The sequence below is a fragment of the Streptomyces sp. NPDC047014 genome, assembly GCF_040644195.1.
Classification (GTDB): Bacteria; Actinomycetota; Actinomycetes; order Streptomycetales; family Streptomycetaceae; genus Streptomyces.
In genome coordinates, this window is record NZ_JBEYVX010000001.1 from 56,688 (window position 1) to 172,030 (window position 115,343).

Sequence of the window (115,343 nt, forward strand, 5' to 3'; positions counted from 1 at the left end):
CGGCCATCGCCGCCCGGAACTTCGCCGCCATCAGCCGGTGCGTGCTCGGCAGGTCCACCACCGCCGCCCGGAACTCCGGGTCGGTGAAGGCCAGCCACATGCAGTTGCGGTCCTCCGGCCGCACCCCGGCCAGATCCCGCAGCAGCATCCCGTAGGAGGCGTTGTGCGCGAGGATGTCGTAGCGGCTGTTCTGCACGGACACCGGGATCGGCCCCAGCTGGTCGATCATGGTGCGCACGGCCGGGGTCACGCTCGGGCACTCCGTCGGCGGCGCCGGGTCCCGGCCGCCCGCCAGCGCGAACAGGTGCGCGCGCTCACTGGCGTCGAGCAGCAGCGCCCGCGCCACCGCGTCCAGCACCTGGGCCGACACCTGGATGTCCCGCGCCTGCTCCAGCCACGTGTACCAGGTCACGCCCACCGAGGACAGGTGCGCCACCTCCTCGCGGCGCAGCCCCGGCGTCCGCCGGCGCGGGCCGCGCACCAGCCCGACCTGCTCGGGAGCGATCCGCTCGCGGCGGTTGCGCAGGAACTCGGCCAGCTCGTGACGGCGCACCTCGCCTCCGGGGGCGGGGGCGCCGGCGGGCGCGTTTCCAGGGGCCACGATGGTCATGCTCCCAGCCTGCCGCACCGCGGATCCTGTTGCCAGGTGGTCCTGGTACCCGGATAAGGACACTCTGGTACCCGTCTCGCGCGGGGGCGACCGTCGAGGGGTGACAGACATCCGAGTACGCACCCCCGCCGCGCCGGCCGTTCCCGCGGCCCCGCCCGCTCCCGCCCTCCTGGGCGGGCCGGGCCTGTTCACCGTCCTGCTGGGCGCGGCCCTGCCCCTGATCGACTTCTTCATCGTCTACGTCGCGCTGCCGTCCATCGAGCACGACCTCGCCGCCGGACCGGCCCTGCTGGAGCTGGTCGTCGGCGGCTACGGCGTCGCGTACGCCGTCCTGCTCGTGCTCGGCGGGCGCATCGGCGACAGCATCGGCCGCCGCCGGCTCTTCCTCATCGGCATGGCCGCCTTCGGCATCACCTCACTGGCCTGCGGGCTCGCCCCCGACGCCTGGAGCCTGGTCGCCGCCCGCGTCGCCCAAGGCGCGGCCTCGGCGCTGATGCTGCCGCAGGTGCTCGCCACCATCCAGGCCACCACCGAGGGCCCGCGCCGGGCCAGGGCCATGAGCCTCTACGGGGCCACCGCGGGCCTGTCCATGGTCGCCGGGCAGATCCTCGGCGGGGTGCTCGTCGCCGCGGACCTCGCCGGGACGGGCTGGCGGGCGGTGTTCCTCGTCAACGTGCCCGTGGTGCTGCTGGGGCTGGTCCTGGCCGTGCGCACCGTCCCGGAGACCCGGGCCGGCCGGGCCGCGGCCGTGGACGTACCGGGCACCCTGCTGCTCGCGCTCTCGCTGGTGTCGCTGCTGCTGCCGCTGACCGAGGGCCGGGCCGCCGGATGGCCGCTGTGGACCTGGGTCTCGCTGGGCGTGTTCCCGCTGGCCGCCGCCGGGTTCTACCTCGTCGAGCGGCGGGCGGACCGGCTCGGCCGCTCCCCGCTGCTGCCGCCGAGCCTGCTGCGGCTGGAGTCGCTGCGGCGCGGGCTGGCGCTGCTGCTGCCGTTCTCGGCCGGGTTCAGCGGGTTCATGTTCGTGCTGGCCGTGACCCTGCAACAGGGCCTCGGCATGGGCCCGGTGCGGGCGGGGCTGACGCTGGTGCCGATGGCCGTGGCCTTCTTCGGGGCCTCACTGGCCGGGCCGCGCCTGGTCACCCGCTTCGGGAGCCGGATCGTCACCGCCGGAGGCGTGCTCCAGGCGGTGGGCATCACCGTGCTGCTGGCCACCCTGCGGTACGGCTGGCCGGACCTCGGCCCGGCCGTGCTCGCCCCGGGGGTGTTCCTCGCGGGGCTGGGGCAGGGGCTGCAACTGCCCGTGCTGCTGCGGCTGATGATGTCCGACGTACCCGCGGACCGGGCGGGCGTGGGCAGCGGGGTCATGATCACCGCCCAGCAGTCGTCCCTGGCGCTCGGCGTCGCCACCCTGGGCAGTCTCTTCCTCGCCCTGGTCCCGGCGGCCGGTCTGCGGGACGCGGCGGTGGCCACCCTGCTGGTGCAGCTCGCGCTGATCGCGCTGACGGTGCTGCTCAGCCGCCGCCTTCCCCGCATGCGCTGAGCGGCATGCGGGGAAGGACACCGGGGCGGCCGCGGAGGGACGCCCGGAGGCCGCCCCGGGGATCGGGGTGTCGGCTCAGCCCGCGGCGAGGAGCGTGAGCGTGTCGATCACACGGTTGGAGAAGCCCCACTCGTTGTCGTACCAGGCGACGACCTTGACGTGGCGGCCGTCGACGCGGGTCAGCTCCGAGTCGAAGATGGACGAGGCGGGGTTGCCCGTGATGTCGGCGGAGACCAGCGGGTCCTCCGAGTACTCCAGGACACCGGCCAGCGGGCCCTCGGCCGCCGCGCGGTACGCCTCCAGGATCTCCTCGCGGGTGACCTCGCGGGAGACGGTGGTGTTCAGCTCCACGATGGAGCCCACCGGGACGGGCACGCGGATCGAGTCGCCGGACAGCTTGCCGTCGAGCTGCGGCAGCACCAGGCCGATGGCCTTCGCGGCACCGGTCGAGGTCGGCACGATGTTCACGGCGGCGGCGCGCGCACGGCGCGGGTCGCGGTGCGGGCCGTCCTGCAGGTTCTGCTCCTGCGTGTAGGCGTGCACGGTCGTCATGAAGCCGTGCTCGATGCCGGCCAGCTCGTCCAGGACGGCGGCCAGCGGGGCCAGCGCGTTGGTCGTGCAGGAGGCGTTCGAGACGATCGTGTGCACGGCCGGGTCGTAGGCGTCGGTGTTCACGCCGTACGCCAGCGTGACATCGGCACCGTCGGACGGCGCGGAGACCAGCACCTTGCGGGCGCCCGCCTTGAGGTGGGCGCGGGCCGCCTCGGCGGACGTGAACCGGCCGGTGGCCTCCAGCACGATGTCGACACCGAGGTCGGCCCACGGCAGCTGCTCCGGCTCGCGCTCGGCGAGCACCGTGATGCGGCGGCCGTCCACGACGAGGACGTTGCCCTCGACGGTCACCGGGCGGCCGAGGCGGCCGGAGGTGGTGTCGTAGGCGAGGAGGCGGGCCAGGGTCTTCGGCTCGGAGAGGTCGTTGACGGCCACGACCTCCAGGTCGGTGTCGCGTTCCAGCAGCGCGCGCAGCACGTTGCGTCCGATGCGGCCGAATCCGTTGATGGCAATGCGAGTCATGAGCGTCCCTTTCGTTCGCCCTCAGCCTCGCTCCGGCCCGACGCCCGCGACAGCGGCGAGATCGCCATGGTTCGCAAGTATCCCGCCACCCGGTGGCGGGGCCGCTCACTCGCCCTTGGTGAAGGTCCGCCGGTACTCGGTGGGGGTGGTCCCGAGGATCCGCTGGAAGTGCAGCCGCAGATTCGCCCCGGTGCCCAGCCCCACGTCGGCCGCGATCTGCTCCACACTGCGCTGGGAGCGTTCCAGCAGCTCACGGGCCACATCGATGCGCGCCCGCATCACCCACTGCATCGGCGTGTAGCCGGTGTCCTCGGCGAACCGCCGCGAGAACGTGCGCGGCGAGACCCCCGCGTGCTGCGCCAGCGACTCCAGGGTCAGCGGATCACCGAGCCGGTGCAGCGCCCACTCCCGGGTGGCCGCGAACCGTTCGCCCAGCGGCTCCGGCACACTGCGCGGCACGTACTGCGCCTGGCCGCCGCTGCGGTAGGGGGCGGCGACCAGCCGCCGGGCCGCGTGGTTCGAGGCGGCCACGCCCAGGTCGCCGCGCAGGATGTGCAGGCACAGGTCGATACCGGAGGCGGCCCCGGCCGAGGTCAGGACACTGCCCTCGTCCACGAAGAGCACGTTCTCGTCGAGCCGGATCCGCGGATGTTTCGCCGCGAGCGCCCGCGCGTAGTGCCAGTGCGTCGTGGCCCGCTTGCCGTCGAGCAGCCCGGTCGCGGCGAGCGCGAACGCGCCCGTGGAGATGGCCGCGAGCCGCGCGCCCCGCGTATGCGCGGCGATCAGCGCCTCGACCACCGCCGCCGGCGGATCCTCCCGGTCCGGGAACCGGTAGCCGGGTACGAAGACCACATCGGCCCAGGCCAGCGCCTCCAGCCCGTGCGTCACGTGGTACGAGAGGCCGTCCCCGCCGGTCACCAGCCCGGGCGCCGCCCCGCACACCCGCACCTCGTACGGCATGCTCGCGCGGGTGGTGAACACCTGCGCCGGAATCCCGACGTCGAGCGGTTTCGCGCCCTCCAGGACGAGGACGGCGACGCGGTGGAGACGGGAGGCTGGCACGCCGACCAGGGTACGGTCGCGGGCCGCCCGCGGACGAAGCCCGGGGGCGGGGCCCCGGGGCGGGGGCTCCGCCCGGCCCGGCTCGTGGGCCGGTGACCCCGGTCGTACGGTGGAAGGAGCAGGAGGCGCGCCCCGGCGACCGGGCGCAGCCCGGCTACCCCCCACCGGAAGGCAGGTGCGTCCCATGCGCACGTCGACCCGTATCGCCGGTGTCCTCACCGGTCTGACCCTCGCCCTCGGCGGCGCGGCCTTCATGGCCCCCGCCGCCCACGCCGATGTCACGGCCTGCATCAACCAGGTCGAGCGCGAACTGCGGGGCGGCGAGGCCCCGGACTACGTCCGGATGGCCTGCTACGTCGGCCTGACCGGCGAGCACACCCAGTGCGTGTCCGGCCTCACCGAGGGCGGTGTGACCAACGGGACGGCGGTGACCGCCTGCCGTGTCGCCCCCGACTGACCGGCCGTCAACTCCCCTCGGCGTGCTGCTGCCCCCGCCTCGACCGAGGCGGGGGCAGCAGCACGGACGGGCCGGGTGCCGGCTACCGCTGCTCCGGAGGCGGCGGGTCGGAGCGCCGCAGCTGGTCGTTCAGCTTCTGCTGGGCCGTGTCCACCTGGCTCTGGTACTTGTTCTGGGTCCGCGCGTCGAAGGCGTCTCCCGCCTTCTCCACGCCCTGGCTGGCCTGGTCCTCGTGACCGCGCAGCATCTGCTTGAGCTTGTCGAGCATCGACATGCCTGTTCTCCTCGATCGGGAACGAACGACCCATCCAGCATGGACCCGTCCGGCCGCGACCGCTCGCGGAGCGCCCGCCGACCGGGCCGGATAGCGTGGCAGCGGGGGTGGACGGGAAGAACCGCGGACCGACGGAAAGGGCGGGCGATGGCCGGTCAGGACCCCGCCGCTCAGGACCCCGCCGCCGCGCCGCCGCCCGCGCCGCCGCGCCGCGTGCTCGGCACCCGTACGGCCGTGGCCCTCACCGTGGCCGTCCTCGTCGCCGCCAACCTCGCCGTGCACCGCTGGTCCGGCGCCTGGGGCCTGCTGACCTCCGTCGTGGTCAGCGGCGCCCTGATCGGCGTACTCCGTCTGGCGGGCGGCACCCGCGCCGATCTGGGCCTGGCCCCCGGCACCCTGGCCCGGGGCGCCCGCTGGGCGCTGGCCCTGGCGGGGCTCGTCGCCGTGGTCTATCTGGCCGGGGCGCTGCTGCCCGTGACCCGCCCGCTGTTCGAGGACCGCCGGTACGCCGCGATGGGCGGCGGCGAGGTGCTGCTGCGGGCCTTCGTCCTGGTGCCCGTCGGCACGGTCCTGCTGGAGGAGACCGCCTTCCGCGGGGTGCTCTACGGGCTGGTGGCCCGGGAGCGCGGTCCGCTCCGGGCGACCGCGGTGTCGAGCCTGCTCTTCGGGCTGTGGCACGTGCTGCCGTCGCTGCACCTGGCCGCCGCCAAACCCGCCGTGGGCGGCGTACTCGGCGCGGCGGGGGCCGTGGTGGGGGCCGTGCTGTTCACGGCGGCGGCGGGCGTCCTCTTCTGCGAGCTGCGCCGCCGCAGCGGCAGCCTGCTCGCCCCGATGGGCCTGCACTGGGCGGTCAACGCCTTCGGCTACCTCGTCGGCTATCTGCTGCGCTGACCCGGCCGGGGACCGGTTCCCCCGCGGGCTCACTCGCTCGGCGAGACGATCTCCTTGAGCCGGTCCAGGTCCTGCGCGGTGAAGCCCTCGGGCCGCATCGTGGAGTTCCAGGCGTCCACATAGGCCGCCTTGTAGGTGTGGCCGTGCCCGTCCGGCACCCCCGTGGAGAACGGCAGGTCGGCGGTGACCTGCCAGAAGGTCACGAAGGGGATCCAGAACATGCCGCCCAGCACGTCCGCGCCGGGCTTCTCGCGGATCCAGTCCGGCTCGGACAGCGCCAGCCGCGGGCTCCACCAGACGATCGGGTCGGAGGGGTGCAGCAGGTACAGCACCCGCGTGCCCTCCCACGGCCGGTCCACGGGGGTGATCCCGGTGGCCGGGTCCTCGCTGAACCGCACGGTCCGGCCCTCCCGGTAGACGGGCTCGATCTCGGGGCTGCCCGGGTCCCGCTGGTCGCTGAACTCGCGGAAGAGGGTGTTGAAGTTGGGCGGCCCCGCGAACACCGTGCCGGCCGTCCGGTTGCGCAGGTCGTACTCCCCGCTGAACGCCGTCTCCCCGCCGAAGGAGCCCAGGCTCTCGCCCGCCACGAACAGCCGGGGCCGCTGGTCCTGGGGGAGCTTGGACCAGGTGTCGTAGACCGCGTCGAACAGCTCCCGCCCGGCCTCGCGGGCCTTGGACTGGTCGACCAGGTACGACAGCCACGACGGCAGGTACGAATACTGCATCGCCACGCTCGCCGCGTCCCCGTCGGCGAGGTACTCGAAGGAGTCCACGGCGGCGGGATCCACCCAGCCGCTGCCCGTCGTGGTGATCACCAGCAGGTTCTCGCGCCGGAAACCACCGGCCCGTTCGAGATCGGCGACGGCCCGCGCCGCCCTGCTCTCCGCCGTGTCGGCGGTCGCCAGCCCGGCGTAGGCCCGGATCGGCTCCTGCGCCGTACGGCCGGTGAACGCGCCGATCTCCCGCGCCGTCGGCCCCATGCCGGTGAAGGCCCGGCCCTGCCGGCCCAGCGAGTCCCACGGCACCAGGGAACCGGGCCCGCCCGAACGCAGCACCGACACGGGCTGGTGCGCGCCCTCCGGGGTCTCCGTATCGCGTACGGAGAACGCCTCGTTCGCGGCGTTGACCACCCCGCCCAGCAGCAGCCCGGAGAACGCCGCCCACGCCAGCCCCGCCACCAGCATCCAGCCGACCACCCGCGCCGCCCGCGCACCGATCCAGCGCCCCAGCAGCCGGGCCGCCGCATGGTAGACGGCCCGGATCCCGCGCCCGGCCAGGAGCAGCAGCAGGAACACCGCCGCGGCGATGAACGGGCAGGCGACGGCGGTGGCCACGTTGTAGTCGGTGACGCCCATCAGCGTGCGGATCCCGTGCTGCCAGTACTGGCCCAGCCCGAACGCCAGGCCGAACAGCGGCACCGCGCACACCAGCAGCACCTGCCAGGACCGGCGCGAGGGGGTGCGCGCCTCCCGGTCCGCGAACGCCCGCCACACGTAGGCCGCGACAACACCCAGCCCATAGCCGATGGCCGCGCTGATCCCGCAGATCAGACCCTGGAGCACACCGCCGCGCGGCAGCAGCGACGGGGTGAACGACAGGCACGCCAGCAGCAGCGCGCCCCAGCATCCCGGCAGCGTGAGCCGGGGCCGGCGGCGCCGGGGCGGCGCCGGTTCCTCGGCAGGGGGTTCCGGCGGGGGAGAGGCCATGTCACACCTCCGGGGGCCATGGTCCCAGGGCCCGCCGCGCCCCGCCATCGGAGCCCCGGCCCGTGGCGGACGTGCCGCGCGCGGGCCGCCTCCGTAGCCTGGGACCGGTGCCCGACATCCGTCCGGCGTCGGGCGAACGGCGGGAGGTCCGAGGATGAAGGGACGCTGGGCCGCACGGCTGGCCCTGCTCGCCGGCGCGGCGGCGCTCGTGGTGCTGGTGCTCTTCGCCGGCCTCGCCAGCCTCCTGCTCATGGCGGTGGGCTGGGCCGGGCTGGTGGCCACCGGGGCGGGCGTCTGGTGGATGCTCACCCACACCGGATGGCTGCGCGCCCTGGCCGCCCTGCTGGTGGTCGGCGCGCCGCTCGCCGTGCTGTTCCTGTACAGCTCCGCCGGGCTGCTGTGGGTGGTCCTGCTCTCGGCCGCCCTGTGGGCCCTGGCCGTGGCCGCGGGCCGGGCCGCCCTCGCCGACGGCGACGCGCGCGGTATGCCGGAGCGCCGTACCGCCCGCCCGCGAAGGCCGTTCCTCATCATGAACCCGCGCTCCGGCGGCGGGAAGGTGGGCCGGTTCGACCTGGCCGAACGGGCCCGGAAGCTGGGCGCGGAGGTGTACGTACTGGACCCGGACCGGCCGCGCGATGTCGCCGAACTGGCCCGGCAGGCCGTCCGCGACGGCGCCGACCTGCTCGGCGTCGCGGGCGGCGACGGCACCCAGGCGCTCGTCGCCGCCGTGGCCGTCGAACACGGCCTGCCCTTCCTGGTGATCAGCGCCGGCACCCGCAACCACTTCGCCATGGACCTCGGCCTGGACCGCAAGGACCCCGCCACCTGCCTGGACGCCCTCACCGACGGTGTCGAACTCCGCGTGGACCTCGGCTACCTGCACGCGGGAGGCCCGCCGGAGCGCACCCCGGGCCGCGTCTTCGTCAACAGCGCCTCCTTCGGCGTGTACGCGGAGGTCGTGCAGAGCCCCGCCTACCGCGACGACAAGGTCCGCACCACCCTGGAGCTGCTGCCGGACCTCCTCAGCCACGACAGCGGCGCGCGGCTGACCGTCCGCGCCGGCTCCGTCACCCTGGACGGCCCGCAGGCCGTGCTGGTCAGCAACAACCCCTACCAGCGCGGCGACACGGCCGGCCTGGGCCGCCGCGAGCGGCTGGACTCCGGCGAACTGGGCGTCCTCGGCGTGGAGGTGACGGGCGCCGCCGACGCCGCCGACCTGCTGGTGCGCGGCGGCCAGGGCCGCGGCCTGACCGAGCTCAGCATCCGGGAACTCGTCGTCGACGCCGACGCCCCCGAGATCCCGGTCGGCGTCGACGGCGAGGCCCTGACCCTGGCCACCCCCGTGCACTGCCGCATCGCCCCCCGCGCCCTGCGCGTCCGGGTGCCCCGGCACCGCCCGGGGGTGCCGCGCAGCGCGCCCCCGATGGACTGGCGCCGCGTACGCACCATGGCGCTGACGATGGGACGGGCGGCGGCCGGACACCGCTCGGGCTGAGCCGCGGACGGCTCATTCCGGCGGTCCGGCGGGATCCCCGGGGGAGGACCAGCGGGCCCCGGTGCGCAGCCGGTAGGCGGCGACGGCGGCCTCCACGGTGGGGAAGAAGTGGCGCGGGTCGATGGTGCGGGTGAGGCCGTACCGCTCGATCTTGCGGCGTACGGGGTCCTTGAGCTCGGCGAACACCAGGTGCACGCCCTCGGCGTTCAGCTCCTCGTCGAGGTCCTCCAGGACATCGGCGGCGGTGGTGTCCACATCCGTCATGGGCTCGGCCGCCACCACGATCCAGCGCGGCCGGGGGTCCGCGGCCGCCAGTCGCCGGACCGCGTCGCGGAAGGTCTTGGCGTTGGCGAAGACCAGCGGGGCGTCGAACCGGTGGATCACCAGCCCCGGCAGCCGCTGCGCGCCCGGGTACGAGCGGACGTCGTGGTAGCCCTCCAGCCCGGGCACACGCCCCAGCACGGTGCGGTACGGCCACCAGGTGCGCCGGAAGACATTGAGCACGGACAGCGCCACGGCGATGGCGATGCCCTGGAGCACCCCCAGCAGGGCCACTCCGGCGAAGGCGGCGCAGCACAGCAGGAACTCCGCCCGCCGCTGCCGCCACAGCCGCACCGCCCCCGGGATGTCCGCCAGCGACAGCGAGGCGGTGATGACCACGGCGGCCAGGGCGGGCTGCGGCAGATCGCGGAACAGGGCCGGGGCCAGGACGAGCATGAGCACGATCAGCACCGCGCCCACCACCCCGGTGAGCTGGCTGCGCGCCCCGGCCCGCTCGGCCACCGCCGTACGGGAGCCACTGGTGCTGACGGGGAAGCCCTGGAACAGCGCGGCGGCCAGATTCGCGGCGCCGACGCCCGCCATCTCCTGGTTGCCGCGCACCTCCTGGCCCGTACGGGCCGCGAACGCCGAGGCGTTGGAGATGGTGTCGGCCAGGGACACCAGGGCGATGCCCAGCGCGCCGGCCAGCAGCGGCCCCAGGTCCGCGAGCCGCACCTCGGGGACGGTGAACGGCGGGAAGCCCTCCGGCAGCACCCCGACCAGGCCGACCCCGTGTTCGCCCAGGTCGAAGGCGGAGACGGCGGCGATCGCCAGGACCACCATCACCAGCACCGCGGGCACCTTCGGCAGGAACCGCTGCAGCACCAGGACCACGGCGATCCCGCCCAGCCCGACGGCCGCCGCCGCGGGCACCACCGCCCCGTCCGCGAGCCCCCGTACGAGCGCCGCGCACTCACCGATCAGGTTGTCGGCCTCGACCCCGAAGCCCAGCAGCTTGGGCAGCTGGCCGATCAGGATGGTCAGGGCCAGGCCGTTCATGTAGCCGATCATCGTCGGCTTGGAGACCAGGTCCGCGATGAACCCGAGCTTCGCCACCGAGGCCAGGATCATCACCGCCGCCACCATGACCGCGAGCATCGACGCCAGCGCGACGGCCCGGCCCGGGTCCCCGTCCGCGGCCACCAGCGGCAGCACCGACGCGGCGATCATCGGCCCGAGCGCGGAGTCCGGGCCCAGCACCAGGATCCGGGAGGGCCCGAACACCGCGTAGCCGAGCAGGCAGAGCACGGTGGTGTACAGGCCGGTGATGGCGGGCAGCCCGGCCAGTTCGGCGTAGGCCATGCCCTGCGGCACCAGCAGCGTGGTCAGCACGACCCCCGCGACCAGGTCCTTGGCCAGCCACTCCCGCCGGTAGCCGGCCACCGCCGCGACCCCGGGCAGGGCCCGCAGCCGGGAAGGGGCCCACCGGCCGGACCCCCGTGTGCTCACGGCCCCGCCTCCCTCAGGCGGCCCGCGACCGGCGGGCGAGGAGCTTGCCCAGTTCCCAGACGAGCAGCAGCGCGACGGCGGACAGCACGGCCCAGCCGAACTGCCCCGCGTCGATGTCGGTCGTACCGAGCATGCGCCGGAAGCCGTCCATCTGGGTGGCCATCACCGCGAGCACGAACTGCGCCAGCGCCGTCCAGTTCATCTGCTTGCTGTCGAAGGCGGAGGTCGTCAGCACCGACTCCGTCTCGCTGCGGCATTCGAACGCGGCCACGATCAGGCACAGCGCGAAGGCCGTGAAGGCCACCGACCGCCCCACCTCGACGCTGCCGAAGTGGGACCGGCCCAGCTCGATCAGGCCGAGCAGGACGATCGTGATCGCCAGCCCGCCCAGCCCCACCGTGAGCAGCACCGACCGGGTCAGCACGGACTCCCCCCGGGGCCTCGGCCGGCGCCGCATCAGCCCCGGGCTCTCCCGGTCGAAGCCGAGCGCGAAGCCGAAGGAGGCGTTCACGACGAAGTGGATCCACAGCACCTGCGGCGGGGTGAAGGGCTCACCCGCCGCGATGTTGAACACCGTCGCCCCGAGGAAGGTCAGCACGAAGGTGACCAGCAGGAGCAGCACGAACCGGATGTACTTGGTGAGGTTGTCGTAGATCGTCCGGCCCTGCTCCACGGCGTAGACGATCGTCGCGAAGTTGTCGTCGGAGAGGATCATGCGGCCGGCGTTCTTCGCCACGTCCGTCCCGCTGCCCATCGCGATACCGATGTCGGCCGCCTTGATGGCGGGCGCGTCGTTGACCCCGTCCCCGGTCATCGCCACGACCTCGCCCTTCTTCTTGAGCGTGTCGGCCAGCAGCACTTTGTGCTCCGGCGCCACCCGCCCCACCACGCCGATCGCGTCGATCCGGGCCAGCCGCTCCTCCTCGCTCAGCGCCGCGAAGTCGGCGCCGAGCACGGCCTCCCCGGGGATGCCGATCTGCCGGGCGATCGCCGCGCCCGTCGTGACGTCGTCGCCGGTGACCAGGCGCACCCGGATGTGCGCCGCCCGCGCGTCGGCCACCGCCGCCTTCGCCTCCTCGCGGGGCGGGTCCACCATGCCCACCAGGCTGCTCATCCGCAGCTCCGTGACGTACGCGAGCAGGTCGCCCGCCGGATCGAAGCCGGCCGGGTCCAGATCACGCGTGGCCGCGGCCATCACCCGGCGGCCCTCGCCGCCCATCCGCTCGCTCTCCTCCTGCGCGCGGCGGCGCAGCGCGGCGTCCCACGGGACGGTCCCGCCCGCCGCGAGGGCCGTGGCCGCCCGGCCCATCACCGCCGGGGCCGCGCCCTTGACGAAGCAGCGCACGACCTCGCGCCCGTCGGCGTCGGTGGCCGCGTGGAAGGTGGCCATCAGCTTGTAGCCGGGGTCGAAGGGCAGGGTGGCCAGCCGGGGGAGGGCGTCGCGGGTGGCCTCGGTGTCCAGACCGGCCTTGTGCGCGAGGACGAGCAGCGCGCCCTCGGTGGGGTCCCCGACCAGCTCGCCGCCCACCAGCCGGGCGTCGCTGGCCACCACATAGGGCAGGATCGCGTCCTCGATGCCCGCCGCCGACCCGGCGGCGTGATGGACCTTGCCCTCCAGCCCGTAGCCCGTGCCGGAGACGGTGTAGCGGTCGGTGGGGCTCAGCACCTCGACGGCCGTCATCTGGTTCATCGTCAGGGTGCCGGTCTTGTCGGAGTTGATGGCCGAGGTGAAGGCCAGGGTCTCCACCGACGGCAGCTCCTTCACGATCGCGTTGCGCCGGGCCAGGTTCAGGCTGCCGACGGACAGGATCGCCTGCGTCACCGTCGGCAGGGCCTCCGGGATGGCGGCGATGGCCAGCGAGACCGCGCTGACGAAGAGCGCGTCCCACGCCTGGTCCCGCTGGCGCCCCAGCGCGAACATCACGACCATGGTCAGGCCCGCCGCGGCCGTGATCCACAGCGTCAGCCGGTCCAGTTCCCGGGTGAGGGGCGGTACTTCCCTCTCGGTCGTGGACAGCATGCCGGAGATCTTGCCCAGTTCGGTGTCCGCCCCCGTCGCCGTGACCACCATGACCCCGCTGCCATGGGTGACCGGCGTGTTCATGAACGCCGTGTTCGTCCGGTCGCCGGGCGGCAGCCCGCTGCCCTCCAGGGCGCCGGTCTCCTTCGCCGCCGGAACGCTCTCCCCGGTCAGCGCCGACTCGTCGATCTGCAGCGAACTCGCCGCGATCAGCCGCCCGTCCGCCGGCACCCGGTCCCCGGCGGAGACCAGCACCACGTCCCCGACCACCAGCCCCTCCGCCGGGATCTCCGCCTCCGCGCCGTCCCTGCGGACCCGGGCCGTGGCCTTCATCATCGATTTCAGCGCGTTCATCGCGCTCTCCGCCTTGCCCTCCTGACGCAGCCCCACCACCGCGTTCAGCAGGGTCAGGACGATCAGCAGGACGGCGGTGGTCCACTCCCGGATGAGCATCGAGACGGCCGCCGCGGCCAGCAGCACCAGCTGCATGTAGCTGCGGTACTGCGCCAGGAACCGCTGCCAGGCGGGCGTCCGCCGCTCCTCCGGCAGCGCGTTCGGGCCGTTCGCGGCGAGCAGCCCGGCCGCCCGGTCCGCCGCCAGACCGGCCGCGGGGTCCACCCCGAAGGCCGCCACGACCTCCTCGGGGGAGCGCGCGTACCACTCGGCCCCGGGTGTTCCGGGCGATCCCGCCGGGGGATCCGACCGTACCGTCATCGCCGCCTCCTACTCGGACCCGCGTCCGCCGGTCTCCTCCGGCGGGCGGTGCCGGCTCGCGTACGGATCGGCCTCGGCCCCGGCGGGGGCCTCGCGCTCCAGCCGCCGCCTCGTCACCTGGAGGTCCTTGCGGGCCTCCTCGCCCACGTCCGGGAACTGCGGATCGATCTCCATCAGGGTGTGCGCGAGGACGGCCGCCGAGCAGATCCGCGCGAACCACTTCCGGTCCGCGGGGACCACGTACCAGGGCGCCCAGCGGGTGCTCGTCGCGGACAGCATCTCGGAGAAGGCGTGCTGGTAGTCGTCCCAGCGGCGCCGCTCCCGGACGTCGGCGGCGGAGAACTTCCAGTTCTTCTCCGGCCGGTCGATGCGCTTGAGGAAGCGGATGCGCTGCTCCTCCTTCGACATGTTCAGGAAGATCTTCACCACCTTGAAACCGTTGTCGGTGAGATAGCGCTCCCAGCGGTTGATCTCCCGGTAGCGCCGGTCCCAGATGCCCGGCCCGAGCCCCCGCTCCGGCAGCTTCTGCCGCAGCAGCGCCTCGGGATGCACCCGGACGACCAGGACCTCCTCGTAGTGCGAGCGGTTGAAGATGGCGATCTCCCCGCGCGAGGGCAGCCGCTTGGCGTAGCGCCACAGGTAGTCGTGGTCCAGCTCCTCCGCGGAGGGCACCTTGAAGCTGCTGACCTTCACGCCCTGCGGATTGACCCCGCTCATCACATGGCGGATCGTGCCGTCCTTGCCGCCCGCGTCGAGCGCCTGGAGGCAGAGCACCACCCCGTACGTGTCCTGGGCGGCCAGCCGTTCCTGGTACTCCGCGAGCAGCGCCACCCCGGTCCGCAGCAGCTCGGCCCCGTCCCGCTTCCGGAGGTCCGCCTTGTACCGGGGGTCGAAGTCCCGGTCCAGCCGCACCTTCGACCCCGGGCGCACCCGCAGCGGCTCGATGAACTCCGCGATGCGTTCGGCTCTCGCGTCCGCCATGGGGCCAGCCCCTCTCCGCTCCGGGTACGGGACCACGGGCCGGCCGGGGGCCGGGACGGGGCCTCTCGTCGTCATTCTGGGCGCGACCGCACAAGATCGCCCCCGGACCGGGACCCGCCCGGGCCCCGGTCCGCGCCCGCCCGCCTATTCGCGGGCGAGCATGGCCTCCGCCTCGGCCTCCAGGTCGATGTACGGCTCCCCGCTGACGTCGACCGCGACGCGGTGCAGGGTCCCGCCCGAGAAGGTGAAGGGCGGGGCGCCGGTGTACAGCTCCGTGACGGGCTCGCCGGAGTCCCGGCCCACCGTCAGGCCCTCGCCCGCCAGGGTGAACCGGCCCGGCTGGGTCCGGATCCGCCCCTCACCGACCTTCCGGTCGCCGTGGTACAGGCTCAGCACGCCCGTGGCCACCCCCGGCGAGACCTCGCCGTCCTTGTCGAAGGAGGCGGCCAGGATCAGCCGCTCCCCGGTGGGCAGGTCCTCGCCCGCGGTGACCACCTGCACCTCGCTGCCGAGGTAGTTGTACACGTACGTCAGCCGGCCCTCGCGGACGAAGAGCGCGTGCCCGCCGAAGCGGCCGCCGTGCGCGAACAGCACCCCGGAGCAGCCCGGTCCGGGCAGGTCGGCCAGGGCGCCGATGCTGTAGGAGCGGTTGCGGATGTTGACCGCCACCGACTCCGGCACCTCGGAGCCCCCGGGGCGGTAGACGTAGCGGTTCCGGGGCGGTGTGAGCTGCGGGCGCGGCGTGGACAGGATCTCCAGCGCGGAGCGGTCGTCCAGCGGGAACGCCTGGTTCACGCCCGCCTCGTAGAACCACAGCCCGATCAGCTCCCGCAGCTTCCCGGGCTCCGCCCCGGCCAGGTCGTGCAGCTCGGAGCGGTCCTCGTCGGTGTGGTACAGCTCCCAGGTGTCCTCCGGGAACCGGCTCCAGCCGCTGATCGCCGGATGGGTGGTGACGGCCTTCCAGCCCCGGTGCCAGATGCCCCGCGTGCCGAGCATCGAGTAGAACTGCGTGCTCTTCGCGGACGGCTCGCCCGGCGCGTCGAAGGAGTAGCGCATGCTGACCCCCTGGAGCGGGACCTGCGTATGGCCGCGTACCGTCTCCGGCAGCCCGATGCCGAGGCAGTCCAGCAGGGTGGGCACGATGTCGACCGCGTGGTGGTACTGGGTGCGGACCTCACCGCGCGAGGCGATCCCGGCGGGCCAGGAGATGACGCACGGATCGCAGGTGCCGCCGTTGAAGGAGTACCGCTTCCACATCTTGAACGGCGTGTTGAAGGCCATGGCCCAGCCGTTCGGATAGTGGTTGTACGTCTCCACCCCGCCCAGCCGGTCCAGCATCGCCAGGTTCTCGGTGATGTCGTCGGGGACGTTGTTGAAGAACTTGTTCTCGTTGACCGAGCCGTTCGGGCCGCCCTCACCGCTCGCCCCGTTGTCCGAGACGATCACGAAGATCGTGTTGTCGAGCTGCCCGATGTCCTCCAGATAGGCCAGCAGCCGCCCGAACTGGTCGTCGCAGTGCGAGACGAACCCGGCGTACACCTCGGCCATCCGCGCGAACAGCCGCCGCTCGTCCTCGCTCAGCTCCGCCCACGGCCGGGTGCGGTCCAGGTCCGGGAAGGGCTCACCGCCCGGCCCGCTGCGCGTCCGCGGCGTACCGATCGGATTGACCGGCGGCAGCTGCGTGTTCTCCGGGACCAGCCCCAGCTCCTTCTGCCGGGCCAGGATCCGCTCCCGCATCACCTCGTAGCCCTCGTCGAACCGGCCGCGGTAGCGGTCGATCCACTCGCGGGGCGCCTGGTGCGGGGCGTGCGCGCAGCCGGGCGCGTAGTAGAGGAGGACCGGCCGCTCCGGGGCGATGGCCTTGACGTCGTCGATGAACTGGATCGCCCGGTCGGTGATGTCCGCCCCGAAGTGGTAGCCCTCGGAGGGCGTGGCGGGCGGCTCCACCGGGTGGTTGTCGTGCACCAGGTCCGGGTACCACTGGCTGGTCTCCGCCCCGAGGAACCCGTAGAACCGCTCGAAGCCGCGCCCCAGCGGCCAGTTGCGGCGGGTGGACGCGAGGGTGGCCTCGTCCTCCGGGCACAGATGCCATTTGCCGACCGCCGACGTGCTCCAGCCGCGCTCCACCAGCAGCTCGGCGAGGGTCGCGCAGCTCCCGGGAATATGGCTGTTGGCGTTGGGGAAACCGATCGCCGCCTCGCTGATGCAGGCCATGCCGACGGTGGTGTGGTTGCGGCCGGTCAGCAGCGCCGCGCGGGTCGGGGAGCACAGCGCGGTGGTGTGCCACTGGCTGTAGCGCAGGCCGCTCGCGGCGACCCGGTCGATGTTCGGGGTCTCGATGGGGCCGCCGTAGCAGCTCAGCGCCCCGAAGCCGACGTCGTCCAGGACCACGTACACGATGTTCGGCGCGCCCTCGGGCGCCTTCGGCTGCTCGTACGGGGACCAGTCCGGCACCGAGTCGCGGACATCGAGGCTGATCACGCCCTGGAACGTGTCGGACATGGGCCGTCCCTCCTGCACGGGCCGCCCGCCGAGAGCGTCCGGTACGGCCTCGGGCGGCGGCGGCACTCAGCAGTCTGCGGAGTGCGGCCGGGCGGCGCCCGCGCTGTCGTACGTACGGGTGACGCGCGCCCCGGGGCGCAGCACGCAGCGGAACCCGAGGTGGCAGGTGGCGGTCTCCTCCGTCTGGCCGGTACGGGCCGCCGGGCGGTAGCGCAGGCAGTAGTTCGGCGCGCACAGGTGCGAGCCGCCCTTGGTCACGCGGCGCGGGAAGCGCTCGCCGGTGGCCGGGCCGGGCGGGGGCTCCGCTTGTGGCTGTGGCTGCGGCTGCGCTTGCGGCTCGGGGCGTGGGCCGGGCGGGGCGCAGCAGGGGCGCGGGGCGGGATCGGGGTGGTGGTCGGTGTAGGGGTCGGCCGTCCACTCCCAGACGTTCCCCACCATGTCGTACAGCCCGTAGCCGTTCGGCGGGTACGAGCCCACCGGTGTGGTGCCGGGCTCCGGCCGCGCGGGGGAGGCGGGGAGGTACTGCCAGGGGAACTCGCCGTGCCAGGTGTTGGCCATGCGGCGGCCCCTCGGGGTGAACTCGTCGCCCCAGGGGAAGACCGCCCCCTCCAGCCCGCCCCGGGCCGCGAACTCCCACTCCGCCTCGGTGGGCAGCGCCTTGCCCGCCCAGGTCGCGTAGGCGTGCGCGTCCTCGTAGCAGACCTGCGTCACCGGATGCAGCTCCCGGCCGCCCGCCGCGCCCCCGGCTCCCCGCGGGCGCCGCCAGCAGGCGCCGGGCGCGTACTCCCACCACTGCCGCCAGTCGTCCAGACGGACCGGGCCGGGCGTCCGCCGGAAGACCAGCGCCCCGGGGACGAGGGCCGCCGGGTCGGCGCCGGGGTAGTCGGCGGGGTCGATCTCCCGCTCGGCGACGGTGACGTAGCCGGTGGCCCGGACGAAGCGCCGGAAGGCGGCGAGCGTCACGGGACGCTCGTCCATCCAGAAGCCGTCCACCGTCACCGGACGCACCGGCCGCTCCTCCGGATAGAAGCCCTCCGCGCCCATCAGGAAGGTCCCGCTAGGGACGGCGACCATGCCCTTGGGCGGGGCCCCGACCGTGCGCCGCGCTGTCTCGCTCACCCGCCCTACGGTGCCGCACGCGCGCGGCCGGACCGGGAAACGACGCGGGGGCGCACCGGTCGGGTGGACCGGCGCGCCCCCGTCGGGAGTGCGCGTGGCGCGGGGCGGGGCCCCGGGCCGCGAGCGGGCCCCGGCCGGGCAGGTGCCCCGGCCGGGAACGGCTCAGGAGCGGCCAGCGAGCTCCGGCTCCGGGTCCGCCTCCGGGCCGGACACCGAGGTCCGGGCCGCGATCTGCGGGTTGCGGGACTTGAGCACGGCCCAGCCGACGGCCAGGCAGACGGCCCAGCCGGCACCGACGTACAGGGAGACGCGGCTGTCCGGGTCGATGGCGATCATCACGGTGACCAGCAGCAGGAAGGCCACGGCGATCCAGCTGCACACCGTGCCGCCGGGGGCCGGGAAGGAGGAGGCCGGGAGCTTGCCGGCGACCACCGCGCGGCGGTAGCGGATGTGGCTGACCAGGATCATCATCCAGGTCCAGATGCCGGCCGCGGTCGCCACCGACATGACGTAGCCGAACGCCTTCTCCGGGACCACGTAGTTGAGGACGACGCCGATGCCCATGAGGGCGACGGAGAGGGTGATGGCCACGGCCGGGGTCTTGGTGGAGCTCAGCCGGCCCAGGATCTTCGGGGCCTCGGAGTTGGCGGCCAGGTCGCGCAGCATACGGCCGGTGGAGTACATGCCGGAGTTGCAGGAGGACAGGGCCGCGGTCAGCACCACGAAGTTGACGATGGCCGCGCCGGCCGGGATGCCGATCTTGGCGAAGGCCGCCACGAACGGGCTGACGCCCGGCTGGAACTCGGTCCACTTGACGACCATCAGGATCACGCTGAGGGCACCGACGTAGAAGACGATGATGCGCCAGGGCAGGGTGTTGATCGCCTTGGGGAGGGTCTTCTCCGGGTTCTCGGACTCGCCCGCGGTGACGCCGACGAGCTCGACGGCCAGGTAGGCGAACATGACGCCCTGGAGGGTCATCAGGCTGGAGCCGACACCCTTGGGGAAGATGCCGTCGAAGGCCCACAGGTTCGAGACGGCGGCGGTGTCACCGGCCTGGCTGAAACCGAAGGTGACGACACCGATACCGATCACGATCATGCCGATGAGGGCGGTGACCTTGACCATCGAGAACCAGAACTCGATCTCGCCGAAGATCTTCACCGAGATCAGGTTGGCGGCGTACAGGACCACCAGGAAGATCAGCGCGGTCGTCCACTGGGGCACGCTCGGGAACCAGTAGTTCATGTAGATCGCCGCGGCGGTCAGCTCCGCCATACCGGTCACGACCCACATGAGCCAGTACGTCCACCCGGTCACGAACCCGAAGAAGGGGCCCAGGAACTCGCGGGCGTACTCCGCGAAGGAGCCGGAGACGGGCCGGTAGAGCAGCAGCTCACCGAGGGCCCGCATGATGAAGAAGACGATCACGCCGGCGAGGGCGTACATGAGGATGAGGCTGGGCCCGGCCTTCGCGATGTTCGCGCCCGCGCCGAGGAAGAGGCCGACGCCGATGGCGCCGCCGATGGCGATCATCTGGACCTGGCGGCTGCCGAGTCCGCGCTCGTAGCCCTCCCCGGGCGTATCGCCCTTGGTCGCTCCGTTGTCGCCGTGCTGCTGTTCGACGTGCGTCGAGGTCATGCCGTGGTGCGCCTTTCCGCTCCATGCCGAACCGCGCCGCGCTCGGCTGCGGATCGGGTTCCGATCCCCCGGATGGTTGATGGAGTTGCTGCCGGCGGTCGGCCGGCTCCAGCGCCCCTGCGACGGACGTGGGTGGTGTCCGGCAGGCGGTCGTGAAGATGTATCACGTCATCCGAGTTCGGACCGTGGGGTACATCACGGGCAAAACCACTGAACGCCCCCGACCAGGTCCAAAGACCCTTGTGTGATGACTGGATCGTTATTCGGATCTGAGGTTCCGCTGAGCGAACGCGGAATGACAACGCGGCAAAACGTGCCGGACGCCGCGCCAAACGGGCGTGTCCGGTCACGCAGGGTGACGAAATGGGGATAGATGTATACGGTCGGTACTTCTGGGGGTGCTTCCGGGGTACTTCTGGGGCGCATCGCGGGGGAAAACTGCCCGCACCGGCCCGGGCCCGGGAGGGACGGGGCTCAGACCACGGAGAGCAGGTCCACCACGAAGACCAGCGTCGAGCCCGGGGGGATCAGCGGGGAGGGGGACTGGTCGCGGTAGGCCAGGCGGGGCGGGATGGTGATCTCGCGTCTGCCGCCGACTCTCATGCCGCGGATGCCGCGGTCCCAGCCCTTGATGACCCGGCCCCCGCCCACGGCGAACTTGAACGGCTCGCCGCGGTCCCAGGAGGCGTCGAACTCCGCCCCGGACGCGAAGGTCACCCCCACGTAGTGCACCCGCACCACCCGCCCCGGCTTCGCCTCGGCCCCGTCGCCGACGATCAGGTCACGGACGGCCAGCTCCTCCGGAGCCTCGCCCTCCGGCCGCGCGATCTCGGGCTTCGTCATCTCGCTCATCGCGCCCACCCTAGCTTTCGGCGTCAGCGGTACGGCGATGCGGTACGCCGGGTGCGGGAGGCCCTGGCCGAGCGGGCGGCCGTCGCGGAGTCCTGGAGGGTGCGGCGCAGGAGGCGGGTGGCGGCGGCGCGGTGCCCGGCGCGGCCGGGGCCCTCGATCAGCTCGACCTGGTCGACGAGGTCGAGCAGGCGGCGTGGCTGCGGCTGCCAGTTGTACGCGAAGAACGCCGTGCCGTACGCCTCCAGCCGGTGCGCGAGGCCGAGCAGCGCGTGCAGGCCGGCCACGTCGAGGAAGGTCAGCCGCCGCATGTCGCAGGCGACCACGTCCGCGTCCCTGTACTCGGCCCGTACGCCGTCCAGCGCGGGCCCGGTGTCGAGGTCGAGCTCGCCGCTCGGAGCCAGGTGCACGGTCGGGCCGTAGCGCTTCACCGTCAGCCGGAAGTCCATGCCTCAGTCCCGCCTCGCCGGAGGATTCGCGCCGCACAGGGCTCTGCCCCGGAACACCTCCGACGCTACGCTCAATGCCCGCGAAACGAAACGCCGGAGGGGGATGCCGGGCGTCTCACCCGTGTCGGAGCTGCGCGAAGTTCGTTCTCCGGCCGTGCGGCTTCGTTCCCGGGGCTGCGTCCGGCGATACGGAGGTGTGAGGGTCGATGCGGGACCCATACGTGCGGGGGAAGGAGCGGCGGACATGGACAGGGAACTGAGGATCAGCCACCGTCCGGCGCCTCCGGGCACCCGGGTGGTGGCACTCGCCGGTGAGGTGGACCTCATCTCCGTGCCCCGGCTCGCGGACGCCCTGAACGAGGCACTGGCCGCCCTGCCGCTGCCGCGCATACTGGTCGTCGACTGCTCGGGCCTGGAGTTCTGCGACTGCGCCGGGCTGAACGAGCTGCTGCGCGTCCGCCGGGCCGCCGGGGCCGCCGGGACCGCCTTCCGGCTCGCCGCGCCCAACCGGCAGGTGGCCCGCCTGCTGGAGCTCACCGGCACCGAGGCCGCCTTCGACGTGCTGCCGAGCACGCCCGCCCCGGACGCCGCCCGGTCCACGTACCGCCGCCCCGCTACCGGGCGCGGCGACCGCCGCACCGTCGCACACGCTCCCCGCCTGGCGCGGCCGGAGGTGATCGGCATGCGGGCGCGGACCGAGGCCCTGGCGGTGGAGGCGGCCCGCCAGGTCAAGGACGGCCAGTGGGAGCTGTCCGTGTCGGAGACGGAGCTGGCCCGCTTCACCGCCGAGCACCTGGCACACGCCGTCGGCCCGCCCGCCGACCAGCGCGGACTGCCCGTCATCGAACGGCTGGAGCGGCTGCGGGAAGCCCTCGCGCACGTGGCCATGGCCATCGCCCGTACGCACGGCCAGCTCGCCTGGTTCCTCGCGCAGAACGCCGAGGCGCTGGCCCCGGTCCTGCACTGGCGCACCCTGACCGCCGGACCGGGCCAGTCCTTCGGCACGGTGGTCCCGACGCCCGCGGAACTCGCCGACGCCGAGGACGCCGTACGCCGCCTCCAGACGGCCCTGGCCGGCCTGAGCACGGCCGCGGAACAGGTCACCAGCCGTCTGAGACCGGAGATCGCCCCCTGAGCGGAGCGTTGCGGGGCGGGCTGGGGTGCGACGAGCAGGACCGCCGCAGCGGAGCGGGCTGGAGAAAGCGGGCATGCGAGGCGAACCGGCCGCTCTGCCGGTGGCGAGGCGGTACCGGCAGATCTCCGACGCCGCAGAGCCCAGCGCGGCGATCGCCGCGCTGCACGGTCCCACGCTGCTGCGCCCGCCGGCGTACGGAGGCCCGGTTCATCGGGGTGGGTGCGCTGCTGCACAGCACGAGTGAGGGTTCTCCCTGCGGACGGGCCCGATCACCGTCCGCACGCTGGGCGTGGAGCACCGGGTGGCGGCGGGCTCGTCCTTCCTCCACCCGCAGCGGCCGGCCCGCTACGTCCTGAACGAACTCGCGGGCGACGTCCTCGCGCTAGCCCGGCCTCGACGTCGTCCGGCCGCCTCGCAGCGATCTGGCGGGCGACCGTGGACTACTACATCCGCGGGCCGATGACCGCCGCGGCACCGCCCCGCCGCCCCAGCCGCTGCTGAACGCCTCGGTCGCGCTCACCGCGTTCCCGAACACCACGATGACCGATCCGCCGCACGCGGGGCCGGGGGACACCGTCCGCCGCGCCGCCCTGCGCCGCGTACGCCTGGCACGCGCGCACGCCGACCTGCTGGCGGCCGAGCCGCACGGCGGGGTGCGGGTGCAGGGCGTGGCCCGCCGCTGGGGCTTCGCGAAGCCGGGCAGCTTCTCGGTGGTCTACCGTGCCCTGTACGGCCGGTCCCCGTGCGGCAACCGGCCGACACCGCGCGCGGAGCGCCCGTACGCCGCCCGGGTGATCTTGCCCCCTCACCAGGTGAGGGAAGTACTCACGCGGGGGCGCGGGGCGAAAACGTGGCCGGGCCGGACCGCCCGGCACCCTCGAACCAAGGACACACGATGCGCCTCCGCAGCACCCTCCTGGCCCTGGTCGGCGCCCTGCTGATCGCCACGTCGGTGACGAACTCCGCCCACGCCGCCCAAGGCGAGTTCACCTACCGCGGCAGCCTCGGACTCCCGCGCCACCTCTCCGACCCGGAGAGCGGTGAATGCGTCAACCTGCCGTACACCACCGACCTCACGCCGGGCTCCGCACCCGGGAACCTCACCGACAGCACGGCCACCGTCTACCTCGACTTCGACTGCACGGGCGACGTCTTCTACGTGATGCCCCCCGGCAAGCACCTGGGCCCGCGCCTCAAGCTCCGCTCGGTCGTGTTCAGCTGACCCCACCGCTGCCGACCCCGTAGCGAGCGCAGCGACAGGCTCTGGTACGCAGCGCCGGGCCCCCGGGTCCCGATCAGGCCCGGTGGCTGTTCGTGCGGCGGCGGGCCGCCCTTGTGCGGTGGCGGAGGGTGAGGGTGAGGGCGGCTGCGAGGAGGGCGCTGCCGAGGGCGAGGGCGATCGTGGTGCGGTCGGGGGTGGGGGAGTCGGCCGACTGGAGGGCGTTGTTGTCGGTGTCCGTGTCCGCGGCGTCCAGGGGGATGACGTCGGAGGAGCCGGGGGAAGGGGCCCGCGTCGCCGGGCCGGTGGCGGAGAGGGCCGGGGTGGCCGAGGGGGAGGGAGATGTGGTCGGGGGTGTCGTGGGCTGGGGGGAGGGGGGTGCGGGCTGGGCGGCGGACGCCCCGGAGAGGGGGGTGATGGTGATGTCGTCGTAGTAGTTCACCACCGCCGAGCCGCCGCCTGCCTTGTGGCCTTTCCACGCCTGCCAGTTGGGGCGGTACAGGCCGATTTTGTGGTACGGGGCGGTGTCCTGGTGGTAGCTGTTCGGGCCGCGGTGCGAGCCGACCTGGCGGCCGTCGAGGCCGGCCGTGATGGAGCCGGTGGTGGTGGCCGTGGACCAGGTGATGTCGAAGGACCACTGGTTCCAGCGCCCGAGGCGGGCCGGCCCGAGGTCGTATTTCACCTCGTCCACCTGCCCGGAGCCCGTCTTCCAGTGCACGAGCATCATCCACCGGTCGCTCCGGACGGCCAGGACGACCGCGGGGATGGTGCCCGTGCCGCCGTGCCACTGGGAGACGATCGTCTGGTTCTCGTAGGAGATCCATTCGGCGGGCAGGTAGTTGGCGAAGGTGTAGCGGTAACTGCCGTACGGCAGGCGGTTGGTGGCGATCTCCGTGCGGTACGAGTTGCCGTCGTCGGGCATCGCGAACCGCACGGCCTTGCCGCCCCGGGCGCCGGGTGCCGGGGCGACGGTCACGGTGCCCGTGCCGTCGATGCCCTTGCGGGGGAACGCGGAGGTGGTGCCGGACTCGAAGCCGTCCCGGAAGGGGACGGGGTTGAGGCGGTCGGCCGCCGCTTCGAACGGCGTGAGGGACACCACGAGAACGGCCGCCGATACCGTGCCGACGCGACGTCGGCGGCTGTGCGTCTGGAGCATGGACTGTCCTTGAGAAGGGAGGGGCTGCGATGTCGTGCGCATGCCGCACAATCGCTCGAAACCAAACAGGTTCGCACGTGATGGCACATCACATCCCAGCCGGTATCCCGCGTCAAGGCCAGAGGGGCCGGTGAGATCCGCTCGTGATGTTCGGGGGCGCGGCGTTGGGCTCAGGGACGCAGGACGCGCTGGTCCGCACCTCCGCCGCGCGGGACCCGGACGGCACCCTGCCCACCCGCTACGACCGCACCTCCGCCCAACTCCCCGTCCTCGGCGGCGACCAAGGAGGACATGGCCGTCCCGGCCTACTTCCTCGTCGACGACACCGCTCTCCGGATCCATCCCTGAGACCCGGGTTCCCGCTCCCGCCCCCGCCTGCGGCGGCGCCGTTCCAGCGGCACCCACAGCAGGAGCGCCAGAGCCCCCGCCGGCAGCCACGGCACGTGGAGGAATCCGTCGGATCCCGTGCCGTGGACGGCGCCCGCGCTCGCCGTGACGGTGATCCGGCCCCAGCCCGCGAGCGGAGCGCCCGCCCAGGTCCCGGTCAGCCGTACCCGCTGGCCGGGCAGCAGTTCGGCCGGTACCCCGGACGGCCGCCGCCCGTCCGGGCCTCCCAGGATCAGCCCCTCGGTACGCAGGGACACGCGCGGGGAGAGCGTCACGTTCCCCGTGTTGCGCAGGGTGTACGACACGGTCGACGCACCCCGGCCCGGCCACGGCAGCCACGGGTGCCGTGCCGTGAACCGTACGTCCTCCACCGCGAGCGCGGGCCGCTCCGGCCCCTCCACGCGGAGGTACACACGGGCTCCGACGGCGCGCCGGATGCCGACGTGCGAGCCGTCGGCGGGCCGCACCCGGGTGTCCACCGCGACGAGGGCACCCACGTGGTCCCCCGGCTGGGCGTCGGCGGGGACGTCGAGAGTGAGGCCGACCGTCACCGAGGAGCGCGCGGGCACGGTGACGGTGTCCCGCTCGGGCCGGCCCCACGCGCCGATGCCGCGCTGGGCCTCCTCGATCCCGCGCACGGCCAGTCCGCCGTCGCGTTCGGTGTTGTGGGCGTCGGCGACGTACAGGCGGAACGTCAGCTCCCCGTCGGTGGTGTTGGTCACGATGGCGCGGTCCGTGAGGCTCGCTCCCGGCCGGGCCGGCAGCTCGAAGGCAGCCCGCGGAGTGAGCGGGGAGTCGGCGGGCCTGACGGACCATTCGCCGTTGTCCGCCGCGTGGGCCGGTGCGGGGGAGAGAGCGGTCAGGAGGAGGAGAAGGAGTACTGCGTACGCGGTGCGCATGGGCCGTCAGCTTTCGGGGCGGCGCGTGCCGGACGCCGGGCCCCCGGCACGCGCGCGCGGTCAGAGGAGGTCAGAGGAGGGTCAGGGTGAGCGTGCCGGTGTAGCTGCCGACGGGCGTGTACCGGGGGATGTCGAGGGACACGGCGGCATCGGCCGTGAACTCCCCGCCCGTGAGCTCGCCGCCGGCGGGGGCGGAGGCCAGCGTGGCACCGTCCTTGCCGACCGTTCCGGGGGATCCCGCCGCGCAGGTGCTGGGGCTGTCGCTACGGGTGGTGCAGGCGGGCGTCCACCGCAGCCGGTCGGCGCCGATCTTCCCGCGCGGTCCGGCGAAGTCGGTGACCTTGCCGGTGAGCGACCAGCCGGCCGTGCCGCCGCGGAAGTCCTTGACGGTGACGGCGCCCAGCTGTCCGGCCGCGGCGCCGCCGGTACCGAAGTCGACGGAGGGGAGCGGGACCGGATCCGCCGTGGTGGCCATGGTCAGGACCCCGGCGCCGACCGATGCGGTGAGCCGCCGCTCCGCCGTACCAGGCGCCGACGGGTCGGCAGGGTCGGTGGGACCGCTCGGATCCCCCGGCTCGGTGGCGGAAGAGGTCACCTTCCACGCCTGGCCCGGCGACCCGTCACAGGCGGACTGGACGAGCCCGGCGCCGGACGCGGTGGATCCGTCCCGCACGGCCAGGCACTTGCTGCTGTGCTGGGCGACGATGCGCACGAACCCTTCGGGACCGTCGGGGAGGGTTTCGAAGCGCCAGCGCTGGTTGTCCCCCCAGCCGCAGTCGTATTGCTTCACCGCACCGCCGTCGGCGGTCGAGCGGTCCGCGACATCGAGGCATTTGCCGCTGTGCTGCGCGAGGACCCTGACATAGCCGTTGCTGCTGTCCGTGAACCGCCACCGGCTGCTGAGGGCCGGGGCGCAGGTCTCCTGGGTCACCGGCACCTGGTTGTCGGAGGAGCTGCCGGGCACGGTGGCACAGGCGCCGCTGCCCTTGTTGGTCATCGTGTGCAGCGGATCGCCCCCGGCGCCGGCCATGCGGCCCGTCGCGGTGTCCACGGAGACCTGCGGGTACCAGGGAAGGATCATGGTCGTGGGGGTCGGGAACTCCAGGGGAAGCCAGACGTACCTGGAGTCGTTGACGTGCCTCGGGTCCGACCAGACCCCCGCCCAGCGGTCTCCCATGTAGAGGTAGGAGGTGGTCTCGCTGCCTTCCACGGGCAGGACGAAGGCCGTCTGCGAGTGGTGGCCGTTGTGGTTGCCGACGTCCTTCATCGGTGACCACGGTCCGGTCGGGCTGGGGGCGGTGGCGTACTTCTGCTGGTTGGGGTCCCAGTAGCTGGTGCCCGAGGTGAGCATGAAGTAGACGTCGCCGCGCTTGAACAGGGCCGGCGACTCCCGGTGCTGGCCGGGCCAGGGGTTCGCCACCAGGTCCTTGACCTGGGTGTAGTCCTCGGAGAGCTCGTAGATGTGCAGGTCGGCGTTGTGGTTGGCCGCCGAGACCATGTACGCCTTGCCCGCGGCCCTGTCCTCGTACACGGTGATGTCACGGGACATGTGCTCGGCGCCGGAGGCGTCCCGGGGGCGGAAGGAGCTCTTCCAGGTGTAGGGGCCGTCCACGGTGGAGGAGACCGCCACGGCGGCGCGCGCCTCGGCGTAGGAGTCGTCCGCCTCCTTGTGCAGCCACATGACGAACTGCTTCGTCTTCTCGTTGTAGAGCACCTTGGGCCGCTCGATCACGGCGGAGCGGATCTCGGGATCGGTCTCCTGGGTCAGGACATGGCCGCGGGGCTCCCAGTTCTTGAGGTCCTTGGAGCGGTAGGCGGAGACGTAGCGGAATGTGTTGTCGTCGCCGCGGTCCTCCCCGAACCAGTAGTAGTAGTCGTCGACTTTGAGTACGCCCCCACCGTGCGCCTGCACCCGCTGCCCCGTGGTGTCGGGGAACTGGGTGCCGGTCTCGGTGGTGACGGGCGCCGCCAGCGCCGTCGGCGCTCCCCCGAGGACCGGGAGGAGCAGGCTCAGGCCGACGAGGACGGCTCGCATTCTTCGCATGCGGATCCTTGAAGTCACCGCGCGCAGATGGGCCCTGTGTGCATGCGGGTCCCGCCCCGCATGCACACAGGAACCAACATTTTTGCGCGTGAACCAACAATTTAGAGCAGAGGTTGGTGCACGGCCGTGGCGAATGTCAACAGCTGGTAAACCATGGGGACTTACGGGCTTCCGGTCAGAGGGTGGTCGCGAGCGGGACGGAGACCTGCTTGAGCCATGTCCCGGCCGCGAAATCGCGGGCCCTGATGACCACGCGGTCGCGGTACACCTCCACCTGGAGCCCCTGGTTGAAGGTGCCCGGCACCGGGCTCTCGCCCCCGTGGCCGTTGTCGGTGAAACCCGTCTGCACGGCCCCGGTGTTGACCGCCGAGAAGCCGTCCAGGTTCGCCGTGCCGGGTACGACCCGGCGCACATACCAGTCGGACAGTGCCAGGTTCCAGTGCGTGTGCCCGCTGAACAGGAACACGTCGCGGTGGCGCCCCAGCAGGCCGAGCAGGGCGTCCGCCTGGAGGTAGTCGTTCAGGTAGAGCGTGTTCCGCGAGCCGGAGACGGTGTCGGGCAGGGGGTGGTGGGTGATCACCATGACCGGCCTGCGGCACCTCGCCCAGTGGCGCAGACGCTCGTCCAGCCAGCGCAACTGTGCCTCGCTCAGCCACACTTCGTCCCACAGCCGGGCGTCGTGGTAGTGCATGTACCGCTCGGTGCCGAGGGAGAGCACGGGGATGCCGTCGAAGGTCGTCTCCGCGTAGACCGTGCCGCGCCCCGCGAACCGGTGGAAGCTCCGGAACAGCGAGTCCTCCGTGGTGCCGTTGGGCCAGGTGGACAGCGAAAGCGTCTGCGGATCCGCGTACTTGGGCACGTAGAACTCGTGGTTCCCGATGGCCCACGCGATCTCGCGCGGCCGCGGGCCCCGGTCCAGGACCTCCCGCACCGCCGCGTACTCGAAATCGTAGCCGCGCGGGGTGATGTCGCCGGCCACCGCGAGCCCCGCGCCGTGCGGCGCGGTGGCCCGGATGTCGCGCAGGGCGACCGCGAAGTCCCCCAGGTCGCCCTGGATGTCGCTGATGACGTTGAACGTACTGACGGGCCGGGCGGGTGCGGGCCCGAGCGGCTGCGCCCGAGCCGGTGACCGGCTCGCGGCGCCGAGGGCGGCGGCGCCCGCCGCCGCGGTGAGCAGAGACCTGCGATGCATGGGGTGGGGTCCTTCCGCCGGAGACGGGCCGCCCGGTCGGGCGGCCCGGGGAGGGGCCCGTCATGATTACGCAATCAATGCGGCCCGCGGATGAATGCCGGGCAACACCCTCCCCCTGCCCGTGTGAGGCCCTTACGAGGGCGCGGCGAGCCTCCAGGACTGGTTGCGGCCCGTGTTGGGGCGGTGGACCCCGACCCCGGCGCCGTCCGTGGTGGAGGCGCCGGTGACGTCGAGGAGCATGCCGGTCTCGGCGTGGACCAGGGTGTGGTGCCCGTCCCCGGAGGTCGACAGCATCCACTGCCGCGCCGCCGTGGGCCCCGGCGGGAGCAGGGCGAGCCGGCCGTCGGCCACGCCGAGCACCTGGCCGCTGCCGGCGTTCGTCACCCGGTAGGAGGCCGTGCTGCTCCAGTCCCCGGGCGTGGACCTGGTGAGAGTCCACTGCTGGGCGGGATCGGCCGCGTGGGCCGGGCGCTGGACGAGCGGGTCCCCGTACCCGGTAGTGGCGGTCGCGGTCAGGGCCAGACCGCTGTGGTCGCTGACGAGGAGCCGGGGCACCGGCGCGGGCGCCACCTTCCCGGCGTCGACACCGGACGCGCCCGGGATCACCAGCGTCGTGACCGAGCGGGGAGCCAGGGTGACGGTCACCTGCCGCCCGGACACCGGTACGTCCGCCCCGCGCTGGAGATTGCGGGTCGCGTCCGTGGTGTAGCGCCGCACGGGCGCGGGGGAGAGGGACCGGAAGGCGGAGAGGTCCAGCTCGACCGTGCGGTACGCCCCGGTGGAGTTGGTGTGCACCACTACCGCCCCCTGTCCGCCCGGCCGCAGGGCGGCCAGGGTGTCGCCGTCGTCGGTGGTGATGACGCGGGAGCCCGGCCGGACGAATCGGCTGTACTGGGCCATCGTCCAGTACTTCTTGTTCCGGCGCAGCGGCTCCGTCGCGGCGTCGGCCGGGGTGAAGTCGGCCTGGATCAGACCCCAGTTGGAGTTCTCATGGGCCGGGGTCATGTTCTCGTAGTCCTCCACGGCCTGCCACATCACCCAGGCGCGCGGTTCGAGCTGGGTGAGGTCGTCGGTGATGCGGTCGGCGAGGTCGAGGGCCGGGCGCATGTCGGTGAAGCTCTGCGGGACGGAGCCGCCGAGGTCCACCTCCGACATCCACAGCGGTGTACGCGTCCCCTTGGCGATGTCCCGGACGCCGGTCCGGCCGCCGGTCCCGTAGGTGTGCGTACTGAGCCGGCCGAGGGCGGCGCGGGTCGCGCCGTCGTAGCTGTCCCAGTGGGCGCGGAACAGGTGCGGGTCCGTCTCGTCCATCGCGGCGATCCGGGTGTCCAGGCCCTCGCGGTCCAGCTCCGCGCGCAGCGCTTTGATCATCGCGGCCTGGGAGGAGGGAGACCAGTGCGAGCCCTCCTGGCCGCCGCCCGCGCGCCAGTAGCCCGTACCGGGCTCGTTGACGGGGGAGAGGGAGCCGAAGGTGATCCCCGTGCTGTGCTGCACGCGCCGCAGGGCGCCGACGAGGTAGGCGGCGAAACGCTCGTACTGGCCGGGCCGGAGATTGTCCTGCCAGGGGTCGGCCGCGCCGGAGACGAGTCCGCTGCGGGTCATGAAGTAGGGCGGGGAGTTCGAGAACGCCTCGAAGGTGTCGGCGCCCCGCGCCCTGGCGGCGCGCAGCCACCAGCGCTGATGGGCATCGGCGTAGGGGTCCCAGTGGGCGGGGTCGGTCGGGTCCCACCAGTCCGGGGCCTCGGGGCCGGGCCGCTTCCAGTGGCCCGGTACGGCGGCCCCGGCCCGCATGTAGGGCGCGGTCTCCGGGCTGTCACCGCCGCCGATGTTGTAGCGGGCGACGGTGAAGCCGAGGCCGTCGGAGCCGTACAGGGCGTCGGCGAGGCGGTCGCGCTGCGCCTCGGGCCAGCCGCCGGTCACCTGGGCGAACCAGGCGAGGGCGGTGCCCCACCCCTCGAACGGTGCCTGCTGGTAGCCGGGGTCGAGGCGGATGGCGACCGCCGCCTCGGCCGAGCGTGCCGAGCGTGCCGGGGGTAAGGAGGCCGCGCCGACGAGGAGTACGGCGAGGGCCGCGAGGAGGCCCCTGAGCGCGGTACGTCCGCGCCGGCGGGCGGCGGGGCCGGGCGGGCTGCTGGTCCGGAACACGGGGTTCTCCTGACGGGGAGAGGGCGGATGCGGGTGGGCCTCCGAGGGCGGGGCCGGGCCTGGCTCATGTTTGCGCTAACAAGCGGAGGGTGGGGTGAGTGTCGAAGCGGCGCCCGAGGGTGTCAAGGGATACGGCAGGGCCTCCTGCGAGCGGTCCCCCCGGAGCGGCGCGCCACGGCAGCGCTACCATCCGTACGGAACGCACCACGCAGTCGCCTCGGAAGATGTCGGGAGGCCCGGTTCACATGCCGCGCGAAGCCGGAGCAAGAACACCGCGCTCCCGTCCGCTGCGCCAGTCGCCCTCGATGGCCGACGTCGCCGCGATGGCGGGGGTCTCCTCGCAGACGGTCTCCCGCGTCGCCAACAACCGCGAGAACGTGGACGCGTCCACCCGCGAGCGGGTCCTCGCCGCGATGGAGATGCTCGGCTACCGGCCCAATTCGGCCGCGCGGGCACTCGTCACCGGACGCTTCGGCACCCTCGGCGTCATCAGCTTCGACATCAGCGCCTACGGCAACGCCCGGACCTTCGCCGCCATCTCCGACGCCGCCCGCGAGGCCGATCTGCTGGTGAACTTCATGGGCGCCCGGGCCCAGACCGGGGCCGCCGTGCGCCAGGCGTTCCAGCACCTCATGGTGCAGTCGGTGGACGGCATCATCCTCATCGAGTCGCAGATCCTGGACACCCCCGAGCTGCGCCTGCCCTCCGGCGTCCCCGTGGTCTTCGCGGACGGGGACACCGGCCACCGGTACGCGAATGTCGACATCGACCAGGCCGAGGGCACCCGCGAGGCCGTGACGCACCTGCTGGGTCTCGGCCACCGCACGGTCTGGCACCTCGCGGGCCCCCGCGACTCCTACGCGGCCCGCCGCCGGGCCGAGGCATGGCACCGCACCCTCCGCGACGCGGGCGCCGCCGCCCCGCCGCTGCTCTACGGGGACTGGTCCGCGGCCTCCGGCTACCGCGCGGGCCGGGAACTGGCCGGGCGGCCCGAGGTCACCGCGGTCTTCGCGGCCAACGACCAGATGGCGCTCGGCGTCATGCGGGCGCTGAGCGAGGCGGGGCGGCGCGTGCCGCAGGACGTGAGCGTCACCGGATTCGACGACATCCCCGAGGCGGCCTACTTCCCCGCCCCCCTCACCACGGTGCGCCAGGACTTCGACGCCGTGGGCCGCCACTGCGTGACGCTGCTCCTGGAGGAGATCGGCGGCGGGGCGGGCGGCCCGCGTCAGGCGTCGGTGGCGCCCGTCCTCGTGGTGCGCGAGAGCACCGCGCCGCCCCCGGCCGGCTGAGACCGCCTCATACGGTCCGGGTCTTCGCCGCGCGGGCGGCCCGGCGCCCCTCGGCCACGGTGCCGAAGGTCTCGCGGTCGTCGAGGAAGCCTTCGAGGGCGAAGGTGGCGGCTCCGAGGGCGACCGCGTTGCCCCGTACGGTGCTCCGCTGGAAGGCGGCCGCCTGGAGCGTGGCCGGGAGCGCGTGCTCCGCGACGACCTCGCGGGTCTGCCGGAGCAGCGGCTCGCCGAGCCGGTCGGCCACCCAGCCGCCCAGCACCAGGGCCTGCGGGTTGAACAGGTTGAGGAGATCGGCCGCGGCCTCGCCCAGGTAGGCCGCCGTCCGGGCCACGGTCTCGGCGGCCGTGGCGTCGCCCGCTTCGGCCGCCTCCGCGACCCGGGTGACGACGGTGTCCTCGTCGGCCTCCAGGAGCGGGCTCGCGGGATCCAGCGCGCGCAGGGTGGCGGCCACGCCGCGCGAGCTGACGTACGCCTCCACGCACCCGCGCCGCCCGCACCGGCACTCCCGGCCGCCGCGTACCAGGCAGGTGTGCCCCCACTCCCCGGCGCTGTTGCCGGCGCCCCGGTAGAGCGCCCCGTCGATCGCGATGCCCACCCCGACACCGGCCCGCAGGGTGAGGACGACGAGGTCGTCGACGTCCCGTCCCGCGCCGAACCACATCTCGGCGACGGTGCCGGCCTTGAGCGTGTTGTCCAGGTACAGCGGCATCGCGAGGCGTGCGGCGAGCAGTGAGCGCAGCGGTACGTCGCGCCACGACCAGTAGGGCGAGAAGACGGACACCCCGCCCTCGCGCTCGACGAGACCGGGCACGCTGACACCCGCCCCGAGGACGCGCGGCGGCGCTCCCTCCGCGCCCAGCAAGCCCTCCACCCCGGCCGCGATGGTGTCGACCACGTGCTCCGGCCGCACGTCGGCCGCCGGGAGCGGCAGTCGTACGCTGCTCAGCTCGGTCAGCGCCAGGTCGAACAGCACGACCTGCACGGAGGTCTCCGCCACGTCGATCCCGACCAGCGCCCCGCGTCCGGGATCGACCGCGAGGCGGGCCCTCGGGCGTCCGCCCCGGGAGTCCTCCCGGCCGGCCTCGCGCAGCACTCCCGCCTCCAGCAGCTCCGCCACCAGGTTGGCGGCGGTCGCGAAGGACAGCCCGGTCGCCGCGGCGATCTCCTGCCGGCTGACCGGGCCGGGGGCGGCGAAGACGCGGCGCAGGGCGTCGAACCGGTTGCGCCTGCGGATGTCCTGGGCGGTGCGTCGCGCCACGGCGTACGTCCCCTTCCCCTGCTCGTACGGGCCGTCCTGTGCGGGCCGAGCTTATTCCATGCGTTGGAGGATGGGTATTTACAGGGGTTAGAAGAACTCTTAGAGTTTCGCTCGCCAACAGAGGCCCGCCAACAGAGGCCCGCCAACAGAGGCCCGCCCAGAAAGGAGCGACCCCATGCACCTGACCGCACTGCCCTGCGCGCCCCGGCCGGGCCGCCTGACCGAAGGCCCCGTCTGGCACGCCGCCGACGGGGACCTGCTGTGGGTGGACATCAGCGCGGGCCTCGTCCACCGGGGCGAGCTGGTGGCCCGCGACGACGACAGCGGTCTGCCGGACCTGCGCCTCACGGCCACCGTCGCGCTCGACCGGCCCGTGGGAGCCGTCGCGCCCTGCGCCTCCGGCGGGCTGCTCGCCGCAGCCGGGACCGCCTTCGTACGGATCGACGACACCGGAGTGGTCACGCAGTACGCGGCCCCCGCCCTGCCCGACGACGGGATCCCCCGGCGGATGAACGACGCCAAGTGCGACCCGCGCGGCCGGCTGCTGGCCGGGACCATGGCCCACGACGCGACTCCGGGCGCGGGCGCCCTGTACCGGCTCGACCCCGACGGCGCGGTGACGACACTGCTGAGCCCCGTCACCATCTCCAACGGCCTCGGATGGAGCCCCGACGGACGGCTGCTGTACTACGCGGACAGCCCGACCCGCCGCGTCGACGTCTTCGACCACGACCCCGCGACCGGGGCCCTCTCCCGCCGCCGCGCCTTCGCCGACACCGGGCCCGCCGGCGTGCCGGACGGCCTCGCCGTCGACACCGGGGGCCGCGTCTGGGTCGCCGTCTGGGGCGCCGGGCAGGTCCGCGCCTACACCCCCGACGGCACGCTCCACACCGTCGTGACGGTCCCCGCCTCCCAGGTGTCCAACTGCGCCTTCGCCGGACCGGAGCTCGACCTCCTGGTCATCACCACCGCGGCCGACGGGCTGACGGCCCGGCAGCTCGCGGCCGAACCGGACGCCGGGCGGCTGTTCGTCTGCCGGCCGGGGGTCCGGGGCCTGCCGGTCCCGCCGTTCGCGGACGGCCCGGCGCCGGCCTCCCCGTACCCCACCAGCCCGCATCGAGCCCGAGGTTCCGTATGACGACCGACCTGGCACGCGCCCTCGCCGTCGCCCCCGTGATAGCCATCCTGCGCTCCGGATCACCCCGGCACTTCGCCGCCACCGCCGACACCCTCCACGCCTCGGGCGTCCGGGCCATGGAGTTCACCCTCACCACCCCGGGAGTCCTGCACGCGCTGCGCGAGTACGCCGGGACGAAACCGGCCGGGACCGCCCTCGGCGCGGGCACCGTCCTGACCCCTTCCGACGCGATGCGGGCCGTGGAGGCGGGCGCGACCTACCTGATCACCCCGGCCACCTGCCTGGACGTCATCCGGGAGGCCCGCCGCCTCGGCGTCCCGGTGATCCCCGGAGCCTTCACCCCGAGCGAGATCGTGGCCGCCTGGCACGAAGGGGCGACCATGGTCAAGCTCTTCCCCGCCGCCACCGGCGGCCCGGAGTACCTGCGGGCCGTCCGCGCGCCCCTGCCGCACGTCCCCCTCGTACCCACCGGAGGCATCGGCCTCCACCGGGCCCCCGCCTGGTTCGCCGCCGGCGCGAGCGCCCTCGGCATGGGCGGCCCGCTCATCGGGGACGCCTGCGAGGGCGGCGACCTGGACGCCCTCCGGGAACGCTGCGCCACCCTGCTGGACGGCATCCGCCGATGAGCGCGCTCGTCACCCTCGGGGAGACCATGGCCGTACTGGCCGCCGACCGGCCCGGACGGCTCGACTCCGGCACCTTCCTCCGCATGGGTTTCGCCGGCGCGGAGGCCACCGTCGCCATCGGCGTCAGCCGCCTCGGCCATACGGCGTCCTGGACCGGACGGGTCGGCGCCGACAGCGCGGGAACGGCGATCCTCGCCGGACTGCGCGGCGAGTCCGTCGACGTCAGCCGCGCCCGCGTCGACGACACCGCCCCGACCGGGCTCATGCTGCGCGAACGCCGCACACCGGACCACACCCACGTCACCTACTACCGCCACGGACTGGCCGGCGCACGCCTCGTACCGGAGGACATCGACGCCCAACTCGTGGCCGCCGCAAGCGTCCTGCACATCACCGGGATCACCCCGGCCCTCGGCGCCGGACCGCGCGCGGCCGTCCGGCACGCCGTGGACCTCGCGCGCGCCGCCGGCATCACCGTCAGCCTCGACCTCAACCACCGCGCCCGGCTGTGGAGCCGGCAGGAGGCCGCCGCCGAACTGACCGACCTCGTCGCCCGCGCGGACATCGTCTTCGCCGGCGCCGACGAGGCCACCCTGATCGTCCCCGAGGACGAACCCGCCGCCATGGCCCGCGCCCTGCTCGCCCGGGGGCCGCGCGAGGCCGTCCTGAAACTCGGGGCGCGCGGAGCCGTCGCCGCCACGCACGACACCGAAGCCGTACAGGGCATCGTGCCCGTCACCCCGGTGAACCCGATCGGCGCCGGCGACGCCTTCGTCGCCGGATACCTCGCCGGACACCTCGACGGGGCGCACCTCCCCGGGCGGCTGCTGCTCGCCGCGACCTGCGGGGCCTTCGCCGTGGCCTCGCCCGGCGACTGGGAGGGACTGCCCCGGCGCGCCGAACTCGGCCTCCTCCAGGGCGAGGACGTCCTGCGCTGACCGGGGCGCCGGGGCGCCCACCCCGCCGCCCCCTCCCGTACCCCCACGCCACCACACGAAAGACCAGCCATGAACCGATTCACAGGGCGGACGGCCGTCGTCACCGGCGCCTCCTCCGGCATCGGCGCGGCGAGCGCCGTACGCCTGGCCGCCGAAGGCGCCGCCGTCGTCCTCGCCGACATCGACCCCCAGGGCGGCACCGCCCTCGCCCGCAGGATCCGCGAGGACGGCGGGCGCGCCGAGTTCGTGCCCTGCGACGTCGGCTCCGAACAGGACTGGTGGAGCCTCAAGGTCCGGGCCCATCTGCTCTTCGGGCCGGTGTCCCTCGTGCACAGCAACGCCTTCACCCACACGCACGCCCCCGCCCACGAACTGCCCGGCGGGGACTGGGACCGCGACCTCGCCGTCAACCTCAAGGCGCCCTATCTGGCGGTCCGCACCTTCCTCGACGACCTGCGCGAGACCCGCGGCTCCTTCGTCGCCACCTCCAGCGTGCACGCGCTGCGCGGACTGCCCGGCTATCCGGCCTACGCCGCCGCCAAGGGCGGCCTGTGCGCGCTCGTCCGCCAGCTCGCCGTCGAGTACGGGCCGGACGTGCGCTTCAACTCCGTGCTGCCCGGCCCCATCCTCACCGAGAACTGGCAGGACGTGGACGAGGAGGGCCGTCGGCTCTCCGCCCGCGCCACCGCCCTCGGCAGGCTGGGCCGCCCCGAGGAGGTGGCGGCCGCCGTCGCCTTCCTGGCCTCCGACGACGCCTCGTACATCACCGGCACGAACCTGACCGTGGACGGCGGCTGGACCGTGAAGAAGGAGTCCAAGTGAAGATCACCTCCCTGCGGACCTATCTGGTCGCCCCCCGCTGGTGCTTCCTGCGCGTCGACACCGACGAGGGGATCACGGGCTGGGGCGAACCGGTCGTCGAGGGCCGCGCGCACACCGTTGCCGCCGCCGTCGGGGAACTGTCCGACTACCTCGTCGGGCAGGACCCGCTGCGCATCGAGGACCACTGGCAGGTCCTCACCAAGGGCGGCTTCTACCGGGGCGGCCCCGTCCTGTCGAGCGCGGTCGCGGGCATCGACCAGGCCCTGTGGGACATCGCCGGCAAGGCGCTGGGCGTGCCGGTGTGGCAGCTGCTCGGCGGCAGGGTCCGGGACCGGGCGCGCGTGTACAGCTGGATCGGCGGCGACCGCCCCTCCGATGTCGCCCGGCAGGCTGCGGCGCGCAAGGCGGAGGGCTTCACCGCCATCAAGATGAACGCCTCGCCGCAACTGGAACTCATCGACACCCCCCGGGCGGTCCGGGAGATCGTCGAACGGGTGGAGAGCGTCCGCGCGGAGGTCGGGGACGCCTTCGACATCGCCGTGGACTTCCACGGCCGCCTCACCCTGCCCATGGCGCGCCGGGTCCTGCCCCTGCTGGAGCCCTCGCTGCCGTACTTCGTCGAGGAACCGGTGGTGCCGGAGATGAGCGCGCACATCGGTGAGGTGGTGCGCTCCACCAGCATCCCCATCGCCACCGGCGAACGGCTCTACTCCCGCTGGGACTTCAAACCGGTGCTCCAACAGGGCATCGCCGTGGCCCAGCCCGACCTGTCGCACGCGGGCGGGATCTCCGAGGTACGGCGGATCGCGGCGATGGCGGAGGCCCACGACGTCTCCCTGGCACCGCACTGCCCGCTCGGCCCGATCGCCCTGGCCGCCTGCCTCCAGGTCGGCTTCGCCACGCCCAACCTGCTGATCCAGGAACAGAGTCTGGGCATCCACTACAACGCCGGATCGGACCTGCTGGACTACCTCACCGACCGCTCCGTCTTCCGCTACGAGGACGGCCACGTCGGGCTGCTCACGGCGCCCGGGCTGGGCATCGAGGTGGACGAGAAGGCCGTCGAACGCGCCGCCGAGGCGGGCCACCGCTGGCGCAACCCGGTATGGCGGCGGACGGACGGCTCCCTCGCCGAATGGTGAGGGGCGGCGGCCGGGGCACGCGCCGTCAGGACGTCAGCGACTGGAGCACCTTGCGCGTGGCCGGCCCGTAGACCCCGGGCAGATCACCGCGCACACCGTGCCCCGCCTGGAAGCGCGCGACCGCCTCCTGCACATGCCGGTCGTACCGGCCCCGCTGGGGCAGGCTCCACGCCCCGAGCTGGGCGAGACGCCGCTGCAACTCCGCGACCTCCGGCCCGCTGTCGTGCCGGCGCAGCGTCGGCGCGGCGGGCGTGGCCGAGGGGGTGCCGGGGGAGGTGCCGGGGGAGGGAGCCGCGCCAGGACGTTCCTGCGCCGGAGCGCTCGGCGGCCCGGAGGTGACCGCCGGGACCCCGGGCGCGGCCGGGGCAGGGGCCGACGGTACGGGGGAGCGCCGGCCCGTCGGACCGGTACGGGTGGCCGAAGGCGCGCTCGGCCGCGCCTCGGTGGGGCCGCCGGTACCGGGCGGGCTCTGCGCCGGGGGCTCGGCGGCCGGTTCCTCCGCGTCGGTGACGTCGAGCCGGCTCGCCGGGGGCGGGGAGGCCGTGTTCCGGGTGTCCTGGTCACGGGAGAGCGCGTACGCGCCCGCGAGGGTGGCGGAGCCGATCAGGGTGGCCAGGGCGGCGGTGAGGCGGAGCGGGCGGTGCCGCCTGCGGGGCTTGCGCGCCCGGTGGCCGCCCGCCGGGGACAGTACGACGGTGGCGGGGAACGCGTGGGCCTCGGGCGCGGGGCCGTGGGGCCCGGGCTGGGACATGTACCGGGCCATCGGCGGGGCGGGGGTGCCGGGTTCGGGGCTTGCCGCCGGTGCGGGCAGGACGACGTAGGGGCGGATCCATTCCTGGTCGAACTGCGAGGGGGCGCAGGCACAGCGCGCGGGATTTCCGCATCGTGCGCAGAAAGGGGTGCTCACCGAACTCCAGTCGAGTGTTCCGGGAAATGCGGAAAAGGGCCTTCGCTGCTGTGAGGCCCGCGACTTGGGAATGGTCCGGAACAGCCGACGGCAGGCTGATGCCCTGAGGGAATGAGGAAAGCAGGGAATGAACGGTGAACCTACTGTGCAACAAGCCTGAGAGCCAGCCCAGTTGGGTTCTGTTTGATAACGATCGGCAAGCCGGGGGGTGGTGGGGCGCGGAAGAAGACCGCCTGCCGTGCGGATCCGGGCGTACCGGTGGGTCGGTGCCGCTCGGTGGGGCGGGGGCGGTGTGTTGACTTCCTTGCGTGCGTGTCTGATTCTGTTCGTCGCGCAGGTGCCTCGTCAGGGGCTTCCTCGGCATGCCGCCGGACTTTCCTTTCCCTGGGAGGAGTTGGCGGAATTCCTCTCGGAAAACTGTCGGCGGGGGTGTCATGTCCTGAACAATGGGGCGACTTCCACTCCGTACTCAGGATGTCTCACGTGTCGACGAATGAATTGCCCGCTGAGAGTCGCATGACCGACCAGGACCTGTGCGCCGCCCTCCGCGCCGGGGCCCCGGCCGCCCCCGCGGCCGAGGCCGAACTGCTGCGCCGCCACGGCCCGCGGGTCATGGCCTTCGCCCGGACGGCCGGGGGCGACCCCGCGCTCGCCCCGCAGGCCGCGGACCACGCGACGCAGCGGTTCCTCCGTCTGCGGGCCACCGGGGCCGACGACGCGGAACGGCCGCCTCGCCTGTCACTGCTGATGCTGCTGCCCTCCGCCCCCGAGACCGAGCCCGACTCCGCGGCCGGTTCCGGAGCCGACCAGGCGTCCGATCCGGCCCTCCGGCCCGTCGTGCGGCAGGGGTTCACCTCCCTGCCCTTCCGTACGCAGGCCCTCCTCTGGCACGCCGTGGTCGAGCGGGAGCCGGACGACCGCGTCGCCGCGATCACCGGGGACCGGCCCGAGGCCGTACCCGACCTGACCCGGCGGGCGCTCTCCGCCTGCCGGGACGCCTTCCTGCGGGCGCACCTGCGGGCGCCGTCCGCACCGCACTGCCCCCGCTACGCGCGCATGCTCGACGCGGCGGCCGCGCGGGCCGACGTACGCGGCAACCCCGGTCTGGCCCAGCACCTCGGCGGCTGCCCCGGCTGCGCGTCCGCCCTGCGCGGCCTGGTCGCCCTCGGCGAGGCCCCCGGCCCCCTGCTGGCCGGGGCGCTGCTGGGCGAGCCGGGGCGCCGGTACGCCGAGGAGAGGGTCCGTACCGGGGCGGACGGCGAGGACACCCTGCCGCTGCCGGTCGTACCGCCGCTCGCCCCGCCGCCGCAGGCGGCAGGCACGGGCCGGCGGCGGACCGCCTTCGTCCGGCGGCCGGCGGGGCGCGTGGTCCTCGGCGCGGCGGTGATCGTGGCCGCGGGGACGACGGTCGCGTTCGCCCTCCGGCCGGAGGGCGACCCCCGGCCGCCGCGCGCGGTGCAGGCCGACGCACCGGTCCTGCGCGTGGAGGTGGGGGAGGGCGCGGGCTCGCCCTCACCCACCAGGAGCGGCGCGCGGCCCTCCGTATCGGGCTCGGCCCGGCCCTCACCGAGCGCTTCGCCGACCGCCACGGGCCCCTCGCCCAGCCAGGACCCCACATCCGGCCCCACGGCGGAGGCCACGGCCACCCCCGAGGCCGTCCGCCCCTTCCGGGCGGCCACCTTCGTCCCGGCCGTCAACTCCGCCTCCGGGCTGTGCCTGGACGTCCGCGGAGGAGCCTTCGCCAGCGGGACCGATGTCGTCACCGCGCGCTGCCGCCCCGGCGACGCGGTCCAGCAGTGGCGCCTCGACAAGAAGGGGCTGCTCCGCAACGCCGCGGACCCGCGCTTCTGCCTGGATTCGCGGGGCGCGGCCCACCGGGGCGTGGGCATCTGGACCTGCTCGTCCCACGGCAGGAGCGACGGGGACAATCTCGTGTTCTCCATGGACGCGACAGGGCGCATCAAGCCGCGCATGGCCCCGGGGTACGCCGTGACCGCGTCCGGCGGCGTACCGGGGGCCGCGCTCACCTTCGGCCGCACCGGTCCGGCGGCCGAGCAGCAGTGGACCGAGCCCGCTGGAGCGACAACCACCACCCGATAGTCAACAGATTCCAACATGCCCGGCCCGGGGCGGAGCGGCAGCCTCCCGCGCCCCGGGCCTGCGGCGCGGGCAGGTTCAGGCCAGGCCAATCGCAGACGTAGCAAGGGCTTTGGGGGATCCGGCGTGCTGCGAGAGGTCACGGGGGCGCATCAATCCGAAACCCACGCTTCACGCTGTTGACTTGTGAAGGAAATGGCGCTTTTCTCTGTTGCATCAAGTTTGAACGCGGCCGACTGTGGCGGATTTCCCTGGTGAAGGGGGCGCCTCGACAGGGCTGGCCGGCCGAGGTCCTGGGTCCGGCACCCCTCCCTCGACAGCAGTCCTCCGGCCCGCGGCCCGGGCGGCGCCCACGAGGACGGCCGGCCCCGCACCCCGCATCGCACGTGCCCCATCGGTCGCCGCTCGCGACCCGTCCAAGCAAAGGGATCGACATGCTCATTCACCACCAGCACCGCCGTCCGGTGGCCGTCGGGGCCCTGGCCCTCGCCACGACGCTCGTCCTCAGCTCCTGCTCCAGCGGCCAGGAGACGACCGGCGGGGCCGCGGATGTGGGGAAGGTCGACGGGAAGATCTCCCTGACCTATCTGCAGAAGCAGGGCGACCAGGAGTACTTCATCGGGGAGGCGGCCGGTGCCAGGGCGAAGGCGGCCGAGCTCGGCGTCGACCTCAAGGTGGTGAACCTGGGCAACGACGCGAACAAGACCGTCAGCGAGGCGCAGGCGGCCATCTCGCAGAAGAGCAACGGACTGATCGTGGTCGTCCCGGACCCGGCCGTGGGCCCCCAGGTCGTGCAGCTGGCGAAGAGCGGCAAGGTGGCGCTGCTGACCTCCGACGACCAGATCTGCGGCACCGGCCCCGACCCCGCCGCCTGCGGCGCCGACGACCTGGTGCCCCGCATCGGGTTCAGTGGCCGGCAGATGGGTGGCGAGGTGGGCAAGCGGGCCGCCGAGGAGTTCAAGAAGGCGGGCTGGAACCCGGCCGAGACGCGGACCATTTCGGCCTGGAAGCAGGACGTCACCGTCTGCACCGACCGCGTGGACGCCGCGAAGAAGGCGTTCACGGAGGGCGCGGGCGCCCCCGTACAGAACATCGACGTGCCGACCGACAACTCCCCGACGGGCGCGCAGGACAAGATCGCGGCGACGGTCACCGCCAACGCCTCCGTGAAGCACTGGGTCGTCTGGGGCTGCAACGACGAGAACGTGCAGGGCGGTGTCACCGCCCTGGAGAACGCCGGATTCAGCGCCGACAACGTGATCGGCGTGGGCCTCGGCGCCTACCTCGCCTGCAAGAACTGGAGCTCCGGCAAGCCCTCCGGCATGAAGGCCGCGCTCTTCATCAACGGCAAGGACGTCGGCGCCCTGGCGGTCCAGACCATGTTCGACAAGCTCAAGGACGGCAAGGACTTCCCGAAGGAGGCGTTCGCCCCGACGAAGATGGTCGACGCCGCCAACTGGAAGGACGCGGGCGTCACCTGCGGCTGAGCCCGCGCCCGCGGCACGGGCGGGTATGACGGCCCCCGCGGCGGCCGTACCCGCCCCTGCCGGCCATCGCCGGGCGGCGCCGCCGCCGGCCCGAAGCCCCACGTACCCCCCCTCCAGCTTGCGAGGCCCCATGACCACGGCAGGTACAGAGCCGCCCCCTTCCGCGCAGGATCCCGGCGCGGAGGTCTCCGTAGAGAACATCACCAAGCGCTTCGGTGCCGTACAGGCGCTCAGCGGAGTCACGCTGAGCTTCCCGAGGGGCCGCGTCACCGCCCTGATGGGCGAGAACGGCGCCGGCAAGTCCACCCTCCTCAAGATCCTCACCGGTGACCACCAGCCCACCGAGGGAAGCATCCTCTGGGACGGGCGCCCACGGCCCCTGGCCTCCCCGCACGAGGCCCACAAGGCCGGGATCCGGATCATCCCGCAGGAACCCGAGATCATCCCGCACGTCTCCGTCGCGGAGAACGTCTACGCGGGAGCGCTGCCGCGCCGTACGGGCCGCCGGCTCGACCGGACCGAGCTGCGCCGGCGGATCACCGCGGACCTGGCCCGGCTCGGCTTCGAGAAGGTCATCCACCCCGATCAGCTGGGATCCGAACTCACCCCGGCACAGCGCCAGCTGGTGGAGATCCTGCGCGCGCTCACCGGCGAGGCCAGGGTCATCGCCTTCGACGAGCCCACCTCCTCCCTCTCCGAGAACGAGGTGGAGGCCCTCTTCGGCCTCATCGACCGGCTGCGGGACCAGGGCATCGCCGTCATCTACGTCTCCCACCGCATGAAGGAGATCTTCCGCCTGGCCGACCGCATCGCCGTCCTGCGCGACGGCACGGTCGCCGGGGTGCTGGAGGCCGCCGAGACCGACGAGGGCGAGGTGGTCCGCCTCATGGTCGGCCGCGACCTCTCCTCCCTCTTCGTACGGCAGGACGTCACCCGCGAGGAGGTCGTCCTGCGGCTGGAAGGTGTCACCACCGACGACGTCGAGGGCATCGACCTCCACGTCCGCGCCGGCGAAGTGGTCGCCCTCGCCGGGCTGATGGGCGCCGGACGGTCCGAGCTGGCCCTCGCCCTCGCCGGTGACCGGCCCCTCCGCTCGGGGACCGTGTCCGTGAACGGCACGCCCCTGCGCCTGCGCGGCCCCCGGGACGCGATCCGCGCGAGCATCGGTCTGGCCCCGGAGGAGCGCAAGGCACAGGCGCTGTTCCTGCACCGCTCCGTCCGGGACAACACCTCCCTGGTCAGCCTCGACCGGCTGCGCCGCTGGCGCTTCGTCCGCAGCCGCCAGGAGAAGGCGGTGGCGCAGGACTTCTCCGACCGGCTCCGGGTGCGCACCCCGTCGATCGAGCACGAGGTGCGCAAACTGTCCGGCGGCAACCAGCAGAAGGTGGTGCTCGCCCGCTGGCTGCTGCGCAAGCCCAAGGTCCTGATCCTGGACGAGCCCACGCGCGGGATCGACATCGGCGCCAAGGCCGAGATCTACCGGATCATCGCCGACCTCGCCCGGGACGGGGTCGCCCTGCTGGTGATCTCCTCCGAACTCCCCGAGGTACTGGGGCTCGCCGACCGGATCGTCGTGATGCAGAACGGCCGCATCACCGGCGAACTCGACCGCTCGGAAGCCACCGAGGAGGCCGTCCTCCACCTCGCCATGGCCGACGACCTCGCGCCCGTCGTATCCGACCGACCGCTCACCGACTCCGCCGATGGAGACGTCCGATGACCACCACCCAGACCCCGGCCCCCGCCGAGACCGCCCTCCCCGCCCCGGCGCGGAAGAGCGCGGGAGCCCTGCTCTCCTCGCTCGGCGGGCAGAACCTCAGCCTGATCGGCGCCCTCGTCCTCGTCCTCGCCCTGTTCGGGTTCCTCAACGACAACTACCTCAGCCTCGCCAACATCCAGGTCATCGGGGAGGCGGTGACCATCACCGGCCTGCTCGCCATCGTCCAGACGGTGGTGATCATCTGCGGCGGGCTCGACATCTCCGTCGGCTCCCAGGCGGGCCTGGCCTCCGTGGTCAGCGCCATGGTCTTCACCTCCGGCGGCTCCAACCCCTACCTGGGCATGGCCGCCGCGATCGGCATCGGGATCCTGGTCGGCGTGGTCAACGGCGTCGCCATCGTCTACGGGCGGGTCAATCCCACGATCGCCACGCTCGCCGGGCTGGCCGCCTACAAGGGGGTGGCCCAGCTGGTCTCCGACGGCCGCGCGCAGGGCTACGTACTCAACGATCCGCTGTTCGTGTTCCTCGGGCGGGGGAAGATCGCCGGGATACCGGTGATGATCTGGATCCTGGTGGTCGTGGCCCTGGCGGTGCACGTGATGCTGAAATACACCGACATCGGCCGGAACATCTACGCGATCGGCGGCAACGACACCGCGGCACGGCTGGCCGGTATCAACATCAACAAGTACCTCGTCGCCGTGTACGCGCTGATCGGTGTCGTCGCGGCCATCGCCGGAATCCTGCTGACCGCGCGCACCGGTTCGGGGCAGCCCGTCTCCGGGAGCGAGGGCCTGGAGCTCAAGGCCATCACGGCGGCGGCGCTCGGCGGCTGCGCCCTCAAGGGCGGCAAGGGCGGCATCGGCGGCACGCTGCTGGCGGTGGCACTGCTCGGGGCACTGGAGAACGGCCTGACGGTGGAGGGCATCAACACCTTCTGGCAGAACGTCGCCCAGGGCGCCCTGCTCGTCGCGGCGGTCGTCATCCAGCAACGCCGCAGCGGGGAACGAGCCGTCGGACTGCCGCACTGACAGGGGGGACGAATACCTCAAGCGGGTGCCTTTCCTCCTCCCCGCCCCCGCTTATTTGACTCGGTGTACAATTGATCTCCGTCTGGATTCGCTAGAGATCAATGGGTGGGACTGTGACGGAGTCGGCACCGCTGGCGGCCCAGCGGCGAGAGGTGATCCTCGAAACCGTGCGCCGCAAGGGGGCGGTCCGCGTGGCGGCTCTCGTGGAACAGCTCGGCGTCTCCGACATGACCATCCGCCGCGATCTCGACGTACTCGCCCGAGCCGGCTCGGTGGAGAAGGTGCACGGCGGGGCGGTGAGCACGTCCGGGACCACCTGCGACGAGCCCGGCTTCGAGACCAAGTTCGCCCTCAAGTCGGCTGCCAAGGCGGCGGTCGCGGAGGCCGCCGCCCAACTGGTGCAGCCCGGCAGCGTCGTGGCGATCTCCGGCGGCACGACGACCTACGCCGTCGCCCACCGGCTGCGCGAGATCGCCGGCCTGACCGTGGTGACCAACTCCCTGCCCGTCGCGGACCTGCTGCGCTCCTCCGGTACGGAGGGCACCTCCGCGGGCCCGACGGTGCTGGTCACGGGCGGGGCGCCCACCAAGTCCGCCTCCCTGGTCGGGCCGCTGGCCGATCAGGCCATCCGCTCCCTCCAGGTGGACCTGCTCATCGTCGGCGCGCACGGGGTCTCGGAGCGCGCCGGGGTGACCACGCCGAACCTGGCGGAGGCGGAGACCAACCGCACCCTGATCGCCGCCGCCACGCGGCTGGCCGTCGTGGCCGACCACAGCAAGTGGGGGGTCGTGGGGCTGAGCCGGTTCGCCGGACTGTCCGAGATCGACTACTTCGTGTCCGACGACGGCCTCTCCGAGGACGCGCGCGGCGTCCTCGGAGAGCACGTCGGCCGGCTGATCCTGGCGGACACCCAGGGGGCCTGAGCCTCTGCGGTTCCGGCTCCGGCTCCGGCCCCGGGGCCGCACGTCTCCACCTCCTCGAACGGCCTGTGTGCGTCGGCCTCTTGATGCGTTCACCGGCGCTCTCCGGTGCGCAGGTTCCCCAGTGGCGTGAGCTGTCCGCCCCTGCCCCAGCATGGGCGTTGACTTTCGTTGCTTTCTGTTTATTCTTGTCGGCGTGTGGTCTGTACCGCCGCTGTTCCGTACTCCGAGAGACGGGCCCGTTTCCGTGAAGAGAACCACGACGAAGCTCGCGGACGGCCGCGAGCTGACCTACTACGACCTCGACGAGAGCGCCGCACGCGACTCCGTCGACCGCCGCGCCCTCGATCCCGTCGACAGCCGCCCCGAACTGCGCCTCGATCTGACGACGGGCGACTGGGTCACCATCGCCTCCCACCGGCAGGGACGCGTCCACCATCCGCCGACCGACGCCTGCCCGCTCTGCCCCTCGGCGGACGGGCACCACAGCGAGATACCGGCGGCGGACTACGAAGTGGTCGTGTTCGAGAACCGCTTCCCCTCCCTGACAGGACGCTTCGGGCGCTGCGAAGTCGTCTGCTTCACACCCGAACACGCGGCGAGCTTCGCCGATCTGACGGAGGAGCGCGCCCGGCTCGTCCTCGACGCCTGGACGGACCGCACCGCACGCCTGTCGTCCCTGCCGGGCGTGGAGCAGGTGTACTGCTTCGAGAACCGCGGTGTGGAGATCGGCGTCACCCTCGCGCACCCGCACGGGCAGCTCTACGCCTTCCCCTTCGTCCCGCCCCGGACCGCCAAGATGATCGCCGTCGCCGGCACCCACCGGTCCGTCACCGGCGGGAACCTCTTCGAGGACCTGCTGGCCGAGGCGCGGGCCGCCGCCTCCCGCGTGGTGCTGGCGGGGGAGCACTGGACGGCCTTCGTCCCGTACGCCGCCCGCTGGCCGTACGAGGTGCACGTGTACCCCCATCGCCGCGTGCCCGACCTCACCCACCTCACCGAGGCCGAACGCGCCGAGTTCCCCGGGCTCTACCTGGACCTGCTCCGCCGCTTCGACCGGCTGTTCCGTCCGGAAGGACCGGCGGAGCAGCCGACTCCGACCCCCTACATCTCCGCATGGCACCAGGCACCGCGCAGCGGCGGTGAGGAACTGGCCCTGCACCTCGAGCTGTTCACGGTCCGGCGTTCGGCGGACAGGCTCAAGTACCTGGCCGGAGTGGAATCCGGCATGGACTCCTTCGTCAACGACATCGCCCCCGAGGACGCGGCCCACCGGCTCCGCGAGGTAGCGGCATGAGCCGCTACCTCGTCACCGGTGGCGCCGGCTACATCGGCAGCGTGGTCGCGGCCCGGCTCCTCACCGAGGGCCACGACGTCACCGTGCTCGACGACCTGTCCACCGGCGCGCTGGAGGCCGTACCGGAGAGGGCCGACTTCGTCGTCGGCGGGGTGGCGCAGGCGGCCGCCGTCCTGGACGGCGGATACGCCGGGGTGCTGCACCTCGCGGCCTCCTCCCAGGTGGCGGAATCCGTGCGCGACCCCGAGAAGTACTGGCGCAACAACGTCGTGGGCTCGCTGGCGCTGCTCACCGCCATGCGCCGGCACGGGGTGGGAACCCTGGTGTTCTCCTCCACCGCCGCCGTGTACGGGGAGCCCGAGCGGACACCGATCCAGGAGGACGCCCGGACCGCACCGGCCAGTCCCTACGGCGCGAGCAAACTCGCCGTCGACCACATGCTCACCGGTGCGGCCGCCGCCCACGGGCTGGCCGCCGTGTCCCTGCGGTACTTCAATGTCGCGGGCGCCCACGCGGGCCGGGGCGAGCGCCACCACTCCGAGTCGCACCTCGTCCCGCTCGTCCTCCAAGTGGCCCTCGGGCAGCGTGCGCACGTCGACGTCCACGGCGACGACTACCCGACGCGCGACGGCACCTGCGTACGCGACTACCTCCATGTGGCCGACCTGGCCGACGCCCACCTCCTGGCTTTGGCGGCGGCCCGGCCCGGTGAGCACCTGATCTGCAACCTCGGCAACGGCGAGGGCTTCACCGTCCGCGAGGTCATCGAGGCCGTGCGACGGGTCACGGGACACCCCGTCCCCGAGGCCGTGCGCCCGCGCCGCCCCGGTGACCCGGCCGTCCTGATCGCGTCCGCGGACCGCGCGCGCGAGCGCCTGGGCTGGCGGCCGCACCGCACCGGCCTGGACCGCATCGTCGCCGATGCCTGGGAGTTCGTACGCGAGGTGACCCCGTGAGGGAAGCCTTCCGGCGCGTCCACGGCACCGACCCCGAGGGGATCTGGGCGGCGCCCGGCCGGGTCAACCTGATCGGCGAGCACACCGACTACAACGACGGCTGCGCCCTGCCGATCGCCCTTCCCCAGCACACCCTGGTCGCGGCCCGGCGGCGGCAGGACGGGCGGCTGCGCCTGCACAGCGCCCAGGGCGACGGCCCCGTCCTCGACCTGCACGTCGAGCGCCTCACCGCGGGGGCGGTCACCACCTGGGGCGCCTACCCCGCCGGGGTGGTCTGGGCGCTGCGCGAGGCCGGACACCCGGTCGGCGGCGCCGACCTGCACATCGACAGTACGGTGCCCGCCGGCGCCGGGCTGTCCTCCTCTGCGGCGCTGGAGTGCGCGGTGGCCTTCGCCTACAACGACCTGTACGAGCTGCGCCTGGACGCACCCGCCCTGGCGCTGATCGCCCAGCGGGCGGAGAACGGTTTCGCCGGAGTGCCCTGCGGGGCCATGGACCAACTGGCCTCCGCCTGCTGCACCGAGGGCGCGGCCCTCCACCTGGACCTCCGCGCGGGCACCCATGAGCAGGTCCCGTTCGCGCCGGAGGCCCAGGGGATGAGCCTGCTGGCCGTGGACACCCGCGTGAAGCACGACCTGGGGGACGGCGCCTACGCGCGACTGCGGGCCGGCTGCGAGCGAGCCGCCCGCCTGCTCGGCGTGGCGGCGCTGCGCGACCTCGGCCCCGAGGACCTGCCCCGCGCGGCGGAGCTCCTGCCGTCCGCGCTGCTGCCCCTGGTCCGGCACGTGGTGACGGAGAACGCGCGGGTGGCCCGGGCCGTCGCCCATCTCCGGGCCGGGCGGGTGGCGGTGCTGGGCCCGATCCTCACCGACGGCCACATCTCGCTGCGGGACGACTTCCGGATCTCCTGCGCGGAGAGCGACCTCGTGGTGGACACCGCGCTGGCGCACGGGGCGCACGGGGCCCGGATGACCGGAGGCGGCTTCGGCGGCTCGGTCATCGTCCTGGCGGAGGAGGACCGGGTGGACTGGATCGGCGAGGCCGTCACCACGGCCTTCCGGAAGGCCGGCCACCAGGACCCGCACCTGCTCCCCGTCTCCCCGGCGGCGGGCGCCCGGCGGGTGGGGTGAGCACCGGACGACCGGATGAGGCGGCGGGCCGCGACGTAGACTGTTGGATTATGGGGGATTGCCGTGGCATCGTGACGGCACACCCGGACATCGCGCGGAGGACGGGGAACAGGTCGTGACCGAGGCAGCACCCCTGGCACCCCAGCGCAGGGCCCTGATCCTGGAGATCGTGCGCCGCGACGGTGCCGTGCGCGTGGCCGACCTCGTGGAACAGCTCGGCGTCTCCGATATGACCATCCGCCGCGACCTGGACGCCCTCGCCCGCACCGGCTCCCTGTCGAAGGTGCACGGCGGCGCCATCAGCGCCGCCGTCACCACGGCGGACGAGCCTCCCTTCGAGACCAAGGCCGCTCTGGAGTCCCGGGCGAAGTCGGCCGTGGCCGAGGCGGCCGCCGCCCTCGTGAAACCGGGCAGCGTCGTCGCCGTCTCCGGCGGGACCACCTCCTACGCCGTGGCCACCCGGCTCAAGGAGGTCCCCGATCTGACGGTGGTGACCAACTCCCTGCCGGTCGCCCAGCTCCTGCGGCCCACCGGCACCGAGCTCGCCCCCGCCGGGCACACCCTGCTGCTCACCGGCGGCACCCCCACCCGGTCGGCTTCGCTGGTCGGCCCGCTGGCGGACCAGACGATCCGCTCCCTCCAGGTGGACCTGCTCGTCATCGGCGCCCACGGCGTCTCGGAGCGCGCCGGGGCCACCACCCCGAACCTGGCCGAGGCCCAGACCAACCGCGCGCTGATCGAGTGCGCCACCCGGGTCGCCGTCGTCGCGGACCACACCAAGTGGGGCGTCGTGGGGCTCAGCCGGTTCATCGCCCTCCCGGAGATCGACTACTTCGTCTCGGACGACGGCCTCGACGCCGAGGCGTGCGCCGTCCTGCGGGATGCGGTGGGGCAGCTGATCCTGGGTAGGACCCAGGCGTAACGCAGGGCAGGGCATGCCCCGTACGGACTTGCCACGCCCTGTGTGTTTACGTAAACATGCACAGGTGTCCGGTGCGCGCCCCGCGCGCCCGTCCCGCTCGACCGAGGAGCACGCGTATGCCCCTTCTCCAGATCGAAGACGACGGATTCCGGCTCGACGGCGAGCCCTTCCGCATCCTCTCCGGCGGACTGCACTACTTCCGCGTCCATCCCGGCCACTGGCGCGACCGGCTGCGCAAAGCGCGCCTCATGGGCCTCAACACGGTCGAGACGTACGTACCGTGGAACCTCCACCAGCCGCAGCCCGACACCTTCCGCCTGGACCACGGCCTCGACCTGCCCCGCTTCCTCGACCTCGCCGCCGAGGAGGGGCTGCACGTCCTGCTGCGGCCCGGCCCCTACATCTGTGCCGAATGGGAGGGCGGAGGACTGCCCTCCTGGCTGCTGGCCGATCCCGACATCCGCCTGCGCAGCGGCGACCCCGGCTTCCTCGGCGCCGTCGACGACTACTTCCGGCAGCTCCTGCCCCCGCTCCACGACCGGCTGGCCACCCGGGGCGGGCCGGTGCTCGCCGTACAGCTGGAGAACGAGTACGGCGCGTACGGGGACGACACCGCCTACCTGGAAGGGCTCGCGGAGCTGCTGCGCCGCCACGGTACCGACGTACCCCTCTTCACCTGCGACCAGCCGTCCGACCTGGAGCGCGGCTCCCTGCCGGGCGTGCTCGCGACCGCCAACTTCGGCAGCGGATCCGCCCGCAACCTGACCGCGCTGCGCGCCGCCCGGCCGTCCGGGCCGCTGCTCTGCACGGAGTTCTGGATCGGCTGGTTCGACCGGTGGGGCGGCGAGCACACCGTCCGCGACGCGCGGGAGGCGGCGCGGGAGCTGGACGACCTGCTCGCGACCGGGGCGTCCGTGAACTTCTACATGTTCCACGGCGGCACGAACTTCGGCTTCATGAACGGCGCCAACGACAAGCACACCTACCGCCCCACGGTCACCTCCTACGACTACGACGCCCCCCTCGACGAAGCCGGCGACCCCACCGAGAAGTACGCCGCCTTCCGCGCGGTCATCGCCAAGTACGCGCCCGTTCCGACGGAATGCCCGCCCGCGCGCGGCGCCCGGTTCGCCCTGGAGTCGCTGGAGCTGACGGAGAGCGCCGGGCTGCTGCACGCCGCGCCGGCCCTCGGGGACGCGGTCGCCTCCCGCCGGCCGCTGACCATGGAGGAACTGGGCCAGGACTACGGCTTCGTCCTCTACGAAACGGACCTGCCGGAGGCCGGACCGGCCCTGCTGGAGCTGGAGCAGGTCCGCGACCGGGCGCAGGTGTTCCTCGACGGACAGCCCGTCGGGGTGCTGGAGCGGGAGGGGCACGAGCACTCCCTCACCTTCGCCGTCCCCCGGCCGGGCGCCGCCCTGGCCGTCCTCGTGGAGAACCAGGGCCGGGTGAACTACGGGCAGGGCATCCACGACCGCAAGGGCCTGCTCGGCCAGGTGCTGCTCAACGGCGCGCCGCTCGACGGATGGACCAGCCGCCCGCTGCCGCTCACCTCGCTCGACGACGTGCCGTTCGCGCCCTCGCCGGCCCCGCCCACCGGCCCGGCCCTGTACCGCGGGACCTTCGCGGTGGACCGGCCCGCCGACACCTTCCTCCACCTCGACGGATGGACGAAGGGCAACGCCTGGGTCAACGGCTTCGCCCTCGGCCGCCACTGGTCCCGCGGACCGCAGCGCTCCCTGTACGTGCCGGGGCCCGTGCTGCGCGAGGGCCTGAACGAGCTCGTCGTACTGGAGCTGCACGCGCCGGGGCGCGGCAGGCGGGTCGCCCTGCGGGAGGCGCCGGATCTGGGGCCGGTGGAGGGCTGACCGGCCCGGCGGGCGCAAACGGCCGTGCGTACGGAGGCCGTGCGTACGTCGGCCGTGCGTACGGAGGGGGTACGCACGGCCGTCGGGGCTCGTGGAGGCTCTTGCCTGGGCAGGTCAGGCCGCCGAGCGCCGCCACTTCTGGTTGTCGCCGCCGGTGCACGTCCACTGGATGAGGGGCGCTCCGTCGGTCCGGGCCTGGTGGGTCACGTCGAGGCATTTGCCGCTGTGCCGGGCGACCAGCCGCATTCCGCTCGCGTCGGCGCGGCCCTGCTTCCACTTCTGGCCGGGTGCGTCCGTACAGGCGGTCTGGACGACGGCGGCCCCGTCGTGGGAGGCCGCGTCCTGGACCGCCAGGCACTTGCCGCTGTGGCGGAGCACGATCCGGACCGTACCGGCCCCAGCGCCCTGGAACCACACGTGCTGGTTGAAGCTGCCCGGGGCGCAGCTCCACTGGAGCAGCCGGGCGCCCTCGGCCACCGACCAGTCGGCGGCGTCGGCGCACTTGCCGCTGTGCGCGGCGGACAGGGTGTTCCAGTCCCCGAGGCCCCGCACGGTGCCGGCCTCGGTGGAGAGGGCGATCTGCGGGAAGTAGTCCATGGACAGGCTCGTCCGGGTGGGGAAGGCGAGCGGGAGCCAGATGTACTGCGAGTCGTTGACCGTGCCGCCCATGGAATTGCCCCAGCGGTCGCCCATGTAGAGGTAGCTCGTCAGGCCGGAGACGCCCTCGACGGGCAGGACGTAGGCGGTCTGCGAGCCGTAGGTCCTGCTGTCCCCGAGGTCCCGCAGCTGGCTCCAGGTGCCGGTGACGCTGTCGGCGGTGCCGTACTTCTGCTGGTTGGGCGACCAGCCCGTGGCGCCGGAGGTCACCAGGAAGTAGACGCCGTCCCGCTTGAACAGGGCGGGCGCCTCCCGCCACTGACCGGGCCACAGCTTCTGCACCTGGGCCTCGACGGCGGTGTAGTCGGGGCTGAGGCGGTAGACGTGGAGGTCCGCGTTCTCGTTGGCCGCCGAGATCATGTAGCCGGTGCCGTCGGTGTCCGCGAAGGCCGTGATGTCGCGGGACATGTGCCCGAGGGGCCGGAAGCTGCCGCGCCAGGCGTAGGCGCCGTCGACGGTGGAGGAGACGGCCACCGCGGCGCGGGCCTCGCTGTAGTCGGTGGCGGCGCCCTCCTTGTGCATCCACATGACGAACTGGTCCGTGGCGCGGTTGTAGATCACCTTGGGGCGCTCGATGTTGGCGGTCGCCAGCTCCGGGTCCGTGGCCTGGGAGAGCACATGGCCGCGGAACTCCCAGTTCTTGAGGTCGGTGGAGCGGTAGGCGGAGACGTAGCGGAAGCTGTTGTCGGGGTTCCGGTCCTCGCCGAACCAGTAGTAGTGCGCGTCCACCTTGATGACCCCGCCGCCGTGGGCGTGGACGGGCCGGCCGGTGGGGTCGGTGAACTGGGTCGCGTTGGTGACGGTGACGGGGGCGGGGGAGGCCGCGGCGGTGCCGGGGCCGCCGAGGAGGCTCGCGAGCAGGGCCGCGAGGAGGGTCAGGGCGGTCAAGAGGGCGGCGGGAGGCGGGTGATGACGTCGCATGGGTACCTCAGGTGGCTGGCGGGTGGGGGAGAGGTGCGCCGGTGAAGCCGAGGGAGCCGGGGAAGCTGCGGAAGTCGGGGAAGCAGCGGAAGCTGCGGAAGTGGATGAAGCCGCTGTGTCGCCCCTGTTATGTTTTCGTAAACATTCCGGGGGCTGGCTGCGAGTGTGGAAGCCGCGCCGTGGCCTGTCAAGGACAGGGACGGGAATCGTGACGCCGGTCCGATTCCGGCCAGGGGTTGGCCACAAGACGCTTGACGGTCCCGGCGGGGCGGTGCCACGATCGCGCTACCGATGATTACGTAAACATCGCTCGTCGGATCCCGCCCTCCTGGAGGCCGACTCGGCCCCGGAGGCCCCCTATACACCCCTGCGCGGGACCCCCTGGTCACTGACGTCACTGACACAAGGACCCCACCATGACGCTCCTGCCGGCACCGGCAACAGCAGTTCCCCCACCCCGCCGCGGACCACGCGCCCGCCGTGAAGCCCTGGCCGGCTGGGGATTCGCCGGACCGTTCGCAGCCGTGTTCGCCCTCGTCTTCCTGGCCCCGCTCGTCTACGCCTTCCACCTCAGCCTGTTGCGCGACCGGCTCATCGGCGGCACCTCCTTCGTCGGCGCGGACAACTACCGCCAGGTGCTGGGCGATCCGCGGTTCTGGGAGGGAGCCGGCCGCGTCGGGCTCTTCCTGCTGGTCCAGGTGCCGGTCATGCTGGGCATCGCCCTGCTGGCCGCGCTCGCCATCGACAGCGGCCGCCTGTACGGCAAGGCGTTCTTCCGGGTCGCCGTCTTCCTGCCCTACGCCGTGCCGGCCGTCGTCGCCGGCCTGATGTGGGGGTTCCTGTACGGCTCCCGCTTCGGCCTGGTCGGCAACCTGAACGAGAGCTTCGGCCTGTCCCTGCCGGACCCGCTCTCACCCTCCCTCGTACTCGCCTCCATCGGCAATGTCGTGACCTGGGAGTTCGTCGGCTACAACACCTTGATCTTCTACGCCGCGCTGAAAGTGGTGCCCCGCTCCCTCTACGAAGCGGCCGCCATCGACGGGGCGGGGGAGTGGCGCGTCATCAGATCGGTCAAACTGCCCGCCATCCGCAGCGCGCTGGTCATCGCCGCCATCTTCTCCGTCATCGGCAGCTTCCAGCTGTTCAACGAGCCGAGCATCCTGCAGAGCCTCGCCCCGAACGCCATCACGACCGACTACACCCCGAACCTCTACACGTACTCCCTCGCCTTCTCCGGACAGCAGCACAACTACGCGGCCACCATCGCCCTCGTGATGGGCGCCCTCACCGCGCTCATCGCCTACGCGGTCCAGCTCCGCGGCATGCGGAAAGGCTGAGCGCATGATCACCAACCCCACCGACGCCTCCCCGCACACCGTGGAGCCCGGCGCCCGCCCCGCCCCGGAGCCCGCCGCGTCGAGGAAGGCACCGGCCACCGGGCGGACAGGCCCGCGCAGAGCGGCGCGTACCCCCCTCGACCCGCGACGCAGCATCCCGCTGACCGTGCTGGCGGGCCTGGTCCTCGTCTACACGATGCTGCCCCTCGTATGGCTGGTCATCAACGCCACCAAGGACCAGGAGAGCCTGCTCGGATCCTTCGGCCTCTGGTTCGGCGAGGACTTCCAGCTCTGGGACAACATCGCCCGCACCCTCTCCTACGACGACGGCGCCTTCGTCCGCTGGACACTGAACACCCTGCTGTACGTGGCCGCGGGCGCGGGCGGTGCGACCCTGCTCGCCGTCCTCGGCGGATACGCGCTCGCCGTCTACGAGTTCCCGGGCCGCCGGGCCGTCTTCGCCGTGGTCATCGGCGCCGTGGCCGTTCCGGGGACGGCCCTCGCCGTCCCCACCTTCCTGATGTTCAGCGGCATGGGCCTCGCCGACACCCCGTGGGCAGTGATCATCCCCTCCCTCGTCTCGCCCTTCGGGCTCTACCTGATGTGGGTGTTCACCGCCGAAGCGGTGCCCGTCGAACTGCTCGAAGCCGCCCGCATCGACGGCGCCGGCGAACTGCGCGTCTTCTTCCGGGTGGCCCTGCCGCTGCTGATGCCGGGGACGGTGACGGTGCTGCTCTTCACCATGGTCGCCACCTGGAACAACTACTTCCTGCCGCTGATCATGATCAAGGACCCGGACTGGTATCCGCTCAGCCTCGGCCTCAACGCCTGGAGTGCGCAGGCCCGTACGGCGGGAGGCGAGCCGGTGTTCGATCTCGTCATCACCGGCTCCTTGCTGACCGTCGCACCGATCGTCGTGATCTTCCTGCTGCTCCAGCGCCACTGGCAGTCGGGTCTGGCCGCCGGCAGCGTCAAGGAGTGACGCGCCGCCGCCTTCGGCCTGCCGCCCGCTGCCCGTCTCCGCCCCGCCACCTTCCGTCCGTACACGAATCAGGAGCACCACCGATGAGAACGAACAGCCGCCGCCGGATCCTCGCCGCCGTCGCGGCGACGTGCGTCCTCGGCCTCGGCGCGACGGCCTGCGGCGGGCCGGAGCCCTCGCCGGACTCCGCCGCGAAGGATGTCGCCTCCGCCCTGGAAGCCGGGGGCAAGGTCACGGTGTGGGCCTGGGAACCGACCTTGAAGAAGGTGGCCGCCGACTTCGAGAAGAAGTACCCCCAGGTGGACATCGAGCTGATCAACGCGGGGACGGGCGACAAGCAGTACACCGCCCTGCAGAACGCCGTCGCCGCCGGCTCGGGAGCGCCGGACGTGGCGCAGGTCGAGTACTACGCCGTCGGCCAGTTCGCCCTCGGCAAAGCGCTGGAAGAACTCTCCCCCTACGGCGCGGCCGCCCACGACCAGGCGTTCACCACCGGGCCCTGGAGCGCGGTCCGGTACGGCAAGGGGATCTACGCCCTGCCGATGGACTCCGGGCCCATGGCGCTGTTCTACAACAAGAAGGTCTTCGACCGGCACGGTGTCGCCGTCCCCACCACCTGGGCCGAGTACGTGGACGCCGCGCGCGCCCTGCACACGGCGGACCCGAAGCTCCACATCACCAACGACACCGGCGAGGCGGGTGCCACGACCAGCCTGATCTGGCAGGCGGGTGGCCGCCCCTACCGCGTGGAGGGCACCAGGCTCGGCATCGACTTCGGGGACCCGGGCACCGCCCGGTACGCGGGGACCTGGCAGAAGCTCATCGACGAGCGGCTGCTCGCGCCCGTCGCCTCCTGGAGCGACGAGTGGTACAAGGGCCTCGCGGACGGCAGCATCGCCACCCTGGCCACCGGCGCCTGGATGCCAGCCAACCTGCTGTCCGGGGCCCCGGCCGCCTCGGGCGACTGGCGCGTGGCGCCCCTCCCGCAGTGGACGGAGGGCGCCGCGGCGGGCGCGGAGAACGGCGGCAGCTCGCTCGCCGTGCCGAAGGCGTCCAAGAACACGGCGCTGGCCTACGCCTTCGTCGAGTACGCCACCACGGGACCCGGCGCCGCCGCCCGCGTCGCCGAGGGCGCCTTCCCCGCCACCCGGGCCGAGCTGGACTCCCCGGCGTTCCTGGAGACCGCGTTCCCGTACTTCGGCGGCCAGCAGGCCAACCGGATCCTGGCCGCGGCGGCCCGCGAGGTCGCGCCGGGCTGGTCGTACCTGCCGTACCAGGTGTACGCGAACTCCGTCTTCAACGACACCGCGGGCAAGGCGTACGTCGCCTCGGGCACCCTCTCGCAGGGCCTGGAGGCATGGGCGGCGGCGAGCGCCAAGTACGGCACGGACCAGGGATTCGATGTCGCCCGCAGATGACACCCGACGACAACTACCAACCCGCGCAGGGACATCGGACCAGTCGTCGCTGCGGTGCATGGGCCTGGAGTACGTGGACGTCTTCTTGCTCCCACCGCTACGACCCCGGGACCCCGCCGGCGGAGAACGTGGGCGCGCTGCACACGGCGGTGCGCTCGGGCCGGGCCCTCTCCCACTACGCGGCCGACCGCCACCGCGAGGCGGCGGCGACCCTGCGGAAAACCCGGCGCTCAACGCCCCACGCCTTCAGGAGGAACCAGATGAACAGCAGCGCAGCAACAACAACGACCCACCGGAACAGCCTCGCCGCCGCGGCGGTGGCACTCGGTCTCGCCCTGGCCCTCGCCGCACCGGCGGCCGCCGCACAGCATCCGGGCGACGCCGCGACGGGCACAGTGGTGCGTATGTCCGGTACCTCGGTCACGGTCACCGCAGCGCCCGGCGTCGCCAACACCCTCACCCTCCGCCGCACCGGTGACGCGATCCACGTCCGGGACACCTCAGACCGCGTGGTGGCCACCGGAGGCTGTATCCGTATCGCCGTCGACGAGGCGTTGTGCCCCGGCGCCGGCCGCCTCACCGAACTCGTCGTCGAGGCGGGCGACGCGGCGGACGAGGTGAACTCCCACCTCACGACCACGGCCGTCACCCTCAAGGGCGGGCCGGGCGACGACACCCTCTACGGCGGTGGCGCGAACGACACCCTGGAAGGCGGCGAGGGCGCCGACTTCCTTTCGGGCGGAGCCGGCAACGACCTCCTCATCGGCTCCAGCGGCCGGGACCGCATCTTAGGCGGCGCGGGCAACGACCGGATCGAGGGCCGCAACGGCTCGGACGTCATCGACGCGGGCGCGGGCGACGACGTCGTGGAGGGAGGCGACGGCAACGACCACCTGATCGCCGGCCCCGGCAACGACTTCCTGGACGGGGGCACGGGCAGGGACACCATCGACACGGTCGACGGAATCCCCGGCAACGACTACGCCCGAGGCGGCCCCCAGACAGACACCTGCCGAGCCGACCACATGGACCACATCACGGAATGCCCCTGACCCCACCCCACCCCGCCCCCGGCCCCGTGAGGGCCGGGGGCCTCCTCACGCCCCACCCACCCCCACTCCCACCCCTGTCAAGCCACGCACTCCCGTGTCATGACGCCCCTCCGCACCAGAGGTCCTAATGGCGGGACAAGCATTCCCCGCCCCAGCCCCCCTCCCCGGAACGGATGTGACCGTCATGCTCTCCACCGCCTACCCCCTGCGCGTCCAGGCGACGCCGGACCCCCGGCTCACCCGGTGGATGTGGCTGGTCAAATGGATCTTCGCCATCCCCCACCACATCGCGCTGCTGTTCCTCCAGCTCGGCTTCGTCCTGGTGAGCGTGGCGGCCTTCTTCTGCATCCTCGCCACCGGCCGCTATCCCCGGCCGCTCTTCGATTTCAGCGTGGGCGTCATCCGCTGGTCCACCCGCGTCCAGTACTACTGCTCCATGGTGCTCGCCACCGACCAGTACCCGCCGTTCACCCTCAAGGACGATCCGGAATACCCGGTCCGCCTGGACGTCGACTACCCCGAGCGCCTGTCCCGCGGGCTGGTCCTCGTCAAATGGCTTCTGGTCATCCCGCAGGTGCTGGTGGTCGCCACCCTGGTCACCAGCGGCTGGAGCGCCTACCGCTTCATGGAGGACTACAGCCCGTTCTCGGGCCTCATCGGCCTTCTCTCCCTGGTCGCGGTCCTGACCCTGACCTTCACGGGCCGCTACCCCCGCGGCCTCTTCGACCTCCTGATGGGCCTGCTCCGCTGGACCCTCCGCGTCCTGGCCTACGCCTCCCTGATGACCGACACCTATCCCCCCTTCCGCCTGGACCCGGGCCCCCACGAACCAACGGCTCCGGCCCACCCCTGACGAGGAGCGGGCGGAAGCCACCGATGTCAGCGAACTCCCTGGCGGACACAGCCCCGAACCGGCCCGCCGGAGTCACGGCAGGACCTCGGATCCGTACGGAGCAACCGTGCGGCCGGGGTTCTACGAGGTGCGGGCCTCGCGCCATGTGGTGACCACGTCTTCGACGTCGAACACCGAGAGTCGGAGGGGCGGGCCCGGTGGGGGCATGCGCAGTGCGGCGCTGATCTTTTCGTTGATCTCGGCGAGGATGTCGCGCACCTGGCGCTCCGAACGCGCGGCGCGGACCGCCTCCATCGCGTCTTCCGCTTCCTTGCGCAGCGCGAGTGCGGGCGGCAGGCCGGCGAACCCCTCGCGGTGCATCTTTCCCTTGACCCACCACAGCTCGTCGTAGGGGGCGTCCAGCGAGGCCAGCGGCTTGCCCAGACCCGGCAGGTCCTTGAAGTCGCCGCGCTCGCCGGCCTCCCTGATCTGGCGGTCCACCCAGGACTCGAAGTCCACACCAGGCGGCTTCCGGTCGGTCATGATCCCTCCCCAAGGGTCACATCGGCTGCGCGCGGCACCCGTTCCCGGCTGGTGGTCGAGGGGTGAGCGCGTACCGGCAGTCCGCCTCCAGCCTACGACACCGACCCCGTTCGATCCCCGTGCTTCCGCTCCTGTGACAGGTCGCCCCAGGCCGGCGGCGGTTTGCGATCCGTCACCGCATCCCGTTCTCGGGAGGGATTTCTGGGCGGTGCGGCGGAGGGCTCTCGGTTTGCAGAAGGAACTTCGCGTGCGCGTCGGCGGCGCGATCGCACTTTTCAAGACGTCCGAATATCGATGCACGTCGGCTGATATTCGTGCATCGCGCAGCGCGGGACCGACCCTCGTGGCCTGCCGCCACACCCCGGTCTACCTGCTGTGATGTGGCCGGGCACGCGACGCCTCGCACAGAATTCGCTCACGCGCACCAGTGATCCATCTCACAATATGATCCATTGCGACTCGTTCGGGATCTGCTTGAAGATCCCTACCGAGAGAGTCGCCGAACGCATACTTCGCGACTCGCATCGATCAAGGCACGGGGGTGTCTGTGAATACACAGGTGTATGGATTTACAGCCGGGAAGTCGCTCGAAGAGCCACCGGCTGATCTGCGGACCATGGAACGGGCAAGCGGCCCTGCGGCGCCGCTGCCGACGAGACGCCGCCCCGGACACCCCTCACCCGGCTGACCGGCGAGGTGCTGCCACGTCCCGTGTGCGGCGCCACCCGCCCAGCCGATCCTCCGGTCTCAAGAGTTTTTGGGTGTGTACCAGTGGGCGATCTTTTGGCCATCAGTGATCTGCATGTGCACTACGAAGAGAACAAGGAGCTGGTCAGAAGGCTTCGGCCGACATCGGACGAGGACTGGCTCGTGGTGGCCGGTGACATCGGCGACCACAGTGACGACGTGAGATGGGGCCTCGAGGTCCTGAGCAGGAATTTCGCGCGAGTGGTCTGGGCGCCGGGAAACCACGAGCTGTGGACTCGCCCGGACGATCCGCTCGCGGCACGCGGTGAAGAGCGGTACCGGTCCCTGGTGGAACTCTGCAGGGGCCTGGGGGTTCTCACGCCCGAGGATCCGTTCCCGGTCTGGGAGACCGCGGAGGGTCCGGTCGCGATAGCCCCGCTCTTCGTTCTCTACGACTACTCGTTCCGGGCCGCCGGTATCCACGACAAGGCTCAGGCTCTCGCGAGGGCAGAGGAATCGGGCGTGGTGTGCATGGACGAATTCATGCTGCACCCCGACCCCTACCCGAGCCGGGAGGCGTGGTGCGCTGCGCGGCTCGCCGAATCCGAGGCGCGTCTGTCCGCTCTCCCGGACGGCATGTCGACCGTACTCGTCAATCATTTCCCGTTGATCCGTGAACCGACGCGGATGCTGCGTCATGCGCACTTCGCGCTGTGGTGCGGCACCTCGGCGACGGAGGACTGGCCGCGGAGATTCCGTGCCGCCGCCGTCGTCTACGGGCACCTGCACATTCCCGGATTCCTGCGCGAGGACGGGATACCGCACTACGAGGTGTCCCTGGGATATCCGCGTGAGTGGAGAGCGCGGGCCGCACGGCCCGGGCAGCTCGTGCCGGTTCTGTCGGGCCGGCCCGCCGCCGGCTCCCCGCCGTGATAGCGGAGCTGGTTCCTGCCGGGGTGGCGGCCGTTCAGTCCTTCGGGGACCCGGAGCTCACGCCTCCCGTGTTCGCCGAGGAGGCCGCTCTCGTCGAGCGCGCGCTGATCTCACGGCGTGCGGAGTTCCGTACGGTGCGGGCGTGTGCCCGGGAGGCCATGGGACGGCTGGGCTTCGCGCCGGCGCCCGTCCTGCACGGCACCCGGGGTGAGCCGTTGTGGCCCGCCGGCCTTGTGGGCAGCATGTCCCACTGCGCCGGATACCGTGTGGCGGTCCTGGCCAGGGCCGAGGAATTCGCCCTGATCGGGGTCGACGCGGAACCCGACGAGGCTTGCCCGGACGAAGGAATCCGGGAGCTGATCGCGGGGCCGGACGAACTGGCCATGCTGGCCGCGCTGGCCGAGAGCCACCCGGACATCGCCTGGGACCGGCTGCTGTTCAGCGCCAAGGAATGCGTCTACAAGGCGTGGTATCCGCTCGCCCGTCGTTGGCTGGGCTTCGAGCACGCCGCCGTGGTCCTGGAACCGGAAACGAAGACCTTCACCGCCCGATTGCTGGCACCCGGCCCCCTGGTGAACGACATCAGGCTGACCGAGCTGCGGGGCCGCTGGGCAGCCCGGCACGGGCTCCTCGTGACGGCGATCACCGTCCCCGCGACGGGTGACCGATCCCCGTCCGCCGGTTCCCACAAAAACTAGCTGATCTTCTCCGGCTCCTGCCGGACATGTACTGCGAGGTATTTTTCAAGTGAACGGCTGTCACAACGCAGCGTGTCCCTACATCCGCGACCGAGAGGCCGGCGATCCGCGTCCCACGCCCGGCGGCATGCGTGTCTGCACGGGATGTTTCGAGCGGTTCCAACATGATCTGAAAACCATTCCGGACCTCTACCGGGAATGCGAGAGCATGCTCGCCACCACGCCCTGGGACGGGCAGCGGGTTTCCGGTACCCGGTCGTTCGGAATCAAGCTCAACGCCGTCGCCCTCGAAGCGCGCGACACCCTGCGGGCCCGCCTTCGGGCATGGTGCGACCTGGTGAACGCGGAACACGGGTGTGTTCCCGCCGGGCAGTCCATGGAGGGGCTGGCGGAGTTCCTCCACCAGCACGCACGCTGGCTGTGCCACCACCCGGCAGCGGGCGACGCCATCAGCGAGATGGCCGAGACCGCCACCATGGCCCGGCGCGTCGTCAGCCCGGAGCGGGTGCGACGCTTCCGGGTGGGGGCCTGCATCGAGCACGAGTGCGGGGGATCGCTGATCGCGGTGATCCAGGCGGACGGCCGGCTGCCCAGCGAGGTCCGGTGCGACAACGACCCCGGGCACGCCTGGTCGGCGTACGAGTGGCGGGAGCTGGACCGCCGCGTGAGTGACCGGCACCAGACCGGACTGCCGTGGCTCACCGCCAAGGACGTGGCGGAACTGTGCCGCATCTCCATGAGCAACGTCTATCGGCTCGCCTCGGAGAACAGCTGGCGGCGGCGGACGAACGGGCGCCGCGTCTACTACGCCAAGGCGGACGTGCTGGCGTCCGTCGGCTGAGTCCACGCACGCAGCGACGCATCGAAACCGCAGGCCCGGGCCCCATGCGGCCGGGCTCCCTCCGGATGAGCGAGTGAGACATGCACGAACCACCAGAACCGATCGCCCCGGCCTCCCTCGTCGAAGCGTTCCGGAGCGCCGCGGCCGCGTACCCGGACCGCACCGCGGTCAAGTGCGGCACGGCGAGCCTGACCTACGCCGAGCTCGACCGGCGTTCCACGCACCTCGCGAGGCGGCTGCCGCCCCTCACCCGGACCTCGGAGCGTCCCGTCGGGATCCTGCTCGACCGGTCGGCCGAGATGGCGGTGGCGGCGCTCGCCGTACTGAAGGCGGGCTCGTTCTACCTCCCGCTGGACCCCGAGGCCCCGGCCGCGCGGAACGCCGTCATCCTGGAGGACGCCGCGCCGGTGGCCGTGGTGACCTCCAGGAGTCTCGCGGAACGGGTACCGGCGGGCATCGAGCGCTGCCTGGTCGACGCCCCGCCGACCGCGCCGCCGGACGCCGTACCCCTGCCGGAGCGGGTGGCACCCGAGTCACGGGCCTACGTGATCTTCACCTCGGGAACGACCGGCAGGCCCAAGGGGGTCGAGGTCACCCACCGGAACGTGCTCCGCCTGTTCTCGGAGAGCGCCCCCGTCTTCGGTTTCACGGCCGAGGACGTCTGGACGGTCTTCCACTCCTTCGCCTTCGACTTCTCGGTCTGGGAGATGTGGGGCGCCCTGCTCCACGGCGGCTGCGCGGTCTTCGTGCCCGCCGACGTGGCCAAGGACCCCGCGTCCTTCCACCGGCTGCTCACGCGGGAGCGGGTGACGGTGCTGAACCAGACACCTTCGGCCTTCCAGCAACTGGTGACCGAGGACGGCCGGCACGAGGAACGCCTCCCGCTGAGGTTCGTCGTCTTCGGCGGGGAGGCGTTGCGCTTCTCCGATCTCAGGCCCTGGGCCGCCAAGTACGGTGTCGACCGGCCCGTTCTCGTCAACATGTACGGGATCACCGAGACGACCGTGCACACCTCGTACCACCGGGTGCGCCCGTCGGACCTGCACGACGGTGACAGCGTCATCGGCCGCCCGCTGCCCGACCTCGACCTCCTCCTGGTCGACGAGAACCTCCGCCGCGTCGCGCCGGGCGAGACCGGCGAGATGGTGGTCGTGGGTCCCGGCGTGGCCCGGGGCTACCTCGGGCGGCCCGATCTCACGGCGGCGCGCTTCGTCACCGTCGAGGACTCCTCGGGCCGGCCGGTCCGGGGCTACCGTTCGGGCGATCTCGCCCGGCTGCGCCCCGACGGGCTGCTGGTGTACCTGGGCCGCGCCGACAGCCAGGTGAAGATCCGAGGCTTCCGGATCGAACTGGGTGAGGTCGAGGCGGCCCTCGCCGGCCATCCCGCCGTCCGCCACGCGGCGGCCACCGTACGGGAATCCGCCACCGGGGGAGCCACCCTGGTGGGCCACGTGGTCCCGGAGCCGGGCGCCGAGCCGGACGTCGCGGAGATCCGCGCGCACCTCGCCGAGGTGCTGCCGCACTACATGATCCCCTCCGCGATCGGCCTGCTGGAGGCCATGCCGCTGACCGGCAACGGCAAACTGGACCGGTCCGCCCTGCCGGACGTGGTGGTGACACCCGGCCGGTCCGCGCCGGCGCCGCGGTCGGCCGCGGAGGCGGAGCTCTGCGCGCTCTTCGCCGAACTCCTCGAACAGGAGGAAGTGGGCCCGCAGGACGACTTCTTCGAGCTGGGCGGGCACTCCCTGCTGGCCATCGGCCTCCAGAACCGCGTACGGGCCGTCTTCCAGAGCGGCCACGCACAGCCCCTGCCGCTCTCCCAGGTCTACCGGAGTCCCACCCCCGCGGGCATCGCCCGATGGCTCGAACAGGCGGGCCACGAGCTCCGTGCCGCGGACGTCCGGCCCGAGGGCGGCCCCGTACCGTTGAACCCGCAGCAGAGCGACATGCTGATGCGTCATGTCTTCGCCCCGGACGACCTCGTGCACCACTGCACGATGGGCTGGCGGGCGGACGGCGAAGTGGACGCGGAGGCGTTGGCCCGAGCCGTCGAACACGTCCACCGCCGGCACGAGGCCCTGCGCTCCTCCTACCGATTCGACGCGGAGCCCGGCCCGGCCGCGGTCCCGCTCGACGGGGCGCCGCCCCGGCCCGCGGTGCTGTGGGCACCCGGCCCCGAGGAGGCCCACACCCTCCTGAGGCAGGCGCTGGGCCGGCCCTTCCGGCTGGAGGAGGGCGAGATCTGGCGGGTGGTCATGGTGACCGTCGGACCCGGCGCGTCCCACCTCATCGGTCTCGCCGTGCACCACGTGGCCTTCGACGGCTGGTCCGAGTCCATCCTGACGGAGGAACTCGCCGACGCCTACAACGCGTCGAAGCTCGGCCCCGTCCCCCCGGGAGAGCCGGGGCCGACACTGCGGGAGGTGGCGGCCGCCCAGCGGGCCCGCCTCACGTCCGGGGCCCTGGAGCAGCAGCGCGCGTACTGGCGCGGCGAACTCACCGGTGTCCCCAGCCTGACGGTTCCCGAACCCCCTGCCGGCCTGCCTGTCGACGGAGGAACGGGACCGGAATGCCAGGTCTTCCCCCTGCCGGAGAAGACGCTCGCACGTGTGGAGGAGCGTGCGGCCGCACTGGGCGTGACGCCCTTCGTCCTCCTTCTCACGGCCTATGGCGCGGCGCTGGCGGAGGTGTCGGGTGACGAGGACATCGCCGTCGGTACTCCGTACGCCCTGCGCGGCGACGAGCGGCTGGACCGCGCGGTGTCCTGCCTCGTCGACGTGCTGTGCATCCGGATGCGGTTCTCCGGGGAGGGGGCGGGGAGGATCGATCCGGCACGCGTCGCGGACACGGTCCGCCGCGCCTTCGCCGCCCAGGACATCCCGTTCAGTGAGGTCGTCCGGCTGGTCAACCCGCCCCGGGGGCCGCGCGCGCCGCTGTTCCAGAACATGTTCGCGCTGCAGAACAACGCCCCGGCGGAACTGGAACTCGCGGGGGCGGCGACCGAGTTCTTCCGTCCGGCGCCCTTCGGCCTGCCGACGGAACTCGTCGCCGAGGTGCGCCCGCACGAACGCGGTGGACCCCGGCTGACCGTCAGCTACCGGCCCCATCAGGTTCCCGGCTCCTTCGCCGCGGAGCTGGGCGCACGTTTCCTGGCACTCCTGGAGGACGTGGCCGCGCCCTGACGGTCCGTACTGCCGCAGGCCGTTCGCTTCCGGCCTGCGGCAGGTCCGCGAACCGCGGAGACCGCGAGAGGATCCCTCTTGACACGGTCGGGATCGGCTAAGAATATGTATCTCATAGTGGCTGAGCTGCGCGCTTCGGCCCGGGTGTGACGCATATCCGCAGTGAGTCGGATCTCCTGTCGGCGCGTACTCCCTTCTCTCTTTTCCTGATTCGGACCGCCTCCGCTCCGCGCTCGGCCGACGGCTCCTCGCGGCCGCCCCTGAGTGGGAGCCGCCGCTGCCGCCTTGCACTCGTGGTGCGGCGTCGCGAAGCAGCGTGGTCCTGCGACAGATTGGGCAAGCCGGTGGAAGACGCTAGCGCGATGCAGGAATTCGGCTGCGACGTGGCCATCATCGGTGTCGCCGGACGCTTCCCCGGTGCCCCCGACCTGGACCGGTTCTGGCACAACCTGCGCAACGGCGTGGAGTCCATCAGCTTCTTCGACGACGACGAACTGATCTCCGCCGGTGTCCCCGTCGAGGAGTTCTCCCAGGCGGACTACGTCAAAGCCGGCGCCCGCACCGAGGGGATCGACCTCTTCGACGCCGAGTTCTTCGGCTACACGCCGCGCGAGGCCACCATCATGGACCCGCAGCACCGGGTCTTCCTCGAGACGGCGTGGGAGGCCCTGGAGAACGCCGGGTACAGCCCGCGCCGGATCGACACCACCGTCGGCGTCTTCGGCGGGGCCGGCACCAGCGCCTACCTGCCCCATGTCTTCGCCAACCTCGCGGACGGCGCCGCGATCGGTGCCTCCAACGTAGGACTGGGCAACGAGCTGGGCTTCCTGACCACCCGTGTCTCCTACAAGCTCGACCTCCAGGGGCCGAGCATCCCCGTGCACACCGCCTGTTCCAGCTCACTGGTCGCGGTCCACCTCGCCTGCCAGAGCCTGCTCAACCACGAATCGGGTATGGCGCTCGCGGGCGGAGTGGCGTTCAAGGTCAGCCCGCAGAAGGGGTATCGGTTCCAGGAGAGCGGCATCATGTCGCCGGACGGGCACTGCCGTCCCTTCGACGCCGACAGCCGCGGCACGGTCTTCAACAACGGCGTGGGCGTCGTCCTCCTCAAGCGGCTCGCCGACGCGCTGGCCGACAACGACACGGTCCACGCCGTGATCAAGGGCACGGCGGTCAACAACGACGGCGCCACGAAGGCGAGTTTCTCCGCACCGGCCGTGGCGGGTCAGTCCTCCGTCGTGCTGGAGGCACTGGACGTCGCGGGCGTCGAGGCCGACAGCATCAGCTACGTGGAGGCGCACGGCAGCGGTACGCAGATCGGCGACTCCATCGAGATCGAGGCACTGACCAGGGCGTTCTTCCAGAGCACCGAGCGTACGGGCTACTGCGCCATCGGCTCCGTCAAGTCCAACGTCGGCCACCTGGACGCGGCCTCGGGCATGGCGGGCCTCCTCAAGACCACGCTGTCGCTGCGGCACGGCATGCTCCCCCCGACCCTGCACTTCGACCGGCCCAACCCGCAGATCGACTTCGACCGGTCGCCGTTCCACGTCCAGCGCGACCTGACCCTGTGGGAGTCGCCCGACGGACCGCGCAGGGCGGGCGTGAGCGCGTTCGGGTTCGGCGGCACCAACGCCCACCTGGTGCTGGAGGAGGCACCGGAGCGACCGGTCACCGAGCCGGCGCGCCCCTCGCAGCTCCTCGTGCTCTCGGCCCGTACACCCGAGGCGCTGGAACGGGTGACGGACCGCCTGGCGGAGCACCTGCGCCGGGAGCCTCAGGCGCTCGTCGACGTGGCCTTCACCCTGGCGCGGGGGCGCGAGGAGTTCAGGCACCGCCGGACCGTCGTCGCCTCGTCCCCGCAGGAGGCGGCCCGGGCGCTGGAGGACCGTGACCCCGCCGCGCTGGCGACCGGGACGGCGCACCGAGGCTCCGCGCGGGTGGCGATGCTGTTCACCGGCCAGGGGTCCCAGCATCCGGGGATGGCCCGCGAACTCTACGAGCGGGAACCGGAGTTCCGGGCGGCGGTGGACCGCTGCGCGGAAGGGCTGCGCGACGCGCTCGGCATGGACGTACGGGACCTGCTGCTCTGCCCGCCGGACGACGCGGATGCCGCCGAGCTCCTGACCAGGACCGCGTTCGCCCAGCCCGCCCTCTTCACGGTCGAGTACGCGCTGGCCGTGCTGTGGTCCTCGTGGGGCGTGAGCCCGACCGCGATGGCCGGGCACAGTCTCGGCGAGTACGTCGCCGCCTGCCTGGCGGGGGTCTTCACCCTCGGGGACGCCCTCCGGCTGGTCGCCCTGCGGGGCAGGCTGATGCAGGAGCAGGCCCCCGGAGCCATGCTGAGCGTCTCGGCCGCGCGGAGCACCGTCGAGGCACGACTGCCCGAAGGACTGACCCTGGCCGCGCACAACGGACCGGCCGACTGCGTGGTCGCGGGAGCGGCCGGCCCGGTGGCGGAATTCGCCGCCGCCCTGACGGCCGACGGGATCGGCGCGCGGCCCGTGGCGACCTCGCACGCCTTCCACACCCCGCTGATGGCGCCCATGGTCGAGGAGTTCGTCAAGGCGGTGGCGGAGGTCTCCCTGACCGCCCCGCACCTCCCCTTCGTCTCCAACGTCTCCGGGGACTGGATCACCGACGAGGAGGCGACCGACCCCGCCTACTGGGGGGCCCACGTACTGTCCACCGTCGAGTTCGCCCAGGGGATCGAGACCCTGGCGGCCGACGACCGCCTGGTGTTCCTCGAGGTCGGCCCCGGCCAGACGCTGCGCAGCCTCGTCACGCGCCAGCTCGCCGAGGGCGAGGCGCGCGTGGTCGTCGGATCCCTGCCGCACGCCCGTGACGTCCGCGGGCAGCTGGCATCCGTACAGCGGGCCCTCGGACTGCTGTGGCAGGGCGGCGTGGACCCGGACTGGTCCGCGTACCACCGCGAGGAGAACCCCGGGCGGGTGGCCCTGCCCACCTACCCCTTCGAACGCCGCCGGTACTGGCTCGACCCCGCGCCCGCCTCGGCGCCGGCCGCCCCGGCCGGTCCCGCACCCCATGCCCTGCTGGACGAACTGCTGCTCCACACGGTCGACGAGGTCGTGTTCCGCACCGAGTTCGACCTCGAACGGCACTGGGTGCTCAGCGAGCACCGGATGCTCGCGGAGGCCATCGTCCCGGGCACGACCTATCTGGAGATGGCCCGCGCGGCGGGATCGGCGCTCTTCGGCTCGCCGGTGACGGTGGTCAGCGAGGTCGAGTTCCAGGTCCCGCTCCTGGTGACGGCGGACCGGCCGCGCGTGGCGCACACGATCGTCCGGGCCGGTGAGGAGGGCGGAGCCGAGTTCCGGGTCGTGAGCCACGACCCCGATGCGGCCGTGGGCCGGCAGTGGACCCTGCACGTACGGGGCCGAGTGGCCGCGGACCCGCAGCAGGCGCCCGCGGGAACGGATCCCGCGGAGTCCGCCGCCCGTTGCGGGCTCGCCACCATGGACGGCGCCTCCCTGCAGGCCGGACACCGCGTGATGGAGTTCGGCAGCCGCTGGCAGGAGAGCCTGCGCACGGTCGACGTGGGGGTCCGGTGCGCCCTGGGAACGATGGCGCTGCCCACCCGCTTCCGGGAGGAGACGGCCGACTACGTGCTGCATCCCGCGCTGCTGGACCTGGCCACCGGATTCCACCGGTGGGCCATGTTCGACGGGGAGGACGAGCAGCGCGAGACGAACGGGGACTTCTACCTGCCCCTGGCCTACGACCGGCTGGTGGTGCACGCCCCGATGCCGGCCACGTGCGTCAGCGTGATCGAACCGGACCCGCGCTTCCAGCAGAGCGGCGAGATCCGCAAGGTCGACGTGACGGTCCACGACCCCGCCGGTGCCGTCGTCCTGGAGATCAAGGGGTTCACCGCGAAGCGGGTCAACAGCCCGCGACGGACCATCGACAGTGCCCGGGGTTCGGTCGTGCACCACACGCTGAACTGGGTACGTGCGGACCGCGAGCGGGAGGGACGCCGCGATGTCCGCACGGCGCTGGTCGTCGGTGCGGGATCGCCGCTGCTCGAAGCGACGGCGGCGGGGCTGCGCGCGGCCGGCGTCACCGTCGGGACGGCCCCCGCGGCCACGGACTGGGCTTCCTGGCCGGATCCCCTTCCGCCGGAGATCGTCTACGTGGCCGGGGACATGGCGGAGGACGACGGCACACGGGGGCAGGAGAGGCTGCTCGACGAGGGCGTCATGGGGTTGCTCGAACTCGCCCGTGCCCTGGCCGGGGCGGGCACCGGTCCCCACCGGATCACGGTCGTCGCCCAGAACGTGCACCACGTCACCGGGGACGAGACCCGTCTTGTCCCCGCCCACTCCGCGCTCTTCGGACTGGCCAAGGTCATCGGCCAGGAGCACCAGGAGATCAGCTGCCGGTGCGTGGACGTCGGTGACGACCTGGCACCCGCGGCCTGGGCCGAGGAGATCCTCTGCTCCGACCCCCTCGGCCAGATCGCCCTCCGGGGGACGGACCGCTACGCCGCGGAACTGGATGCCGTGGATCTGGCCGAGGCCACCCCGGAGCACGAGACGTCCGCCGGCGAGGTGCACCTGATCACCGGAGGCATGGGCGGTCTCGGGCTGGAAGTGGCCCGGTCGATCAGCCTGCGGCGGCCGGGGGCGGGAATCGCGCTGGTCGGCAGGAGCGCGATGCCCGCGCGGGCCGCGTGGGACGAGGTCCTGAGTGAGGGAGGCCGCAGCGCCGCCCGGATCGCCCTGATCCAGGAGATGGAAGCGAGGGGCACCCGCGTCGTGTGCCTCCAGGGCGATGTCGCCGACGCGCGGGACATGGCGCGTGTCGTCGCGGCCGTCAGGGCCGAGATCGGCGCCGTCACCCACGTGGTCCACGCGGCGGGAACCGCGGGCGACGGCTTCCTCCTGCGCAAACCGGCACAGACCTTCCGCGCCACCCTCGCCCCCAAGGCGGACGGTGCGGTGGCGCTCCACGAGGCGACCCTCGCCGACCGGCCCGTGATGGTGCTGTTCAGCTCCACCACGGCGCTGTTCGGTTCCGCCGGCCAGAGCGACTACACCGCGGCCAACCAGTATCTCGACGGATTCGCCGCCTGGCGGAACAAGGAGGGCCTGCGCACCTTCACGGTGAACTGGACCGACTGGATCGGCACCGGCATGGCCGCGGACCACGGCGTCCGGCAGGACCAGGGGTTCTTCCGGTCCGTCGGGATCGAGGAGGGCATCGCCAGCTACGAGGCGGTCCTCCGGGGACCGGCCACGCAGGTGATCGTCGGCGAGATCAACTACGCCATGCTGGGTTCCCTGGACCCGGCGGCACTGCGCGCACGGATGGCGACGGCGCCCCTGCGGCTCGCCGAGTCCATCCAGCGGGCGGTGTCCGCCCGCTCCGCGGCCGCCGGTCCCGCCGTGCCCCCGCCGCCCGGCACGGTGTCCGTGCGGCTCACGGGGCGCGCGGACGGTGAGTACACCGAGCTCGAACGCACCCTGGCCGGCCTGTGGGCGGCCGAGTTCGGCATCTCCGACATCAATGTCTTCGCGAGCCTGTTCGACCTGGGTGGGGACTCGCTGCTCGCCCTGCGTTTGGCCAACAGCCTGCAGAAGGCGCTCGGCGTCAAACTGACGATCGCCGACCTGTTCGCCCACCTGACCGTCGCGGATCTCGCCGCGTACCTGGCTCCGGAGGAGGCGGCCGTCGGGGAGGAACCGGCGGAGGGCTCCGCGGACGTGGCCCCGACGGGACAGGACCCCGCTGACGAGACATGGTTCGAGCTGTGGAACGGCCAGCAGGGCATGTGGCTGCAGCACCAGCTCGGCGAAGGCCGGGCCGAGTTGAACCTGCCGGTGTGGCACCACGTCCGCGAGGCGGTGGACGTCACCGCCTTCCGCGAGGCCGTCGGGTTCCTGGTCGGGCGTCATGACGCCCTGCGCCTGTCCCTCCAGGACACCGAGCACGGTCCGCGCCAGCGGGTGCTGTCCCGGCACGACCTCGACGTGCCCCTGGTGGACGTGACCGGAGCGGAAGAGCCGGAGGAGGAGAGCGCGCGCCTCATCCACGCCGACAACGCGGTCCCCTTCGACGACCTCTCGGTGCCGCCCGTGCGGGCGAAGCTCTACAAGCTGGCGGAGGACCACTACTGCGCCTACCTGAACGTGCACCACATCGTGGCCGACGGGACCAGCATGGGGAACCTGCTCCGTGAGCTGCTGGTGGCCTACCGCGCCCGGGTGGAGCGGCGGACGCCCGAACTGGAGCCGCTGACGCTGTCGTTCGGCGACTTCGTCCGGGACCGCCAGAAGTGGCTCTCGGGCCCGGAGAGCGCGGCGATGGAGACCTACTGGACCGACGAACTCAAGGGGCCCCTGCCCCGGTTGAGGATCGGGGACCACGAAGCGCACGCGGTGGAGGTCGTCAACGACACGCTGGACTTCGAGATCGGCCCGGACCTGGCGACGGCTGTGGCCGAGCTGGCCAGGGGGCTCGACGCGACCGTCCACGTGGTGCTCCTCAGCGCATTCGTGGTCGCGCTGCACGACATCGGTTCCGATGAGGACATCGTGATGTGCGTCCCGTTCTCGGGCAGGGACACCAAGGAGATGGAGGGGATGGTCGGCGCGTTCGTGAACCCGCTGTCCGTCCGCATCGGGCTGACCGCCTCCGACTCCTTCGGTGACGTGGTCCGGCGGGCCCAGCGCAAGAGCGTGGCCTCGTACGCGAACAGCCGGTACCCCTTCACCCGCCTCCTGGAGCGGCTCGAGGCCCCGGCGCGGCCGGGTCAGAACCCGGTGTTCTCCACCGCGTTCCAGTTCACCGACTTCCTGCCGCCCGCCTACCAGACCTCGCAGCTCGACGTCTGCCTGTACGGGAAGCCGGACGGGGACGCTCTCAGCCTGCGCTTCAACTACAACGCGGGCCGCCTGTCGAAGAGCGAGATCGTCGACATCCGGGCCACCTTCCTCGCAGCCCTGGGCCAGGCCGTGCGCGATGCGCGGGTGAGTCTGGAATCCCTCGGCGAACCGCTGCGGGAGGCACGGAAGGCGACACGGACGACATCCGCGGGGGGCCGCAGGCCGGGCGGCCTGCGAGCGTCGCGCCCGCGCCGCTGAGGAGCGGTACCCGGCAGCCCCGCGCGGGCCCCGCGCGGCACATCGCGTGTGCAGACAAGAGTTCGACGCCCGGTGGACCCGGGTCGGTCCAGGAGGAAATGACAGATGGACGAGCACAACGAGGGCGAGTACACCGTGCTGGTGAACGCCGAGGAGCAGTACTCGATCTGGCGGACGGCCCTGGCACTGCCCGAGGGCTGGCGGGAAGTCGGCAAACGGGGCGGGAAGGGCGACTGCCTCGCCTACGTGGACGAGACATGGACCGACCTGCGGCCCCTCACCCTGCGGCGGCGCATGGCCGGAGGGACGGCCTCGTGAGCGAGCTGGTCAGGCCGCTCGTCAGCCGCCCCCACGCGACCCAGAGGCTGTTCTGCTTCCCCTACGCCGGCGGTGGCATCTCGGTGTTCCGCGGATGGGCCGCCTCGCTTCCGGACGAGGTCGAGCCGTGGGCGATCCAGCTGCCCGGCCGTGAGGACCGCATCGGCACGCCTCCCTTCCAGCGCATGAGCGACGTCCTCAACGCGCTGGTACCGGCGATCATCCCCCGGCTCGACCGCCCGTTCGCCTTCTTCGGGCACAGCATGGGAGCGGTCGTCGCGCTGGAGCTGGCGCGCACCCTGGGCCGCCTGGAATCAGGATCGCCGGAGTGGCTCCTCGTATCGGGCCGGGTGCCTCCCCAGGCGATGGAGGCGGCGGATCCGCCGCTGCACCAGCGGTCCGACGCCGAACTCGTCGAGCTGCTCCGCGGCTGGCGGGCCACCCCCGAAGCCGTACTGGCGGACCGCGAGCTGATGGCTCTGCTGCTTCCCGTGGTCCGTGCGGACCTCGCCGTCATCGAGACCCACACGTTCACCGGCGGCGCGCCGCTCGGCTGTCCGGTCACCGCGTTCGGCGGTACCGAGGACAATGCCGCCCCCTCGGTTCTGGAGCGGTGGGGCGAACTGACGGACAACCGGTTCGACCTGCGCATGTTCCCGGGGGGCCACTTCTTCGTGAACTCGGCCCGCGAGGCCGTGGTCGCCGCGGTGGCCGAGAGGCTCGCCCGGGCCGCCGCCGCGCGCGTCGGCTGACGCCACGGGGCCCGCGGAAGATCCGCGGGCCGCCCGTCCCCGCATTCGCGCATCGCCCTGGCGATTCCTCGCCATGCGGCTTTCCGTGCCTTCCTGACTGATGGAACTTGGTGGAACGACATGACTCTGCAGACCGGGCCCGAACCGAACGACGGCCGGCCAGGCGCCTCCGTGGTGGATGTCGTCTCGGCGACGTGGGCCGCTGTCCTGCGGACCGGGACCCCGGAGCCGGACGCCAACTTCTTCGCACTGGGCGGGAACTCGCTCCAGGGAGCCCGGGTGATCAGCAGGCTCCGTGAGGAGCTCGGCGTCCAGATCCCCCTCTCCGTCCTCTTCGAGCACCAGACCGTGGGTGAACTCGCCGCGGCCGTCGAGGCCCTCGGGACGCCGGCCTCCGCCGCCGCGCCCACCGTCGAGCCCCTGGAGCAGCGGGCCGACGGGGTGTTCCACGCCCCGACATCCTTCGTGCAGCAGCGGATGTGGGTGGAGGAGCACATCCAGGGGCCCAGCTCCCGGTACAGCATCCCCTCGGCCATCGAGATCGAGGGACCGCTCGACGTGGCGGCCCTGGCAGGGGCCGTCCGGGCGCTGGTGCAGCGGCACGAGGTCTTCCGTACCACCATCCGCGCCGTGGACGGCGTCCCGCAGCAGGTCGTGGCACCGGACGCGGACGTGGCCCTGCACACCGTCGACCTGAGCGCGGAGCCGGCGGACCGGCGTGAGCAGATCCTGCTGGACCGGCTGGCCGCGTCCGCCCGGCATCCCTTCGACATCGAGCGCGGTCCCCTGCTCCGGGTGGAGCTCTACCGGCTGGAGGAGGACTGGCACGTCCTCCTGATCAACCTGCACCACATCATCACGGACGTCCGCTCCTTCGAGCTCGCCGTCTCCGAGCTGCTCAGTCTGTACGCGCGGAAGGGCGACCCGTCAGCCGGGCCGGGGCAGCCGCCGGTGCAGTACGCGGACTACGCCGCGTGGCAGCGCCGCACCATCGGCGACGCCGCGGTGGACGACCAGCTGGAGTACTGGAAGCAGCAGCTGCGGGCACCGCTGCCGGTCCTCGACCTGCCCACCGACAGGCCCTACCGGGACACCTCCTCAGGACGGGGCGCCTCGGTGACGGTCGAGCTGCCCCGGGCGGTCTCGCGCCGCCTGCGGGAGCTGTCCAGGGAACACGACAGCACCCCCTTCATGACCCTGCTCGCGCTGCTCAACGTCCTGATGCACCGGTACAGCGGCCAGAGCGACATCGTGATCGGCACACCGAGCGCCAACCGCGATCTGCCCGAGCTGGAAGGGATGCTCGGATGCTTCCTGAACACGCTCGCGATCCGCAGTGACCTGTCCGGTGACCCGACTCTGACGGAGCTCCTCCACCGGGTGCGTGAGACGGCCCTGGCCGCGTACGCCCACCAGGACGTGCCGTACGAGCGGGTGGTCAACGCCGTCACCGTGGACCGGTCCGCCCGCCAGGGCCTGTTCCGGGTGATGCTGGCCTTCCAGCACGAGATCCCGGCCCCGGACCTGCCCGGTATCACGGTGAGCGACGTGGACCTCGGCCTCGAAGCGGTCAAGTTCGACCTGGTGTTCGCCGTGACGGAGACCGAGTTCACCTACCGGGTGTCCCTGGAGTACGACAGCGACCTCTTCGTCGAGGACACGGCCTGGCGCATCCTGGACCACCTGGGCGTCCTGGCCGCCGACGCCGTGGCGGACCCCGGGAAGCGGGTCTCGGAGCTCACCGTGCTGCCGGAGGAGGAGCGGCGCCGGATCGCGAAGTGGTCGGCATCGGCCCACGGCCCCTACGCCACCGACCTGTTCCTGCACCGCCTCTTCGAGGAGCAGGCGCGCAGGACGCCCGACGAGCCGGCCGTGGAGAGCGGTACGGACGTGCTGACCTACCGGGAGCTGGACGCCCTCGCCGACCGGCTGGCGGCCGGGCTCGCGGACCGTGGCATCGGCACCGACGACCTCGTCGGACTGTGCGCGGAGCCCTCCCTGGAACTGATGGTCGGCATCCTCGGCATCATCAAGGCGGGGGCCGGCTACGTACCGCTCGACCCCATCGCCCCGGCCGACCGCATGGCGTACGTCGTGGCCGACAGCGGTATGAAGGTCCTGTTCGCCACTCCCATGCTGCGGGACCAGCTGCCGGCCGAGGTCGTCGCCGCTGTGGAGGTGGCGACCGTGGACGCGAAGGCGCCCGCGCCGCACGGGACCGTGCCGGACGCGCGCCGGCAGCCCCCCGTCGAGGTCGACTCCGCGCAGCTCGTCTACCTCATGTACACCTCCGGCACCACCGGCCGGCCCAAGGGCGTCGGCCTTCCGCACCGGGCGATCACGCCGTGGATCCAGTGGGCGCAGGACATCCGGCCGATCGGCCCGGGCGTCCGCGTGGTGCACAACCTCTTCTACCACTTCGACTGGTCGGTCGAGCAGATGTTCCACGCCCTGACGAGCGGCGCGTGCCTCGTCATGCTGCCCGGCGAGCTGCGGGCCGACCCGGCCGCCACCGCGCGGTTCATCGACGAGCGCGCGATCAACATGCTCTACCTGACCCCGACCCAGATGCGCGGCATCGCGGACACCGGCATAGCGATGCCCTCCCTGCGGCACGTGTCCATGGGCGGCGAGAACCTGGACGCCGAACTGGTCGCGCGGACCCGGAAGGTGGTGTCCGGGGACTGCGAGATCTGGAACGAGTACGGACCGACGGAGACGGCCGGCGCCGCGCTGGTCGGCCGCATGGGCTACGAGCCCCTGGAGCGCACCTCCATGCCCCTCGGCGAGCTGATCGCCAACGCCACCTGCGCGGTGGTGGACCGCTGGGAGAACCCCCAGCCGATCGGCGTCCCGGGTGAGCTGTGGATCGGCGGTGACGGGGTGGCACGGGGATACCGCAACCTGCCCGGCCTGACCGCGGAGCGCTTCACCGCCGACCCAGCGGCCCCCGGGCGCCGGCTGTACCGCACCGGCGACCTCGTGAGGTGGCTGCCGAACGGGGAGATGGAGTTCCTCGGACGCGTCGACAGCCAGGTGAAGATCCGCGGTGTGCGCGTCGAGCTGGAGGAGATCGAGTCGGTGCTGCGTGCCCATCCCGATGTCGCGAACGCGGTCGTCGTACTGGAGCCCGACCAGCGTCTCGTCGCCTATCTGGAGTCCGCCCCCGGAGCGCGCTTCGACGAGGCTTCGGTGCGCGCCCACATGGCTCCGAAGCTGCCCATCGTCATGCAGCCCTCGGTCCTCGTCCCGCTGGAGTCGATACCCGCCTCGGCGACGGGCAAGGTCGACCGCTCCCGGCTGCCGCGGCCCGCCGCGGCACCGGCCCCGGCGCGACCCGCGGCCGTGCCGCCGTCCACCGCGATGGAGCACCTGGTCGCGGAGGTGTGGACGGAGGTCCTGCGACAGGACGTCCGCGGCGTCGAAGCCGACTTCTTCGAGATCGGGGGCGATTCCTTCTCCCTGCTCTCCGTCGTCAACGCCCTCCGCAAGGAGCTCGCCCTCGACATCCCGGTGCGTGCCGTCGTCGACAGCCCGACGGTCGCCGGTCTCGCCGCCTACCTCGAATCCCTGCGCTGGGCGCTCGGGTCCCAGGTGGCGGCCGTCGACACCGGCGGCGAGCGCGAGGTGGGCGAGCTGTGACGGCGACCGCACGAGGCGTGGTCGACCTCCTGCTGGAGACGCGCTCGCTGAACATCGTCCTGTGGGCGGAGGAGGGAAGACTGCGCTTCGACGCGCCGGCCGGGGTGATGACGGACGCGATCCGCGCCGAACTGGTCGCCCGCAAGGGCGAGATCGTGGCCTTCCTGGCGGACGCCGACATCGGGGAGCGCTCGACGGTACGGATCACGATGCGCGACGGCGTCCGTCTGGCCGCCGACGTGTTCCGGCCCCGGCGGCGCGGCGCGGTCGTCGAGGAGCCCCTGCCGGTGATCTGGTGCCACGAGCGGTACCGGCGCGCGGAGACCGTGGAGGGCGGTGTACTCACCAAACTCGACTCCCAGCCCTGGCTCAAGGAGATGCTGCGGAACGAGTACGTGGTGGTCGTCGTCGACTCGCGCGGCAGCGGCGCCTCCGAGGGGACCCGGCGGATCGAGTTCAGCCACGAGGAGGCGGAGGACGCCTTCGAGGTGACCGAGTGGATCGCGGCCCGGCCCTGGTCGAACGGCCGCGTCGGCATGTACGGCCTCTCCTACTCGGGGATCAACCAGCTCCTGGCGGCGGCCACCGCACCGCCCCACCTCACGGCGATCCTGCCGCAGATGGCGATGTTCGACCTGTACGAGTTCCTCCGTCCGGGCGGTGTCTTCCGCGACGACTTCGCCCGCAACTGGAGCGACCTCGTACGGGGGCTGGACACCCGGGCAGGGGCCGCCGGTGCCGGCGAGGGCCCGGACGGTCCGGCGGGCTACCTGGCGGGCCACCAGGAGAACGCGGACGTCTTCGGCCAGGCGGCGGCGCTGGAGTTCCGCGACAGCGTCGAGCCGGTGACCGGCCTGGCTCCCTACCGGGACGTCAGTCCGGCGAACGCGCGTGACGCGGTGAGCGCGTCGGGCATCCCTGTGTGCCACCTGGGCGGCTGGCACGACATCTGGGCGCGGGACACCACCCTGTGGTTCCGCAACCTGGACAACCCGCAGCGCATGGTGATCGGTCCGTGGAGCCACAACAACTGGAAGAACGAGGACCTGGCCCGCGAACACCTCCGCTGGTACGACCACTGGCTCAAGGGCGTCGACAACGGGGTCATGGCCGAGCCGCCGGTCCGGTACTTCACCATGGGTGCCGGGGCGGCGACCGGATGGAGGACGGCCGACACCTGGCCGCCGTCCGAGGCACGCCCCCGGGAGCTGTGCTTCGGCGCCGGGCCCAGCGGCACCATCCGGTCCGTCAACGACGGAGTGCTGGTGGAGGCCGGGACGCCGGCCGAGGACGAGGGAGACGCGTACACGGTCGACTACTCCACGACATCCGGCCGCACCACCCGCTGGTCGGACGGGTACGCGGGCGGGTTCCACTACGACCTCACCCCGAACGACCGCAAGGCCCTGACCTACACGTCGGCGGTGCTGTCCGAGGACCTGGAGGTGACGGGCCACCCCCTCGTGCATCTGTGGGTGAGCTCGACCCATCCGGACGCCGCCTTCTTCGTCCACCTCAGCGAGGTGGACGAGCGGGGGGAGACCCACTACGTGACCGAGGGCGTCCTGCGGGCCTCGTACCGGGGGAGTGCTCCGGCGCCCTTCGACAGGATGGGGCTGCCCTACCAGCCCGGGACGCGGGACGCGCTCGCGGCGCTGCCCCCGGGTGAGCCCGTCGAACTGGCCATCGACCTGCACCCGACCTCCTACGCCTTCTCGGCGGGCAGGCGGCTGCGCGTCAGCATCACCTGCTGCGACCGGGACAACGCGCGGGTGGAGGAGATCACCCCCGCCCCCGTCATCACGGTCCATCGCGGCGCGCGCCACCCGTCCCGGGTGGTCCTGCCGGTCGTACCGAGGGCCTGACCGCTCGTCCCCCGCGCGTCGAAGCACCAGAAAGGTAAAGCCTTGCCTGCACACCAGTACCGCGTCGTGGGGGTCGAGTTCGGGAAGGAGACCCCGCCCCGCTCCTTCGCGACGCTGCTCCCGCCGCCCTGGCGGGACGACTACCACCGCATCGACCTGCTCACCCACCCGGACATCCCGCGGACCGTGCGCACCGTCGAGGAGCAGGCGGCGTACTGGGCACGCCGGCTGGGCCCGGGGCCGGGCCCGGCCGTGGTGCTGGGCTACTGCTCCGGAGCCCCGGTCGCGTCCGAGCTGGCGGCGAGGATGGGGGCGGACACCACCCTGGTCCTGGTCGACCCGGCCGCCCCCACGGCGGAAGAGGCCCAGGAACTGCTCGTCGAACTCGCCACGGGAATGGACGAGGACCTCCTCCCGGGAGAGGTGCCGGACATCCTCGGCCGCGGTCCGGCCGAGGCACTGGCCGTGATCAGTGACTTCCTGCGCTCGGTCGTCGAACGGTGTGCCCCGGACCTGCCGTCCGACATCGCCGACTCGCTCACCGAGCACCAGCGCGCCTGGCTGAGCTACACCCTGGCCGCGGGCACCCACGGCGGCGGCCCGCGGCACGCACCCGGCCACGTCCTCCTCAGCGAGGCCGCGGCCTGGGAGCACACCGGCAGCACCCGGATCCACCGCTTCCCCGCCGGCGACGTGGAGCTGTTCACCTCCGAGGAGGCCACGGCGGTGATCGCCGGCGTGCTCGCCGGACCGGCCCCGCCGACGCGCTGACGCGCCCAGTCCCAGCCCACCCCTAAACCACGCAGAGGCGGCAGACCATGGAGCCCACTTGTCCCTACGGGCGGGAACAGGGAGCCATGCCGGTGGATCCGTGCATGGACTACATAGCCCTCCGGGGCACCGGGACGATCAGGCGGGACGACGACCTGGGCGTCTGGATCGTCACGGGCTTCCGCGAGGTGTCCGAGCTGCTGCGCAGCCCGGCGCTGTCCTCGGCGTGGCCGGAGCGCGGCAGGACGCGGCTGCACGGCGAACAGCCGGAGACGCAGGGCGCCCTGCGCACCGCCGACATCGTCCGGCGCTGGTTCATGTTCAACGACGCCCCGCGCCACCAGCTCCTGCGGGGCCTGATGGCGCCCCTGTTCTCGGCCGCACGGGTGGCCGGACTCCGGCCGTTCGTCGAGCGGACCGTCGGTGAACTCCTCGACGGCGTGCCGGACCGGATCGACGTGGTCGGCGGGCTGTCGGAGCCGCTGGCCGCCCGGGTGGTGTGCCGGGTGATCGGGATCCCTCAGGAGGTGGCCCCCCGGATCGCCGCCTGGGCCCTGGACATCGCGGCCCTGCTGGTGGCCGACTACCTTCCCCGGGTCGTCGAGCGGGGGACGAAGGCCCTCCAGGAGATCGAGGGCGTCGTGGCGGAGACCCTCCGTTCCTCGCGGGTACCGGCCGGGAGCGCCCTCGACGTGCTGGAGCGCGCCCACCAGGAGGGCCTGATCGAGGAAGCGGACATCGCCGCCACGGCGAGCCTGCTGGTCTTCGCCGGTTTCGACACCACTTCGACCTTCATCGGCAAGGCGGTGCGCGCCCTCGTGCACACCGGCCGGTGGAAGGACGCGCGTACGGAGCACCTCACTCCGGTGATCGACGAGCTCCTGCGCTTCGACACGTCGGTGCAGCAGGTCGCCCGGGTCGCCGTCGCCCCCGTGGAATGCGCGGGGCACCGGATCGAGCCGGGGGACCTGGTCCTGCTCATGCTGGGTGTCGCCAACCGTGACGACGAGGTGTTCCCGGCGCCGGACACCCTGGACACCGAGCGGCGTACCGCCCGCCACCTCGCGTTCGGCTACGGCGCGCACTACTGCCTGGGATCGGGTCTGGCCAGGCTCGAGGCCGACGCGGCGCTGACCGGCCTCGTCGAGCGCTTCGGTGAGGCCGAGCTGGCCGAACCCCCCGTCCTGCGCCCGCACTACGGCGTGACCGTGCTGGAACACCTCTGGCTGCGCGTGCGTCGCTGACCGCCGTACCGGACCAGGACGAACGCCCCCGCAAGCCGTCGAACAGGAGAGACTGTGATCGCGAAATCCGCCCCGGCCACCGTGCCGCAGTGGCTGCAGCAGAGAGCGGAGCTCGCTCCCGACCACTTGGCCGTCATGGTCGCCGGCCCGCGTGCCGTGACGGCGCGGCTGACGTACCGGCAGCTGTGGGAGGCCGCCGGGGGGGTGGCCGGGCGGCTGTCCGCCCTGCCGGGCTTCCGCGCCGGAGCCCTGGTCGCGACCCGGTTCCCCCGCGGGGCGGGCGGTCTGGTCGCCCAGCTCGGTGCCTGGCGGGCGGGAGCGGCCTACCTTCCCCTGGACCCGGCCCTGCCCGAGGCACGCCGCATGGCGATCCTCGGTGACGCCCGTCCCTTCGCCGTCCTGTCACCCGGCGGGACCGCACCCGCGGGTGTCGCGGTGGAACCGTCGGCCACCGGCCCGCAGGAGCCGGAGGCGCTCGATCCGGACGCGGCGTACGTGATCTACACCTCGGGCTCGACCGGGACGCCCAAGGGGATCGAGGTCGGCCACGCGAGCCTCGCGAACCTGACCACATGGCACCGGGAGACCTACGGGACGGGACCGGAGCACCGCGTCGGCGCCTTCGCGGGCCTGGGCTTCGACGCCACCGTGTGGGAGACGTGGTCGGCGCTCGCGAGCGGGGCGACGCTGCTGCTCCCCGAAGGGGTCGCGACCGCCGACATCCAGCAGGTGTCCGAGTTCCTAGACCACTGGGCCGTCGACCAGTGCTTCCTCAGCACCCCGCTCGCGGAGCAACTGCTCCAACTGCCGGAGCCGCCCCGCTCGCTGAGGGTCCTGACCACCGGCGGCGACGCGCTGCGCGTCCACCCCCGCCCGGACTTCCCGGCGGCGGTCTTCAACCACTACGGCCCGACCGAGGCGACTGTGGTGACGACGGCCAGCGGCGATCTCCGCCGGCCCGCGCGGCACGGGGCGCCGGTGATCGGGCGTCCCATTCGCGGGGCCGAGGTGCTCCTCGTATCCGACGACGGCAGCACCGTCGAGGAACCGTCCGTGACGGGCGAACTGCTCATCGGCGGAGAGGTCCTGGCCACCGGCTACCTGCGCGACGGGCCGATGACGCGGAAGCTGTTCTCCCACCGCCCGGACGGAAGCCGCTGGTACTCCTCCGGCGACCTCTGCCGCTGGACGCCGGACGGCGAACTGGAGTTCGTGGGACGTCGTGACCTGCAGGTCAGCATCCGCGGCCATCGCGTCGAGCCGGCCGAGGTCGAACAGGCCGTCCTCGGCGTCCCGGGTGTCGGCATGGCCGCGGTCGTCGCGCGGGAGACCGACGACGGAAGCGAGCTGGTCGGCTGCTACTGCGGGACGGCCGGGGCGGAGACCGTCCGTGACGAGCTGGCGCGGTCCCTGCCCGGCTACATGGTCCCCGTCGAACTGCGCAGGCTCGACGGGATCCCCCTCAACGCCAACGGGAAGATCGACCGCGGCCGTCTCCTGGAGCTGGTGGGGTCCGGTGCGCCGTCGGCCCTGGGGCCCGGGACCGCGGACCGGACGGCCGCGGAGGCCGGGGCCGGCACGAGCACGGCGGACCGGATCGCCGGGATCTGGTCCGAGGTGCTCGGCCGCACTCCCGCGGCCGACGACGACTTCTTCCTGATCGGCGGCCACTCCCTCAAGGCCGCACGGGTACTGGCCATGACCCGCAAGGAGTTCGGGATCCCCCTGGCTCTCGAGGTGATGTTCACCCGGTCGGTCTTCTCGGACTTCGTCGAGTGCGTCGCCGAGCAGCTCCGGACCAAGGAGGGCTGAGCGATGACCACGGTATGGGATCTGGTGAGCGAGCAGGCCCGGCGCACTCCCGAAGCGCAGGCCGCCGTCGGCGAGCGCGTGCACACCTACCGGGACCTCGTGCGGAGCGTCGACGTCCTCGCCGCCGCCCTCCGCGAGACGGTGCCGGCGGGGTCCTGGCTGGCGGTGGAGACCGCCAGCCCGGTGAGCGGGGCGGTGGCCCTGCTCGCGGGCGCCCGAGTCGGCTGCGCGCTCGTCCCCCTGAACCTCGACAGCCCGGCGGCCCACCGCGCGTTCGTGCTGGAGGACGCCCGCCCCTTCGCGGTGCTCCGGTCGGCGGAGGAAGGCGTGTTCACGGTCGAGCACCTCGACCGCGAGGGCGCGGAGCCCCCGGAGGACCGCGTCCCGGGCGATGCGGCCTATGTGATGTACACGTCGGGTTCGAGCGGGCGCCCCAAGGGCGTCGTCGTCCCTCCTTCCGCGCTGGCCTCGTGTCTCCGGGCGCTCGCGGAGGTACCGGGCCTGCGGGCGGGCGAGACCATGCTGGCGATGACGGCCCTGTCCTTCGACATCTCGCTGGCCGAGATGCTGGTGCCGCTGATCGTCGGAGCCAGGTTCGTCGTCGTACCGGGCGAGGTGCGGGCCGACCCCGAGCTCTTCGACGCGTTCATCCGCCTCCACCGGCCCGATGTGGTCCAGGCGACGCCGAGCTTCTGGCGGCTGCTCCTGGCGGGCGGCGGGAGCGCCGCCGCCCACCGCTTCCGCGTCTGGTGCGGCGGTGAGCCGCTCACCGCGCCCCTCGCCGAGTCGCTGCTCGGCCGGAGCACGGAGCTCTGGAACCTCTACGGGCCGACCGAAGCGACCATCTGGGCCACCGCCGCGCGGATCGAGAGCCCCGACGCCCTCTCCCTGGGACAGCCCCTGAGGGGTATGAGCTGGTACCTGGATCAGGGCGAGATCGTCCTCTACGGTGATCACCTGGCGACCGGCTACCACGGCCGGGCCGATCTCACCGCCGCGTGCTTCTCCGTCCGGGACACACCCGAGGGACCCCGGCGCACCTACCGCACCGGGGACCGCGCCCGCCCGGCTCCGGACGGCTCGTTCCAGTACCTGGGGCGGGCCGACGGACAGATCAAGCTGCGCGGCCACCGCATCGAACTCGGTGAGGTGGAATCCGTACTGGAGGAGCACGCGGAGATCACGGAAGCCGTGGCCCTCGTGCGCGATCCCGACCGGGCCGAGCGCGCCCTGATCGCCGCCTACGTGGTGTCCGCCGGCGACCTGACGGCCGCTGAGGTGAGCGCGTGGACACGTACGCGGCTCCCCGCCGCCTACTGCCCCGGCCAGGTCCACGTGGTGCGGTCGCTCCCGAGGAACGCCTCGGGGAAGGTCGACCGGAACGCCCTGGCCCGCCCCGACTTCCTGGAAAGCCGCACGACATGAAGACTGATGTGAGCGAGCGCCGCGCCGCGGTCCTCAGGGCCTGGCGTGCCACGCTCGAAGCCGAACCCGCCTCCGACGACGAGAACTTCTTCGAGGCCGGGGGGAATTCGATCCTGGTGGTGGAGCTCCAGCGCCGGCTCTCCGCGGAGCTGGGCCACCGTGTGCCGCTGAGGCAGCTGCACGACCATCCCACCGTCGCCGGTCTCGTCGGCCTCGACATCCCGTCCGCGGCCGAGACCCCCACCGTGTCCGCTCCGCAGGCCCTGACGCTCTACTGCCTGCCCTACGCCGGGGCATCGGCGCGGATCTACGAACCCTGGCGCACCAGGCTGCCCGACACGGTGGAAGTGGTACCGCTGGAACTTCCCGGCCGGGGCTCCCGGTGGTCCCAGCGCCCGCAGTCACGGCTGCCCGCCCTCCTGGAGGACCTCGCCGGTGCGATGGACGAGGCGCGCCGAACCCCTTACGCCGTGTTCGGCCACAGCTTCGGCGGGATCCTGGCCTACGAGCTCGTGCGGCACGTCACGGGCCAGGGGTACCCGCCGCCCGTTCGCCTGCTGGTCTCGGCATGCCCCGCTCCGCATCTCGCGACCCCGCGGGAGAGCACGCACGACCTCTCCGACGAGGAGTTCACCGAGCGGCTGCGGAAGCTGCGCGGGACGCCGGAGGAACTCCTGGAGAACGAGGAGCTCATGGAGCTCTACCTTCCGACGATCCGGGCGGACTACACGATCCTGGACGCCTACCGGGCGCCCCGTACCGCCCCTCTCGGCTGCCCCGTCACGGCGTTCTGCGGCGCCGACGACCACGAGGCCGGGAGGGAGCAGATGGCCCACTGGGCCGCTTATGGCGACGGAACGGTCGACATCGAGGAAGTCACGGGGGACCACTTCTTCCTCCGGGACTCCGAGGACGAGTTCCTGGAGAAGCTCGCCCCTCACCTCCGCCCCGCCCGCCACCGGTGACGCAACAGCCCACGAGGGCTCCGGTCTCAAGCACGAGGACATTCAGATGATCAGTCAGCTCACGCCGGAACAGCGCGAGAAGTGGGCCTCCTTCCGCGAGTTCGCCGACACCACGCTCGCACCCGGGGCCGAGGCCGCGGACTCCCAGCAGGCCATGCCGCGGACCCTCGTCAAGAGCCTCGGCCGGGAGGGCTGGATATCCTCGCTCCTCCCCGAGGAGTGGGGAGGCTCCTCGCTGGACCTGCTCAGCTACGGCCTGATGGCCGAGGAGATGGGCCGGACCTGCCAGAACGTGCGCAACTTCGTGGCGTGTGCCGACATGGTGGCGCACTCCCTCTGGAAGTGGGGCACCCCCGCGCAGCGCGAGGAGTGGCTCGGGCCCATCGCCGCGGGCGAGGCCGTCGCCGCCTTCGCGCTCACCGAACCGAACGTCGGAAGTGACGCCAAGGGCGTCGAGACGGTGGTGACGGCGGACGGGGACGGCTACGTCGTCCGAGGCCGCAAGAAGTGGATCAGCTTCGCCGAGATCGCCGACGTCTACCTGGTGTTCGCGCAGTACGAGGGGCGGCACACCGCGTTCCTCGTGGAGCGAGACACCCCCGGCCTGACCGTCGAGCCGATCCGCGGCCTGCTCGGCCTGCGGGGCTCCGCGCTGGCCGAGGTCGTCTTCGACGACTGCCGTCTGCCGGCGGGCTCGATGGTCGGACACCCCGGTTCCGGGCTCGCGTTCGTGGCCTCCACCGCCCTGGACATCGGCCGGTACAGCACGGCATGGGGCTGTGTCGGCCTCGCCCAGGCATGCCTCGACGCGGCCACCCGGCACGCGCAGGACCGTATCCAGTACGACACACCGATCATCGACCACCAGCTCGTACAGCGCATGCTCGCCGACATGGTGGCCGGCTCCCGTGCGGCGCGGCTGCTGTGCTGGGAGGCCGGGGCCGCCAAGGAGCAGGGCGCCTTCGACGCCGTGAACCAGACCCTCCTGGCCAAGTACTTCGCCTCGACCACCGCCAACCGCGTCGCGGCCGACGCCGTCCAGATCCTCGGAGCCCAGGGCATCGGGCCGGACGCACCCGTCGGGCGGCTGTTCCGGGATGCCAAGGTCATGGAGATCATCGAGGGGACGAGCCAGCTCCACCAGTCGATGCTCGGCCGCTGGAGCGCTCAGATCCAGCACCCGGCCGCCGGGGGTGCGCGCACCTCCTGAGCCGTGCCGGCCCCGGCCTCCGGGGTGCACGGCCCTCACCCGAAGCCAGCGCGTCCACCTCACGATCCACAAGGCAGTCCTGATGACGTCCCATCCTGATTCCCGGACCGGGTCCACCGGCTCCGGGCCCGAACTCCCACGGACGCCCGGCGAGCCGACCGGGCCCGCTGCGCCGCCCGCACCCCTCACCCCGGCCCAGCAGCAGACCTGGCTGCTCGGCATGCTGGCACCGGGCCGCCCAGCCACCCACGTGTCCGCCGGTCTCGGGCTGGCCGGAGACACGGACCGGCCGGCGCTCCTGGAGGCACTGCGCGGGGCCGCCGCCGCCCATCTGTCGCCCGGCGCGCGTTTCACCGTGTCCGGCGGGACGCCCGTGCGCCTCTCGGCGGACCCGCTGGAACTGCCCGTCCAGTACTGCGACGTGAGCGGCCTGGACGAGGAAGAACGGAGCCGCCGGAGGCGCGAGGAGTCGGCCGAAGCGGTCCGCGCGCCCTTCGACCCGGAGAGCGGCCCGCTCTCCCGCGCCCTGCTCCTGCGGACCGGCTCCGGCGAACACCGCCTGCTCCTCGTGGCGCACCGGCTGGTCGCGGACCAGTCCCTCCTCCAGCGGGTCCTGCGGGACACGGCGGCCGCCTACGGGGCCCTGACCGGGAAGGGGGCCGCGCCGGAGGCAGCCGGCCGCCCGGCGGACCAGGTCCCGGCCCCGGCTTCCGCCGGACCGGCGGACCGTCCGGCCGGCCTGCCGCCGGTCCCCGAGCTCCCCCTGGACCGGCCCCGCCCCGCACGGCGCACCCTCGACGCCGGCCGCGTGGCGTTCGGCATCCCCGGGGAGACCGCCGCCGCGCTACGCACGCTCGCCGCGCGGCAGGGTGCGGAGCTGCGCCACGTACTGCTCGCCGGGTACCTCGTCCTCCTGCACCGCTACAGCGGCCAGACCGCGCTCGCCGTGGCCGTCCCCGTGGCCGGTGCCGCGGGCACGGCCTCCGAGACCACGGTCGCCGTCCGGTCCGAGGTCCACCCGGACCTGGGTCTGGGCGAGCTGGTGGCCCGGGTACGGACCGACGAGGAGAGTGCCCGGCCGACCCCGGCGCCCGCGGCGGAACTGCTCGCCAGGCCCGGTTTCTCCTACCGGGCGGCGCCCCCCATCGGGGAACTGCCCGGCATCCGGACCTGGTTCCCGGAGACCCCCGTCACGCACGTGCTCGGGGATCTCGCGCTGGACCTCGTCGAGGGCGAGGACGGGGTGACGGGGCGCCTGCTGTTCGCGGAGGACGTCTTCGACGCCGCCACCGCACGGCGGGCGGTACGGCACTACCTGACGCTGCTGGACGCCGCCGCCGAGGAGCCCGGTCGTGCCGTCTCCGCGCTCCGCCTCCTGACCGAGGAGGAGGAACGCACGATCGCCGAGCTGAACGGCATCCGGTCCGAGATCCCGGACCTGACGTTCCACCAGCTCTTCGAGAGGCAGGCGGCCAGGACGCCCGACGCGGTCGCGGTCCGGTCGCAGGACGGCACCCTCACCTACCGCGAACTGAACACCCTGGCGAACCAGCAGGCCGACCTGCTGCGGCAGCTGGGCGTCGGCCCGGAGACCACCGTCGGTATCTGCATGGAGCGTGGCCGGCGGATGGTCGTGGCCCTGCTGGGTGTGCTCAAGGCCGGGGGAGCCTACGTACCCCTGGACCCGCGGGACCCCGCGGAGCGCCGGGACATGATCCTCGGCGACGCCCGGGCCGGCGTCGTGATCTGCACGGATCCGGCGACGGCCGAGGGGTACCGGACGGTTGTACTGGACGCGGAACGCACCGTGCTGAAAGACCGTCCGGCACACGACGGCGTCACACCGGCCTCGGCGCCGGAGCACGCCGCCTACCTGCTCTACACCTCGGGCTCCACCGGCAAGCCCAAGGGGGTGGTCGTGGAGAACCGTCAACTGGTCGCCTATACACAGGCGGTCATCGAGCGCCTGGGCATCGACGAGCCCCTGAGCTGGGCGATGGTCCAGCCCCTCACCGTGGATTCCAGCGTCACGGCCCTGATGCCGCCGCTGTCCACGGGCGGCGAGGTCCATCTGCTCTCCCGCGAGCACGCCCTGGACGCGGCCCGGATGGCCGACTGGATGCGGACCCACGCGGTGGACTGCCTGAAGATCGCCCCCTCGCACCTGCGGGCGCTGCAGGCATCGGCCCGCTTCGCGGACCTCCTCCCGCGCCGCCTGCTCGTGATCGGGGGCGAGGCGTCGGACTGGCAGTGGATGACCGCGCTCCAGCGCTCCCTGCCGCACTGCCGGGTGTTCAACCACTACGGCCCGACCGAGACGACCGTGGGCGTCCTCACCCTGGCCGTCGCCGAGCACCTGGACGCACGGTGGGACACCGCGCCGATCGGTGTCCCCCTGCCGAACTCCCAGGCGTACGTGGTCGACACGGAAGGCCGTCCCGTGCCCTTCGGCGTGGCCGGCGAGCTGATCCTCGGCGGTACGAACCTGGCCCGCGGCTACCACCGCAGGGACGAGCTGACCTCCGCGGCCTTCGTGCCGGACACCCTCGGCGGGCCCGAAGGGGCGCGGCTCTACCGCACCGGTGACATCGTGCGCCGCCTGGCCGACGGCTCCCTCGCCTTCCTGGGCCGGCGCGACGACCAGATCAAGATACGCGGCTTCCGCGTGGCCCTCGGGGAGATCGAGGCCGCGCTCACCAGCCACGAGGCCGTACGCGGAGCCGTGGTGGTCGTCCGTGAGGATACCCCGGGGGACCGGCGCGTCGTCGCGTACGCGGAGCTGTCCCCGCCCGGGGCGGTCTCCCCCCAGGAGCTCGAAAGGCACGTACGGGAACGGGTGTCGCCGCACATGGTCCCGCAGGCGACCGTGGTGCTGGACGCCCTGCCGCTGACCCCGCACGGCAAGGTCGACCGTTCCGCGCTGCCCGTCCCGGCGGCCACCGGAGGGGCCGGCCCGGCCGGACTCCCGCCCCAGGGCGAGGTCGAGCGCCAGGTCGCGCAGGCATGGCGGGAGGTGCTGCGGACCGACGCGGTGGGAGCCGACCAGAACTTCTTCGACGTCGGGGGGCACTCCCTGCTCCTGGTCGAGCTCCAGCACCGCCTCCAGGCCGTCGCGGGCCGCGACATCGAGCTCCTCGACCTGTTCCGGCACACCTCCGTCCGGACACAGGCGGCCTTCCTCTCCGCCGGAGCGGGGACCCCCGCGCCCGACACACCCCCCAGAGCCAGGGGAGCCCAGCAGAACGCGCTCATGAAGCGCCGTCAGCAGCAGTTGCGAGCAAAGCGAGGCCGTCATGAGTGAGCAGCTTCCGGATGAGCCCGGCCCGTTCGAGGACGGTCTCGACATCGCCATCGTGGGGATGGCGGGCCGGTTCCCCAAGGCGCGGACGATCGAGGAGTTCTGGAGCAACCTGAAAGCAGGCCACTGCGCCGCCACCCGGTTCGACGAGCGGCATCTCGCCGAGCTCGGCGCGGACGCCGAGGCGCTGGCCGACCCGGACTTCGTCCCCGTCGGCTACCTGCTCGAGGACAGCGACAAGTTCGACGCGGCGTTCTTCGGCTACTCGCCCCGCGAGGCCGAACTGATGGACCCCCAGCACCGCGTCCTCCTGGAGTGCGCCTGGTCGGCCCTGGAGAGCGCGGGGTACGACCCCGACCGTTACGAGGGCCTGACCGGCGTCTACGCCGGCGCGGGGAACAACACGTACCTCCTCTTCAACATCGCCTCCCACCCGGACGCGGTCGAGGTCATGGGCGGGAACCAGCTGGTCATCGGGAACCGCTCGGACTTCCTGAGCAGCAGGGTCTCCTACAAGCTGGACCTGCGCGGCCCCAGCATCAATGTGCAGTCGGCCTGTTCCACATCCCTGGTCGCCGTCGTCCAGGCTTGCCAGGCCCTGCTCGCCTACCAGTGCGACACCGCCCTCGCCGGAGGCGTGGCCGTCGACGTCATGCGGCGCGACGGATACGTCTACCGCGAGGACGGGATCTACTCGCCGGACGGATACTGCCGCACCTTCGACGCCCGGGCCCAGGGCACCGTCGGAGGTGACGGCGTCGGCATGGTGGTGCTCAAGCGCCTGCAGGACGCGGTCGACGACAACGACCACATCCACGCGGTGATCAGGGGCAGCGCCGTCAACAACGACGGCGCCGCGCGAGCGGGATTCAGCGCCCCGAGCGCCGCCTCCCAGGCCGACGTCATCGCCACGGCGCTCGCCAACGCCGACGTGGACCCGGAGAGCATCCGCTACGTCGAGGCGCACGGGACCGCCACCCTCCTCGGCGACCCGATCGAGGTGTCGGCACTCAACTCGGCGTACACCGGCGTCCCGCGAGCACGGACCGCCCTCGGCTCCGTCAAGACCAACATCGGACACCTCGACTCCGCCGCCGGAGTGGCCGGGCTGATCAAGACCGCCCTGGTCGTGGAACGGGGCGAGATCCCGCCGACCCTGCACTTCGAGCGGCCCAACCCGCGGCTCGGCCTGGAATCCGGGCCCTTCTACGTCAACACCGAGCTCCTGCCCTGGCCCCAGGACAACGGGCCGCGCCGCGCCGCGGTCAGCTCGTTCGGCCTCGGCGGCACCAACGCCCATCTGATCGTCGAGCAGCCCCCCGAGATCCCCCGGAACAACCGGCCCGGCCCGGACACGGAACAGCTGCTGGTCCTTTCGGCCAAGTCGCCCGAGGCCCTCGACACGGCCACCGGCGAGCTCCTCGACCATCTGCGCGCCCACCCCGGCGTACCGCTGGAGGACGTCGCCTTCACCCTCCAGCAGGGCCGCAGGGAGTTCCCGTACCGGCGGGCACTGCTGTGCGGGAGTGTCGACGACGCACGGGACATCCTCGGCGCGCCGGACGACGGCAGGCTCCTCACCGCGTCCGGCCCGCAGTCCTCCAGCAGGCCCGTCGCCTTCGTCTTCACCGGGTTCGGTGCCCAGTACCCCGGCATGGGCGCCGGTCTCTACGAGCAGGAGGAGGTGTTCCGGGAGGCGCTGGACGAGTGCGCGGAACTCCTGCTGCCCCTGCTCGGCCTGGACATCCGCCCCGTCATGCTCACCGCGGACCCCGACTCCGGGGGCGGCGGGCGCGGCGGCGCGGGAGGCATGGACCTGCGGAGCATGCTGCTCCAGCCGCAGCGCGCCGAGCACCCCCTCGACAGCCCCCGCCTCGGCTACGCCGCGGTCTTCGCCCTCGAGTACTCCCTGGCCAGGCTCTGGCGCTCCTGGGGCATCGAGCCGGAGGCCATGATCGGGCACAGCCTCGGCGAGTACGTGGCCGCCTGCCTGGCCGGCGTCTTCTCACTGCCGGACGCGCTGCGCCTGGTGGTGGAGCGCGCGAGGCTCATCGAGGGCCAGGGCGAGGGCGCGATGCTCGCCGTACCGCTCTCGGAGGCCGAGGCCGACCGCTGGACGAGCGAGGACGTCTGCCTGGCTGCCGTGAACGGACCGCAGACCTGCGTGCTCTCCGGAACCGTCGAAGGGATCGAGGCGGCCGGCCGCGCCCTCCTGGCGGAGGGCATCGCCTCCCGGCGCCTCACCACCGGCTTCGCCTTCCACTCGCCGATGATGGACCCGGTGGTCGCGCCGTACACGGAGCTGGTGCGGACCGTCCGGCTGAACCCGCCGGCCACGCCCTTCGTCTCCAACATCTCCGGCACGTGGATCACCCCGGAGGAGGCCACCAGCCCGGAGTACTGGGCCGAGCACATGCGGCGGCCGGTACGGTTCGCGGACGGCATCGGCACCCTGTGGACCGTTCCCGAGGTCATCGTGGTGGAGGTCGGACCCGGCCAGAGCATGGTGCCCGGGATCGTGCAGCACCCGGCGGCCGCCGCGGTCGCCGACCGGGTCGTGGTGCACTCGCTGCCCGGGGTCTTCGACCGGCAGAGCGACCGCGCCACCATGCTCCGCGCCGCGGCCAGGCTGTGGCTGGCGGGGCGTACGCAGCCGTTCCCGCCCGTGCGGGGCGCGCGACGCACCCCGCTGCCCACCTACCCGTTCGAGCGGCGCCGCTACTGGGTGGAGCGCGGCACGGCAGCGCCCCACGTCCCCGCCGAAGCCCGCCGCCACACGGATCCGGCACAGTGGTTCTACGCCCCGTCCTGGCAGCAGACGGCACCGTTGCCCCCGGCCCACGCGGCCGGGCTGGCCGCGCACAGCTGGCTCGTCTTCGCGGACGAGACAGGAGTCGGCGGCGAACTGGCGGACCGGCTCGAGGGTCTCGGTGCGACGGTGCGCACCGTACGGGCCGGCAGTGAATGGAGCCGCAAGGGCGAGGGCGTCTACGTGCTCGACCCCGGCAGCCCGGAGCACTACACCCGGCTGGCCGAGGCCCTGCGGGAGGAGGGTTCGCCGCCGGACCGGGTGCTCCACTGCTGGAGCGTGGGGAACGACGCGGACCACGGCACCGGCCCGCAGGACGTACGGGCCCTCCTCGACCGGGGGTTCCACTCGCTGCTGCGCTGGGCCCAGGCCACCGAGTCCGGGCTGAGCGTGCCGCAGCGGTGGGACGTCGTCTCCAGCGAGGTCTGCTCCGTGACCGGGGACGAGGCGCTCAGCCCGCCGAAGGCCGCCGTCCAGGGCATCGTCCGGGTCCTCCCGCAGGAGTACCCGTCGCTCACCTGCGTCCATCTCGACCTCGCGGGCGGGCAGACCGCTCCGGCGGCCGTGGACGCGATCCTGCCGGCGCTCTCCCTCCCCGCCGGCGAGCGGACGCTCGCGCTGCGCGGACGGCGCTGGTGGGCCCCCACCTTCGTGGCGGCGGAGCAGCCGCGCCGCGACTCCGCCCCGGTCCGGGCGGACGGGGTCTACCTGATCACGGGGGGACTGGGGAAGATCGGCATGCTGATGGCCCGGGCCCTCGCCGAGCGGGAACGGGTACGCCTGGTCCTCCTCGGGCGTACCGGGCTGCCGCCGCGGGAGACCTGGGACGCGCCGGACCACTCCGAGGCCACCCGGGACCTGATCCGCGGCGTCCGCGCGCTCGAGGAGCTGGGCTCCGAGGTGATGGTGTGCGCCGCCGACGTCTCCGATCCCGTCCGCATGCGTGAGGTGAAGGAGGCGGTGGTCCAGGCGTACGGCCGGGTCGACGGGCTGCTGCACTGCGCCGGCACGACCGGCGCCGAGGCCCACCGTGTGGTGGCCGACCTCGGCGAACGCGAGAGCGCCTGGCACTTCGACCCGAAGCTGTACGGCACGTACGTCCTCGACGAGGTACTGGCGGACCAGGAACTGGACTTCGCCCTCCTCTGCTCCTCGATCGCCTCCCTCCTCGGCGGCCTCGGGTTCGCCGCGTACGCGGCCGCCAACGCCGTGCTCGACGCCTTCGCGCAGCGCCACCACGGCGCCGGACAGCCGTGGTCCAGCGTCAACTGGGAGGCATGGCGGTTCACCGCCGCCCCGAGGGACGAGGCCGGCATCGGTTCGGCGGTCCAGGCCCTGGCCCTGGACCCCGACGAGGGACGCCGGGTGACGGACGCCCTGCTGGCAGCGGTCCCGCAGGCGCAGGTCGTGGTCTCCACCTCCGACCCGGTCCGGCGTCGTGAACAGTGGGTCGCGCCCGCCGCGGAGGCAGCCATGCCGCGGCAGCAGCACGAGCGGCCCAACCTCCGCAATCCCTACGTGGCGCCCGACAGCGAGACGGAACGGCAGGTCGCCGTGATCTGGCAGGAGCTGCTGGGGGTCCAGAGCGTCGGTGTCCACGACAACTTCTTCGAGCTCGGCGGCAGTTCCCTCCTCGGCCTGCAGGTCGTGCACCGGCTGCGCCAGGAACTCTCCCTGCCCGTTCCGCTGACGGTCGTCTACGAAGGCCCCACCGTCCGCGCCCTGGGCGGGCTCGTCGACGACCTCCGCGCGGCCGACGGCCGGTGACGCGGCACAACGGCCCGGTGCTCCTCCGCCGGGCCGCCCCCCGACATCCCCTCCATTCTCTTCCGAACAACCGAAGGCGGCAGGCGTGAGCGTGAGCAAGATAGGTGTCATCGGCGCCGGGACGATCGGCCGCGGTGTCGCGCAGTCCCTGGCCCAGTCCTCTTTCGAGGTGGTCCTGGTCGACATCGCGGAGAGCCAGCTCGTGAGTGCCATGAACCAGATGGAACGGGACCTGCGCATGCAGAGCCTCTTCCGCGCGGAGAAACTCGCCGACGACGCGGAGACCATTCTGGGCCGTATCACCACCAGCACGGGACTTGAGGCTCTGGCGGACGTCGATTTCGTCGTCGAGAACGTCACCGAGAACTGGGACGTCAAGCGTGAGGTCTACGAGACGATAGACAAGATCTGCCGTCCTGGCGTGGTCTTCGCGGTCAACACCTCGGCCGTTCCGATCACCCGCGTGGCATCGGTCACCGAGCGGCCCGCCGAAGTGCTGGGACTGCACTTCATGAATCCCGTGCCGCTCATGGACACGGTCGAGGTCGTCCGCGGCTACTTCACGTCGGACGAGACGCTCGCCGTCGCCATGGGGCTCCTCGACGCCGCGGGCAAGGAGGGCATCGTCGTACAGGACGCCCCGGGATTCGTGACCAACAGGGTCCTGATGCTCACCATCAACGAAGCCGTCTTCTGCGTGCAGGACCAGGTCGCCACCGCCGAGGACGTCGACAGGATGTTCAAGGGCTGCTTCGGCCACAAGATGGGCCCCCTGGAAACGGGTGACCTGATCGGCCTGGACACCATTCTGAACTCGCTCACGGTCATGTACGAGAGCTTCAAGGACTCCAAGTACCGGCCCGCCCCCCTGCTGCAGAAAATGGTCGACGCCAAGCTGCTCGGGCGGAAGACGTCCCAGGGCTTCTACACCTACTGAAATCCCCTTTCACCCCTCAGGAGAACGATATGACGCACAACGACGTGAACGCCCGTATCCGCGCATTCCTCGCCCCGCACCTGGGCGGTCAGGAAGTCGCCGACGGGGACGACATCTTCGCCCTGGGATACGTCAATTCCCTCTTCGCCATGCAGCTCGTCCTTTTCATCGAGAAGGAGTTCTCCCTCCAGCTCGGCGCCGAGGACATGGAGTTCGACAACTTCCGCACCGTTGCGGGCCTCGTCCGCCTCGTGAACGCGAACACCGCCGCGGCGGTCTGACCGCAGGGCCCCGGGGACCCGCTCCCCGGGGCCGGGCAGGGGTGCCCGCGACCACCCCACGGAACGTCCCTCCCCACCATCCGGCCAGGAGTGAACCACCATGAGCCCCTTCAGTACCCATGTCGACCTGCACACTCCGGTGCCGGAGCACCTCGCGCCCGAGATCGAGCGGCGCATGTTCTTCGTGTCCCGCGACATCGACGCGTTCGAGCTCGTCGTCGGCGACGGCGAGGTGCGCGCAGTGGTGATCCGGTCGGCGGAGCCCGTCGACCCCGCCGTCCTGGCCGACAAGGTCAACCGTGTGGTCGACAGCGACGTGCGCCCGCAGCGGCCGACACCCGCCAAATCCGTGTGGCGGTCCCCCCACCGGCGCGAGGTGGGGGAGGGGACCTTCACCCTCCTGGCCGACGCCGGAGCCGTCAGCGAGGCCGGCCAAGGCCAGGTGGCGGTGGGCGAACCGTTCCTCTCCCTGCTGGAGTACTTCGACCGGACGGTCAAGAAGCTCCTCCGCCAGGACTTCCAGGTGAGCGAGTACCGCTATCCGACCCTCATCAGCACGCGGGCGCTGGAGACGGCCGGATACTTCGGGTCGTTCCCCCAGCACCTCATGTTCGTGACCCGGCTGCACAACGACATCGACGTGTACCAGGAGTTCCAGGAGAAGTACGCCGGAGCGGGGATCGACTCCGGCGTACTCGAGTCCTGCGGGAACGTGGACTACTGCCTGCCGCCCACCATGTGCTACCACACCTTCCACCAGTACAGCGGGCGGGAACTGAGCGCGGACCGGCTCCATGTGGTCACCGCCCGCGGCAAGTCGTTCCGGTACGAGTCCGACTACGCCACCACGCTCGAACGCCTCTGGGACTTCACCATCCGGGAAATCGTCTTCATGGGCGCCCGTGACGAGGTGCTCTCGGCCCGGGAGACCTTCATGCGGAACGTGTTCGCGCTCGTCGAGGAACTCGGACTGTCCGGGTTCTGCGAGGTGGGCAACGATCCCTTCTTCTGCGGCACCGACACCTCCCAGCGCATCTGGTCGCAGCGGCTGCTCGAGCTCAAGTACGAACTCCGCCTCGACGTCGGGCCCGACCGGACCGTGGCCGTGGGGTCCTTCAACTTCCACGACGACCTGTTCGGCCGGAACTTCGGCATCCAGCACGGCACCGACGGCCCGGTCAGGAGCGCCTGCGTGGGATTCGGCCTGGAGCGCCTGGTGTACGCGTTCCTGTGCCAGTACGGCGTGGACCCCGGGGGCTGGCCCACGGCGGTCCGCACCGGCGTCGAAGGGCTGAGCGGGATCTGACATGGACGACAGCACGAGCACGGACTTCCCCCTCTCCCGGGCACAGCTCGGCATCTGGTTCGCCGACCAGGACGAGGTCCACGGGGGCCGTTACCGGATAGCGGAGTACTTCGACATCGCGGGGCCGGTGGACGCCGCGGCCTTCCGCCGCGCCTGGATCCGGGCGTGGGAGGAGACGGAGGCGCTGCGCGTGGCGGTCACGGACACCCCTGCGGGTCCGCGCCAGTCGGTCCTGTCCGGGCCGTCGCCCGACCTCCGCGTCCTGGACCTCGCCACCGCGGGGGACCCCGAAGCCGCGGCGCTCGACCGGATGCGGGACGACCTGGCCCGGCCGCTCGACGTGACCCGCGATCCGGTCGTCACGGTGTGCCTGTTCCGGCTCTCCCCCCGGCGCTTCCTCTGGTACCAGCGCACCCACCACCTGACCGTGGACGGATTCGGGGCGGCGCTCTTCGCCGAGCGCGTCGCCGCCCTCTACGCGCAGGAGACGGGCGGCCCGCGGGCGGCCGCCTCCTCCTTCGGCTCGCTGGCCGGCCTGCTGGCGGAGGAGGAGGCGTACCGGGCCTCGGCGGCGTTCGACGCGGACCGGGACTTCTGGACACGCAAGCTCGCCGACCGGCCAAAGCCCGTGTCGCTCTCCGACCGCTCCTGGCAGCCGGCGGCGCCGGTGCTGCGCCGTACGGCACGGATCCCCGCGGACCAGGCCGGCCGGCTGCGCTCCGGCCTCGGCCGGTCCCTGGCACCGACGGCGGTGGCGGCGGTCGCCGCGCAGCTGCACCTCGTGACGGGCGCCGAGGACGTCCTCGTCTCGCTGCCCGTCACGGCCCGGCGAGGAGACCTCGCGCGGCGCACTCCCGGCATGCTGTCCAACACCGTGCCCCTCCGGCTGGCCGTGCACGGCGGCATGTCCTTCGCCGACCTGACCCGCCACGCGGCACTGGTGATCAAGGAGGCACTGCCGCACCAGCGCTACCGTGCCGAGGACCTGCACCGCGACCTGGGCTTCACGCGCGGCGAGCGCGGGGTCGTCGGCCCGATGGTGAACGTCATGACGTTCCCCCACACCTTCACCATGGGAGGCCACACCGCCGTCGCCCACAACCTCTCCAACGGGCCGGTGGGTGACCTCGCCCTCGCGGTGGGCGGGCGCCAGGACGGCGCGGGTCTGAGTCTGGACACGGACGCGAGTTCGGCACGGTACACGGAGGAGGAGCTCGCCCATCACGAGCGGACCCTGCTCGGCCTCTTCCGTGCCGCGGCCGACGACCCGCACACCGCCATCGGCTCCGTCGCCGTGGCCCCGGCCCCACGGGCGGCCGGGGCAGGTGCCCCGGATCCGGGCGGAGCACAGGCGGGGCCGGCGGCCCGGACGGCCCCGGAGCCGGCCACCGTCGCCGACCAGGCCGAGGCGGGCGGGAGTGAGGCCGCCGAGGAAGCGATGGTCCAGCTGTTCCGGAGCGTCCTCGGTGTCGCCGAGGCGGCCCCGGACGACGCGTTCTTCGACCTCGGCGGCGACAGCATCACCGCGATCCAGCTCGTCTCCCGCGCGCGCGAGAACGGGTGGGCCATCAGCCTCAAGCAGGTCTTCGCCCGCGAGACACCGCGCGAGCTCGCGAAGGTCGCCGTTCCCGCGGCCCAGGAGCAGGCGCCGGCACCGGGGACCGCCCCGCACGACGCCGTCGCGGGGCCCGTCCCGGCGAGTCCGGTCCTGAGATGGCTGGAGGAGCTGGGCGGCCCGGTGGACGCGTACCACCAGTCCCTGCTCATCCGTACTCCCGCCGGACTCACGCGGGAGACCCTGGGGACCCTGCTGACCGCCCTGACCGACCACCACGACGTCCTGCGTGCCCGGCTGGTGGACGAGCACGGATGGCGACTGCACATCGCCCCGGCCGGCAGCACCGCCGCGGAGGGGCTCGTCGAACACGTCGCCGTGGAGGACCTCTCGGACGAGGAGACGGTCGCACTCGCCGCCACCCACGTCCGGAAGACCGCCGAGCGGCTCGACCCATGGGCCGGCGCCCTGCTACGGGCCTGTCTCTTCGACGGCGGCCCCGACCGGCGGGGCATGCTGCTGCTCGTCGTCCACCACCTCGCCGTGGACGGCGCCTCCTGGTACACGCTGCTGCGCGACCTGGCGCTCGCCTGGGAGGCCCACGGAGCGGGCCGTCCCATCGAACTGCCTCCGGTCGCGACCTCGGTCACGCGGTGGAACCGGCTCCTGGAGGACGCGGCCCACGACGCCGGGAGGCTGACGGAACTGCCCCACTGGCGCTCCGTGCTGATCCCGGACGCCCCGTCGCTCGGGGACCGCCCCCTGGACCCGGCCCTGGACACGGCCGCGACCAGCACACGCGGGCACCTGGTCCTCGACCCGGCCCGCAGCGCCCCCCTGCTGTCCTCGGTGCCCGCCGCCGTGCACGGCACGGTCCCCGATGTGCTGCTCACCGCGCTGGCCCTGGCGATCCCCGCGTGGCGCGCGGAACGCGGGCTCCCCGCCTCCCACGACGTCCTGCTCGACCTGGAGGGCCACGGCCGGGCGGACGTCTCCCACGAGGCCGATCTGTCCCGTACCGTCGGCTGGTTCACGAGCATGCACCCCGTACGGCTGAACCCCGCGGACCCCGGCGGCACGCTCCCTCAGGACGCCACCCAGGCACTCGCCCGGGTCAAGGAACAACTGCGCGCCGCCCCGGGGGACGGGCTGGGCTTCGGCCTGCTGCGCCACCTCAACCCGGACACCCGACGGGAACTGCGCGGCCTGGCCAGGCCGGAGATCCTCTTCAACTACCTGGGACGGCTGCCCGGCCGCGAGGACGCCGACTGGAGCCCGGTGCCCGCCGCCGATGTCCTCAGGGACGGGCGCGACCCCCGCGCCCCGGCCGGCCACGGACTCACGATCGACGTCCTGGTCCGCGAAGCAGGCGACGGGCCCCGGCTGGAGGCCGGTTTCAGCGCCCCGGCCGGATGGCTCGGTGACGCGGACCTGGACCGGCTGCGCACGCTCTGGGACGAGGCCCTGGGCGCCCTCGCGGCCGCCGCCGCGGGCCGCGAGGTCAGCCGGCACACCCCCTCCGACCTCTATCTCACCGGGCTCGGCCAGGACGAGGTCGATGACCTGGAAGCCGAACTGGAACGGTGGGCCTAGAACCTATGCGTACGTCCCGACTGGAAGACGTCTACCCCCTCACCCCGCTGCAGTCGGGGCTGTACTTCCACGCCCGGCTCGCCGGGGCGGCGTCCGACCTCTACACCGCGCAGCTGACCCTCGACCTGACGGGCCCGCTGGATCCCGAACGCCTCGCCCGGTCCTGTACGACCGTCGTACGGCGGCACGCCGCGCTCCGCGCCGGATTCAGGACCCGTGCAGGCGGCGACGCCCTGCAGTTCGTCGTCCGTGACGCCGTGCCCCCGTGGTCCACCTCCGATCTGCGCGGCGCGGACCCGGAGCACAGGGCCGCCCGGCGGGAACGGCTCATCGCCGAGGACCGCCGCCGCCCCTTCGACCTCGAACGTCCCCCGCTCGTGCGTTTCAGGCTGATCCGGACCGGCGACGAGCGGTGGACCCTGGTGATGACCAACCACCACCTGGTGCTCGACGGCTGGTCGTTCCCGGTCCTGGTGCGGGAGATCTTCCACGTCTACACCGAGGGCGGGGAGGCCGCCGGCCTTCCCGGGCCCGCCCCGTTCCGTTCCTACCTGGAGTGGCTGGCGGACCAGGACCACGCCGAGGCCGGAGCGGCCTGGCGGGAGTCCTTCGAGGGCTTCGACCAGCCGGCCATGGTGGCGTCCTCCACCGCTGCGGTGCCCCCGCGGCACCAGGAGCCGCCCCGCACGGTGGTCTCCGTGCTGCCGGAGGCCGGGACGCGGGCCCTGGGCGCTCTCGCCCGCGGCCAGGTCACCCTGAACACCGTGGTGCAGGGAGCGTGGGGCCTGCTGCTCGGCTGGATGACCAGCAGCGAGGACGTGGTCCTGGGCACCGTCGTGTCCGGCCGGCCTCCGGAGCTGCCCGGGGTCGAGTCCATGGTCGGACTGCTCACCAACACCGTTCCGGTACGGGTGCGGCTCGACGCCGACGAGTCCGTGCCCTCCTACCTGGGCCGGCTGCGGGACGAGCAGGCCCGCCTGCTGCCCCACCACCACCTGGGACTCCAGGACCTGCACGAACTCACCGGGCTGCCGGCCCTCTTCGACACGGTGACCGCCTTCGAGAACTATCCGGTCGACGCCGCCACGGGCGACGAGCTGGCCCCGGGCCTCACGCTGACCGGTGCGGACATCGCGGACGCGACCCACTACGCCCTCACCCTCACCGTCGTGCCCGGCACCGAGCTGGAGATACGCCTCGGCTACCAGCCCCACCTCATGACGGCCGAGGAGGCGCGGTCCTGGCTCGACCGGCTCGTCGGACTGCTGGGGATGATGGCCGCGGGGGACGGGAGCACCCTCCGGGACCTGGTCCCCCTGCTCCCGGGTGAGAAGGAGGAACTCCTGGAGCGCTGGCACGGACCGGTGCGGGACATCCCGGAGGGAACCCTGGCCGACGGGTTCGAGGCGCAGGCGGAGCGCACCCCCGACGCCGACGCGGTCGTCTTCGCGGGATCCGCCGTCCCGTACCGCGAACTGAACGGCAGGGCGAACCGGCTGGCGAGGCTGCTCCTCGGCCGTGGAGCGGGCCCCGGACGGCGGGTCGCCCTCATGCTGCCCCGCTCCACCGACATGGTGGTGGCCCTGCTCGCGGCTCTCAAGTCAGGTGCCGCCTACGTTCCGGTGGACCCGCAGCTTCCGGCGGAGCGGGTCCGGTTCATGCTGGACGACGCGAAGCCCGACGTCGTGCTCACCACGGAGGAACTGCTGTCCGTCGTCGGTGCGGACGTGCCCACCGTCATCGCGGGGCCGGGCGACGACGGCTTCCGCGCACTGACGGACGGCCTGTCCGCCGGCAACCTGACGCGGGGGGAACGCCCTGCCGAGCCGACGGCCGCCGACCCGGCATGGATCGTCTACACCTCGGGGTCCACCGGCCGCCCCAAGGGCGTCGTGGCCGGCCACCGTTCCGTCCTCAACCGCATCGCCTGGTACGCCGCCGAGTTCCCGTACCAGCCGGACGAGACGGTGATCGCCAAGACGACCCTCAGCTTCGTCGACGGCTCCGTCGAACTGCTGGGAGCCCTGCTGAACGGCGCCCGGATCGCTCTCGCCGACAGCGGGACCGCCCGCAGCGCGATCGCCCTCGCCGCGATGATCGAGGGCACGGGACCATGCCGGATCACGGTCGTCCCGAGCCTGCTGGGAGCGCTGCTGGAGGAAGCCGGCCGGCGTGAGCTGACGTCCTGCGGGCTCTGGGTGTCCAGCGGTGAGGCCCTCACCCCTGAACTGGTACGGCAGTTCCGCTCCCTCCTGCCGGGCGCGCGGCTGGTCAACTTCTACGGCTCGTCCGAGGCCGGGGCGGACAGCCTCTACGCCGAGGCGGACGGGCCCGAGGTGCTCCTCGGCCGCCCCGTGTGGAACACCAGGACCTATGTGCTCGACACGTGGCAGCGCCCCGTTCCCGTGGGCGTGGTCGGCGAACTGCACCTCGCGGGCGCCTGCCTCGCCGACGAGTACCTCAACCAGAGCGGACTGACGGCGGAGCGCTTCCCGGCATGCCCCTTCGGGGACCCGTCCGACGGGCGGATGTACCGCACGGGTGACCTGGTCAGCCGCCGCCCCGACGGCAGTCTCGTGTTCCACGGGCGCGTTGACGGACAGGTCAAGATACGGGGCTTCCGGATCGAGCCGGGCGAGATCGAGGCGGTCCTCGCGGCCCACCCGGACGTGCAGGCGGCGGTGGTCGTCGACCGCCCGGACGCCGAGGGCCGGCCCCGCCTCATCGCGTACGCCGTCCCCGCGGACCCCGGCCGGCCGCTCGACGGGACGCGGCTGCGCGGACACCTGGCCGGACAGCTGCCCGAGTACATGGTCCCCGCGCTGATCCTGCCGCTGTCCGAGGTGCCGCTGACCGGCAGCGGCAAGACCGACCGCAAGGCGCTGCCCGTCCCCGACTTCCAGGCGGCCTCGTCCGGCCGCGCGGCACGGACGGAGCGGGAAGAGCTCCTGTGCGGGCTGTTCGCCGAGGTGCTGGGTCTCGACCGGGTGACGATCGACGACTCCTTCTTCCACCTGGGCGGACACTCGCTGCTGGCCACGCGGCTCATCGGCCGGATCCGGCGGGAGCTGGGCGTGGAAGTCGCCCTGCGCACCCTCTACGAGGCCCCGACGGTCGCCCATCTCGCCGGGACGCTGGACGAGCGGCCCGCGGCCGCCCGTCCGGCGCTGGGACCGATGGAGCGGCCGGAGGAGTTGCCGCTGGCGCCGGTGCAACGCCGCCTGTGGTTCCAGAACAGGCTGGAGGGCGCGAACGGCAACTACAACATGCCCATGGCGCTCCGGCTGACCGGGCCGCTCCACCGTGCCGCCCTGCACCAGGCCGTCAACGACGTCATCGCCCGGCACGAGAGCCTGCGCACCGCCTTCCCCGACTGGGACGGCGTCCCGCAGCAGGTGGTCCTCGAACCGGAAGAGGCGCCGGTCGAGCTGCCGCTCGTGGTGACCACCGAGGAGGACCTGCCGGGCCTGCTCGCCGACGGGGCCCGCCACCCGTTCGACCTCACGGAGGAAACACCGGTACAGGCCCGCCTGTTCGCGCTCGGGGAGCAGGAGCACGTCCTCCTGCTGGTGGTGCACCACATCGCGTGCGACGGCTGGTCGCTCACCCCCCTGGCCAGGGACATCGCCCGGGCCTACGCCGCGTCGGCCGCGGGCACCCGGCCGGCGTGGAGCGACCTCGCCGTGCAGTACGCGGACTACACCCTGTGGGCCCACCGGCTGCTCGGCGGTGCCGACCTGCCGGAGTCGGAGCTCAACCGCCAGACCGCGTTCTGGACCGCGGAACTCGCCGGACTGCCGGACCGGCTGGAGATCCCCGCCGCGGCCGAACGCCCGCGGACCCCCTCGCACCGGGCCGGACATCTCGACGCCCGGATCCCGGTGTCCGTGCAGCAGCCGCTGCACGCGCTGGCGGCCGGGAGCGGAGTCAGCCTGTTCATGGTGTGCCAGGCCGCACTGGCCGCCCTGCTCACCGAACAGGGGGCGGGCACGGACGTGGCGATCGGGACACCGGTCGCCGGGCGCACCGACGACGCCCTCGACGACCTCGTGGGCTTCTTCGTGAACACCCTGGTACTGAGGACCAGGACGGACGGGAACCCTACGTTCCGAGAGCTGTTGTCGAGGGTCCGCACCACCGGTCTCGCGGCGTACGCGCACCAGGACGTGCCCTTCGACCACATCGTCCAGGCGGTCAACCCCGGCCGGGAGGCAAGCCGCCATCCGCTGTTCCAGGTCATGCTCGCCTTCCAGAACAACACCCTGCCCGACCTGTCGCTGCCCGGCCTCGACGTGCGGACCGAGCCGCTGCCGGACCAGCCGGCGCGGTTCGACCTGCGGTTCGAGCTGACGGAGCACCGGACGGCCGACGGCACGCCCGACGGCATCGGAATCCGCCTCACCTACGCGGCCGACCTCTTCACCGCCGAGGCGGCGCGGGAACTCCTGCACGGCTACACGGCCCTGCTGGAGCGGGTGGCCGGGGACCCCGAGTCCGTCGTGGGCGCGACGGCCGGCGGCTGACCACGGCGGACACCCGACAGCACGGAAAGGCCCGTCCGGCCGAGCTGACCGCTCGGCCGGACGGGCCTGGTGCGTACGGGGCCCGGGCAGGGGCCCAGGTGCGAGGGGGTGTCCGCTCACCCCGCCCGGTGGGAGGCCACACCGGACAGCCTCTCCGCGATCCGGGGACCGATGTCCGCCATGGCCACCGGGCCGGTCATCTCCCCGTGGGCGCAAGGGATGTCCACGGTGCGCACCCGGCCCGTCAGGTAGGGCGACCAGTCTCCCGCGGACGGCGCGTCCCCGGGCCGTCCCACCGCCGCGGTGAAGAGGAGCAGGTCACCGTCGAACACGGCGGGCCGGAAGCCGTGCGCCAGGACGACGTTCCGCCGGAACGTGCCGGCCATGGCCAGGACCTGCCGCTCCTCCAGATCGGCGAGGACACCGCCGGCGGTGCCGGCCGCCTCGGCGAACTCCGCAGGGGTCATCGAAGACCCGGGAGCGTCCGGCACTCCGTACCCCAGGGACACGAGCAGCTCCCGCAGCCCGTCCGGGGAGAGCGCGGCCGGCACGGCACGGTCGCACAGCGGGTAGGCGTCCAGCAACGCGAGCAGGGCGACCGCCTCGCCGGCCTCCTGCAGGAGCGTGGCCATGGCCTGCGCCACGAGCCCTCCGAACGACCAGCCGCACAGGTGGTACGGGCCGGAAGGCTGCACCGAGCGGATCAGGCGCACATAGCCCGCGGCCACCTCCTCGACATCCGCGGCCGGCTCCCCGCCGGTGAGCCCCGCGTCCTGCAGCGCGTAGACCGGCCGGTCGTCCCCGACGTGCCGCAGCAGCCCCGAGTAGACCCACCCGACGCCCGCGGCGGGGTGCACGCAGAACAAGGGCGCGGCCGCGCCGGTGGCCCGCAGGGGAAGCAGCACCGCGAACGGGTCACCGCCCGGGTCGCGGCCCAGCAGCGCTGCGAAACGCGCCACCGTAGGAGCCTCGAACAGGCTGCGCACGGTCAGCTCTGTACCGAACACCGCCCGGATCCGGCCCATCAGCCGAATCGCGGCGAGTGAGTGCCCGCCCTGCTGGAAGAAGTCGTCGTGGATACCCACCGCCCGCGCCCCGAGCACCTCGGCGAACAGGCTGCACAGCACCTCCTCGACGGGATCGCGGGGCGCGGTGAAGGTCTGGGCGGCCCGGGCCCGCGGAGCCGGCAGGGCCGCACGGTCCAGCTTGCCGTTGGGTGTCAGGGGCAGCGCGTCGACGATCACGAACCGCGAGGGCACCATCGGGCCGGGCAGGCTCAGTGCGGCCTCCCGCCGCACGTCCTCGCCGAACAGGCCGGGGTCGGACCAGCCCCCGCCGGGGACCGCGGGCACTCCGTGCGCACCGGCCCGGCCGGAGGACGGGGTGTCCGCCGTGCGGGCCCGGGTCGCGTAGACGGTGACCAGTCCGGTGTCTTCGAGCATGTGCTGACCGTCGACCGCGACGCGGTACCCCCTGGCCTCCAGGTGCCGCCGGATCCAGTCGACCTGTCCGGGCAGGTCGTGGGCCTCGATGACGAGCTGGCGGACGAGGGGCCAGTGCTCGTCACGCAGCCCGAGCAGGACCTCCCGCTCGCTCTTCTCCGCGTCGATCTTCAGCAGGTCGATGCGGTCGACGCCGGTCTCCTCGATGACGTCGGAGAGTGTCCGCAGGGCGCAGGTGACGTCCACGTGCCGGAGCCGTTCGGTCAGCAGACTGTCCAGGTCGGCCTCGCTGCCGGGAGCGGGAGGCTCGCCACCGCGACTCTCGTTGCGGACGAATGCCTCCAGGACGCCGCGCTCCTCGGCGAGGTCACCGAACCGCCCCGACATGATCGAGAGCTGCGGGTAGTAGGTGAACGTGGCGCTCCCCGAGCTCTCCGCGATGCCGCAGGGGAACAGCCGCGCGTCGACCCCGTGGATCCGCGTGTTGAGACCGAGCAGGCGGAACAGCTGCGGTATGGGCTCGAACGAGTAGATGACGCTGCCCGGGCACGACCGGGCGACCGAGAGGGAGAACAGGCCGATGTGGGCCCCCACGTCGAAGACGCGGGACCCTTCCGGCAGGACGATGCCGTGCCGCTGGTACTCGTGGCCCTCGAAGATCTCCCGGTAGAGGAAGTCCGTCTCGGTCGGATTGTTGGCGGCGATCACCATGCCGTTGGGGAGGGTGTGCAGCTCACCGGCGTCCAGGGCTCCCTCGCGCTCCAGCCGGCACAGGTTCCGCAGGGGCGCCGCAGCGACCGGGTCGGGCACGACGTGGGCGACCAGTTGGGTTCCGCCCGAGCCGTCGTCGGCAGGGGTCACCACGGCCTCGGCGACAGCGGGATGACGCACCAGCACCGCCTCGACCTCACCGGGCTCGATCCGGACGCCCCCCACCTTGACCTGGTGGTCGGTGCGCCCGGCGTAGTGGACGGCCCCGTCCTCGCGGACACGGGCGAGGTCCCCGGTGCGGTACATGCGGGTGCCGGGAGGGCCGAAGGGGTCGGGAAGGAAGCGTTCGGCCGTCAGCCCGGGCCTCCCCACGTACCCCGTCGCCAGCTGGACGCCCGCGAGGTAGAGCTCTCCCGTCACGCCGGGACCGACCGGACGGAGACCGGCGTCCAGGACGTACATCTGGGTGTTCCACACGGGCCGGCCGATCGGGACCGGACCCGGCCGGTCGTCCGGCCGGCACTGCCAGTAGGACACGTCCACGGCGGCCTCGGTGGGCCCGTAGAGGTTGTGCAGTTCGGCGTCGAGCACCTCGAAGAACCGGTCCCGCAGCTCGCCCGACAGGGCCTCACCGCTGGCGAACACCCGGCGCACGGTGGTGCACCGGCCCGCGCTCGGCTCGTCGGTGAACAGACGCAGCATGGACGGCACGAAGTGGAGGGTGGTGATCCGCTGTGCCCGGATCACCTCCGTGAGGTAGGCGGGGTCGCGGTGTCCGTCCGGGGCGGCCACCACGAGGCACGCCCCGACGCACAGCGGCCAGAAGAACTCCCACACCGACACGTCGAAGCCCGCTGGGGTCTTCTGCAGCACGCGGTCGTCGTCGCCGAGGGAGTACTCGGCCTGCATCCAGCGGAGGCGGTTCACGATCGCGGCATGGGACACCGCGACTCCCTTGGGACGCCCCGTGGAGCCCGAGGTGTAGATCACGTAGGCCGTGTTCAGCGGGTGGGGGGCCGGAAGCGGCCGGCCCGCGAGGTCCGCGGGGCCCGGCTCGGCCGCCCGGCCGACCTCCTCGGCGGTCAGCACCAGCAGCGCCCCGGCATCCTCTGCCATCCGCCGGCTCCGCTCGTCCGGGCCGTCCGGATCGAGTGGCAGGTACGCGGCCCCGGCCTTGTGCACGGCGTACAGCGCGACGACGAGCTCGGCCGAACGCGGTACGCGCACCGCGACGACCGTCTCGGGGCCCGCGCCCTTCGCCACGAGCGACACCGCCAGCCGGTGTGCCCTCTCGTCGAGCTCGGCATAGGTCAGCGAGACTCCGTCGGCGACGAGCGCGACGGCCTCGGGAGTTCTGGCCACCTGGGCCGCGAACAGTTCCGGCAGGGTCTCTGCCGTCATGCCGTGAGCTGACTTGTCGCCCATGACGTCACTTCCCCACACTGTTGGACTGATGGCCGGACGGGTCCTCCGCCTGCCGAACCGGCAGCTCGTAGACCCGGCGGATACTGGTGCCGAGCCGGCCGATGTCCGCTCCGTAGACGTGGAGGGAGACGGTCCGGCCGGCGGCCGTGCTGCGGACGTCGTGGATGTCGCCCGGCGGAGCGAGGGCCGCTACGGCACCGACCCCGCTCGTGGTGGTGTCCACGGCGAGGAGATGACGCTGCTCCGGATCGCCGGAGAGGCGGTAGACGGTCTCCTCCTCGGCACCCTCGTGGATGCCGACGACGCACCAGCAGACGTGGTCGTGTACCGGGGTGCGCTGGCCCGGCAGCCAGACGAGGGCGACGACGGAGAAGGAGCCGTCCGCCTCGACGTGCAGGACGTGCTGCTTGTAGCCGCCCGGGTCGGCCTCCTGCTGGTCGGGCGTCAGGAGTCCGGCCCGTCCGAGGTGCGGGGCGAGCGCCGCGGCCACTTCCCGGCCGGCCTCCTCGGCGGAAGCCCCCGGCCGGGCGCGCAGCGCGGCCCGCACCTCTTCCACGAGCCGGGTCAGGCGCGGGGTGCGGGGCTGGGAGGGCGGGTACGGCGCCTCCGTGCCCGCGGACGCCGTGCCGGGCATGTCCCGGTCAGCACCTTGAACCGCGTTCACCTGCACTGCTGTCTCCTTTTGCTTCACTGCTGACGGCGGTTGCGGGAGCGGGCCATGCGGTTCTGCTGCTGCTGACGCCGTGAGCCGGCACGGTTGCGGACCTCTTCGAGCGAGTTCCTGACGTCCTCGGCGGGGGCGGTGCCTCCTCCGTCCACCAGCGCCGCCAGGCGGGCGATGGTCAGGGACTCGTAGAGCTGGGCGACCGTCAGCGACGTGCCGAGCGACCGGTTGACGGTGGAGATGAGCTGAATGGCGACCAGGGAGCTCCCGCCGAGGTCGAAGAAGCTGTCGTCGACACCGACCTGCTCGATGCCCAGCAGGTCCTGCCACATCACGCAGAGACGGCGCTGGACCGTGCCGTGCGGGGCCGTATAGGCGCTGGACACCTCGGGGCGCGGGTGCACGGTCCGGGGCGCGTCCAGACCACTCAGCCTCTCGTCGGCCTCCTGGTCCTGCCCGCGCAGGGTGAAGGCGTTCTCGACCAGGTGGCGAGCGTCGACGGGCGTGACGATCAACTGGGGCTCGTACGAGCCCGACAGAGCGCGCTCCAGTGCCTCGATCGCGTCGGCGGGAGCCATGCCGCGCTCGGCCAGGTCCTTGCCCCGGGCCTGCGCCAGCCCGTTGCCCGGATCCGCCGCCACGGCCATGCCGACCTCCTGCCACGGACCCCAGTCCACGGTGAGCACGCGGGGCGAGACCCCCGTGCCCGAGGCACGGGAGCGGGCGTAGGCATCGAGGAAGCAGTTGGCCGCCACGTAGTCCACGAGCCCGAAGTCGCCCACGTTGGCGGAGTTGGAACCGAAGAGCACCATGAAGCCGGGCTTCACCGGGGCGAGAGCCCGTTCGAGGGCGAGCGTTCCCGCGACCTTCGGGGCCATGACGGCGGCGGCCTCCTCCAGGGGCTTGAGCTGCGCCAGCCCGCCGCCGACGACCCCGGCGGCGTGGAACACACCGTCGATCCGCCCCCAGGCGGTCATGACCTGGGACACCGCCGCCTCCGCCTGCGCGGGATCGCAGACGTCCGCCGCGATCACCCGGACCTCGGCGCCCCGTTCCCTGATCTCCCGCAGCTTCCGGAGGGTCCCGGCCGGAGCGGGCCCCCCGGGCCGTTCCGCCCCGTGCTCCGCCGGTACGGGAGTGCGCGCCAGCAGGGCCAGCTTGCGGCCCGGCCCGGACAGATGGGCCGCGAGCGCCAGTCCGAGGCCACCGGTGCCGCCCGTGATCAGGTAGACACCGTCCTCGCGCAGGGCCGAGGTCCCCTCCTCCGTGGGAGGCAGCGGGGCGGGCGCGAAGGTCTGGGACCAGCGGTGCGGCCCCCGGTGCGCCACCGCGGCGTGTGCCGGGGGTACGGCGAACTCGGCGACCAGCCGGGCGGCGTGCGCGTCGGGGGACGAGCCGTCCAGGACGATGTCGACGCTGCGACAGGCCAGGCCGGGGTCCTCCCGGGGGAGGACCCGGCAGGGCCCGAGCACGGTGGCCTTGAGCGGCATGAGCGGTTCGGACCCGATCACGTCGTGGATCCCGTTGCTCACCACCCACACGGAGCGCTCGGCCCCGTCGGCCAGGCCGTTGAGAGCCTGGGAGAGCAACAGCAGGCTGTTGAACCCCAGCCACAGCGACTCGGTGTCCTCCTGGAGCGCCTCCCGCGGTGCGGGGCCGTCGGTGACGCCCCAGCAGTGGGCGACGAACGCGGGTACGGAGCCGTCCTCGGCAAGGCCCCGGACCAGACGGCCGTAGTGCGACGCGTCGCGCGGGTCGATCGTGAACCCGCCACCGTCCCGCCGCTCCCACACCGGTCCCGCCGCCACCGTCGTGACCAGGGCACCGGCGGCCCGCAGACGGGCCGCCACCGCCTCGCCGACCCCGACGGCATCGGTGAACACCAGCCAGCGTTCGCCGGCCCGGTCGGGCCGCGCGGGCGGCAGGGCGGTGCGCTCCCACGAGGGGATCTGGAACCAGTCCCCGACATCGGGCCGTCGTCGCGCGGATCCGCGCTCCGCGGTGGGGCCCGGGCGCCGCTCCAGCCAGTACCGCTGCCGCTGGAACGGGTACGTGGGCAGGCCGACTCGGCGGCGCGGTTCGTGCCCGTGGACGCCGTCCCAGTCCGGCTCGCAGCCGTTCAGCCACAGCTGGCCGAGCGCGCGCTGCGCGGCCTCCACCGGGTGCCGCCCGTCCCGCCGGTGGGGCAGCGTGGCGGTGACCAGGCGGGCGGAGGACCCGGTGAGGACACGGCGTGCCAGGCTGCTGAGAGTGGTGCCGGGGCCGATCTCCAGGAACACCAGATCCGGATCGGCCGCCAGGGTGCCCACCCCGGCGGCGAACTCGACCGGGCTCAGGATCTGCCGGCCCCAGTACCCCGGGTCCTGTGCCTGCTCGGCGGTGATCCAGGTACCCGTCACGTTCGACACGAAGGGCACCGAGGGCTCCCGGCGGGGGACCGCCGCGACGGCCGCCGTGAACTCCTCGACCATCGGCGCCATCAGGGCCGAGTGGAAGGCGTGCGACGTCGCCACCGGATGCGTGGGGATCCCGAGGGCCGCGAGCCGCCCGGCGAAGGCCGCCACCTCGGCCTCCGAACCGGCCACCACGCAGTCCTTCGGGCCGTTGTGCGCGGCCAGCGAGAGGCCCTCCGACAGCAGGCCCAGGACGGAGTCGCGGTCCGCCACCACATTCAGCATGGAACCCCGCTGCCGGCGCTGCATCAGCGCTCCGCGGAGCACCACCAGCCGCAGCGCGTCCGGCAGGGTGAACACCCCCGCCAGGCAGGCCGCGACGAGTTCGCCGAGGCTGTGCCCGAGCAGCGCCGCGGGCTTCACGCCCCACGACTCCCACATGCGGGCGAGCGCGTACTCCAGGACGAACAGCGCGGGCTGCGCGGCTTCCGTCTGGTTCAGCGCGGCGGCCGCCTCCGCCGACTCCCGGTCACCGAGGAGGTGGTCGCGTACCGTCGTACCGGTCCCGCTCCCGGCCAGGGCCCCGGTACAGGCGTCCACGGCCTGGCGGAACACCGGCTCCTGCGCGTACAGCTCGGCCGCCATGCCCGGGTACTGGCCGCCCTGACCGCTCAGCAGGAACGCGACGCCCGGCCGGCCGCCCTCGTGGTGGCCGTCGACGACGCGTGCGGGATCTGCGGCCGCCAGGGCGTCCGCCACGGCCTGACCGTCCGGGCCCGTGACGATGCGGCGCACCGGAAAGACATGCCGTCCCACCGCCGCGGTGTAGGCGGCGTCCCGCAGGGGTGTCCCGCCGGTGCGGAGGGCTCCGGCCACCCGTTCACTCAGTTCGTCCAGCGCCTCCTTGCTGCGGGCGGAGAGCACCAGCAGCTGCGAGGAGCGGGCCGACTCCCCGGCGGCGGGAGCGGCCGGTGCCTCCTCCAGCACGACGTGGGCGTTGCTGCCGCCGAAGCCGAAGGCGCTCACCCCGGCCAGGCGGGGCCGCTGCGACCGGGGCCAGGGGGTGCGCTCGCGCTGGACGGCGAACGGGCCGGCCGCGAAGTCGATGGCGGGATTGGGGGAGTCGAAGTGCAGGGTCGGCGGCAGCGTCTCGTGCCACAGCGACAGCACGGTCTTCAGCAGCCCGGCGATGCCCGCCGCCGCGTCCAGATGACCGATGTTCGACTTGAGGGAGCCCAGGGCCACCGTGCCGGCCGGCACCCCCTCATACACCTGGGTCAGGGCGCGGATCTCGATCGGATCGCCCATGACCGTGCCCGTGCCGTGTGCCTCGACATAACCGATGGCCGACGCCGGGGTGCCCGCGTCACGGAGGGCGGCGCGGACGACCTCCGCCTGGCCGGTCACCGCCGGCGCCGTGAAACCGACCTTGACCGCGCCGTCGTTGTTCACGGCGGAACCCTTGATGACCGCGTACACGGTGTCGCCCGCCTCCAGCGCATCACTGAGGCGCTTGAGCGTGACCACCCCCGCCCCGCTGCCGAACAGCGTTCCCGCGGCCCGGGAGTCGAACGGCCGGCAGTGACCGTCGGGAGAGAGGAAGGACCCCTCCTGGTGCAGGTAGCCCTGGTTGTGTTCCGCGTTGATGAACACCCCGCCGGACAGGGCCATGTCGCATTCCCCCTCGCGCAGCGAACGGCAGGCGAGGTGGACGGCCACGAGCGACGTCGAACACGCGGAGCGCAACGAGACGCTGGGGCCGCGCAGATCGAGCTTGTACGAGACGCGGGAGGCCAGGAAGCCCAGTTCGTTGCCGAGGAGGACCTGCGTTCCGCCGGTGCTGTCGACGACCTCGGGGTTCGAGTAGATGTTGGCGAGGTAGTTGTTGGTGCCGGCTCCGCCGAACACGCCGACGCGTCCGTCCACCTGGGCGGGCGTGTAGCCGGAGTGCTCCAGGGCCTCCCAGGCGGTCTCCAGGAACACGCGGTGCTGCGGATCCATCGTCTCCGCCTCGCGCGCGGTGTAGCCGAAGAACCCCGCGTCGAACCCCGTGACGTCGTCGAGACAGGCACCGGCGGGCACGAAGTTCGGCTGGGCGATGGTCTCGCGCGACGCACCGGCCGCGATCAGCTGCTCCTCGGTGAAGAACGAGACGGACTCCACGCCGTCGCGGACGTTCGCCCAGAACTCGTCCAGATCGCGGGCACCGGGGAAGCGCCCGGCCATTCCGACGATCGCGATGTCACGGTCTGCGTGCTGCCCGAACTCGTGGTCTGCCACTGTTTCTCCGTCATCAGAACAAGACAAGAAGGGACCCGCCGTCGCCGCCGGGGCGGGAGGGATCAGGAGGGTTCGACCATCCGGCTGCGTCCGGTCAGGTTGAGGAGGACCGTCTGGTCCGGCCGGATCCGGCCCGCGGCCGCCTCGTCGCGCACCGCCGCGACGGTGGCCGCCGAGGCGTAGCAGACGTCGATCTCCTCGAGTTCCGCGAGCATGCGCCGCGCCTCGACGAGCTCCTCGCGGGAGGCCCGGACGATCGACCCCCCGGTCCGCGTGGCGATGGC

General features: G+C 72.7%; 74 protein-coding genes and 3 pseudogenes (2 of these 77 cut by a window edge). 50 read left to right on the top strand and 27 right to left on the bottom strand.

Going from position 1 to position 115,343, the window contains the following annotated elements; all coding sequences use genetic code 11:
• Positions 1–610, bottom strand: the 5' portion of a protein-coding gene (locus ABZ873_RS00250) for a helix-turn-helix transcriptional regulator (RefSeq protein ID WP_360863295.1). 293 nt of this gene lie to the left of the window's left edge; only the first 610 of its 903 coding nucleotides appear in the window; the start codon lies at positions 608–610; its stop codon lies off the left edge, out of view.
• Positions 611–710: 100 nt separating this feature from the next.
• On the opposite strand from ABZ873_RS00250, the gene ABZ873_RS00255 reads away from it, so the two are divergent.
• Positions 711–2,150, top strand: a complete 1,440-nt coding sequence (locus tag ABZ873_RS00255; RefSeq protein WP_360863297.1) for an MFS transporter — start codon at positions 711–713, stop codon at positions 2,148–2,150.
• 75 nt (positions 2,151–2,225) lie between these two features.
• On the opposite strand, the gene gap is transcribed toward ABZ873_RS00255, so the two are convergent.
• Positions 2,226–3,224 (bottom strand): type I glyceraldehyde-3-phosphate dehydrogenase, encoded by a 999-nt coding sequence (gene gap / locus ABZ873_RS00260; protein ID WP_360863299.1) that lies wholly within the window; start codon positions 3,222–3,224, stop codon positions 2,226–2,228.
• Between the two features lie 105 nt (positions 3,225–3,329).
• Positions 3,330–4,286, bottom strand: a complete 957-nt coding sequence (locus ABZ873_RS00265) for a helix-turn-helix domain-containing protein (RefSeq protein WP_360863301.1) — start codon at positions 4,284–4,286, stop codon at positions 3,330–3,332.
• A 184-nt stretch (positions 4,287–4,470) separates the two neighbouring features.
• Here ABZ873_RS00265 and ABZ873_RS00270 point away from each other — a divergent pair, with 184 nt between their 5' ends.
• Positions 4,471–4,743: a hypothetical protein gene (locus tag ABZ873_RS00270; RefSeq protein WP_360863303.1), complete on the top strand. Its 273-nt coding sequence runs from the start codon at positions 4,471–4,473 to the stop codon at positions 4,741–4,743.
• A gap of 82 nt (positions 4,744–4,825) precedes the next feature.
• On the opposite strand, the gene ABZ873_RS00275 is transcribed toward ABZ873_RS00270, so the two are convergent.
• Positions 4,826–5,017, bottom strand: a complete 192-nt coding sequence (locus ABZ873_RS00275; protein WP_360863305.1) for an antitoxin — start codon at positions 5,015–5,017, stop codon at positions 4,826–4,828.
• A gap of 147 nt (positions 5,018–5,164) precedes the next feature.
• Here ABZ873_RS00275 and ABZ873_RS00280 point away from each other — a divergent pair, with 147 nt between their 5' ends.
• Positions 5,165–5,908, top strand: coding sequence for a CPBP family intramembrane glutamic endopeptidase (locus ABZ873_RS00280; protein WP_360863307.1), 744 nt, complete (start codon positions 5,165–5,167; stop codon positions 5,906–5,908).
• Between the two features lie 29 nt (positions 5,909–5,937).
• Here ABZ873_RS00280 and ABZ873_RS00285 read toward each other — a convergent pair whose 3' ends face one another.
• Positions 5,938–7,614 (bottom strand): alpha/beta hydrolase, encoded by a 1,677-nt coding sequence (locus ABZ873_RS00285; protein WP_360863309.1) that lies wholly within the window; start codon positions 7,612–7,614, stop codon positions 5,938–5,940.
• A 154-nt stretch (positions 7,615–7,768) separates the two neighbouring features.
• Between ABZ873_RS00285 and ABZ873_RS00290 the strand changes: the two genes are divergently transcribed.
• The gene (locus tag ABZ873_RS00290; protein WP_360863311.1) at positions 7,769–9,109 is read left to right on the top strand and encodes a diacylglycerol kinase family protein; all 1,341 of its coding nucleotides are present in this window, start codon (positions 7,769–7,771) and stop codon (positions 9,107–9,109) included.
• 12 nt (positions 9,110–9,121) lie between these two features.
• On the opposite strand, the gene sulP is transcribed toward ABZ873_RS00290, so the two are convergent.
• The 8 genes from sulP to ABZ873_RS00330 form a co-directional block, all read right to left on the bottom strand.
• A complete protein-coding gene (sulP, locus tag ABZ873_RS00295) occupies positions 9,122–10,879 on the bottom strand; it encodes a sulfate permease (protein ID WP_360863313.1) in 1,758 nt (585 codons plus the stop codon).
• Positions 10,880–10,892: 13 nt separating this feature from the next.
• A complete protein-coding gene (locus ABZ873_RS00300) occupies positions 10,893–13,613 on the bottom strand; it encodes an HAD-IC family P-type ATPase (protein ID WP_360863315.1) in 2,721 nt (906 codons plus the stop codon).
• Positions 13,614–13,622: 9 nt separating this feature from the next.
• Positions 13,623–14,594: a polyphosphate kinase 2 family protein gene (locus ABZ873_RS00305; protein WP_360863317.1), complete on the bottom strand. Its 972-nt coding sequence runs from the start codon at positions 14,592–14,594 to the stop codon at positions 13,623–13,625.
• Positions 14,595–14,738: 144 nt separating this feature from the next.
• The gene (locus ABZ873_RS00310; RefSeq protein WP_360863319.1) at positions 14,739–17,096 is read right to left on the bottom strand and encodes an arylsulfatase; all 2,358 of its coding nucleotides are present in this window, start codon (positions 17,094–17,096) and stop codon (positions 14,739–14,741) included.
• Between the two features lie 66 nt (positions 17,097–17,162).
• Complete coding sequence (locus ABZ873_RS00315; RefSeq protein WP_360863321.1) at positions 17,163–18,215, bottom strand: formylglycine-generating enzyme family protein; 1,053 nt, start codon at positions 18,213–18,215, stop codon at positions 17,163–17,165.
• Between the two features lie 162 nt (positions 18,216–18,377).
• Positions 18,378–19,856, bottom strand: a complete 1,479-nt coding sequence (locus ABZ873_RS00320) for an amino acid permease (RefSeq protein WP_360863323.1) — start codon at positions 19,854–19,856, stop codon at positions 18,378–18,380.
• Between the two features lie 474 nt (positions 19,857–20,330).
• Positions 20,331–20,708, bottom strand: coding sequence for an FKBP-type peptidyl-prolyl cis-trans isomerase (locus tag ABZ873_RS00325; RefSeq protein ID WP_360863325.1), 378 nt, complete (start codon positions 20,706–20,708; stop codon positions 20,331–20,333).
• A 23-nt stretch (positions 20,709–20,731) separates the two neighbouring features.
• Positions 20,732–21,154 (bottom strand): STAS domain-containing protein, encoded by a 423-nt coding sequence (locus ABZ873_RS00330; protein WP_360863327.1) that lies wholly within the window; start codon positions 21,152–21,154, stop codon positions 20,732–20,734.
• Positions 21,155–21,398: 244 nt separating this feature from the next.
• Between ABZ873_RS00330 and ABZ873_RS00335 the strand changes: the two genes are divergently transcribed.
• The 3 genes from ABZ873_RS00335 (at position 21,399) to ABZ873_RS00345 (ending at position 23,511) form a co-directional block, all read left to right on the top strand.
• Entirely contained in the window at positions 21,399–22,289 is an 891-nt protein-coding gene (locus tag ABZ873_RS00335; protein WP_360863329.1) for an STAS domain-containing protein, read from the top strand.
• Between the two features lie 539 nt (positions 22,290–22,828).
• Positions 22,829–23,230 carry a helix-turn-helix domain-containing protein gene (locus ABZ873_RS00340; protein ID WP_360863331.1) on the top strand — a complete coding sequence of 134 codons (402 nt, stop codon included), beginning with the start codon at positions 22,829–22,831 and terminating at the stop codon, positions 23,228–23,230.
• Positions 23,185–23,511 (top strand): hypothetical protein, encoded by a 327-nt coding sequence (locus ABZ873_RS00345; RefSeq protein WP_360863332.1) that lies wholly within the window; start codon positions 23,185–23,187, stop codon positions 23,509–23,511. The genes ABZ873_RS00340 and ABZ873_RS00345 overlap by 46 nt, the downstream gene beginning before the upstream one ends.
• A 73-nt stretch (positions 23,512–23,584) precedes the next feature.
• Here ABZ873_RS00345 and ABZ873_RS00350 read toward each other — a convergent pair whose 3' ends face one another.
• The 6 genes and pseudogenes from ABZ873_RS00350 to ABZ873_RS00375 all read right to left on the bottom strand — a co-directional run bounded on the left by ABZ873_RS00350 (position 23,585) and on the right by ABZ873_RS00375 (position 31,331).
• Positions 23,585–24,664 (bottom strand): polysaccharide lyase, encoded by a 1,080-nt coding sequence (locus ABZ873_RS00350; protein ID WP_360863334.1) that lies wholly within the window; start codon positions 24,662–24,664, stop codon positions 23,585–23,587.
• 305 nt (positions 24,665–24,969) lie between these two features.
• Positions 24,970–25,950 carry a DUF916 domain-containing protein gene (locus tag ABZ873_RS00355; protein WP_360863335.1) on the bottom strand — a complete coding sequence of 327 codons (981 nt, stop codon included), beginning with the start codon at positions 25,948–25,950 and terminating at the stop codon, positions 24,970–24,972.
• A gap of 70 nt (positions 25,951–26,020) precedes the next feature.
• Positions 26,021–26,470, bottom strand: a pseudogene (locus ABZ873_RS00360) (beta-xylosidase); the annotation flags it as partial.
• A gap of 72 nt (positions 26,471–26,542) precedes the next feature.
• Positions 26,543–27,994 (bottom strand): annotated as a pseudogene (locus ABZ873_RS00365) (RICIN domain-containing protein); the annotation flags it as partial.
• 175 nt (positions 27,995–28,169) lie between these two features.
• Complete coding sequence (locus tag ABZ873_RS00370) at positions 28,170–29,186, bottom strand: DUF4073 domain-containing protein (protein ID WP_360863337.1); 1,017 nt, start codon at positions 29,184–29,186, stop codon at positions 28,170–28,172.
• Between the two features lie 132 nt (positions 29,187–29,318).
• The gene (locus ABZ873_RS00375; RefSeq protein WP_360863339.1) at positions 29,319–31,331 is read right to left on the bottom strand and encodes a glycoside hydrolase; all 2,013 of its coding nucleotides are present in this window, start codon (positions 31,329–31,331) and stop codon (positions 29,319–29,321) included.
• 305 nt (positions 31,332–31,636) lie between these two features.
• Between ABZ873_RS00375 and ABZ873_RS00380 the strand changes: the two genes are divergently transcribed.
• Positions 31,637–32,623 carry a LacI family DNA-binding transcriptional regulator gene (locus ABZ873_RS00380; protein WP_360863341.1) on the top strand — a complete coding sequence of 329 codons (987 nt, stop codon included), beginning with the start codon at positions 31,637–31,639 and terminating at the stop codon, positions 32,621–32,623.
• 7 nt (positions 32,624–32,630) lie between these two features.
• On the opposite strand, the gene ABZ873_RS00385 is transcribed toward ABZ873_RS00380, so the two are convergent.
• A complete protein-coding gene (locus ABZ873_RS00385; RefSeq protein ID WP_360863343.1) occupies positions 32,631–33,881 on the bottom strand; it encodes an ROK family protein in 1,251 nt (416 codons plus the stop codon).
• A gap of 175 nt (positions 33,882–34,056) precedes the next feature.
• Here ABZ873_RS00385 and ABZ873_RS00390 point away from each other — a divergent pair, with 175 nt between their 5' ends.
• The 5 genes from ABZ873_RS00390 (at position 34,057) to dgoD (ending at position 38,547) form a co-directional block, all read left to right on the top strand.
• Positions 34,057–35,019 carry an SMP-30/gluconolactonase/LRE family protein gene (locus ABZ873_RS00390; RefSeq protein WP_360863345.1) on the top strand — a complete coding sequence of 321 codons (963 nt, stop codon included), beginning with the start codon at positions 34,057–34,059 and terminating at the stop codon, positions 35,017–35,019.
• A complete protein-coding gene (locus ABZ873_RS00395; RefSeq protein WP_360863347.1) occupies positions 35,016–35,645 on the top strand; it encodes a bifunctional 4-hydroxy-2-oxoglutarate aldolase/2-dehydro-3-deoxy-phosphogluconate aldolase in 630 nt (209 codons plus the stop codon). The genes ABZ873_RS00390 and ABZ873_RS00395 overlap by 4 nt, the downstream gene beginning before the upstream one ends.
• On the top strand, positions 35,642–36,583 hold the full coding sequence (locus ABZ873_RS00400; RefSeq protein ID WP_360863349.1) for a sugar kinase: 942 nt from the start codon (positions 35,642–35,644) through the stop codon (positions 36,581–36,583). Before ABZ873_RS00395 ends, ABZ873_RS00400 begins: the two co-directional genes overlap by 4 nt.
• 69 nt (positions 36,584–36,652) lie before the next feature.
• Entirely contained in the window at positions 36,653–37,405 is a 753-nt protein-coding gene (locus ABZ873_RS00405) for an SDR family NAD(P)-dependent oxidoreductase (protein WP_360863351.1), read from the top strand.
• Positions 37,402–38,547, top strand: a complete 1,146-nt coding sequence (gene dgoD, locus ABZ873_RS00410) for a galactonate dehydratase (protein WP_360863353.1) — start codon at positions 37,402–37,404, stop codon at positions 38,545–38,547. The genes ABZ873_RS00405 and dgoD overlap by 4 nt, the downstream gene beginning before the upstream one ends.
• 25 nt (positions 38,548–38,572) lie before the next feature.
• Here dgoD and ABZ873_RS00415 read toward each other — a convergent pair whose 3' ends face one another.
• The gene (locus tag ABZ873_RS00415) at positions 38,573–39,454 is read right to left on the bottom strand and encodes a peptidoglycan-binding protein (protein ID WP_360863355.1); all 882 of its coding nucleotides are present in this window, start codon (positions 39,452–39,454) and stop codon (positions 38,573–38,575) included.
• Positions 39,455–39,970: 516 nt separating this feature from the next.
• Between ABZ873_RS00415 and ABZ873_RS00420 the strand changes: the two genes are divergently transcribed.
• The 10 genes from ABZ873_RS00420 (at position 39,971) to ABZ873_RS00465 (ending at position 52,882) form a co-directional block, all read left to right on the top strand.
• Complete coding sequence (locus ABZ873_RS00420; protein WP_360863357.1) at positions 39,971–41,554, top strand: RICIN domain-containing protein; 1,584 nt, start codon at positions 39,971–39,973, stop codon at positions 41,552–41,554.
• A 431-nt stretch (positions 41,555–41,985) separates the two neighbouring features.
• Positions 41,986–43,038, top strand: a complete 1,053-nt coding sequence (locus ABZ873_RS00425) for a substrate-binding domain-containing protein (RefSeq protein WP_360863359.1) — start codon at positions 41,986–41,988, stop codon at positions 43,036–43,038.
• Between the two features lie 130 nt (positions 43,039–43,168).
• Positions 43,169–44,758 carry a sugar ABC transporter ATP-binding protein gene (locus ABZ873_RS00430; protein ID WP_360863361.1) on the top strand — a complete coding sequence of 530 codons (1,590 nt, stop codon included), beginning with the start codon at positions 43,169–43,171 and terminating at the stop codon, positions 44,756–44,758.
• Positions 44,755–45,789, top strand: coding sequence for an ABC transporter permease (locus ABZ873_RS00435; protein WP_360863363.1), 1,035 nt, complete (start codon positions 44,755–44,757; stop codon positions 45,787–45,789). Before ABZ873_RS00430 ends, ABZ873_RS00435 begins: the two co-directional genes overlap by 4 nt.
• Before the next feature lie 113 nt (positions 45,790–45,902).
• The gene (locus ABZ873_RS00440) at positions 45,903–46,712 is read left to right on the top strand and encodes a DeoR/GlpR family DNA-binding transcription regulator (protein WP_360863365.1); all 810 of its coding nucleotides are present in this window, start codon (positions 45,903–45,905) and stop codon (positions 46,710–46,712) included.
• 244 nt (positions 46,713–46,956) lie between these two features.
• Positions 46,957–48,006, top strand: a complete 1,050-nt coding sequence (galT, locus tag ABZ873_RS00445) for a galactose-1-phosphate uridylyltransferase (protein WP_360863367.1) — start codon at positions 46,957–46,959, stop codon at positions 48,004–48,006.
• Positions 48,003–48,962, top strand: a complete 960-nt coding sequence (galE, locus tag ABZ873_RS00450) for a UDP-glucose 4-epimerase GalE (protein ID WP_360863369.1) — start codon at positions 48,003–48,005, stop codon at positions 48,960–48,962. Before galT ends, galE begins: the two co-directional genes overlap by 4 nt.
• On the top strand, positions 48,959–50,092 hold the full coding sequence (galK, locus tag ABZ873_RS00455; protein ID WP_360863370.1) for a galactokinase: 1,134 nt from the start codon (positions 48,959–48,961) through the stop codon (positions 50,090–50,092). The genes galE and galK overlap by 4 nt, the downstream gene beginning before the upstream one ends.
• A 115-nt stretch (positions 50,093–50,207) precedes the next feature.
• The gene (locus tag ABZ873_RS00460; protein ID WP_360863372.1) at positions 50,208–51,014 is read left to right on the top strand and encodes a DeoR/GlpR family DNA-binding transcription regulator; all 807 of its coding nucleotides are present in this window, start codon (positions 50,208–50,210) and stop codon (positions 51,012–51,014) included.
• A gap of 116 nt (positions 51,015–51,130) precedes the next feature.
• Positions 51,131–52,882, top strand: coding sequence for a beta-galactosidase family protein (locus tag ABZ873_RS00465; RefSeq protein WP_360863374.1), 1,752 nt, complete (start codon positions 51,131–51,133; stop codon positions 52,880–52,882).
• Between the two features lie 114 nt (positions 52,883–52,996).
• On the opposite strand, the gene ABZ873_RS00470 is transcribed toward ABZ873_RS00465, so the two are convergent.
• Entirely contained in the window at positions 52,997–54,460 is a 1,464-nt protein-coding gene (locus tag ABZ873_RS00470; RefSeq protein ID WP_360863376.1) for an RICIN domain-containing protein, read from the bottom strand.
• 416 nt (positions 54,461–54,876) lie between these two features.
• Between ABZ873_RS00470 and ABZ873_RS00475 the strand changes: the two genes are divergently transcribed.
• From ABZ873_RS00475 to ABZ873_RS00495, 5 genes are all read left to right on the top strand, one after another.
• A complete protein-coding gene (locus ABZ873_RS00475) occupies positions 54,877–55,797 on the top strand; it encodes a sugar ABC transporter permease (RefSeq protein WP_360863377.1) in 921 nt (306 codons plus the stop codon).
• Between the two features lie 4 nt (positions 55,798–55,801).
• A complete protein-coding gene (locus ABZ873_RS00480) occupies positions 55,802–56,779 on the top strand; it encodes a carbohydrate ABC transporter permease (RefSeq protein ID WP_360863379.1) in 978 nt (325 codons plus the stop codon).
• An 83-nt stretch (positions 56,780–56,862) separates the two neighbouring features.
• Positions 56,863–58,197 (top strand): extracellular solute-binding protein, encoded by a 1,335-nt coding sequence (locus ABZ873_RS00485; RefSeq protein ID WP_360863381.1) that lies wholly within the window; start codon positions 56,863–56,865, stop codon positions 58,195–58,197.
• Positions 58,198–58,457: 260 nt separating this feature from the next.
• A complete protein-coding gene (locus ABZ873_RS00490) occupies positions 58,458–59,249 on the top strand; it encodes a hypothetical protein (RefSeq protein ID WP_360863383.1) in 792 nt (263 codons plus the stop codon).
• Between the two features lie 184 nt (positions 59,250–59,433).
• Complete coding sequence (locus tag ABZ873_RS00495; RefSeq protein ID WP_360863617.1) at positions 59,434–60,102, top strand: DUF4389 domain-containing protein; 669 nt, start codon at positions 59,434–59,436, stop codon at positions 60,100–60,102.
• Between the two features lie 120 nt (positions 60,103–60,222).
• On the opposite strand, the gene ABZ873_RS00500 is transcribed toward ABZ873_RS00495, so the two are convergent.
• Positions 60,223–60,624, bottom strand: coding sequence for a DUF1992 domain-containing protein (locus ABZ873_RS00500; RefSeq protein ID WP_360863385.1), 402 nt, complete (start codon positions 60,622–60,624; stop codon positions 60,223–60,225).
• A 771-nt stretch (positions 60,625–61,395) separates the two neighbouring features.
• Between ABZ873_RS00500 and ABZ873_RS00505 the strand changes: the two genes are divergently transcribed.
• The 22 genes from ABZ873_RS00505 (at position 61,396) to ABZ873_RS00610 (ending at position 106,144) form a co-directional block, all read left to right on the top strand.
• The gene (locus tag ABZ873_RS00505) at positions 61,396–62,244 is read left to right on the top strand and encodes a metallophosphoesterase (protein WP_360863387.1); all 849 of its coding nucleotides are present in this window, start codon (positions 61,396–61,398) and stop codon (positions 62,242–62,244) included.
• Positions 62,241–62,942, top strand: coding sequence for a 4'-phosphopantetheinyl transferase superfamily protein (locus ABZ873_RS00510; protein ID WP_360863389.1), 702 nt, complete (start codon positions 62,241–62,243; stop codon positions 62,940–62,942). Before ABZ873_RS00505 ends, ABZ873_RS00510 begins: the two co-directional genes overlap by 4 nt.
• 208 nt (positions 62,943–63,150) lie before the next feature.
• Positions 63,151–63,783, top strand: coding sequence for a helix-turn-helix domain-containing protein (locus ABZ873_RS00515; RefSeq protein ID WP_360863391.1), 633 nt, complete (start codon positions 63,151–63,153; stop codon positions 63,781–63,783).
• An 80-nt stretch (positions 63,784–63,863) separates the two neighbouring features.
• Complete coding sequence (locus tag ABZ873_RS00520; RefSeq protein ID WP_360863393.1) at positions 63,864–66,965, top strand: amino acid adenylation domain-containing protein; 3,102 nt, start codon at positions 63,864–63,866, stop codon at positions 66,963–66,965.
• 362 nt (positions 66,966–67,327) lie between these two features.
• The gene (locus ABZ873_RS00525) at positions 67,328–74,071 is read left to right on the top strand and encodes an SDR family NAD(P)-dependent oxidoreductase (RefSeq protein ID WP_360863395.1); all 6,744 of its coding nucleotides are present in this window, start codon (positions 67,328–67,330) and stop codon (positions 74,069–74,071) included.
• Between the two features lie 105 nt (positions 74,072–74,176).
• Positions 74,177–74,389, top strand: a complete 213-nt coding sequence (locus tag ABZ873_RS00530) for an MbtH family NRPS accessory protein (protein ID WP_360863397.1) — start codon at positions 74,177–74,179, stop codon at positions 74,387–74,389.
• On the top strand, positions 74,386–75,141 hold the full coding sequence (locus tag ABZ873_RS00535) for an alpha/beta fold hydrolase (protein ID WP_360863399.1): 756 nt from the start codon (positions 74,386–74,388) through the stop codon (positions 75,139–75,141). The genes ABZ873_RS00530 and ABZ873_RS00535 overlap by 4 nt, the downstream gene beginning before the upstream one ends.
• A gap of 120 nt (positions 75,142–75,261) precedes the next feature.
• Positions 75,262–78,783: an amino acid adenylation domain-containing protein gene (locus tag ABZ873_RS00540; RefSeq protein ID WP_360863401.1), complete on the top strand. Its 3,522-nt coding sequence runs from the start codon at positions 75,262–75,264 to the stop codon at positions 78,781–78,783.
• Positions 78,780–80,648 (top strand): CocE/NonD family hydrolase, encoded by a 1,869-nt coding sequence (locus tag ABZ873_RS00545; protein WP_360863403.1) that lies wholly within the window; start codon positions 78,780–78,782, stop codon positions 80,646–80,648. Before ABZ873_RS00540 ends, ABZ873_RS00545 begins: the two co-directional genes overlap by 4 nt.
• Positions 80,649–80,690: 42 nt before the next feature.
• Positions 80,691–81,419 carry a hypothetical protein gene (locus ABZ873_RS00550; RefSeq protein ID WP_360863405.1) on the top strand — a complete coding sequence of 243 codons (729 nt, stop codon included), beginning with the start codon at positions 80,691–80,693 and terminating at the stop codon, positions 81,417–81,419.
• Positions 81,420–81,523: 104 nt separating this feature from the next.
• Positions 81,524–82,663, top strand: a complete 1,140-nt coding sequence (locus ABZ873_RS00555; RefSeq protein WP_360863407.1) for a cytochrome P450 — start codon at positions 81,524–81,526, stop codon at positions 82,661–82,663.
• Between the two features lie 54 nt (positions 82,664–82,717).
• Complete coding sequence (locus tag ABZ873_RS00560) at positions 82,718–84,475, top strand: non-ribosomal peptide synthetase (protein WP_360863409.1); 1,758 nt, start codon at positions 82,718–82,720, stop codon at positions 84,473–84,475.
• A gap of 3 nt (positions 84,476–84,478) precedes the next feature.
• Positions 84,479–85,900: an AMP-binding protein gene (locus ABZ873_RS00565; protein ID WP_360863411.1), complete on the top strand. Its 1,422-nt coding sequence runs from the start codon at positions 84,479–84,481 to the stop codon at positions 85,898–85,900.
• Complete coding sequence (locus ABZ873_RS00570) at positions 85,897–86,865, top strand: alpha/beta fold hydrolase (RefSeq protein ID WP_360863413.1); 969 nt, start codon at positions 85,897–85,899, stop codon at positions 86,863–86,865. Before ABZ873_RS00565 ends, ABZ873_RS00570 begins: the two co-directional genes overlap by 4 nt.
• Positions 86,866–86,911: 46 nt before the next feature.
• Positions 86,912–88,075 carry an acyl-CoA dehydrogenase family protein gene (locus ABZ873_RS00575; protein WP_360863415.1) on the top strand — a complete coding sequence of 388 codons (1,164 nt, stop codon included), beginning with the start codon at positions 86,912–86,914 and terminating at the stop codon, positions 88,073–88,075.
• Between the two features lie 82 nt (positions 88,076–88,157).
• Entirely contained in the window at positions 88,158–91,376 is a 3,219-nt protein-coding gene (locus ABZ873_RS00580) for an amino acid adenylation domain-containing protein (RefSeq protein ID WP_360863416.1), read from the top strand.
• A complete protein-coding gene (locus tag ABZ873_RS00585) occupies positions 91,369–95,949 on the top strand; it encodes an SDR family oxidoreductase (RefSeq protein WP_360863418.1) in 4,581 nt (1,526 codons plus the stop codon). The genes ABZ873_RS00580 and ABZ873_RS00585 overlap by 8 nt, the downstream gene beginning before the upstream one ends.
• 85 nt (positions 95,950–96,034) lie before the next feature.
• Entirely contained in the window at positions 96,035–96,886 is an 852-nt protein-coding gene (locus tag ABZ873_RS00590) for a 3-hydroxyacyl-CoA dehydrogenase NAD-binding domain-containing protein (RefSeq protein WP_360863420.1), read from the top strand.
• Positions 96,887–96,915: 29 nt separating this feature from the next.
• Positions 96,916–97,167 carry a phosphopantetheine-binding protein gene (locus ABZ873_RS00595; protein WP_353776196.1) on the top strand — a complete coding sequence of 84 codons (252 nt, stop codon included), beginning with the start codon at positions 96,916–96,918 and terminating at the stop codon, positions 97,165–97,167.
• A gap of 100 nt (positions 97,168–97,267) precedes the next feature.
• Positions 97,268–98,473, top strand: a complete 1,206-nt coding sequence (locus ABZ873_RS00600) for a hypothetical protein (RefSeq protein ID WP_360863422.1) — start codon at positions 97,268–97,270, stop codon at positions 98,471–98,473.
• Between the two features lies 1 nt (position 98,474).
• Positions 98,475–101,621, top strand: coding sequence for a condensation domain-containing protein (locus ABZ873_RS00605; RefSeq protein WP_360863424.1), 3,147 nt, complete (start codon positions 98,475–98,477; stop codon positions 101,619–101,621).
• A gap of 5 nt (positions 101,622–101,626) precedes the next feature.
• A complete protein-coding gene (locus ABZ873_RS00610) occupies positions 101,627–106,144 on the top strand; it encodes an amino acid adenylation domain-containing protein (protein WP_360863426.1) in 4,518 nt (1,505 codons plus the stop codon).
• Positions 106,145–106,260: 116 nt separating this feature from the next.
• Here ABZ873_RS00610 and ABZ873_RS00615 read toward each other — a convergent pair.
• The 4 genes and pseudogenes from ABZ873_RS00615 to ABZ873_RS00630 form a co-directional block, all read right to left on the bottom strand.
• Positions 106,261–109,686, bottom strand: a pseudogene (locus ABZ873_RS00615) (amino acid adenylation domain-containing protein); the annotation flags it as partial.
• A 40-nt stretch (positions 109,687–109,726) separates the two neighbouring features.
• A complete protein-coding gene (locus ABZ873_RS00620; RefSeq protein WP_360863428.1) occupies positions 109,727–110,356 on the bottom strand; it encodes a cysteine dioxygenase family protein in 630 nt (209 codons plus the stop codon).
• Positions 110,357–110,409: 53 nt separating this feature from the next.
• Positions 110,410–115,059: an SDR family NAD(P)-dependent oxidoreductase gene (locus ABZ873_RS00625; protein WP_360863429.1), complete on the bottom strand. Its 4,650-nt coding sequence runs from the start codon at positions 115,057–115,059 to the stop codon at positions 110,410–110,412.
• 62 nt (positions 115,060–115,121) lie between these two features.
• On the bottom strand, positions 115,122–115,343 hold the 3' portion of the coding sequence (locus tag ABZ873_RS00630) for a pyridoxal-phosphate dependent enzyme (RefSeq protein WP_360863431.1). The gene runs 945 nt beyond the window's last position; the window shows 222 of its 1,167 coding nt (coding positions 946–1,167); its start codon lies off the right edge, out of view — the gene reads right to left on this strand; its stop codon occupies positions 115,122–115,124.

Excerpts from the sequence above, each read along its gene's own strand:
- ABZ873_RS00350 (WP_360863334.1), bottom strand. The coding sequence starts at position 24,664 with ATGCTCCAGACGCACAGCCGCCGACGTCGCGTCGGCACGGTATCGGCG.
- ABZ873_RS00280 (WP_360863307.1), top strand. The coding sequence starts at position 5,165 with ATGGCCGGTCAGGACCCCGCCGCTCAGGACCCCGCCGCCGCGCCGCCG.
- ABZ873_RS00275 (WP_360863305.1), bottom strand. The coding sequence starts at position 5,017 with ATGTCGATGCTCGACAAGCTCAAGCAGATGCTGCGCGGTCACGAGGAC.
- ABZ873_RS00620 (WP_360863428.1), bottom strand. The coding sequence starts at position 110,356 with ATGCCCGGCACGGCGTCCGCGGGCACGGAGGCGCCGTACCCGCCCTCC.
- galE (WP_360863369.1), top strand. The coding sequence starts at position 48,003 with ATGAGCCGCTACCTCGTCACCGGTGGCGCCGGCTACATCGGCAGCGTG.
- ABZ873_RS00325 (WP_360863325.1), bottom strand. The coding sequence starts at position 20,708 with ATGAGCGAGATGACGAAGCCCGAGATCGCGCGGCCGGAGGGCGAGGCT.
- ABZ873_RS00330 (WP_360863327.1), bottom strand. The coding sequence starts at position 21,154 with ATGGACTTCCGGCTGACGGTGAAGCGCTACGGCCCGACCGTGCACCTG.
- ABZ873_RS00430 (WP_360863361.1), top strand. The coding sequence starts at position 43,169 with ATGACCACGGCAGGTACAGAGCCGCCCCCTTCCGCGCAGGATCCCGGC.
- ABZ873_RS00335 (WP_360863329.1), top strand. The coding sequence starts at position 21,399 with ATGGACAGGGAACTGAGGATCAGCCACCGTCCGGCGCCTCCGGGCACC.
- ABZ873_RS00580 (WP_360863416.1), top strand. The coding sequence starts at position 88,158 with ATGACGTCCCATCCTGATTCCCGGACCGGGTCCACCGGCTCCGGGCCC.
- ABZ873_RS00495 (WP_360863617.1), top strand. The coding sequence starts at position 59,434 with ATGCTCTCCACCGCCTACCCCCTGCGCGTCCAGGCGACGCCGGACCCC.
- ABZ873_RS00500 (WP_360863385.1), bottom strand. The coding sequence starts at position 60,624 with ATGACCGACCGGAAGCCGCCTGGTGTGGACTTCGAGTCCTGGGTGGAC.
- ABZ873_RS00520 (WP_360863393.1), top strand. The coding sequence starts at position 63,864 with ATGCACGAACCACCAGAACCGATCGCCCCGGCCTCCCTCGTCGAAGCG.
- ABZ873_RS00290 (WP_360863311.1), top strand. The coding sequence starts at position 7,769 with ATGAAGGGACGCTGGGCCGCACGGCTGGCCCTGCTCGCCGGCGCGGCG.
- ABZ873_RS00595 (WP_353776196.1), top strand. The coding sequence starts at position 96,916 with ATGACGCACAACGACGTGAACGCCCGTATCCGCGCATTCCTCGCCCCG.
- ABZ873_RS00610 (WP_360863426.1), top strand. The coding sequence starts at position 101,627 with ATGCGTACGTCCCGACTGGAAGACGTCTACCCCCTCACCCCGCTGCAG.
- ABZ873_RS00465 (WP_360863374.1), top strand. The coding sequence starts at position 51,131 with ATGCCCCTTCTCCAGATCGAAGACGACGGATTCCGGCTCGACGGCGAG.
- ABZ873_RS00310 (WP_360863319.1), bottom strand. The coding sequence starts at position 17,096 with ATGTCCGACACGTTCCAGGGCGTGATCAGCCTCGATGTCCGCGACTCG.
- ABZ873_RS00605 (WP_360863424.1), top strand. The coding sequence starts at position 98,475 with ATGGACGACAGCACGAGCACGGACTTCCCCCTCTCCCGGGCACAGCTC.
- ABZ873_RS00300 (WP_360863315.1), bottom strand. The coding sequence starts at position 13,613 with ATGACGGTACGGTCGGATCCCCCGGCGGGATCGCCCGGAACACCCGGG.
- ABZ873_RS00600 (WP_360863422.1), top strand. The coding sequence starts at position 97,268 with ATGAGCCCCTTCAGTACCCATGTCGACCTGCACACTCCGGTGCCGGAG.
- ABZ873_RS00570 (WP_360863413.1), top strand. The coding sequence starts at position 85,897 with ATGAAGACTGATGTGAGCGAGCGCCGCGCCGCGGTCCTCAGGGCCTGG.
- ABZ873_RS00470 (WP_360863376.1), bottom strand. The coding sequence starts at position 54,460 with ATGCGACGTCATCACCCGCCTCCCGCCGCCCTCTTGACCGCCCTGACC.
- ABZ873_RS00270 (WP_360863303.1), top strand. The coding sequence starts at position 4,471 with ATGCGCACGTCGACCCGTATCGCCGGTGTCCTCACCGGTCTGACCCTC.
- ABZ873_RS00390 (WP_360863345.1), top strand. The coding sequence starts at position 34,057 with ATGCACCTGACCGCACTGCCCTGCGCGCCCCGGCCGGGCCGCCTGACC.
- ABZ873_RS00530 (WP_360863397.1), top strand. The coding sequence starts at position 74,177 with ATGGACGAGCACAACGAGGGCGAGTACACCGTGCTGGTGAACGCCGAG.
- gap (WP_360863299.1), bottom strand. The coding sequence starts at position 3,224 with ATGACTCGCATTGCCATCAACGGATTCGGCCGCATCGGACGCAACGTG.
- ABZ873_RS00575 (WP_360863415.1), top strand. The coding sequence starts at position 86,912 with ATGATCAGTCAGCTCACGCCGGAACAGCGCGAGAAGTGGGCCTCCTTC.
- ABZ873_RS00400 (WP_360863349.1), top strand. The coding sequence starts at position 35,642 with ATGAGCGCGCTCGTCACCCTCGGGGAGACCATGGCCGTACTGGCCGCC.
- ABZ873_RS00380 (WP_360863341.1), top strand. The coding sequence starts at position 31,637 with ATGGCCGACGTCGCCGCGATGGCGGGGGTCTCCTCGCAGACGGTCTCC.
- ABZ873_RS00405 (WP_360863351.1), top strand. The coding sequence starts at position 36,653 with ATGAACCGATTCACAGGGCGGACGGCCGTCGTCACCGGCGCCTCCTCC.
- ABZ873_RS00435 (WP_360863363.1), top strand. The coding sequence starts at position 44,755 with ATGACCACCACCCAGACCCCGGCCCCCGCCGAGACCGCCCTCCCCGCC.
- ABZ873_RS00285 (WP_360863309.1), bottom strand. The coding sequence starts at position 7,614 with ATGGCCTCTCCCCCGCCGGAACCCCCTGCCGAGGAACCGGCGCCGCCC.
- ABZ873_RS00370 (WP_360863337.1), bottom strand. The coding sequence starts at position 29,186 with ATGCATCGCAGGTCTCTGCTCACCGCGGCGGCGGGCGCCGCCGCCCTC.
- ABZ873_RS00565 (WP_360863411.1), top strand. The coding sequence starts at position 84,479 with ATGACCACGGTATGGGATCTGGTGAGCGAGCAGGCCCGGCGCACTCCC.
- ABZ873_RS00425 (WP_360863359.1), top strand. The coding sequence starts at position 41,986 with ATGCTCATTCACCACCAGCACCGCCGTCCGGTGGCCGTCGGGGCCCTG.
- ABZ873_RS00320 (WP_360863323.1), bottom strand. The coding sequence starts at position 19,856 with ATGACCTCGACGCACGTCGAACAGCAGCACGGCGACAACGGAGCGACC.
- ABZ873_RS00340 (WP_360863331.1), top strand. The coding sequence starts at position 22,829 with ATGACCGATCCGCCGCACGCGGGGCCGGGGGACACCGTCCGCCGCGCC.
- ABZ873_RS00540 (WP_360863401.1), top strand. The coding sequence starts at position 75,262 with ATGACTCTGCAGACCGGGCCCGAACCGAACGACGGCCGGCCAGGCGCC.
- ABZ873_RS00490 (WP_360863383.1), top strand. The coding sequence starts at position 58,458 with ATGAACAGCAGCGCAGCAACAACAACGACCCACCGGAACAGCCTCGCC.
- ABZ873_RS00525 (WP_360863395.1), top strand. The coding sequence starts at position 67,328 with ATGCAGGAATTCGGCTGCGACGTGGCCATCATCGGTGTCGCCGGACGC.
- ABZ873_RS00555 (WP_360863407.1), top strand. The coding sequence starts at position 81,524 with ATGGACTACATAGCCCTCCGGGGCACCGGGACGATCAGGCGGGACGAC.
- ABZ873_RS00355 (WP_360863335.1), bottom strand. The coding sequence starts at position 25,950 with ATGCGCACCGCGTACGCAGTACTCCTTCTCCTCCTCCTGACCGCTCTC.
- ABZ873_RS00485 (WP_360863381.1), top strand. The coding sequence starts at position 56,863 with ATGAGAACGAACAGCCGCCGCCGGATCCTCGCCGCCGTCGCGGCGACG.
- ABZ873_RS00475 (WP_360863377.1), top strand. The coding sequence starts at position 54,877 with ATGACGCTCCTGCCGGCACCGGCAACAGCAGTTCCCCCACCCCGCCGC.
- ABZ873_RS00480 (WP_360863379.1), top strand. The coding sequence starts at position 55,802 with ATGATCACCAACCCCACCGACGCCTCCCCGCACACCGTGGAGCCCGGC.
- ABZ873_RS00585 (WP_360863418.1), top strand. The coding sequence starts at position 91,369 with ATGAGTGAGCAGCTTCCGGATGAGCCCGGCCCGTTCGAGGACGGTCTC.
- ABZ873_RS00420 (WP_360863357.1), top strand. The coding sequence starts at position 39,971 with ATGACCGACCAGGACCTGTGCGCCGCCCTCCGCGCCGGGGCCCCGGCC.
- ABZ873_RS00515 (WP_360863391.1), top strand. The coding sequence starts at position 63,151 with ATGCTCGCCACCACGCCCTGGGACGGGCAGCGGGTTTCCGGTACCCGG.
- ABZ873_RS00395 (WP_360863347.1), top strand. The coding sequence starts at position 35,016 with ATGACGACCGACCTGGCACGCGCCCTCGCCGTCGCCCCCGTGATAGCC.
- ABZ873_RS00345 (WP_360863332.1), top strand. The coding sequence starts at position 23,185 with ATGCGCCTCCGCAGCACCCTCCTGGCCCTGGTCGGCGCCCTGCTGATC.
- ABZ873_RS00305 (WP_360863317.1), bottom strand. The coding sequence starts at position 14,594 with ATGGCGGACGCGAGAGCCGAACGCATCGCGGAGTTCATCGAGCCGCTG.